Source organism: Citrobacter sp. CK202 (genome assembly GCF_030333225.1).
Lineage (GTDB): Bacteria > Pseudomonadota > Gammaproteobacteria > Enterobacterales > Enterobacteriaceae > Citrobacter_B > Citrobacter_B koseri.
In genome coordinates, this window is record NZ_JAOWGI010000029.1 from 1 (window position 1) to 115343 (window position 115343).

Genomic DNA, 115343 nt, shown 5'->3' on the forward strand with positions numbered 1-115343 from the left:
CCATGCCGAACTCAGAAGTGAAACGCCGTAGCGCCGATGGTAGTGTGGGGTCTCCCCATGCGAGAGTAGGGAACTGCCAGACATCAAATCAAGCGAAGGGCCCGGTCGAAAGATCGGGCCTTTTTGCGTTTACGCGCCCTGAGAACTGCCGGATGGCGGCGGTGCCTTATCCGGCTCGCGTTCCACCTGATAAGCGCAGCGCCACCAGGCAGTTAGTGAATGACTTGCGATAAAAACGCCCGGGTGCGCTCTGATTTAGGATGGGCAAAGAACTCTTCCGGTGGCGCCTGCTCAACAATTTCACCACGATCCATAAAGATCACCCTGTCTGCTACCGTTCGGGCAAAGCCCATTTCGTGGGTGACGCAAAGCATTGTCATCCCGGACTGTGCCAGACCAATCATGGTATCCAGCACCTCTTTCACCATCTCAGGATCCAGCGCGGAAGTCGGCTCATCAAACAGCATAATTTTGGGCTTCATGCATAGCGAACGTGCAATAGCCACGCGCTGCTGTTGCCCGCCGGAAATCTGCCCTGGAAACTTATGGGCGTGCTCAGCGATGCGCACACGTTCCAGGTAATGCATCGCCAGTGCTTCAGCTTCTTTCTTTGGCATCTTCCGCACCCAAATCGGCGCCAGAGTGCAGTTTTGCAGTACCGTCAGATGTGGGAAGAGGTTGAAGTGCTGGAACACCATACCGACTTCCTGTCTTACCCGCTCGATATTGCGAATGTCTTCATTGAGTTCAATACCGTCTACCACAATCCGTCCTTGTTGATGTTCCTCCAGATGATTAATACAGCGAATGGTCGTGGATTTACCCGAGCCGGAAGGGCCACACAGCACGATACGCTCCCCCTGTTTCACGTTCAGATTAATGTCTTTCAGAACATGAAACTGACCGTACCATTTATTGACGTTTTCCAGCGTGATCATCGCGTCGGCAGGTTGAATTAATAATTGGCTCATAAAATCCTCAGTGCGGCGTACGCCCGGTGTTAAAACGTTTCTCCAGATGCTGGCTGTAACGCGACATGCTGAAGCAGAAAATCCAGTAAATCAGTGCGGCAAAAACATACCCTTCGGTCGACATCCCCAGCCATGCAGGGTCAACAGTCGCCTGCTGAACGCTACTGAAAAGGTCAAATAAACCGATAATGATCACCAGGCTGGTATCTTTAAACAGGGCGATAATGGTGTTCACCAGACCCGGAATCACCAGCTTCAACGCCTGGGGTAGAATGACCAGTCCCTGGGTTTTCCAGTACCCGAGCGCCAGAGATTCCGCGGCCTCATACTGCCCTTTCGGTAATGCCTGTAACCCTCCGCGTACGACCTCTGCGACGTAGGCAGACTGAAAAAGGATCACCCCGACCAGCGCCCGGATAAGTTTGTCGATACTGGTTCCTTCCGACATAAACAGCGGCAACATGACCGAAGACATAAACAGCACGGTGATTAACGGTACGCCTCGCCAGAACTCGATAAAGATAACGGAGAGCATCCGAACGATCGGCATATGAGAGCGACGGCCCAGCGCCAGCAAAATTCCCAGAGGAAGGGCACCCGCAATACCGACGGAAGCGATGATCAACGTGAGTGTTAATCCTCCCCATTGCCGCGTTTCTACCCGCTCCAGCCCGAAGAAACCGCCATACATCAGCCACCAGACAACAATGGGATAGATAACCGCCCATACGGCGATGTAGCGCCCGCGACGGGGCATTGCTTTCCAGAACATCGGCACAATGGAGGCCAGACCAACGAGTAATGCCAGGTTGATGCGCCAGCGTTGGTCATGTGGATAAAGCCCATACATAAACTGACCAAAACGTTCGTGGATAAATACCCAGCAGGCACCCGCCTTCGTGCAATCAGCACGCGTTGAACCCACCCAGTTAGCCTGTAGAAACGCCCAGTTCAGCAAGGGGGGAATGAGTATCCACATGAGCCACAGACAAAAAAGGGTTAGCAGGCTATTGGACCAACTGGAAAAGAGATTTTTACGTACCCACAAAATTATGCGACCTGCGCCGTTATTGGCCGGGCGCATGGGATGAGACAGAAGAGCTTTTGTCATCATGGTTCCTTAGCGCTCAATCAGGGCGATACGGCGGTTATAAATATTCATCAGCAGGGAAATACTGAGGCTGATGATCAGATAAACCGACATGGTGATGGCGATGGTTTCAATGGCCTGACCCGTCTGGTTCAGTACCGTTCCGGCAAACAGGGAAACCATATCCGGGTAGCCGATAGCGGCAGCAAGCGATGAGTTCTTCACGATATTCAGATACTGGCTGGTCAATGGAGGAATGATCACGCGCAGTGCCTGGGGAATGATGACCTGACGCAGCGTTACCGGATTAGGGAGGCCCAGTGAACGCGCGGCTTCATGCTGGCCGTGGGGAACCGCCTGGATACCGGAACGGATGATCTCAGCAATAAATGCCGAGGTGTATACCGAAAGCGCCAGCGTCAACGCAGCCAGTTCTGGAATTAATGCCATCCCTCCCCGGAAGTTAAACCCGCGTAACTCGGGCACATCCCAGTGCAGCGCCGCGCCAAATAGCCACTGAGCGACAGCCGGCAATAGTACGATAAGCGCCAACGCCGTAGGCCATGTTCGGCGCAATTGCCCCGTCTTAATCTGGTGCGTTTTATTGAAGCGAAAGAGTCCAGTGGAGATGACGATCGCCAGAAGGATTGCCATGCAAAAAGCGATAACTCCTTCACCCAGCTGTGGTGCCGGAATATAGAGTCCCCGATTACTCAGAAAAACCAAATCCAGCGCGCTGACCGCCTGCCGTGGCCCGGGTAAATTACGCAGGACGGCAAAGTACCAGAAGAAGATTTGCAGCAATGGCGGAATATTGCGAAAGGTTTCGATGTAAATGGTCGATAACTTACGCAATAACCAGTTATCCGACAGGCGTGCAAGGCCGAGGAAAAAACCTAAAAATGACGCAAAAACAATACACAGTGCGGAGACCAACAGGGTATTGAGCAAGCCGACCAGAAAGACGCGACCGTATGTATCCCCTTGCTCGTAGTCGATCAGGTGCTGAACAATACCAAACCCGGCGCTGCGATCGAGAAACGCGAATCCTGAGGTAATCCCCCGGCTGCTCAGATTGTTAATCGTATTATGAATTAAATAGACCGCAACACTGACAACCGCAATAACGGCGAGTATTTGAAATAACCAGGCGCGGACCGCAGGGTTAGAAAAGGAGAGCATTCCTTTCACGGTTGAGCGGCGATGGGACATAAGAAAACCTCGGTAACCATAACTCTGGGCTGAGCGCCGCAGGTGCGGCGCCCGTTACATCACAACGGCTTAGCGTACGGGTGGTGCGTACTGAATGCCGCCGTTATTCCAGAGATTGTTCTGGCCTCGTTTGATCTTCAGCGGGCTTTCCGATCCCACGTTACGTTCAAAGATCTCCGCGTAGTTACCAACCTGTTTAATGATGTTGTAGGCCCATTTGTTATCCAGTTTCAGATCCTTACCGTAATCCCCTTCTTTGCCCAACAAATGCGCCATGTCCGGTGTTGCCGGATTCGCCGCTTTCTCATCTACGTTCTGCGAGTTAATCCCCATTTCTTCAGCATTCAGCATAGCGAACAGCGTCCAGCGGACGACAGAGAACCACTCATCATCACCACGGCGCACAACGGGCCCCAGAGGCTCTTTTGAGATGACTTCAGGCAAGACGATCCATTCGGCAGGGTCGCTCAGCTTGATTCGCAGGGCATATAACTGAGACTGGTCAGAAGCCAGCGTGTCGCAGCGGCCCGATTCCAGCGCTTTGGCTGACTCATCAGAGCGATCAAAAGTGACCGGGGTGTATTTCATTTTGTTGGCTTTAAAGTAATCGGCCACGTTCAGTTCGGTATCCGTGCCAGCCTGTATACAGACGGTGGCGCCGTCCAGCTCTTTAGCGCTTTTTAACCCCGCTTTGTTATGCGTCAGGAAACCAATCCCGTCGTAATACGTCACGCCAGTGAATGACATGCCCATACCTGCGTCGCGTGAAGAGGTCCAGGTTGTATTACGGGATAACAGATCGACTTCGCCGGATTGCAAGGCGGTGAAGCGTTCCTTTGCAGTGAGTGGGGTATATTTTACTTTTGTATCATCGCCAAAGACGGCTGCGGCAACGCCACGACAAACATCGACGTCAATACCCGTGAATTTACCGCTTGCATCTGCATAAGAAAAACCAGGCAGGCCGTCACTGATCCCACATTGTACGAATCCTTTTTTCTTTACGGCATCCAGTGTTGCGCCAGCATGCGCTTGATTTGCAACAGCAAGCAGCACGCCGACCGCAGCCAGGCTGGCTATCATCATCTTTTTCATAATGCATCCTGTGTGGAGAAATTATCGTTATAGAGAGACGTTCTGGAACGTCTTTACCTGTCTGTGGCTTTGGCCATACTCTTTTAAGCAAAGGTAGTGCCAGGTTTTGCGAACGAATGCTCGACGCAATATGCAGAGTGTAGACAGGAAAAAATAAATGCAGCGCCCTGAAATGGTGCGAAAATGAAACGTAAGCCACATTTTGGAGCAAAATATTTAAATTTACGGGCGCTGTGCGGAATAACGATTTCGCCCGTTAATATCGGCAGGATAAGTATGATAAATGCAGTTTCACTAAGACAGAATAATGAAAAACGCCAATCTTATAGAGTAGATATGTGAGAGAAATCTATAATTGATGATTAATAATAAATCGATTGTCCAGAGCTTTGTCTTATATTAAAAGCGCGGGTTGCCGCGCTTTTAATAAAACCTATTTCGTCAGGGCAACAATCCCCAGCGTCAGGCCTGCGACAGCGGCTGCGCCACCGGCAATCGCCCCCGCTGTTTCCCAGTTATCCTGCGTGGTGCCCTTCATACAGGTATTGGTATGAACCAGACGACCCTGGTCGTCATAAACCGGAACGCAAGGAGAGTCATGCGCACACCCCGCCAGCAAGGTTGTGAGCAATGCAACAGGAATTAATCTTTTCATGGTGTTACCTCAAAAATAAACGTTTCGCTACATCCAGCAAAGTCGAATGCTCCGCTAGCTGCGAACCCGGCGCTATTTTATCACGCCTTAAAAGGGCACCCGCATGTGGAATAATTTCAATTCATGTGGATTGTAAAAATAATGGAGAAAAGGATGGCTAAGCGGTGCATGTCTGGTAAATAGCAGGGAAAATAAATGACTATCTTTTTAATACATAAATGGATAATTATTTTGGAAAAAGGCGCCCGAAGGCGCCGTAATTTTAGTGGTTAATCATGATGCCGGTTAAAACGACGTCTCACGACCACAAAGAAGACCGGAACGAAGAAGATTGCCAGCAATGTCGCCGTCAGCATTCCTCCCATAACCCCTGTTCCCACCGCATTTTGTGCGCCACTGCCTGCGCCATGACTGATAACCAGCGGCATAACGCCGAGGATGAACGCCAGAGATGTCATCAGGATTGGGCGTAAACGCATACGCGACGCTTCAAGCGTTGCCTCAATCAACCCTCGTCCCTCTTTCTCCATCAGATCCTTGGCAAACTCCACAATCAGGATGGCGTTTTTAGCAGAAAGACCAATGGTTGTGAGCAGGCCAACCTGGAAGTAAACGTCGTTATTCAGTCCGCGAAGCGAGGCGGCCAGCAATGCGCCGACCACGCCGAGCGGTACGACGAGCATAACGGAGAACGGAATGGACCAGCTTTCATACAATGCAGCCAGGCAAAGGAAGACCACAATCAGTGAGATTGCATACAACGCCGGAGCCTGGTTGCCGGAGAGGCGCTCCTGATACGACATGCCTGTCCAGTCATGACCAATACCGTTCGGTAATTTTTCTGCCAGGCTTTCCATTAATGCCATCGCTTCCCCGGTACTTCTGCCGGGTGCCGCTTCACCCAACAGCTCCATTGAAGGCATACCGTTGTAGCGTTCCAGACGTGGTGAGCCGTAAATCCACCGTGCCGAACTGAAGGTGGAGAACGGAACCATTTCACCGTTTGCACTACGGACATACAGATTGTTGATGTCACCGGGCAACATGCGGAACGGCGCATCCGCCTGGACATAGACTTTCTTCACTCGTCCATGATCGATGAAATCATTCACGTACGTGCCGCCAAGCGCGGTGGAAATCGTCTGGTTGATGTCTGACAGGCTGACTCCCAGAGCCTGTGCTTTTTCCTGATCGACATCCAGCTTGAACTGTGGCGTATCTTCCAGTCCGTTAGGGCGTACGCGAACCAGCAGGTCGGGATGCTCTTTTATCATACCCAGCAACTGGTTCCGGGCTTTGGTGAGCTCCGTGTGGCCCAGGTTCGCCTGATCGATCAGTTCAAAGTCAAACCCCGTTGCCGTACCCAGCTCAATAATCGCGGGCAGGTTGAACGGGAAGACAAGACCATCCTTTATCTGGCTGAATGCCCTGGTTGCGCGGGCAACGATCGCTTCTACGCCATTTTCTTCGCCGGGGCGTTCTTCCCAGGGCTTCAGGCTAATAAAGACGATACCGGAGTTCTGCCCCTGTCCGCTAAAGCTAAAACCATTCACGGTAAAGACGGATTCAACGTTGGCTTTTTCCTGGTTCAGATAGTAGTTCTGAATCTGATCCAGCACCTGCTGCGTACGCGTCTGCGTCGCGCCAGCAGGTAACTGCACCATCGTCATGAATACGCCCTGATCTTCTTCTGGCAGGAAGGAGGTGGGTAAGCGCAGGAACAAAATGGCCATGCCGCCGACGATAAGGACATACAGCAGCAAATAACGCCCGGTCTTACGCAAAATACCGCTGACGCTGTTACTGTAATGCCCGACGCTTTTCTCAAACAGCGTGTTAAACCACCCGAAGAAGCCACCTTTCTTTTCATGGTGATCGGCAGACGCAGGTTTAAGCAGCGTGGCGCAAAGCGCAGGCGTCAGGATGAGCGCAACCAGTACAGAAAGCGCCATTGCAGAAACGATAGTCAGCGAGAACTGGCGGTAAATTGCGCCGGTTGAGCCACCAAAGAAGGCCATCGGCACAAATACGGCGGAAAGCACCATCGCGATCCCCACCAGCGCGCCCTGAATCTGCGACATTGATTTCTGGGTCGCTTCTTTGGGCGGTAGCTTTTCTTCCACCATCACGCGTTCGACGTTTTCCACGACGACGATAGCGTCATCGACCAGCAAGCCGATGGCGAGCACCATCCCGAACATTGTTAACGTATTAATAGAGAAACCGAACGCCGCCAGGATGGCGAATGTACCCAGCAGTACAACCGGCACCGCAATGGTCGGTATCAACGTCGCGCGTATGTTTTGCAGGAAAAGATACATGACCAGGAAAACGAGGATGATCGCTTCAAACAGCGTTTTCACCACTTCATGAATCGATATTTTCACAAACGGCGTGGTGTCATACGGGTAGACCACTTTCAACCCTTGCGGGAAGAAGGGCTGTAGTTCCGCAAGCTTCGCTTTAATGGCCGCTGCCGTATCCAGCGCGTTCGCGCCGGTTGCCAGCTTAATACCCAGGCCTGTCGCCGCCTGGCCATTAATCTTCGTCACCATGTTGTAGTTTTCGCCGCCCAGTTCGATGCGGGCCACATCTTTAAGATGGACCATCGAACCATCCTGATTCACTTTCAGCGTGATGCGGCCAAACTCTTCAGGCGTTTTCAGGCGTGTTTGCGCGATGATAGAGGCGTTAAGCTGCTGGCCCGGGATGGAAGGCGTCCCGCCCAGTTGGCCTGCGGCAATCTGGTTGTTCTGCGTTTTCAACTGGTTAATAACATCTAACGGCGTCAGTTGGTATTTGTTTAACGCATTGCTGTCGAGCCAGATACGCATCGCGTACTGCGCGCCAAACAGTTGGACGTCGCCGACGCCGGATGTCCGGCTGATGGTATCTTTAACGTTAGACGCCACATAATCGGAAATATCATCCTGCGTCAGGTTCTTATTGTCGGAAACAAAACCGGCCACCAGAAGGAAGCTACTGCTTGATTTCTCGACGCTGATACCTTGCTGCTGTACTTCCTGCGGCAACAAAGGCATGGCCAGTTGCAGTTTATTTTGTACCTGAACCTGTGCGATATCCGGGTCGGTGCCGGACTGGAACGTCAACGTAATAGTTACGCTACCGGACGAGTCGCTGGTGGACGACATATACATCAGGTTATCGATACCGTTCATATTCTGTTCGATAACCTGCGTTACGGTATCCTGCACCGTTTGCGCGTCCGCTCCCGGGTAGGTTGCGGAAATCGCAACGGCGGGCGGCGCGATGGTCGGGTACTGCGCAACGGGCAGCTGCATGATCGCCAGGGTGCCAGCCATCATGAGAATGATGGCCAGAACCCAGGCAAAAATCGGGCGATTAATAAAAAAGTTTGCCATGTCCGGTTACCTTATTGCGCTGCATTCGCCGCAGGGGCATCGGTGGTGGCTTTAACCTGTTCGCCCGGGCGGGCTTTCTGCAAGCCGCTGACGATAACTTTGTCGCCCGGTTGCAACCCTTTGCTGATTAACCATTTATCGCCGATCGCCTGAGTAGCAATAACGTCGCGCGCTTCAACCTGATCTTTATCATTGACGATCATCACCATCGCATCGCCACGCGGCGTACGCGTTACGCCCTGCTGTGGAACGAGAATGGCATTGGGCTGAATGCCTTCATCAATTCGCGCGCGGACAAACATACCGGGAAGCAGGGTGTGCTGAGGATTGGGGAAAACAGCCCGAAGGGTGATAGAACCGGTACTTTCATCTACCGTAACGTCGGAAAATTGCAGCGTGCCTTTCAGCGGGTACGCCTGACCATTTTCCATTACCAACTCGACGTTGCTGCGGGTGTTGTCTTTGTGCAGGCTACCCTGCTCGACGGACTGCCTGAGACGCATAAAATCGCTGCTGGACTGCGTCACATCAACGTAAATAGGATCAAGCTGTTGCACGGTCGCCAGTTCGGTTGCCTGACCATTGGTTACCAGCGCGCCTTCGGTGACACTGGATTTACCAATGCGGCCGCTGATCGGCGAAGTCACTTTGGTGTAGGCGAGGTTGATGCGCGCGCTTTCTACTGCGGCTTTTGCGGCGATAACGGCGGCATCGGCCTGACGAGCATCGGCGATGGCCTGGTCGTACTCTTGTTGGCTAATGTATTTTGTGCCAACCAGCGGAACGTAGCGTTTAACCGTTAAGTGCGCAATGGCGGCGGCAGCTTCGCTTTTTGCCAGCTCGCCTTTGGCGCTGTCGTAATCAGCCTGATAAGTCGCCGGGTCAATCTGATAAAGCGACTGGCCTGCTTCGATATCGCTACCTTCGGTGAAATTCCTTTTCAGTACAATGCCGCTGACCTGAGGCCGGACTTCCGCAATACGAAATGGCGTCGTGCGCCCCGGCAGCTCGGTCGTCACCGCTAAGGGGGCAGATTCGACTACGTGGACGGTGACTTGCGGCTCAGCAGGGTGAGCTTGCGTATCTCCCTGATCGTTACAACCGGCGAGTAACGCAGCGGAGATTATGATGAATGAGGGCAGGAGTGCAAACCTGGCATGTTTCGTCATTACTGTTCCTTAGAAAACCGAAGCTCGTTATTTACCGGATAACGGTAAGGCGTTAACGCGCACAAATAAAATAGCAGTTGGCTATCCTACAAATTATCAGGTCGTGATGTAAGCAATACTTATTTCCGGTCGTCATGCACGGCACGTAAAAGCAAAAAAAGATTAATATCCTGTCGTTTCATAATGCGGTGGAAAAGTAAAACCCTGTCTTTCATTAACACAAATAGAAATATACATTCTTTTGGTGAATAGTTTTATTTGATTCATTTGTATTTATTATTTATTTGGATGTATTGTGCGTAATAATACACGAGGGATCTCGTTTAAATAAAAATGAAGTGATACATTTGCGCGTTATCCCTGAACAGTATTTACTGTCATCCTTCGGTTTCAGACACACTTCATTATGGCCAGGAAAACAAAAGCGGACGCCCTCAGAACCCGACAACACTTGATTGAAACAGCGATCGTACAGTTCGCCTTGCACGGGGTCGGCAGCACCACGCTAAACGACATTGCAGACGCCGCGAATGTTACGCGGGGCGCTATCTATTGGCATTTTGAGAACAAGACGCAGTTGTTTAATGAGGTATGGGGTCAGCAACCGCCGCTACGCGATCTCATTCAGGACAGGTTAACAACGTGTGGGGGCGATAATCCGCTACAGAATTTGCGTGAAAAACTGATTGCTGCTTTGCAATATATTGCTGAGGTGCCCCGACAACAGGCATTAATGCAGATTTTATATCATAAATGTGAATTTCATAATGATATGATATCAGAGCAGGATATTCGGGAAAAAATAGGCTTCAGTTATCAGGTAATGCGTGAAGCATTACAGCAATGTATGAATAAAGGACTGATTGCGACCGGTCTTGATGTCGAAGTTAATTTAATTGTGCTTCATGGCAGCTTTAGCGGGATCGTAAAGAACTGGTTAATGAATCCTTCCAGTTATGATCTCTATAAGCAGGCGCCGCAATTAGTGGATAATGTATTAAAAATGTTAGTTCCGAATGGCAATGTGATGGTATTAACGCAGAATAACAACCCGGTCGTGGAAGCGTAACGGTTATCCCCAACTGTGCGTCGGCATAATTTGCATAGAACTGGCTGGCGTACTACTCAAGGTCGGCGCAGTTGACGAGTTTGAGCGGGTTAACCGAATTCATGTTGCGGCATTTATCGTATTCCGTTGTCATCAGTTCGATCCACTGCATGAGTAATGCGTCAAAAAGGAAAACGGAGACTGCGAAAACAACCAGCCACCAATACTTACGAATCATTGCCAAATCCTGTGTATTCATGCCCAAGCGTGCAAGGAATATACACGAAACAACGCGGCAGAAAAGCAGACTTACAATGCTTTTACTTCACCTGAGACGTATCCGTCATTTCGGCCATACGGCTCTTTTTGGACAGGTTTGTTGTCTTGCGCTTTTTCACCTTTGCCAGCTCGTTTTCCGCATAGTGAGAGGTGACGTTCAGCCTTCTGATGCCCATTTTTACGTATTCATTGTTGATTTCGATGCCGACAAATTTTCGCCCGGTTTCCACGGCTACGGCGCCCGTCGTGAAGCTTCCGGCGAAGGGATCTAACACCGTGTCGCCCGGGTTTGAGGAGGCCAGGATGATCCGGCTCAACAGCGCTCTGGGTTTTTGCGTGGGATGGTTCTCATACTCATCCATTAAGTAGCGGACGCGGGGAAAATCCCAGACGTTTCCGGGGACTTTTTGCGTGTTGTAGGGCTGGGGCGGATTTTTGCGGTAATCGATCAGCGCTCTTTTCGCGCCGGTTTTGGTTTCAACCAGGATGTCATCACGATTAAACGTATAGTTCTTCGCATCTTTTACCATCATCAGGATGGGTTCATACATTGAGCCAAAATACTTTTTGGCCTGCACGCCTGAGCTGTCGTACGACCATATGATGCGGCTTTTGATATCGAACAGTTTCCTGCATTTGAGGTCGAGATAGGGCATGTTCTCTGTGCTGTTCATGATGTACATCGTGCCGTGTTTTTTCAGCACCCGATGGCACTCATCAATGCATTCAAACAGCCAGGCCAAAAAGGTCTCTTCGTCCCAGGACTCCACCAGACCATCAAAATTTTTTCCGATGTTGTAGGGCGGGTCGGCAAAAATTAAATCGGCACTTTCCGGGGGCAGTTTTTTCAATTCTGAAAGCGCATCACCGTGAATGATCTTCTTCGATTCATCGCCAAAATATTGCGGCTCAAATCCGACATTCATGAACAAACTCCTGTCTGACGCGAATAAAAAAGGCGCTTCCCCATGCCGAGTAGCGCCTTTTTAAACAAGCAATTAGCTAATCGAAATTAGTTCATGCCGTATTTTTTCAATTTTTTACGCAGCGTACCACGGTTGATGCCCATCATCAGGGCAGCACGGGTCTGGTTACCACGGGTGTATTGCATCACCATGTCCAACAGGGGCTGTTCTACTTCAGCCAGTACCAGCTCATAGAGGTCATTAACATCCTGACCGTTCAGTTGAGCAAAATAGTTCTTCAGTGCCTGTTTAACCGAGTCACGCAGGGGCTTTTGAGTCACCTGATCCTGAGAGTTAACGGTAGAAACGGTCAGTACGTCAGAATTTACGCGTTGTTCGAACATAGTTCTGTCAGCTCTTTATTTCATTACGCAAAATTTTCGAAGTATGCCTCCAACGCCTCCAGCTGTTCGCTGGCATCCTCAATGGCGTTGAATGTGCGCCGAAACTGGTCATTTGGAGCGTGCTCCTGGAGATACCAGGAGACGTGTTTACGTGCAATTCGGTACCCTTTTGCCTGGCCATAAAAGTCATGCAGTTCCCGAACATGCGCGCAAAGCAAGCGCTTAACCTCTGCCAAAGGCAGGGGGGGTAGCAACTCCCCAGTGTCCAGATAATGCTGGATTTCCCGAAAGATCCAGGGTCTTCCCTGAGCTGCGCGGCCTATCATCAGGGCATCCGCCCCCGTATAGTCGAGCACAGCTCTGGCTTTATGCGGGTCAGTAATGTCGCCATTCGCGATAATCGGAATGGAAACTTTCTGCTTAACTGCCCGAATACTGTCGTATTCAGCATCTCCATTGAACAAACAGGCGCGGGTGCGTCCATGAATGGTCAGAGCCTGAATGCCACAGTCTTCAGCCAGTTGGGCAATCTCTACGCAGTTACGGTGTTCCGGGGCCCAGCCGGTGCGAATCTTCAGGGTGACAGGAACGTCCACTGCACTCACGACCTCGGTTAGTATCGACTTCACTAAATCCGGGTACTGCAAGAGGGCTGAACCTGCGAGCTTGCGATTCACTTTTTTAGCCGGACACCCCATATTGATATCAATAATCTGGGCGCCGCTTTCCACGTTAATACGTGCGGCATCGGCCATCTCAACAGGGTCGCTACCGGCGATTTGCACCGTGCGAACGCCTGGCTCATCAACGTGCACCATCCGTAAACGAGATTTGTCGCTTTCCCAAACCTGCGGGTTAGAAGACATCATCTCGGATACCGTCAATCCTGCTCCCATCTCATAGCACAGCGTCCGAAAAGGTCTGTCAGTAATGCCAGCCATGGGCGCTGCGATCAGGCGATTTCTAAGCTGGTATTGTCCGATGCGCATGAGTTAAGAAATGACCATACTGTGACTGCAAGGCGGCGTATATTACGCATTTTTTGCACGAGATGAAAGGCCAAACTTTGACCAATCCTCTGAGGTGGATCAAAGAATCGCAGTTAAGATGAATGATGAGAATTAATTAACTTTATAAATCATTGCGTTATAAAATGAAGCCGAATTTTTATACGCTTACAATTTTGCGTAACTTCTCATTTTTTCTTCTATGGCTGACGGCTGGACAACATAATCTGCTGATTTAACCAGCAGATTATCGTTTCATAGTGTGATCGCCGCCTCATTTCAGGACAGGATCGCGAAGCGTCGGTATCGACCATTCGTTAATGACGCGGCCATTCAAAGGCTGGACAGGGCGATTGTTGGCAGGGTGTATCGTATGGCGAAATTTTTCCAGTTGACCGGCAGAAAGCGTCATAGGCTGTTTCAGGACAATCCAGGTTACGCCTTCGCTACAGGGAGGCGTCGTTAACGAGCCGCTAAAGCGCCAGTAGGTTCTGTCTTCCGGCAACAGCAGATTGATATCGACGGGGGAAAGCAGCGGTATGCTGTCGCCCGGGGTTGCCGGGATGGATTGCCATAAGCGTTCAATTGCCTCATTTGGCTCACCGATATCAAACATGACGGCAACAACGGCAATCTCACCTTCCTGGTTTTTGTGCGTCAGGTGCAGCTCCATCGCATAGTGTTTACCATTGATGGTATTTTCACTTGGGGCATGAAAATGAAATTCTGCTAAAGCATAAGGCTGATCGTCAATCTGAGCGGAAGCAGAAGAATAGGGGTTCATTGTTACCTGAAGAGTGTGGTTAACGTTCAGGAGCATGTCGGCGCGATCGATGTACTGTACGTTAAGCGGCGGGAGCTGGATTTCATTCGTGGTGAGAATATCAACAGGGGACTGGCTCATCCCGGTCTGGCACAGTTTGTATGCTTTATTGATTTCACCCCAGTGCGCGGGAGAGGTGTCGCCTTCATAGCTCCAGTCAGTTGCCGAAACAGAAACGGGCATCATACAGATTGCCAGAAAGGCAGTGGTCAAAGAAATTAACTTCATGCATTTACCCGATGAATTGAAAACAACATAACATTATATAAATCAATCAATTATAAAGAATATTGTATCGGTGACGAGCAGGAGAGGAAAGCGAATCGTGTGAAGAAGGCGTGGCCAGATGACCACGCCGGAAAGGACTGATTATTTTTTACGACCGGTAATGCGGCACCACTCTTCTTTCTCTACCACCGGGTCGAGCGTAAAGAGTTCGGTATAGGCTTCGCATACGCTTTCCGCCTGGCTGGCCAGGATGCCGGAAAGCCCCAGTAAACCGCCCTCAACGGGCAGTACGCTGATTAACGGGGCCAGTTCACGTAATGGGCCAGCCAGGATGTTAGCGACCACCACATCGGCTTTCATGGCTTCTGGCTGGTCTTTGGGGAGATAGAGCTCCAGACGCTCAGATACGCCGTTGCGCTCTGCGTTATCACGGCTGGCCTGGATCGCCTGCGGATCGATATCGATCCCGATAGCTTTCGCAGCGCCCAGTTTTAATGCGGCAATCGCCAGGATGCCGGAACCGCAGCCAAAGTCGATCACCGTCTTACCGTTCAGATCAAGCCCGTCGAGCCATTGCAGGCAGAGGGATGTGGTGGGATGCGTGCCGGTACCGAAGGCCAGACCCGGGTCCAGCATGACGTTGACGGCGTTCTCATCCGGTACATCGCGCCAGCTCGGGCAAATCCACAGACGCTCGCCAAAGCGCATCGGGTGAAAGTTGTCCATCCATTCGCGTTCCCAGTCTTTATCTTCCAGTTGCTCAATCTTATGCGCGAAACCCGCGCCCAGCAGCGGATGATGCTCAAGGATTGCCACCACCTCTTTCATGTCGGTTTCGGCATCGAACAGGCCGATAACGTCGGTATCGCCCCACAGACGCGTTTCACCTGGCAGCGGCTCAAATACCGGCGTGTCGTGCGTGTCCTGGAAGGTCACAGAGACCGCGCCGGTTTCCACCAGCGCATCGCTAAGTTCTTCGGCGTTCGTACCGGTCGTATTCAGTTTCAGTTGGATCCACGGCATGGCAAAACTCTTTATTTATCAGTAGTCAATAAGGTGGCTTGCTGGGCAGATGAACCAAAACGGTTTCCGGCCAGAAAAGCCAATAAACTGAGCAGTAGCGAGGGCACGATGGGGTGAAAGCCCAGGTACTGAACGTTAAAGGTGGCGAGCACGGCATACAACACGCCGCCAATGATCATGGCGCTTAGCGCGCCTGTCGCGTTTGCACGCTCCCAGTACAGGCCCAGCACCAGCGGCCATAAGAACACCGCTTCCAGGCCGCCGAAAGCCAGCAGGTTAAGCCAGATAATCATTTCCGGCGGTTTCCAGGCCGCGAGCAGCAGCAACGCGCCTAACAGCAGCGTGATGATGGCTGACATCCGCTTCAGGCGAGTTTCGTTATGCATTTGCTCCGGGCGAATATTCAGATAGAGATCTTTAATGATCGTAGCGGAACTTTGCAGCAACTGGGCATTGATTGTCGACATAATGGCCGCCATCGGCGCGGCGAGAAAGATGCCGGCGGCAATCGGCGGCAGAACCTTAACCATCAGCGTTGGAATGACCAGGTCCGGTACGGTCAGGTCAGGAATCACCGCCCGTCCCAGCGCGCCCGCCAGGTGCATACCGAACATCAGGATCGCCACCACAATCGTGCCGATGATAATGCCGCGATGCACCGCTTTACTGTCTTTATAGGAGATGCAACGCACGGCAGTATGCGGCAGGCCGATCACGCCAAAGCACACCAGCACCCAGAATGAGGTCATAAAGGTCGGTGACAGAATGTCATCCGCGCCCTGCGGCGTCACCAGTTTCGGGTCGATTGTTTGCAGGGTTTCGACCGCGTGTCCGAGCCCTCCTGCCGCATGAACCACGCCGACCAACAGGACGATGGTGCCAATTAGCATGACCATGCCCTGCATCGTATCGTTGAGCACGCTGGCGCGAAAACCGCCAAATGCGGTATACAACGCGATGCTGACGCCAAAGATTAACAGCCCTGTTTCGTAGGGGATGCCCGCTGCGGTCTCAAGCAGACGCGCGCCACCAATAAACTGTACGGTCATCGCCCCGACGAAAGCCACCAGCAGGCTGAGGCTTGCCAGCCAGACCAGCAGACGGCTTTGATAGCGGGCAAACAGCATATCGTTAAGAGTGACGGCGTTGTAGCGCCGCGCCAGAATAGCGAACTTCTTACCCAGAATACCCAGCGAGAGCCAGACGGCGGGTAACTGGATCATCGCCAGCAATACCCAGCCCAGGCCGTATTTATAGGCCGCGCCCGGGCCGCCGATAAATGAGCTGGCGCTGATGTAGGTGGCGGTCAGCGTCATCGCCAATACAATTCCGCCCATCGAACGGCTACCGAGGAAATACTCATTCAGGAAGGTGCCCGTCGTCCTTTTTCGCATGGCATAGACCGACAGACCAAACACCACCAGCAGATAGGCGATAAGCGGCAGAATGACTTCAAGCTGCATCATCGTCCTCCAGAGGAATGTCGCGATAGATAAATTTCACCATAGCCCAGCACAGTAAAATGAAAACAAGCGGCGTCAGCAGGCAGGCCATTTCAAACCAGTGTGGAAGGCCCGTTATGCCGGGTGCCGCGCCTGGTAAGTAAGCAGTCACTAACCACGCAGCCAGATACAGAAGGGTCAGCCACAGCGCCCAACGCGCCTCTTTGTTGGCCTGAACAAAACGCGTGTCCATTTTTTGTCCCTTGTGGATGAAGAAAGCGGGGATTGTACCTTATGGGATGTACCGGAGGGAAAAAAACAAAAGGCCGGAAAACCGGCCTTTTTCAATTAACGCACGCTTATTTTTCCTGAAGACCGAGTTTCTTCTCCAGATAGTGGATGTTGGTGCCACCGTGCTGGAAGTGCTCGTCGTTCATGATGCGGGTTTGCAGGTCAATGTTGGTTTTGATGCCATCAATGATCAGTTCCTGCAATGCGTTTTTCATACGGGCAATCGCTACGTCACGGTTTTCACCGTAGCAGATCAGCTTGCCGATCATGGAGTCATAGTACGGCGGTACGGTGTAACCCGCGTAGATATGGGACTCCCAGCGTACGCCAAAGCCGCCCGGCGCGTGGAAGCGCGTGATTTTACCCGGGCTTGGCAGGAAGGTGTTCGGGTCTTCGGCGTTGATACGGCATTCTACCGCATGGCCTTTCACCACAACTTCTTCCTGCTTGATGGACAGCGGCTGGCCCGCAGCGATACGCAGCTGTTCTTTGATCAGGTCAACGCCGGTGATCATTTCAGTAACCGGGTGTTCTACCTGAATACGGGTGTTCATTTCGATGAAATAGAACTCGCCGTTTTCGAACAGGAACTCAAACGTACCTGCTCCGCGATAGCCGATATCGACACACGCTTTGGAGCAACGCTCGCCGATGTAACGACGCAGTTCCGGGGTAATGCCCGGCGCTGGCGCTTCTTCGACCACTTTCTGGTGACGACGCTGCATGGAGCAATCACGTTCAGCCAGATAGATAGCGTTACCCTGGCCGTCAGCCAACACCTGAATTTCGATGTGGCGTGGGTTTTCCAGGTATTTTTCCATGTACACCATGTCATTGCTGAAGGCTGCTTTCGCTTCCGCTTTGGTCATGGAAATGGATTGCGCCAGTTCGGCATCGCCGCGCACAACGCGCATACCGCGACCGCCGCCGCCGCCGGACGCTTTGATAATAACCGGGTAGCCGATGCGTTTTGCAATGGCGCGGTTTTTATCCATATCGTCGCCCAACGGGCCGTCAGAACCCGGTACGCATGGAACGCCAGCCTGCTTCATTGCGCTGATTGCGGACACTTTATCGCCCATCAGGCGGATGGTGTCGGCCTTCGGGCCAATGAAGATAAAGCCGGAGCGTTCAACCTGCTCAGCGAAGTTGGCGTTCTCAGACAAGAAGCCGTAACCCGGATGGATTGCCACCGCGCCGGTGATTTCAGCGGCGCTGATGATAGCCGGGATGTTCAGATAGCTTTTTACGGACGGAGCCGGGCCAATACAGACCGTCTCATCCGCCAGCAATACGTGTTTTAAATCGCGATCCGCGCTTGAGTGCACAGCCACGGTCTTGATACCCAGTTCTTTACAGGCACGAAGAATACGCAGTGCAATCTCGCCACGGTTGGCGATGACAATTTTATCCAGCATGTTCGCCTCGTTATTCGATGACGACCAGCGGCTCGTCAAATTCTACCGGCTGACCACTTTCGACCAGAATTGCTTTCACCACGCCGGATTTATCGGCTTCGATCTGGTTCATCATTTTCATGGCTTCAACGATGCACAGGGTATCGCCCGCGTTAACTTTCTGACCGACTTCGACGAATGCTTTCGCATCCGGGCTCGGGGTGCGGTAGAAAGTACCAACCATTGGGGAACGTACGATGTGACCACTGATTTCCGCTGATGCAGCAGGCGCTTCCATTGCTGGAACAGCCGCCGGAGCGACAGCGTTAGACAGAGCTGGCTGCTGCATTGGCGCAGCATAAGCTTGTTGCATCACTGGAAAACCTGCGTTTGGCGCGGTGCGGCTGATGCGCACAGACTCTTCGCCTTCAGAAATTTCCAGTTCGGAGATGCCTGATTCTTCAACCAGCTCGATCAGTTTTTTAATCTTACGAATATCCATGAGTGGGTTCCGTACTCTTTGTTTAGTGTGATTGTGACAGGCGTTTTACCGCCGTCTGTAAAGCGTATGAGTAACCGTCAGCGCCGAATCCGCAAATAACGCCAGCCGCAATATCGGAAAGATACGAATGCTGGCGAAACGGTTCCCGCGCATGTACGTTGCTCAGGTGAATCTCGATAAACGGGATGCTCACCGCGAGCAGCGCATCGCGAATCGCAACACTGGTGTGCGTAAACGCGGCCGGATTAATCAGGATATAGTCCACAGTGTCTTTAGCCTGATGAATACGGTCGATGAGTGCGTACTCCGCGTTAGACTGCAAATGATCCAGCGTCACATTCAGCGCGTCGGCCTCTGCATTCAAACGGTTAACAATTTCCGTTAATGTCAGGGTGCCGTACTTATCGGGTTCACGGGTGCCGAGCATATTAAGGTTCGGACCGTTTAAAAGCAAAATGTGTAATTTGTCGGCCATCGTGCAGCTATCTCCTGCGATTCTCCGGTAAAAAACAAAATATACCTTTGATGCGCGATTGTCACCCTTTCAGCGGCTTAAAAACCCTGTCCGGGAAACCAAGGTCGCACATTATAACGATTTCGTAGCAATTGGCAGCTAAATACTGGTCTTATCAGGGAAGATTATCAACTGCTAACACGCAAAGACCCAAGGCGAGTCCTGGTTTTGCAACAAACCGCACATAACGGAGGCGTTACAGCATTTTGCCCGCAAACGACCGCCACCACTGGCGAAATGTCTTGTAGCGCCAGGCTAAAAGCGCCAGCGCCAGCAGGACATAAATGACTGGCTGCGGCGATAAAATTTTTACCGACCACAGATAATGAATGGGAGCCAGAATCGCGACAAGATAAACGAAGTTATGCAAACGTTGCCAGCGTTTCCCCAGTGTTCGTTGCGCCGCCTGCGTGGAGGTCAACGTAAGGGCGAATAAAATGAACCAACTGATAATGCCCAACGTTAAATAAGGACGAGTGATTAACTCCTGGCCCAGCAGCGCCAGATTATTTATGCCCAGTTCAAGTAGCGCATAGCTGGTTAAATGCAGCGTGGCCCAGGCGAAGCACCATAACCCTAACAAGCGGCGGGTGCGGATCAATAATGGCTGTTTAGCGTAGCGTGCCAGCGGTGAAACCAGCAAGGTAGCGAGCAAAAATTTCAGCGCTGTCCTACCGGTAAAGTGTTGAATATCTTTGACCGGATCGGCGCTGAGCCCTCCCTGATTCACCGCCCAGACGAGCCAGAGAAACGGTAATAATCCGGCAAGATGCAGCAGTACTTTTAGCCAGACGATCTGTTTTTGTGTCAGACGCACTTAGAAATTCTCCCGCAGATCCAGACCGCGATATAAAGACGCCACTTCACTGGCATAGCCGTTAAACAGCAGCGTCGGCTGTCTTTGTACATCCAGAATGCCGCCCGCGCCAATAAAACGCTCGGTCGCCTGTGACCAGCGCGGATGATCAACGTGCGGATTCACGTTGGCGTAAAATCCGTATTCGTTTGGCGCGGCCAGATTCCAGGTGGTCGGCGGGCGTTCGCGGGTCAGTTTAATACTGACGATCGACTTAATCCCCTTGAACCCGTATTTCCACGGCACCGTCAGACGGATGGGGGCGCCGTTTTGCGGCGGCAGCGCTTTACCATAGACGCCGACAGTCAGCAGCGTGAGTGGGTGCATTGCCTCGTCCAGACGCAATCCTTCGACGTAAGGGTATTTTAGCCCGCCGCCGATAAAGCGGTCTTTTTGTCCCGGCATATCATCGGGCGCGTAGATCGTTTCGAACGCCACATAGTTGGCATTGCTGGTGGGTTCGACCAGTGCGAGCAGTTTATGTAAGGGGAAGCCAATCCAGGGAACCACCATCGACCATGCTTCAACGCAGCGCATACGATAGATTCGCTCTTCCAGCGGGAAACGCGTCGTGAGCGCATCGTGATCGAGCGTTAGGGGTTTCGCCACTTCGCCGCTAATTTTCAACGTCCAGGGATCGGTTTTCAGGCTACCCGCGTTGGCGGCCGGGTCTGCTTTATCGAGGCCGAATTCATAGAAATTATTATAACCGGTGACTTTGTTTTCCGGCGTTAACGGGAGGTCGTTTTGCCAGGCGGCGGGTTTGCTGAAATCAAGCGGCTTACCGGCAGGCGCAGGGGGACGATCGTTGCCTTTAAACCAGCTCAGCAGGTCGGCCTGGGCGGTGGCGGGCAGAGAAAGGGCGGCCGCGCTGATGCCTAAAGCTTTCAGTACCTGGCGGCGCTGCAACATAAAAACGGACTCCGCGGTTACGTCGGCTTCCGTCAGTTTTTTCATTTTCATAGCATCCTCCGTCATGCGTTTTTTTAAGCATGACGGAGGCGAAACGTTAACGCGAATATGTCACGAAAATTTGAAGATTAGGCAATCTTCACCAGCGTACGGCCCTGCGCCTGGTTATTGATGATGGCATCGGCGAATTTCGGCGCGTCTGCCAGCGTGATTTCTGTTGCAGCCTGCGCATAGAAAGAGGCTGGCAGGTCGTTGACCAGGCGTTTCCAGGCTTCTGCGCGGCGGGCAGGCGGAGTCATCACGGAATCCACGCCCTGCAAGCGGACATTACGCAGAATAAACGGCATGACCGTGGTGGGGAGCGCGAAGCCGCCCGCCAGACCACAGGCCGCAACGCAGCCGCCGTAGTTCATCTGCGCCAGCACTTTCGCCAGCACTTTATCGCCAACGGTGTCGATGGCACCGGCCCAGAGTTGTTTCTCCAGCGGGCGGGATTCGGCAAACTCATCGCGCCCCAGAATGCGGTTGGCGCCCAGGTTACGCAGGTAGTCGTGGGTGCTTTCGCGTCCTGACACGGCCACAACCTGGTAGCCCAGCTTATGCAGCAACGCAACGGCAGTGCTGCCCACGCCGCCGCTGGCGCCAGTCACGACAATCTCGCCATCTTCAGGACGAATGCCCGCGTCTTCCAGCGCCATCACGCACAGCATGGCGGTAAAACCGGCGGTGCCGATAATCATCGCATTTCGGCTATCAAGACCTTTCGGGAGAGCAACCAGCCAGTCGCCTTTTACGCGGGCGCGCTCAGCCAGACCGCCCCAGTGGTTTTCGCCCACGCCCCAGCCGGTCAGTAAAACCTCCTGACCGGCATGGAAGCGGGGATCTTCACTGGCGCGTACGGTTCCAGCGAAATCGATGCCAGGAATCATCGGAAAGTTACGGATGATTTTCCCTTTCCCGGTGATGGCCAGAGCATCTTTATAGTTCAGGCTGGACCAGTGGATATCTACCGTTACATCCCCTTCCGGTAGCCGACTTTCTTCAAGGGTCTGAACGGAAGCAAGGGTTTTACCGTCCTGCTGTTCTAAGATCAAAGCCTGCATAACCTGTCCTCAATTTGCATAGTGGATTGGAAAAATATTTATGAAGACTATACTCGCTAATCAAAACGTGATGCCGATTCAACGCAATAAATTGCCAGATAGACCTGATTTGGTAGTATGCCCGCTTAGCTGTGCAATTTAACGGACTTCGCGTTCAGAGTTGCTCTTTCATGTCGTTTATAACTGTCGGAGTTAACACACGGATGCGATTAACGACGAAATTCTCAGCCTTTGTCACGCTGCTTACCGGGTTAACGATTTTCGTTACGCTCATCGGCTGCTCGCTGAGTTTTTACAATGCCATCGAGAATAAATTCACCAGCCGCATTCAGGCGGTCGCCACCGCTATTGACACGCATCTTGTCTCCTCTGATTTTGTCACGCTAACGCCGCAGATTAATGAACTGATGGTATCGGTCGATATCGTGCGCGTCGATTTGTTGCAGGATGGCCGCCAGGTGTATAGCCATTCGCGCAACAGCAGCTATCGGCCAGCGGGAAGCAACAACCTGTATCGTGAGCTGACGATTCCGCTGGTAAAGCATCCCGGCACCTCGCTGCATGTGGTGTTTCAGGACCCGATGGGCAACTATTTTCACTCGCTCGTGACCACCGCGCCGCTCACGCTGGCGATCGGCTTTATCGTTCTCATCTTGTTCTTATCGGTACGCTGGCTACAGCGCCAGCTGTCCGGGCAGGAGCTGTTGGAAATTCGTGCAACGCGTATTCTGAACGGCGAGCGCGGGCCGAATGCGCGAGGGTCGGTCTATGAATGGCCCGCGCGTACCAGCAGCGCGTTGGATATGCTGCTGTCTGAAATTCAGTTTGCCAGCGAACAGCGCAGCCGTCTGGATACGCTTATCCGTTCTTATGCGGCGCAGGATGTCAAAACCGGGCTGGGCAATCGCCTGTTTTTTGATAACCAACTGGCGACGCTGCTGGAAGATCAGGAAAAAGTGGGATCGCATGGCGTGGTGATGATGATCCGCCTGCCAGACTTTAACCTGCTTCACGACAGCTGGGGACGCGATCTCGCGGAAGAACAGCTGTTTGCGCTGATTAATCTGCTGTCGACATTTATTATGCGCTACCCGGGTTCGCTGCTGGCGCGCTACCACCGCAGCGACTTTGCCGTCCTGTTGCCGCACCGCACATTGAAAGAAGCGGAGAGCATCGCCGGGCAGTTATTAAAAGCGGTAGATGCATTACCGGTTAATAAAAAGCTCGATCGTGACGATATGGTACATATCGGCATTTGCGCATGGCGTAGCGGTCAGTCAACGGAGCAGGTGATGGAACATGCCGAAGCCGCGACCCGAAATGCCGTGTTGCAGGGAGGGAACAGCTGGGCGGTGTATGACGATTCGCTGCCGGAAAAAGGCCGAGGCAACGTACGCTGGCGCACCCTTATTGAGCAGATGCTCAGCCGGGGCGGGCCGCGGATTTATCAGAAACCGGCGGTAATGCGTGAAGGACGCGTACACCACCGGGAGCTGATGTGCCGTATCTTTGACGGCGCCGAAGAGGTGATTTCGGCGGAATACATGCCGATGGTATTGCAGTTCGGTTTATCGGAAGAGTATGACCGCTTGCAAATTAGCCGTTTGATCCCGCTGCTGAAATACTGGCCGGAGGAAAATCTGGCGATGCAGGTAACGGTAGAATCGTTGATCCGCCCACGGTTTCAGCGCTGGCTGCGTGATACGTTGATGCAGTGCGAAAAATCGCAGCGAAAACGTATTATTTTTGAACTTGCCGAGGCAGATGTTTGTCAACACATCAGTCGGTTACAGCCTGTTATTCGTTTAATGAATGCGCTTGGCGTTCGGATCGCGGTGACACAGGCGGGTTTGACGCTGGTGAGTACCAGCTGGATTAAAGAACTTAATGTGGAATTACTGAAACTTCATCCGAGTCTGGTAAGAAACATTGAGAAACGAACGGAAAACCAGTTGCTGGTACAGAGCCTGGTGGAAGCTTGCACGGGAACGCATACGCAGGTTTACGCGACAGGCGTCCGTTCGCGTAGCGAGTGGCATACGCTGACGGGGCGCGGAGTGGCGGGCGGACAGGGGGATTTTTTTGCCTCCTCCCAACCACTTGACACCAACGTGAAAAAATATTCGCAAAGATACTCGGTTTAACCTGCCGTTTAATTTGTTTTCACGTAGAATAACGCGCGCTGTGCCTCATGGGGGTGTGCTTGTCTGCTCGCCAGATTGTTGCAGCAAATATGCAGGTAAACGACCTTTTACAGGTTGCAAATGAAGGCCAGGATTGCTGCTGATGTATTCAGTTCTGATGGACCCAGACAGAGATTTGTAACAAAGGAAACGTACTGCGCTAATTTTCACCGTAGCAGATGATTTTTGCGCCTTGTCGCTGCTGCGTGTGGTTGGTAAAGTAAGCGGATTTTGTTTTCCGCCCCAGCTTTCAGGATTATCCCTTAGTATGTTGAAAAAATTTCGTGGCATGTTTTCCAATGACCTGTCCATTGACCTGGGTACTGCGAATACCCTCATTTACGTAAAAGGACAAGGCATCGTATTGAATGAGCCTTCCGTTGTGGCCATTCGTCAGGATCGTGCCGGTTCACCGAAAAGCGTGGCCGCAGTAGGTCATGATGCGAAGCAGATGCTGGGTCGTACGCCGGGCAATATCGCTGCTATTCGCCCGATGAAAGACGGCGTTATCGCTGACTTCTTCGTGACTGAAAAAATGCTCCAGCACTTCATCAAACAAGTGCACAGCAACAGCTTTATGCGTCCAAGCCCTCGTGTGCTGGTGTGTGTACCGGTAGGAGCGACCCAGGTAGAGCGTCGTGCGATTCGTGAATCCGCACAGGGCGCTGGCGCTCGTGAAGTGTTCCTGATCGAAGAACCGATGGCTGCGGCAATCGGCGCCGGTCTGCCGGTGTCTGAAGCAACCGGTTCAATGGTTGTCGATATCGGTGGCGGTACGACGGAAGTGGCCGTTATCTCTCTGAACGGCGTGGTTTACTCTTCTTCTGTGCGTATTGGCGGCGACCGCTTCGACGAAGCGATCATCAATTACGTGCGCCGTAACTACGGTTCTCTGATCGGCGAAGCGACCGCAGAACGTATCAAACACGAAATCGGTTCTGCGTATCCGGGCGACGAAGTGCGTGAAATCGAAGTTCGCGGGCGTAACCTGGCGGAAGGCGTTCCACGCGGCTTTACCCTGAACTCCAACGAGATTCTGGAAGCGTTGCAGGAGCCGCTGACCGGTATTGTGAGCGCGGTGATGGTTGCGCTGGAACAGTGCCCGCCGGAACTGGCGTCTGATATCTCCGAGCGCGGTATGGTGCTCACGGGCGGCGGCGCGCTGCTGCGTAACCTTGATCGTCTGTTAATGGAAGAAACCGGCATTCCTGTCGTTGTTGCTGAAGATCCGCTGACCTGCGTGGCGCGCGGCGGCGGCAAGGCGCTGGAAATGATCGATATGCACGGCGGCGACCTGTTCAGCGAAGAGTAATCGGATACCGGCAGGGTGATGGTTTGATTACCCTGCCGACTCTGATACGAGAATACGCAAACTTATGAAGCCAATTTTTAGCCGTGGCCCGTCGCTACAGATTCGCCTTATTCTGGCGGTGCTGGTGGCGCTCGGCGTGATTATAGCCGACAGCCGCCTGGGGACGTTCAGCCAAATCCGCACGTACATGGATACCGCCGTCAGCCCTTTCTACTTTATTTCCAATGGTCCCCGTGAATTACTCGACGGCGTGTCGCAAACGCTGGCTTCGCGTGACCAACTCGAACTTGAAAACCGGGCGCTGCGCCAGGAACTGTTGCTGAAAAACAGCGAATTGCTGATGCTGGGGCAATACAAACAGGAGAACGCGCGTTTGCGCGAGCTGCTGGGTTCGCCGCTGCGTCAGGACGAACAAAAAATGGTGACTCAGGTCATCTCCACGGTTAACGATCCTTACAGCGATCAGGTGGTGATCGACAAAGGAAGCGTGAATGGGGTCTATGAGGGGCAACCGGTCATCAGCGACAAAGGCGTAGTGGGCCAGGTCGTTGCGGTGGCGAAACTGACCAGCCGCGTTCTGCTTATTTGCGATGCGACACATGCGTTGCCGATTCAGGTGCTGCGTAACGATATCCGCGTCATTGCCGCTGGTAACGGCTGCACGGACGATTTACAGCTTGAGCATTTACCGGCAAACACCGACATTCGCGTTGGCGATGTGCTGGTAACGTCGGGTCTGGGCGGCCGTTTCCCGGAAGGGTATCCGGTGGGCGTGGTTTCGTCCGTCAAGCTGGACACCCAACGTGCTTACACCGTGATTCAGGCGCGTCCGACTGCGGGTTTACAGCGTTTGCGTTATCTGCTGCTGCTGTGGGGAGCCGATCGCAACGGCGCTAATCCGATGACGCCGGAAGATGTGCATCGCGTCGCTAACGAACGACTGATGCAGATGATGCCGCAGGTTCTGCCTTCGCCAGATGCGATGGGGCCGCCAGCGCCAATGCCGGACCCTGCCACGGGGATTAGCCCGGCGCCTGCCGCGCCTCAACAACCGGCGGCTACGCGCGCAACGGGGGGGCAATAGTGGCAAGTTATCGTAGCCAGGGTCGCTGGGTTATCTGGCTCTCGTTTCTTATTGCGCTATTGCTGCAAATCATGCCCTGGCCGGATGACATCATCGTTTTCCGGCCAAACTGGGTGCTCCTTATCTTGCTGTACTGGATACTCGCACTGCCGCACCGCGTAAATGTGGGTACAGGTTTTGTGATGGGTGCCATACTGGATCTGATCAGCGGCTCCACGCTTGGCGTGCGGGCCTTGTCGATGAGTATCATTGCTTATCTGGTTGCACTGAAATTCCAGCTATTCCGTAACCTGGCGCTCTGGCAACAGGCGCTGGTGGTGATATTGCTCTCACTGGTTGTGGACATTATTGTTTTCTGGGCCGAGTTTTTAGTGATCAACGTCTCTTTCAGACCGGAAGTATTCTGGAGTAGTGTAGTAAACGGTGTGCTCTGGCCCTGGCTTTTCCTGCTGATGCGCAAAGTGCGCCAGCAGTTTGCTGTGCAGTAAAGGTTTCTATGACTGACGTTTATCTTGCTTCCGGTTCACCTCGCCGCCAGGAGCTGCTTGCGCAGCTGGGCGTCTCTTTTGCACGTATCGTTACGGGAATTGAAGAAACGCGTGGCGAAGGCGAAAGCGCGCAACAGTATGTCTCCCGTCTGGCGCGGGAAAAGGCGCTGGCAGGCGTAGCGCAAACGGCGCGCGACTTGCCGGTGCTGGGCGCCGATACTATCGTGATTCTTAACGGTGAAGTGCTGGAGAAACCGCGCGATGCAGAACACGCGGCGCATATGCTGCGCAAACTGTCGGGGCAGACGCATCAGGTGATGACGGCCGTCGCGCTGGCGGACAGCCAGTACGTGCTGGATTGTCTGGTGGTGACGGAGGTGACGTTCAGAACACTGAGTGATGAGGACATCGCGGGCTATGTCGCTAGCGGTGAGCCTATGGATAAAGCTGGAGCATACGGTATTCAGGGGCAGGGTGGCTGTTTTGTCAGGAAGATAAACGGCAGCTATCACGCCGTGGTCGGCTTACCGCTGGTTGAAACGTATGAGTTGCTGAGCAATTTTAACGCACTGCGTGAGAAAAGGGATAAACATGACGGCTGAATTGTTGGTAAACGTAACGCCATCGGAAACACGCGTGGCGTACATTGATGGCGGTATTCTTCAGGAAATTCATATTGAGCGTGAAGCGCGACGAGGCATCGTAGGCAATATCTACAAAGGCCGTGTAAGCCGTGTACTTCCGGGTATGCAGGCGGCTTTTGTAGATATTGGACTGGAGAAAGCCGCGTTTCTTCATGCTTCAGACATTATGCCGCATACCGAATGCGTGGCGGGTGAAGAGCAAAAGAACTTCACCGTACGCGACATCTCTGAGCTGGTGCGTCAGGGGCAGGATCTGATGGTGCAGGTGGTAAAAGATCCGCTTGGCACCAAAGGCGCGCGCCTGACGACGGACATCACGCTGCCTTCCCGCTACCTCGTCTTTATGCCCGGCGCGTCGCACGTTGGCGTTTCTCAGCGTATTGAAAGCGAAACCGAACGTGAACGCCTGAAGAAGGTGGTGGCGGAGTATTGCGACGAGCAGGGCGGATTTATCATCCGTACGGCGGCGGAAGGGGTGTGCGAAGAGGATCTGGCGTCGGACGCCGCTTACCTCAAACGCGTCTGGACGAAAGTCATGGAGCGTAAAAAGCGGCCGCAAACGCGCTATCAGATGTACGGCGAACTGGCGCTGGCGCAGCGCGTACTGCGTGATTTTGCCGATGCCGAGCTGGACAGAATCCGCGTGGATTCGCGTCTGACGTACGAGGCATTGCTGGAATTTACCGCGGAATATATCCCCGAGATGACCAGCAAGCTCGAACACTACAGCGGTCATCAGCCGATTTTCGATCTCTTTGATGTTGAAAATGAGATTCAGCGCGCGCTGGAACGCAAGGTGGAGCTGAAATCCGGCGGTTATCTGATTATCGATCAAACCGAAGCCATGACCACCGTTGATATCAATACCGGGGCGTTTGTCGGGCACCGTAATCTTGATGATACGATCTTCAATACCAATATTGAGGCGACGCAGGCGATTGCGCGGCAGCTGCGTCTGCGCAATCTGGGCGGTATCATCATCATCGATTTTATCGACATGAATAATGAAGATCATCGCCGTCGGGTACTGCATTCTCTGGAGCAGGCGCTGAGCAAAGATCGCGTGAAAACCAGCATCAACGGCTTTTCGCAACTGGGTCTGGTAGAGATGACCCGCAAGCGTACCCGCGAAAGCGTGGAACATGTGCTATGCAATGAATGTCCAACGTGTCATGGACGCGGTACGGTGAAAACGGTGGAAACCGTCTGCTATGAAATTATGCGTGAAATCGTGCGTGTGCATCATGCCTACGACTCCGATCGTTTCCTCGTTTATGCTTCTCCGGCGGTGGCGGAAACGTTAAAAGGTGAAGAGTCGCACGCGCTGGCAGAGGTGGAAATTTTTGTCGGCAAGCAAGTTAAAGTCCAGATTGAACCGCTCTATAACCAGGAGCAATTTGACGTCGTAATGATGTAAAAGACCGCCGTTTCCAGGCCGGATAACGGGTTTGTGAGTCACATTTTTGGCAGACAAGGAGAGACGCGTGAGGCGATTGCCGGGGATATTACTGCTCACTGGAGCCGCGCTCGTCGTCGTCGTTGCGCTGCTGATCAGTGGATTGCGCCTTGCGCTCCCCCATCTGGATAGCTGGCGTCCGGCGATCCTCAGCAAAATTGAATCTGCCACGGGTATTCCTGTTGCCGCCAGCCAGTTGCATGCGAACTGGCAAACCTTTGGCCCCACGCTTGAAGCCCGGGACATCCATGCCAGTTTGAAAGATGGCGGTGAGCTTTCAGTAAAGCGCGTCACGCTGGCGCTGGATGTCTGGCAAAGCCTGTTGCATATGCGCTGGCAGTTTCGCGATCTCACCTTCTGGCAACTGCACATCCGCACCAATACGCCGATCCAACGCAGTGACAGCGACGAAGGCATTGAAACCAACCGTATTAGCGATCTTTTCCTGCGTCAGTTTGATCACTTCGATCTCCGGGACAGCCAAATTAGCTTTCTGACCTTATCAGGCCAGCGAGCCGAACTGGCGATCCCGCAGCTTACCTGGTTGAACGGCAAAGACAGGCACCGCGCGGAAGGTCAGGTCAGTCTCTCCAGCCTGACCGGGCAGCATGGCGTGATGCAGGTTCGTATGGATCTGCGTGACGACGACGGGCTGCTGAACAACGGTCGGGTCTGGCTACAGGCCGACGATATTGACGTGAAGCCGTGGCTGGGCAAATGGATGCAGGATAACGTGGCGCTGCAAACCGCACGCTTTAGCCTGGAAGGCTGGATGACGCTCACGAAAGGCGAAGTCTCCAACGGCGATATCTGGCTTAAGCAGGGCGGCGCGAGCTGGCAGGGCGATAATCATTCGCACACGCTTTCCGTTGATAACCTGACCGCGCACATTACGCGCGAACAGCCGGGCTGGCAGTTTTATATTCCTGACACGCGTATCACGCTGGATAGCAAACCCTGGCCGCGCGGCGCGTTAACGCTGGCCTGGGTGCCGGAACAAGAAGTTGGCGGTCAGAACAACATACGCAGCGATGAATTGCGTATTCGCGCCAGCAACCTTGAACTGGCCGATATGGACGGACTGCGTCCGGTGGCTGCGAAACTCTCGCCTGCGCTGGGCGACATCTGGCAGGCCACACAGCCACGTGGAAAAATAGACACTCTCGCGCTGGATATCCCGCTACAGGCGACGGAGAAAACGCGTTTCCAGGCGTCGTGGGATAACCTCGCCTGGAAGCAGTGGAAGCTCTTACCGGGCGCGGAACACTTCTCCGGCACCTTGTCCGGCAGCGTGGAAAACGGCGCGCTGACCGCCTCGATGCAGCAGGCCGAAATGCCGTATGAAACCGTCTTTCGCGCACCGCTGGAAATTGAAAACGGCGTGGCGACGCTCACCTGGCTGAAGAATGACAAAGGGTTTCAGCTGGACGGGCGCAACATCGACGTGAAAGCGAAAGCCGTACATGCGCGCGGCGGTTTTCGTTACCTGCAACCCGCCGGAGAGGAGCCCTGGCTGGGGATTCTGGCGGGGATTAGCACCGATGACGGTTCACAGGCCTGGCGTTATTTCCCGGAAAACCTGATGGGCAAAGAGCTGGTTGATTACCTTAGCGGCGCGATTCAGGGCGGCGAAGCGGATAACGCCACGCTGGTGTATGGCGGCAATCCACATCTTTTCCCCTACAAACATAATGAAGGTCAGTTTGAAGTGCTGGTGCCGCTGCGTAACGCGAAGTTTGCTTTCCAGCCGGACTGGCCCGCGCTGACCGACCTCAACATTGAGCTGGACTTCCTGAACGATGGCCTGTGGATGAAGGCGGATAGCGTCAATCTGGGCGGTGTTAAGGCCAGCAATCTGACCGCGATCATCCCGGACTATGCCAAAGAAAAGCTGCTGATTGATGCCGATATCAATGGGCCGGGTAAAGCGGTCGGCCCGTATTTTGACGACACGCCGCTGAAAGATTCTCTCGGCGCCACGCTGGAGCAACTCCAGATTGACGGCGATGTGAATGCTCGCTTACATCTTGATATTCCGCTGGATGGCGAGCTGGTCACCGCCAAAGGGGACGTCTCGCTGCGTAATAATAGTTTGTTCATTAAGCCGCTCGACAGCACGCTGAAGAACCTGAGCGGTAAGTTCAGCTTCAACAACGGCAATCTTAAGAGCGAACCGTTAACGGCAAACTGGTTTAATCAGCCGTTGAACGTGGATTTCTCCACCAATGAAGGGGAAAAGGCCTATCAGGTCGACGTCAACCTTAACGGCAACTGGCAGCCGGGCCGTATGGGCGTGCTACCTGCGCAGGTGAACGATGCTATAAGCGGCGGTATGGCGTGGAACGGTAAAGTGGGCATTGCGCTTCCTTATCACTCTGGTGCGACATACAACGTAGAACTGAAAGGCGACCTGAAGAATGTGAGCAGTCACTTACCGTCACCGCTCGACAAGCAGGCCGGGGAATCCTTGCCGGTGAGCATTAAGGCTGACGGTAACTTGCGTAGCTTCGCGCTGACCGGCAGCGCCGGGAAAAATAATCACTTTAACAGCCGCTGGCTGCTGAATCAGAAACTGACGCTGGATCGGGCAATCTGGACAACGGATAGCCGCACCACGCCGACATTGCCTGACCGACAAGGCGTTGAGCTTAATCTTCCGGCAATGGATGGCGCAGAGTGGCTGGCGCTGTTCCAGAAAGGCGCGGCGGATAACGTTGGCGCAAAGACCAGTTTGCCGCAGCGCGTGACGCTACGAACGCCTTCGCTGTCGCTGGGCGGGCAACAGTGGAATAACCTGAGCATTGTCTCTGAGCCGTCGCTGAATGGTCAGAAGGTCGAAGCGCAGGGGCGCGAGGTTAACGCCACGCTGGCGATACGCAATAATGCCCCGTGGCAGGCGAACATCAAATACCTGTATTACAACCCGAGCGCGGCGAAGCGTACAGACGGCGCGCAGGCGACCTCGCCGTTCTCCTCCCTTGAGCGAGTCAGTTTCCGTGGCTGGCCTGATGTGCAGTTACGCTGCGTTGAATGCTGGCTGTGGGGGCAAAAATATGGGCGTATTGACGGCGACGTCGCGATTCAGGGAAATACGCTGACCCTGAGTAACGGGCTGCTGGATACGGGCTTCTCCCGGCTGACGGCTGAGGGGGTCTGGGTGAACACGCCGGGTAGCGAGCGCACGTCGCTGAAGGGGAAACTGCGCGGCCATAAAATTGATGCCGCAGCGGGATTCTTTGGCGTTTCAACCCCTATCCGCAACGCCTCGTTTAACGTGGACTATGACTTACACTGGCGTAACCTGCCCTGGCAGCCGGATGAGGCTTCCCTTAATGGCATTTTACGTACCCGCCTGGGGAAAGGTGAAATTACCGAGCTGAGCACCGGTCATGCGGGGCAGCTTCTGCGTCTGCTGAGTTTTGACGCACTGCTGCGTAAGCTGCGTTTTGATTTTAGCGATACGTTCAGCGACGGTTTCTACTTTGACTCTATTCGTAGTACGGCGTGGATCAAAGACGGTGTGATGCACACTGACGATACGCTGGTGGATGGGCTGGAGGCCGACATCGCCATGAAAGGTTCTGTCAATCTGGTGCGTCGGGAACTCGATATTGAAGCCGTCGTCGCACCGGAAATCTCCGCCACGGTAGGGGTTGCCGCCGCGTTTGCGGTGAACCCGATTGTTGGGGCGGCGGTATTTGCCGCGAGTAAAGTGTTGGGGCCGTTGTGGAGCAAAGTCTCCATTCTGCGCTATCGCATCACGGGCCCGGTAGACAAACCGCAGATTAACGAAGTCCTGCGCCAGCCGCGTAAAGAAAGCCAGCAATGATTTGACGGGGGCGAGTAATTGCCCCAATCTCAGTAAATAGAAATGAATGACGAACTGCAAAAGCCGGATGGCGCTGCGCTTATCCGGCCTACATAACTTCTACCGCAGTCCGGCATTGAAGCGCCTGATGGCGACGCAGGCGCGTCTTATCAGGCCTACAACAGTAACTAACGAGTAGCAAAACGATGAGTCTGAACCTGGTAAGTGAACAATTGCTAGCGGCGAACGGCCTGAACCATCAGGATTTGTTTGCCATTCTGGGCCAACTGGCCGAACGCCGTCTCGATTACGGCGATCTCTATTTTCAGTCGAGCTATCACGAATCCTGGGTTTTAGAAGATCGCATCATCAAAGATGGTTCTTACAACATCGATCAGGGCGTTGGCGTGCGCGCTATCAACGGTGAAAAAACAGGGTTTGCCTATGCCGATCAGATCAGCCTGCAAGCGCTGGAGCAGAGCGCGCAGGCCGCGCGTACCATTGTGCGCGACAGCGGCGACGGCAAAGTAAAAACACTGGGCGCGGTGGAGCACCCGATGCTCTATACCGCCATTGATCCGCTACAGAGCATGAGCCGCGAAGAGAAACTCGACATTCTGCGTCGCGTGGACAAGGCGGCGCGTGAAGCCGACAAGCGCGTACAGGAAGTGACGGCCAGCCTGACCGGCGTGTATGAGCTGATTCTGGTGGCAGCGACCGATGGTACGCTGGCGGCGGATGTGCGCCCGCTGGTGCGTCTGTCTGTCAGCGTGCAGGTAGAGGAAGACGGTAAACGCGAGCGCGGCTCCAGCGGCGGCGGCGGTCGTTTTGGCTATGACTTTTTCTTAGGCGATTTAGACGGTGAAGTACGCGCCGATGCCTGGGCGAAAGAGGCAGTGCGCATGGCGCTGGTGAATCTGTCGGCGGTTGCCGCTCCGGCGGGAACATTACCCGTTGTGCTGGGCGCGGGCTGGCCTGGCGTGCTGCTGCACGAAGCGGTAGGCCACGGACTGGAAGGGGATTTCAACCGTCGCGGTACGTCGGTGTTCAGCGGCCATATCGGTGAACTGGTCGCGTCTGAACTGTGTACCGTGGTTGATGACGGCACGATCGCCGATCGCCGTGGTTCGGTCGCCATTGATGATGAAGGTACGCCGGGCCAGTACAACGTGTTGATTGAAAACGGCATCCTGAAAGGGTACATGCAGGATAAACTCAACGCGCGTCTGATGGGCGTTGCGCCGACCGGTAACGGACGTCGTGAATCATATGCGCATCTGCCGATGCCGCGTATGACCAACACCTATATGCTGGCCGGGAAATCCACGCCGCAGGAGATTATCGAGTCTGTGGAATACGGTATCTATGCGCCTAACTTTGGCGGCGGGCAGGTGGATATCACTTCCGGGAAATTTGTGTTCTCGACTTCAGAAGCGTACCTGATCGAAAACGGTAAGGTGACGAAACCCGTGAAAGGGGCGACGCTGATTGGTTCTGGTATCGAAGCGATGCAGCAGATCTCTATGGTCGGGAACGATCTGAAACTGGATAACGGCGTTGGCGTCTGCGGTAAAGAAGGGCAGAGTCTGCCGGTAGGCGTGGGCCAGCCGACGTTAAAAGTGGATAACCTGACCGTGGGCGGCACCGCGTAAAGTCGTTTTGTAGGCCCGATACGCCGTTACGTTATCGGGCATTTTGCCGGGTGCGGCGTGAACGCCTTATCCGGCCTGCCTGTTCTACAGGCGGGCTGCTGATCACTTCTCTTTTCCCCGACCGTACATTCCCTGAAATAGCTTCGCGACATCGACAAAATAGTCTGTCAGATAGTTAATCACCACCTGCACCTTCAGCGGCAACTTATCTTTTTCGGTATACAGCGCGTAAACCGGGCGTGGATCGGACTGGTAGCGAGGCAGCAGGATCTCCAGATCTCCGCTGTTGATCTCATTGATCACCCACATCAACGGAACGTAGGCGATCCCGGCGCCTGCGGTCAGCCAGCGGCTGAGCGTCATCGGATCGTTGGTGACGAAGCGTCCTTGTGGGATCAGCCGGGTGGAGATCCCTTCCGGCGCAATCAACTCAAACTCGTTATCCGGGCGCACGCTGTATTCCAGCCATGAGTGATTGCTGAGGTCGGCGGGTTTTTCCGGCACGCCAAATTGTGCGAGATAACTTTTGGCGGCGCACACCACCATCGGCATTGCCCCCAGACGGCGTGAAAACAGGCTGGAGTCCTGCAACGCACCGACGCGGATCACCACGTCCAGACCATCAGCGATCAGATCCGGCGCCGGGATGCCGGTCACCAGGTTAACCGTCAGGCCAGGGTACTCTTTCAGCATTTTGGCCGTTAACCCGGCGAGGACATTTTGTGCCATGGTTGAAGAACAACCAATTCGCAGGGTGCCGATAGGCGTGTTGTTGAAGGCATAAAGCTGCTCATGGACATCCTGCACTTCGTGCAGCATCCGACGGCAACCCTGATAATAAATTTTACCGGCCTCGGTCAGCCCAATGCTGCGCGTACTGCGGTTTAGCAGCTTAACCTGTAGCTCATCTTCCAGTTTTGCCACGGTCTGGCTGATAGAGGAAACGCTCATTTGTAGCTGTCTGGCAGCGGCGGTAAAGGAGCCAAATTCAACGACTTTGGCGAACACCGACATGCGTTTTAATCTTTCCATTATTCACTCTGGCTTAAAAGTGATTTAGATCACATATTATAGATAACAGCATAACAGTTACGTTAATATATTATTATTCAAATAACCGCTATGCCGCTCTCGCCTGGCTTTCCACGCCCTTCCCTGCGGTGGCATTGGCTGAAAACTGTATCGCCTGCACTCTCTTTATAAATCAAGGTCAACATGAGTCTGTTTCCCGTTATCGTGGTGTTTGGTCTCTCCTTCCCACCGATATTTTTCGAATTACTTTTGTCACTGGCGATTTTCTGGCTGGTGCGCCGGATGCTGGTTCCAACCGGCATTTATGACTTCGTCTGGCATCCGGCTCTGTTTAATACCGCGCTGTATTGCTGCCTGTTCTATTTAATATCGCGCTTGTTCGTTTGAGGTAGAAGTGAAAACACTAACAAGAAAACTCTCTCGTACGGCCATCACGCTCGTACTGGTCATTCTGGCCTTCATCGCAATTTTCCGTGCCTGGGTCTATTACACCGAGTCGCCGTGGACGCGTGACGCGCGCTTCAGCGCCGACGTGGTTGCCATTGCGCCAGACGTCGCGGGCCTTATCACCAACGTGAGTGTGCATGATAACCAGCTGGTGAAGAAAGACCAGATACTGTTCACCATCGATCAGCCGCGCTATAAAAAAGCCCTCGAAGAAGCGGAAGCTGATGTTGCCTACTACCAGGTGCTGGCACAGGAAAAACGCCAGGAGGCTGGCCGCCGTAACCGCCTTGGCGTCCAGGCGATGTCGCGTGAAGAGATCGATCAGGCCAATAACGTTCTGCAAACCGTATTACATCAGCTTGCCAAAGCGCAGGCGACGCGCGATCTGGCAAAATTAGACCTCGAACGTACCGTGATTCGCGCCCCTGCTGACGGTTGGGTCACCAACCTGAATGTCTACACCGGCGAGTTTATTACCCGTGGCTCAACGGCGGTTGCGTTGGTGAAACAGCACTCTTTCTACGTGCTGGCCTATATGGAAGAGACCAAACTGGAAGGCGTCCGTCCGGGCTATCGCGCAGAGATAACGCCGCTTGGCAGTAACAAAGTGTTGAAAGGCACCGTTGACAGCGTGGCGGCTGGGGTCACTAACGCCAGCAGCACGCGTGACGCCAAAGGGATGGCGACCATCGACTCCAATCTGGAGTGGGTACGTCTGGCGCAGCGTGTTCCGGTACGTATCCGTCTGGACGATCAGCAGGACAACCTGTGGCCTGCCGGGACAACCGCAACCGTTGTGATTACCGGCAAGCAGGATCGTGATGAAACGCAGGACTCCTTCTTCCGTAAAATGGCGCACCGTCTGCGCGAGTTTGGTTAATCACCATGGGTATTTTCTCCATTGCCAACCAGCATATCCGCTTTGCGGTAAAACTGGCATGCGCCATCGTCCTGGCGCTGTTCGTTGGCTTTCACTTTCAGCTTGAGACGCCGCGCTGGGCGGTGCTGACCGCCGCGATTGTCGCCGCAGGCCCGGCATTCGCCGCCGGTGGGGAACCCTATTCCGGCGCGATTCGCTATCGCGGGATGCTGCGTATCATCGGGACATTTATTGGCTGTATCGCCGCGCTGACCATTATCATCACCATGATTCGCGCGCCGTTATTAATGATTCTGGTGTGCTGTATCTGGGCGGGATTTTGTACCTGGATCTCCTCGCTGGTGCGGGTTGAAAACTCTTATGCATGGGGGCTGTCCGGGTATACGGCGCTGATCATCGTCATTACCATTCAGGCGGAGCCACTACTGACGCCGCAGTTCGCGGTTGAACGTTGCAGCGAGATCGTGATTGGTATCGTCTGCGCCATTATGGCGGATCTGCTCTTTTCGCCGCGTTCAGTGAAACAGGAAGTGGATCGTGAAGTCGACGGTCTGCTGGTGGCGCAATACCAGCTGATGCAGCTGTGTATTAAGCACGGCGACAGTGAGGAAGTGGACAAAGCCTGGGGCGATCTGGTGCGGCGGACGGCGGCGCTGGAAGGCATGCGCAGCAATCTCAATATGGAGTCATCGCGCTGGGGGCGCGCCAACCGCCGCCTGAAAGCGCTGAATACGCTCTCGTTGACGCTGATCACCCAGTCCTGTGAAACATACCTGATTCAGAACACTCACCCGGAGTTGATCACCGATACCTTCCGCGAGCTGTTCGAAACGCCCGTCGAAACCGCGCAGGACGTACATAAACAACTTAAGCGGATGCGTCGCATCATCGCCTGGACCGGCGAACGTGAAACGCCCGTAACCCTTTACACCTGGGCCGGTGCGGCGACGCGCTATCTGCTGCTGAAGCGCGGCGTGATTGGCAACGCCAAAATCAGCGTGACGGAAGAGGAAGTGTTGCAGGGCGAGCCCGTCGTGAAGGTGGAATCTGCCGAGCGACATCACGCGATGGTTAACTTCTGGCGTACCACGCTGTCCTGTGTGCTGGGTACTTTATTCTGGCTGTGGACGGGCTGGACGTCGGGAAGTGGCGCGATGGTGATGATTGCGGTCGTCACGTCGCTGGCGATGCGCTTGCCCAACCCGCGCATGGTCGCTATCGACTTTATTTACGGGACGCTGGCGGCGCTGCCGTTGGGCCTGCTCTATTTTTTAGTGATCATCCCGAATACACAGCAAAGCATGTTGCTGCTGTGTCTGAGCCTGGCGGTGCTGGGATTCTTTCTCGGGATCGAAGTCCAGAAACGGCGGCTGGGTTCAATGGGGGCGCTGGCCAGTACCATTAACATCATCGTGCTGGACAACCCGATGACCTTCCACTTCAGCCAGTTCCTTGACAGCGCGCTCGGGCAGATTGTGGGGTGCATGATGGCGTTTATCGTCATTCTGTTGGTTCGTGATAATTCACGCGACAGAACCGGACGTGTACTGCTTAACCAGTTCGTTTCCGCAGCGGTGTCTGCAATGACCACCAACGTTGTGCGCCGTAAAGAGAACCACCTTCCGGCGCTGTATCAGCAGTTGTTCTTGTTAATGAACAAATTCCCGGGCGACCTGCCGAAGTTTCGTCTGGCGCTGACGATGATCATTGCACACCAACGTCTGCGTGATGCGCCCATCCCGGTCAATCATGATTTATCTGCTTTTCACCGCCAGCTCCGGCGTACGGCCGATCATGTGATTTCAGCCGGAAATGACGATAAGCGTCGGCGCTACTTTGGACAACTGCTGGATGAGCTTGATGTCTATCAGGAAAAATTGCGAGTCTGGGAAGCGCCGCCACGGGTGACGGAGCCGGTAAAACGGCTATCCGGCATGTTGCACAAATATCAGCACGCCTTGACGGATAACTAACACTCAGGAGCCGACGCCAAAAGCGTCGGTTTTTTTGTGGCTATACTTATCTGACGTGCGAAAAACATGACATCAGGAGGAGAAAGAACCATGCAAACGCTCCAGGACAACGAACTTTTTCAGACGGGATATCTGGTTGATGGACTTTGGAAAACGCTGGATAACACCTTCGATGTTCTTAATCCGGCAACCGGTGAAACGATAGCCGCCGTTGCCAAAGCCGGTAAAAAAGAGACCGAAGAGGCGATTGCGGCGGCGGCAAAAGCCTTCCCTACCTGGCGGGTCAAAACGGCAAAAGAGCGCTCGGCCATTCTGTATCGCTGGTATGAACTGATCATTGAGCATAAATCCTGGCTGGGCCGTCTGATGACCACTGAGCAGGGGAAGCCGTTGAAAGAGGCAGAAGGCGAAGTGGAGTACGCCGCCAGTTTCATCCAGTGGTTTGCTGAACAGGCGAAGCGGGCAAATGGCGAAATAATTCCGCCGATTAAACCCGGATCGCGGATCTTTGCCACCCGTGAACCGATTGGCGTCGTGGCGGCGATTACGCCGTGGAACTTCCCGATGGCAATGTTGACCCGTAAATTAGGCCCGGCGCTGGCGGCAGGCTGTACAGGGGTCATTAAACCGGCGAATAACACGCCGCTTAGCGCATTCGCCTTGCTGACGCTGGCGAAGAAAGCTGGCGTACCTGACGGCGTGCTGAACGCCGTCGCGGGCAATACCCCAGAGATCAGCGACGCCATTATGGCCAGCCACGAGGTACGCAAAATCTCCTTTACCGGATCGACCGCCGTTGGGAAAACGCTGGTGCGTAACGCGGCTGACACGATGAAGAAAGTCTCGATGGAACTGGGGGGCAATGCGCCGTATATCGTGTTTGACGATGCGGATATTGACGCTGCGGTACAGGGGGCGATCGCCAATAAATTCCGCAACGCGGGGCAGGTGTGCGTCAGCGTTAACCGTTTCTATATCCATGAGTCGGTCTATGACGAATTTACCCGCAAGCTGGCGGATGCCGTACAAAAACTGAAGGTCGGAAATGGTCTGGAGGAGGGCGTGATCGTCGGCCCGCTGATTGAACCGGCGGCTGTCGATAAAGTGCGTGAGCACGTTGAGGACGCTATCGCAAAAGGGGCGAAGGTGCTGGCAGGCGCTAAAGCGCATTCGTTAGGCGGGAATTTCTGGCAGCCCACCGTACTGGGCGACTGTAGCGATGGGATGAAACTGGCCAGTGAAGAGACCTTCGGGCCGGTCGCGGCCTGCTTTCGTTTTACCAGTGAAGACGAGGTCATTCAGCGCGCCAACAATACGCCGTTTGGCCTGGCGGCTTACTTCTACACGCAAAATTTACAACGCGTATTCCGTGTTTCCCAGGCGATTGAAAGCGGCATGATTGGGATTAATGAATGCGCCGTATCAACCGAGCTGGGGCCATTTGGCGGGGTGAAAGAGTCGGGTCTGGGACGTGAAGGATCGGTGCTGGGGCTTGAAGAGTTTCTGGAAGTGAAGACCCTGCACATCGGCGGCCTGTAATGTGACTGCGTCGGGGATGGTGGCTGGCTATGAACATCTATACCTTTGATTTTGATGAAATAGAAGACCAGAACGATTTTTACCGCGAGTTTACGCGGATGTTTGGCCTTGCCAGAGAGAAAGTCGGCGATCTTGATTCTCTATGGGATACTCTCATGAGCGAGGTGCTGCCATTGCCGCTGGAGATTGAGTTTGTTCATCTGCCGGAAAAACTGCGCAGGCGCTACGGCGCGCTGATTTTGCTGTTTGATGAAGCAGAAGAGGAACTGGAAGGGCAGCTGCGGTTTAATGTTCGCCATTCGTGACGACAAACATAAAAAAGCCCCCGGCAGTCGGGGGCAAGTCGTCGGACTAGACGACGAGGGTTTATTTGTAAAGTTCTGCCGTAGCGTGCCAGTTGTCGCCGCTACGTGCTTCAGTAATCTGATAGGCGGATGCGCCGTTTGCTTCTGCTTTTTTGTTCAGCATTTCATGCATATCCATCGGGGAAGAACCGATAGCGCTTACGGAAACAGAGCCGATAGCCTGACGGCCTTGCGCTTGTTCTGCGTTGATGGATTCGGCTGCGAATGCGCCAAAAGAGAGAACGGACAGAACGCTTAATGCTGCAACAGTAGTTTTGATTTTCATGATTTTTACCTCGTCGAATTCTTTTATTAGGGTCTGTGTTTCGTGACCCTCATCACAAAATCAAGTATACACTAATCACGCGATTAATTAATACCACGCTAATGGTTTCATGGGTTATTGTGTGTTAATGATTTGTTTTTTTATAACCGTATGGAATTAAAAACGTGTTAAAAAGCATGTTGTTAAGATTAAATTCAATAAAATCATAAGGATATGAAATTTTGCAATTTGTGCGTTTTTTCCAATGCACATTCACCATGTAAATGATTTTTGACGGTTAAACGCACTATTTGTTAAATGACAGGCAGTGAAAAATGACGCAGAAGAGGTGGCGGCAGGTTTTTTCCCCGTCGCGCTTAACGACGGGGAGAAGGGATTACAGCTCTTGTTCGAACAGTTCCAGAATGGCTTCGTACAGATCTTTCACCGTAAAGCCATTCGCGGGGGTGGTGAAAATGGTGTCGTCACCGGCAATGGTTCCGAGAATGCCTTCCGCTTTCCCCAGCGAGTCCAGCAGACGCGCGATCAGCTGTGCGGCGCCAGGACTGGTATGGATCACCACAACAGCATCGTTGTAGTCGATATCTAACACCAGATTCTTTAAAGGGCTGGAGGTGGTTGGCACGCCTAGCTCAGCCGGGAGACAGTAGACCATCTCCATTTTTGCGTTGCGGGTACGCACCGCGCCGAACTTGGTCAGCATGCGCGAGACCTTGGACTGGTTGATGTTATCAAAGCCCTGATCCTGTAACGCGAGGACGATTTCGCCCTGTGAACTGAATTTTTCTTCTTTGAGTAGCGCTTTGAACGCCTTGACTAATTCTTCTTGTTTAGCCGAGCTTCGCATAAGTCACCCGTAATATGAGGATGGAAACAACATTATTATGCATACAGATGAATTTTTATGCAAACAGTCTGCCTCACCGGAGGCTGAAATAATGTTATGAAAGAGCGGAATTCTATCAAATTCCGTTATCAAGAAACATGCCTGCGTCACGGCGCGCAAATAAGCTTAAAAGTAAATTAAATGTTATCAAATTGATGTTGTTTTGGAGGGGCAGTAGAGTATATTGTCAGCACCTGTTGGAAAGTTGTTCTGTGGTTCAGGCGCTTTTGAATTACGTAAATTAGCTTTTCTATTACGTAAGTTAAATGCATAAAAGCCAAATTTGCGTGACTACGCATTCTTGACGCGTGGTGGTTGTATTCATTGGATTTGTGAATTATGGTCGCCGCCGCGGAGCAACAAACACTTAGCTTATCAATATAATAAGGAGTTTAGGATGAAAGTCGCAGTCCTCGGCGCTGCCGGCGGTATCGGCCAGGCGCTTGCACTACTGTTAAAAACCCAACTGCCTTCAGGTTCAGAACTCTCCCTGTACGACATCGCTCCAGTGACCCCAGGTGTGGCCGTTGACTTGAGCCATATCCCTACAGCAGTAAAAATCAAAGGTTTCTCCGGCGAAGACGCGACCCCGGCGCTTGAAGGCGCAGACGTCGTACTGATCTCGGCTGGCGTGGCGCGTAAACCGGGTATGGATCGTTCCGACCTGTTTAACGTCAACGCAGGTATCGTGAAGAACCTGGTACAACAGATCGCAACGACCTGTCCGAAAGCCTGTGTGGGCATCATCACCAACCCGGTGAACACTACCGTCGCTATCGCTGCTGAAGTGCTGAAAAAAGCAGGCGTTTACGACAAGAACAAACTGTTTGGCGTGACCACGCTGGACATCATCCGCTCCAACACCTTTGTCGCGGAACTGAAAGGCAAACTGCCGACCGACGTTGAAGTTCCGGTTATCGGCGGTCACTCTGGCGTGACCATTCTGCCGCTGCTGTCGCAGATCCCGGGCGTCAGCTTCACCGAGCAGGAAGTGGCTGACCTGACCAAACGTATCCAGAATGCGGGTACGGAAGTGGTTGAAGCGAAGGCTGGCGGCGGATCGGCAACTCTGTCTATGGGTCAGGCTGCTGCGCGCTTTGGTCTTTCTCTGGTGCGTGCGCTGCAAGGCGAGAAGGACGTGGTGGAATGTGCCTACGTTGAAGGTGACGGCCAGTATGCGCGCTTCTTCTCTCAGCCGCTGCTGCTGGGTAAAAACGGCGTGGAAGAGCGCAAGTCTATCGGCAAATTGAGCGCGTTTGAACAGAATGCGCTGGAAGGTATGCTGGATACGCTGAAAAAAGATATCGCCCTGGGCGAAGAGTTCGTTAACAAGTAAGCGCTTTTGTGCAAGCCGGATGGCGGTGTAAACACCTTATCCGGCCTACAAGTTAACCGAGACACAGTAAAAAACCGGAGATGACTCCGGTTTTTTTATTACGTTAATTTGTCGCCGGGTATTCCTGAATGGTGACCTGGAGCGTCAGCTTTTTATCGTCACGCATCACAATCACCGGGATCACCGAACCTGGACGTATTTCAGCAACCTGATCCATGGTCTCCAGAGCGGAAACGGCAGGTTTGTTGTTGACTGAAATGATCACATCATTGACCTGAATACCCGCCTGCGCAGCCGGGCCGTCCGGCGACACTTCATTGACCACAATCCCCTGGATTTGATCCATCCCGGCGCCCTGCGCATGCAGCGGCGCGATTTCTCGCCCACCGATGCCGATATAACCGCGAATCACGCGACCATCGCGGATCAGCTTATCCATAATCTTGGTCGCTAACTGGAACGGGATTGCAAAACCGATCCCTTCCGGCGTCTCGCCGTCGTTACTCTTATCAAATGACAGGGTGTTAATGCCCATCAGTTCGCCCAGCGAGTTAACCAGCGCTCCGCCGGAGTTACCGTGGTTGATGGAGGCGTCCGTTTGCAGGAAGTTTTGTCGTCCGGTTGGGTTCAGACCGATACGCCCGGTGGCGCTGATGATCCCCTGAGTAATGGTCTGCCCCAGGTTATACGGGTTGCCGATGGCCAGAACCACATCACCAATATGCGGTGAGCGTTTCGTGTTGATCGGGATTGTCGGCAGACCGCCCGTGGCATTAATCTTTAACACCGCCAGATCCGTCAGCGTATCCGAACCAACCAGCAGCGCTTCAAACACGCGTCCATCCTGTAGGGCGACGATGATCTGATCCGCATCGTTGATCACATGCTTATTGGTGATGATGTAACCGCGCTGATCCATGATCACGCCCGATCCCAGCGTACGGATCTCAAGCTGATTATGCGTGGTGCTGTTCATACTGCGGTTATAAACGTTGACGACGGCAGGCGCGGCGCGGCGAACCGCCGAATTATAGCTGGCTGGCGTCTCATCCGCGCTGTCGAATTGCGGTGTGGTCAGGGTATTTATTTTGCGCAGCGAGGGCATGGCCGCCAACAGAATGGCACCCACAATAAGACCAATTGCGACCGAACGTAAGATCTTCACAAACATGATGGAGGCGTCATTAAAAAAGGGAACGGCAGCAGCATACCACGAGTTAACCGGACATCGCACGCGGGGCTGATGTCCGGTTAACGATGACTTAACGCAGGAGCAGGTAAATGTTCTCGTTACCGCGTACGACCTGTAGCGCAATAATCGACGGTTTCGCTTCCAGCACTTTGCGCATTTCCGCAATCGAGTGCACGCGATCGCGGTTAACGCTAATGATCACGTCATCTTTGTGCAAACCGGCCTGGGCGGCGGGACTGCTTTTTTCAACGTTATCAATTTTGATGCCTTTATTGCCGTCTTTTAACTGACCATCGCTCAGCGTTGCGCCCTGCAATGCCGGGGCGATCATCTCCGCGCTGGCGGAGGATGACGTGCTGGTGTCGAGGGTGACTTCGACTTCCAGCGGTTTGCCGTCGCGTAACAGACCGAGCTTCACTTTCGTGCCGGGTTCCGTCGTTGCGATGCGTGAGCGCAGTTCGGCAAAGCTGCTCAGCGGCTTGCCGTTGAGACTGGTGATCACGTCGCCGGATTTCACACCCGCTTTCGCGGAACCTGAACCCGGGAGCACTTCGCTGATGAACGCCCCGCGCTGTACATCCAGCTTGAAGGCTTTGGCGATATCGGCGGTCAATTCCATGCCTTTAATTCCCAGCAGGCCGCGTTTAATTTCACCAAACTGAATCAGCTGTTGCGCCAGCGTGCGCGCCATATTACTCGGAATCGCAAACCCAATGCCGATGCTACCGCCGCCAGGTGCCAGAATAGCGGTGTTGATGCCGATCAGCTCGCCGTTGAGATTCAGCAGCGCGCCGCCGGAGTTGCCGCGGTTAATCGAGGCGTCGGTCTGAATAAAGTTTTCCAGCCCTTCCAGATTCAGCCCGCTCCGGCCAAGCGCGGAGACAATGCCGGAGGTGGCGGTTTGCCCCAGACCAAACGGGTTGCCTACCGCGACGGCAAAGTCGCCGACGCGCAGTTTGTCGGAGTCGGCGATGGCGATTTGCGTCAGGTTGCTGGCGTTCTGGATTTGCAGCAGCGCGATGTCGCTCTGGTCGTCGCTGCCGATCAGTTTAGCGTCAAACTCGCGTCCGTCATTTAACTGAACGCTGATCTTCTGTGCCTGATTAATGACATGGTTATTGGTCAGAACGTAGCCTTTGGCGGCGTCAATGATGACGCCCGACCCCAGCCCTTCGAACGGCTGAGAGGGTTGATCAGGCAACTCGTCGCCAAAAAACTTTTTAAACTCTTCTGGAACCTTCTGACTTTGGGGCGCGGTTCCCTCAACCTTCACGCTAATCACGGCCGGCAGCACTTTTTCCAGCATTGGCGCGAGACTAGGGAGCGCCGCCTGACCGGGAATCTGCGCGGGTATCGATGCGACGGCCTGAAACGGTGCCGAGAGCGTTAACCCGACACTTAACGCTAATGCACTTAACAACGGGATTTGTTTTTTCATGGAGCCTGCTCTCGTACCTTGAGTGAACGGAAAGACGATTCAAAACAGTTTGATGTTATTGAATTTTCGGCCTGGTAACAATGAGGTTAATGACTAAATAATAGCTGGGACAGGAGAGAAGAGACGGGCGCAATCGCTGCGCCCGAAAAATTTCTTAACGATGTGCGATTAGTCGCGTTTTGCGCCACTACGCAGCAGGCCGGAAGCGCCTTCGGAATAGTCACGCGGCATCTGGACCGGTGCCTGATCGTTACTGGCTTCAGACTCCGCCAGACGGTTACGGAACGGGTTCGATTCCGCAGACAGTTCCGGCAGCAGGCTACTGGAGCTTTTCGCCATGTGCTGATACAGCTGACGATAATCATGCGCCATGGTATCCAGCAGCTCGGCGCTGCGGGCAAAGTGGCTGACCAGCTCTTCACGATACTCTTCCAGCTCAGCTTTATTCTTTTCCAGTTCGTACTGCAATGCCTGCTGTTGGCGTAATTTACGATTACCAAAACGCATGGCTACGGCACCAATGATGATACCGACGACTAACCCAATTAGCGCATATTCCCAGGTCATGAACATCTCCCGTTGTCTTTTGTTTCCGTAGGGTGTTGGCTTTAGGCTCCATGCCTGCGCCTGATTATGCCACTATAACCGCTAATCCCGTAGAAGTGGAATCCCGTGTTTATATCACGTAATGTAGAACGGCCTTTTTTTCGTCAGCCGTGAACGTCGGCATATCGATTTTCAAGGAATAACAATAACATCATGCAAAGCATTTCCCCCACATCGCGTTACCTTCAGGCCCTCAACGATGGCAGCCATCAACCCGACGACGTGCAAAAAGATGCGGTCAACCGACTGGAGTCGATTTACCAGGCGCTGATCGCCAAAACGCCTCCGGCGCCGCAAACCGGCGGACTGATGGCCCGTTTCGGTAAACTGCTTGGCAAACGTGAACCGTCAGCGAATGCGCCGGTGCGTGGTCTGTATATGTGGGGCGGGGTCGGGCGAGGGAAAACCTGGCTGATGGATCTCTTCTATCATAGTCTGCCGGGCGAGCGGAAACAGCGTCTGCATTTCCACCGCTTTATGCTGCGCGTGCATGAGGAGCTGACGGCGCTACAGGGGCAGACCGACCCGCTGGAGATTATTGCCGATCGTTTCAAAGCCGAAACGGATGTGCTCTGCTTTGATGAGTTTTTTGTTTCCGACATCACCGACGCGATGCTGCTTGGCGGCTTAATGAAAGCGCTGTTTGCCCGCGGCATTACCCTGGTGGCGACCTCGAACATCCCGCCGGATGAGCTGTACCGCAATGGCCTGCAACGTACCCGCTTCCTTCCGGCTATCGACGCTATCAAAGCGCATTGCGACATTATGAATGTGGATGCCGGGGTGGATTATCGTCTGCGCACGCTGACGCAGGCGCATCTGTGGCTCTCGCCGCGTAATAACGAAACGCAGCAACAGATGGATAAACTCTGGCTGGCGCTGGCCGGTGCGAAACGTGAGAATGCGCCAACGCTGGAGGTGAATCATCGTCCGTTACCGACGATGGGGGTGGAAAACCAGACGCTGGCGGTCTCCTTCATCACCTTATGCGTGGACGCTCGCAGCCAGCATGACTATATTGCGCTGTCGCGCCTGTTCCACACGGTTCTACTGTTTGATGTGCCGGTCATGACGCCGCTGATGGAAAGCGAAGCGCGCCGTTTTATCGCGCTGGTGGATGAATTCTACGAGCGCCATGTGAAGCTGGTGGTGAGCGCCGACGCGCCTTTATATGAGATCTATCAGGGCGAACGCCTGAAGTTTGAGTTCCAGCGCTGTTTGTCGCGTTTGCAGGAGATGCAGAGCGAGGAGTATCTGAAACGTTCGCATATGCCGTAGGCCGGATAAGGCGTTTCTCCGCCATCCGGCGCAGGTTGCCTGGTGGCGCTTCGCTTATCAGACCGGCAGAAATGCCCCGCACAAAACCCATTGCAAATCACAAAAAGGGGTCGATCTTTGCCCCTGACTTCTCTATAATCCTGCGACCCCACGTTACAAGAAAGTTTTTTTCCCAAAACTTTTTGTGTGCTGGCATTGGCTATTCGAAGGGGTAGGTTTGCCGGACTTTGTCGTGTGAACCTCAACAATTGAAAACGTTTGGGTGTTCACCAACGTGTAACTATCTATTGGGTAAGCTTTTAATGAAAACTTTTACAGCTAAACCAGAAACCGTAAAACGCGACTGGTACGTTGTTGACGCGACCGGTAAAACTCTGGGCCGTCTGGCTACTGAACTGGCTCTTCGCCTGCGCGGTAAGCACAAAGCGGAATACACTCCGCACGTCGATACCGGTGATTACATCATCGTTCTGAACGCTGACAAAGTTGCTGTAACCGGCAACAAGCGTACTGACAAAGTGTACTATCACCACACCGGTCACATCGGTGGTATCAAACAAGCGACCTTTGAAGAGATGATTGCTCGCCGTCCTGAGCGTGTGATTGAAATCGCGGTTAAAGGCATGCTGCCAAAAGGCCCGCTGGGTCGTGCTATGTTCCGTAAACTGAAAGTTTACGCTGGCAACGAGCACAACCACGCGGCACAGCAACCGCAAGTTCTTGACATCTAATCGGGATTATAGGCAATGGCTGAAAATCAATACTACGGCACTGGTCGCCGCAAAAGTTCCGCAGCTCGCGTGTTCATCAAACCGGGCAACGGCAAAATCGTTATCAACCAACGTTCTCTGGAACAGTACTTCGGTCGTGAAACTGCCCGCATGGTAGTTCGTCAGCCGCTGGAACTGGTCGACATGGTTGAGAAACTGGATCTGTACATCACTGTTAAAGGTGGTGGTATCTCTGGTCAGGCTGGTGCGATCCGTCACGGTATCACCCGCGCTCTGATGGAGTACGACGAGTCTCTGCGTTCTGAACTGCGTAAAGCTGGCTTCGTTACTCGTGACGCTCGTCAGGTTGAACGTAAGAAAGTCGGTCTGCGTAAAGCACGTCGTCGTCCGCAGTTCTCCAAACGTTAATGGGTTTCTGCTCCGGCAGATTACCATTGGCGAAAAAACCCGCTTCGGCGGGTTTTTTTATGGAAAAAATGCGCGTGTGTCCAAAGTAATCCTCTGATTGCCACCTCTTTTTCCCCATTTCCAGAATCGACTCACCACAAAGGTCACAAAATCTGGTAAACTATCATCCAATTTTCTGCCCAAATAACGGGTATTGTTCATTTTTTGTTTGCTTTTTGAACAATAATGACTTTTCCGCAGGCGGGTGACATAACTTCTGGCTGGCCACGCGGTGGCTGGTAGCAGTAAAAATTCTGAATATACCTGGAGGTTTTCATGGCTGTCGCTGCCAACAAACGTTCGGTAATGACGCTGTTTTCTGGTCCTACTGACATCTATAGCCATCAGGTCCGCATTGTGCTGGCGGAGAAAGGTGTTAGTTTCGAGATCGAGCATGTGGAGAAGGATAACCCACCTCAGGATCTGATTGACCTCAACCCGAGTCAGAGCGTACCGACCCTGGTGGATCGTGAGCTGACCCTGTGGGAATCTCGCATCATTATGGAATACCTGGATGAGCGTTTCCCTCATCCGCCGCTGATGCCGGTTTACCCGGTTGCGCGTGGCGAAAGCCGCCTGTACATGCACCGTATCGAAAAAGACTGGTACACGCTGATGAACGTCATCGTGAACGGGTCCGCTTCTGAAGCTGACGTTGCGCGTAAACAACTGCGTGAAGAGTTGCAGGCGATCGCGCCTGTGTTTGGTCAAAAACCGTATTTCCTGAGCGATGAGTTCAGCCTGGTTGATTGCTATCTGGCGCCGCTGCTGTGGCGTTTGCCGCAACTGGGTATTGAGTTCAGCGGTGCGGGCGCTAAAGAGCTGAAAGGCTATATGACCCGCGTCTTTGAACGTGACTCGTTCCTCGCTTCTTTAACTGAAGCTGAACGTGAAATGCGCCTCGGTCGGGGTTAATCAGTATGGATTTGTCACAGCTATCCCCACGCCGTCCATATTTGCTGCGTGCATTCTATGAATGGTTGCTGGATAACCAGCTCACGCCGCACCTGGTGGTGGATGTGACGCTGCCTGGTGTGCATGTCCCTATGGAATATGCGCGCGACGGGCAAATTGTTCTGAACATTGCTCCCCGTGCGGTTGGCAATCTGGAGTTGGCCAACGACGAAGTGCGTTTCAACGCGCGCTTTGGCGGCGTCCCGCGTCAGGTCTCCGTGCCGCTGGCTGCGGTACTGGCGATCTATGCGCGTGAAAACGGCGCAGGCACAATGTTTGAACCTGAAGCCGCTTACGATGAAGACGTCGCCAGCTTAAATGATGACGATGTAACGCCGGGCGCGGAGAGCGAAACGGTCATGTCCGTGATTGATGGTGATAAGCCCGATCATGACGATGACAACAATCCTGATGACGATCCGCCGCCGCCGCGTGGTGGTCGACCCGCATTACGCGTAGTGAAGTAACCAAGACAGACAGGCCCTGAGGGCCTGTTTTTTTTCACGCCTGCCACGATTTCACCCCACTTTCGATCCTGTGATAGGATGGCCTTAGTTGCTGTTTTCCTCGACGATTTACATAATGGACGCTATGAACGCATTTGATTCGCAAGCAGAAAATTCTCCGCCAACCATCGGCCGTAGTTTGCGCAGCCGTCCGCTGGCGCGTAAAAAACTGTCGGAAATGGTAGAAGAAGAGCTGGAGCAGATGATTCGTCGCGGTGAATTCGGCGAAGGGGAGCAGCTGCCGTCTGAGCGGGAGTTGATGACCTTCTTCAACGTGGGCCGCCCATCGGTGCGTGAAGCGCTTGCCGCGCTCAAGCGTAAAGGTCTGGTGCAAATCAATAACGGCGAACGCGCCCGCGTGTCGCGGCCTTCTGCTGATACCATCATCAGCGAACTTTCCGGCATGGCGAAAGATTTCCTCTCGCATCCCGGCGGTATCGCCCACTTTGAGCAACTGCGCCTGTTCTTTGAATCAAGCCTTGTGCGCTATGCGGCGGAACACGCGACGGATGAGCAAATTGATCTGCTGGCGAAAGCCCTGGAGATCAATAGCCAGTCGCTGGACGATAATGCGCTCTTCATTCGTTCCGACGTCGAGTTTCACCGCGTGCTGGCGGAAATCCCCGGCAATCCGATCTTCATGGCGATTCATGTCGCGCTGCTGGACTGGCTGATCGCTGCGCGTCCTGCGGTCTCCGGGCAGGAATTACATGAGCATAATAGCGTGAGCTATCAAGAGCATATCGCTATTGTCGATGCTATTCGTCGGCGCGATCCCGATGAAGCTGACCGCGCGCTGCAAACCCACCTCAATAGCGTATCCGCCACCTGGCACGCCTTCGATCAAAAGAAAAAATTGCGTTAGCGATCGCGATCCTGACGATCGTTTAGTGAAGTAGATCGCACTCTGTGCGTTCTGTACTGGGGTGCTGCTTATTTGATCTGGTATAACAGGTATAAAGGTATGTAGTCAGATAACACTAATCATCGACAGAGGTCGTTATGGCAAAAGATTTACGAGGCGTAATGCCAGCGTTGTTAACTCCTTTTGATAACCAGCAGAAACTGGATATTGAGAGCCTGCGCCGTCTGGTGCGTTTCAACATTGCGCAGGGCATTGATGGGCTGTACGTCGGCGGCTCGACCGGGGAAGCGTTCGTTCAGAGCCGCGCAGAAAGGGAGCAGGTCCTGGAAATTGTGGCGGAAGAGGCGAAGGGCAAAGTGACGCTGATTGCCCATGTCGGTACGGTCAGTACCGAAGAGAGCCAGCAACTGGCCAGCGCGGCGCATCGTTACGGTTTTGATGCCGTTTCCGCCGTGACGCCGTTTTATTATCCGTTTAGCTTTGAAGAGCATTGCGATCACTACCGCGCCATTATCGATTCCGCTGAAGGATTACCGATGGTGGTGTACAACATTCCTGCGCTGAGCGGCGTGAAGCTGACGCTGGAGCAAATCAACACGCTGGTTACGCTGCCCGGCGTTGGCGCGCTGAAACAAACCTCCGGCGATCTCTATCAGATGGAGCAGATCCGCCGTGCGCATCCTGATCTGGTGCTCTACAACGGTTATGACGAAATCTTCGCTTCCGGTCTGCTGGCAGGCGCAGACGGGGGAATCGGCAGCACTTACAACATTATGGGCTGGCGTTATCAGGGGATTGTTAAGGCCTTGCAGGAAGGCGATGTAGCGAAAGCGCAGCATCTGCAAACCGAGTGCAATAAGGTCATCGATCTGCTCATTAAAACCGGCGTGTTCCGTGGGCTGAAAACGGTGCTGCACTACATGGACGTGGTCTCCGTACCGCTGTGCCGTAAGCCGTTTGCGCCGGTTGATGAGAAGTATCTGCCTGAACTGAAAGCGCTGGCGCAGCAGTTAATGCAGGAACGCGGTTGACCGGTTGCCGGATAGCGCTAACGCTTATCCGGCCTACAAAATATGAAACGTAGGCCGGGTAAGGCGCGGCGAAGCCGCCATCCGGCAAAGCGACAATAAAAATCGTCGGGAGAATGAAAAATGAGTACTTCTACCCAGAATATCCCGTGGTATCGCCATCTCAACCGGGCGCAGTGGCGGGCATTTTCCGCCGCCTGGCTGGGATATTTGCTTGATGGTTTTGATTTTGTGTTGATTGCCCTTGTTCTGACGGAAGTACAGGGCGAGTTTGGGTTAACGACGGTTCAGGCGGCCAGCCTGATCTCGGCGGCGTTTATTTCCCGCTGGTTTGGCGGGCTGATGTTAGGCGCAATGGGTGACCGCTATGGCCGACGTCTGGCGATGGTCACCAGTATCATTCTTTTCTCTATGGGGACGCTGGCCTGCGGCTTTGCGCCCGGCTATACCACCATGTTTATCGCCCGTCTGGTGATCGGTATGGGAATGGCGGGCGAATATGGCTCCAGTGCCACCTATGTCATTGAAAGCTGGCCGAAGCACTTACGTAATAAAGCCAGTGGATTCCTGATTTCCGGTTTCTCCGTCGGGGCGGTCGTGGCGGCGCAGGTTTACAGCCTGGTGGTTCCGGTCTGGGGCTGGCGCGCACTGTTCTTCATTGGCATTCTGCCGATCATTTTCGCGCTCTGGCTGCGTAAAAATATCCCTGAAGCGGAAGACTGGAAAGAGAAACACGAAGGCAAAGCGCCGGTGCGCACGATGGTGGATATTCTCTACCGGGGCGAACATCGCGTCGTCAATGTGCTGATGACGATCGCCGCCGCAACCGCGCTGTGGTTCTGCTTTGCGGGCGACCTGCAAAACGCGGCGATCGTGGCGGTGTTAGGGTTACTGTGCGCCGTTATCTTCATCAGTTTTATGGTGCAAAGCAGCGGCAAACGCTGGCCAACGGGCGTGATGCTGATGATCGTGGTGCTCTTTGCTTTCCTCTATTCATGGCCGATTCAGGCGCTGCTGCCAACGTATCTGAAAACTGAACTGGCTTACGATCCTCACACCGTTGCGCAGGTGCTTTTCTTTAGCGGCTTTGGGGCGGCAGTCGGCTGCTGCGTGGGCGGTTTCCTCGGCGACTGGCTGGGTACGCGCAAAGCCTACGTTTGCAGTTTGCTGGCTTCCCAGGTGCTGATCATTCCGGTATTTGCGATTGGCGGCGCAAACGTCTGGGTACTGGGTCTGCTACTGTTTTTCCAGCAGATGCTGGGGCAGGGGATCTCCGGGATCTTACCGAAACTCATTGGCGGTTATTTTGATACCGACCAGCGAGCGGCAGGTCTGGGCTTTACCTATAACGTTGGCGCACTGGGCGGCGCGCTGGCCCCTATCCTCGGGGCGCTGATCGCACAGCGTCTGGATCTGGGCACCGCGCTGGGATCGCTCTCCTTCAGCCTGACCTTTGTGGTGATCCTGTTGATTGGGTTGGATATGCCGTCTCGCGTACAGCGATGGCTGCGTCCTGAAGCATTACGTATGCATGATGCTATCGACGGAAAACCGTTCAGCGGGGCCGTGCCGTTTGGCGGCGACAAAAGCGCCTTTGTAAAAACCAAAAGCTGATGAGGTTTGCCCGGCCAGTTTGCCGGGCGACCTGCGTAAGGAAGTGGATATGTCGTTACTTGAACAACTGGATAAAAACATTGCCGCCAATGGCGGGTTGATTGTCTCCTGCCAGCCGGTTCCAGGCAGCCCGCTCGATAAACCGGACATCGTGGCTGCGATGGCGCTGGCGGCGGAGCAGGCTGGCGCCGTCGCGCTACGCATTGAAGGCGTGGACAATTTGCGGGCGACCCGTGCGCTGGTCTCCGTACCGATTATCGGTATTCTCAAGCGTGACCTTGACGACTCCCCGGTACGCATCACGCCATTCCTTGAGGATGTGGATGCGCTGGCACAGGCCGGGGCGGATATTATTGCGGTTGACGGTACTGACCGTGTACGTCCGGCGACCGTCGATGCGCTGCTGGCGCGTATTCATCAGCACCAGTTGCTGGCGATGACCGACTGCTCGTCACTGGAGGATGGCTTAGCCTGTCAGCGGCGTGGCGCGGAAATTATCGGCACCACGCTGTCGGGATACACCACGCCGGACACGCCGGACGAACCTGACCTCGCGCTGGTCAAAGTCCTGCATGATGCCGGATGCCGGGTGATTGCCGAGGGGCGTTACAACACGCCGGCACAGGCCGCTGAAGCCATGCGTCACGGCGCGTGGGCGGTGACAGTGGGATCTGCCATTACGCGGCTGGAACATATTTGTCAGTGGTACAACACGGCATTGAAAAAGGCGGTGTCATGAGCACGCTGGCGATCGATATTGGCGGCACCAAGCTAGCTGCCGCGCGGGTGGATGATGATTTACGCATCCGCGAACGACGTGAATTGCCGACCCCCGCCAGCAAAACGCCGGATGCGCTGCGAGAGGTGCTAAAAGCGCTGGTTGAACCGCTGCAAACGACCGCGCAGCGGGTGGCGATAGCCTCTACCGGCATTATCAGAGAAGGCGCGCTACTGGCGATAAATCCGCATAACCTGGGCGGTCTGCTGCATTTTCCGTTGGTGCAGACGTTAGAAGATCTTACCGGTCTGCCGACGCTGGCGGTGAATGACGCGCAGGCGGCGGCATGGGCGGAATACCATGCCCTTATGTCTGATGTCCGCGATATGGTGTTTATTACCGTGTCGACCGGCGTTGGCGGCGGCGTGGTGAGCGACGGCAGATTGCTCACCGGGATGAGCGGTCTGGCCGGGCATCTGGGGCATACGCTGGCCGATCCGCAGGGGCCGGTTTGTGGTTGCGGACGACGCGGCTGTGTGGAGGCTATCGCCTCAGGACGCGGCATCGCGGCAGCGGCGCAGGGTTCCCTGGCCGGGTGCGACGCCAGAACTGTCTTTGCACATGCGGCGGCCGGGAACGAACAGGCTGTGCGTCTGGTTCAGCACTCCGCGCAGGTTGTCGCGCGGTTAATTGCCGATGTTAAAGCGACAACGGATTGCCAGCAGGTGGTTATTGGCGGCAGCGTAGGGTTAGCTGAGGGATATCTGGCGCAGGTACGCCACTTTCTGGCGCAGGAGCCGGCGGTTTATCAGGTGGCGTTGAGCGCAGCGCATTACCGACATGACGCGGGGCTACTGGGCGCTGCGTTGTTAGCTCAGGGAGATAAATGATGTTGATGGGAGAAATTCAGTCGTTACCGTCTGCCGGGCTGCATCCGGTATTGCTGGATGCGTTAACCCTGGCGCTGGCGGCAAGGCCGCAGGAGAAAACGCCCGGGCGCTACGAATTGCAGGGCGACGATATGTTTATGAATGTGATGCAGTTTGCCACACAGTCGCCGCAGGAGAAAAAAGCGGAGCTGCATGTGCAGTACATCGACATTCAGCTGTTATTGACGGGTGAGGAGCGCATTCTGTTCGGCGTAGTCGGGTCAGCGTGCGAATGCGAGGAGCTGCATGGTGAAGAGGATTACCAGCTTTGCCGCCGTATCCATGAACAGCAGTCCATTACGCTGACACCGGGGATGTTCTCCGTGTTTATGCCGGGGGAACCCCATAAGCCCGGGTGTATGGCTGGCGAGCCAGGGGAGATTAAGAAAGCTGTAGTGAAGGTGCGCGCCAGCTTATTAGAGGCATGAAAATACCGGATGGTTTATAGCCATCCGGTGTAACGCTTTATATCTCCCGATAGAGCATAATCCCGTCAGTCGAGTTGTTGAAAATTCAGCTCGTGACGCAGTGCTTTTCCTGATGTGCAAAGTAAATTGGTTATTCAGTTGATTCAACTTGCTGTGCAGTCAGTGCTATTTGTGAACGAATGAGCTCATCTGCCAGTAGTTTTTCGTCAGGCAACTGCACTTTGTACTCGCTCGCCATGATGGTATTCGGCAGGCCGTTTAGCGCGTAATGCGCTTCCCCCGCGCCTTTTCCTGCGCACAAAACCAACCCGACTGGCGGGTTTTCTCCCGGCATTGTCCAGTGCTCTTTGGCATAGTTCAGGTACATATTCATCTGCCCGGCATCCGCATAACTGAATTTGCCGACCTTCAGGTCAACGAGCAACAGGCAACGCAAGCGGCGATGGAAGAACAACAGATCGACGCGGAACCAGCTATCGTCTATGCGTAATCGGCGCTGGCGGCCGACAAAAGCAAAATCGTCACCAAGTTCCAGCATAAAGTCCATCAGGTGACTGAGCAGCGCTTCTTCGAGATCCGACTCGGAATACTCGTCCCTCAGGTTAAGAAATTCCAGAATGAACGGGTCGCGTATGGCTCGCTCCGGCAAGACTGTTGGCTCGGCGGGCGCAGGCTGCTGCAACATGGCGGATTTGTCATGGGACAGTAGCGTCCGTTCGTAGAACTGGGTGGAGATTTGCCGATCGAGTTGCCGCACAGACCAGCCGTTACGTAGCGTCTCTTTCTCGTAAAAAGTGCGGGCATCGGGATTTTTTACCGATAGTAAACGCACGTAAGCTGACCAGGGAAGCGGAAAAACTTTAGCGAGTTGTATCAAATGTGAAGATTCCGCAGACACTGTCTGCGGAATTTCAATATACTGAAAACATAGATAAAATGTTCTCATTTGCCACAGATTCCTGGTGGAAAATCCACGCTTATAGCGCTGGCTTAAATCTGCGGATAACCGCTCAATGAGTTGAATACCATAAGCCGCTCGTGCTTCGCCGCCTTGTTCAAACTCGACAATTCTCCTGCCGATTTCCCAGTAGGTTGCCGTCATCAAAGCATTAATACTGCGGACGGCCTCGGTATGGGCATTGTCCACTAATCGAATAATACCGTCATGGATTTGCTGATAATCGTCAGCGTGTTGAAGTGGTGTTGGTACAGTCATGTCATCCCTGGCGCGATAGTTGCGAAATGAAAAATATATCGCTACCAATACGCTTCAGGCATATCCCGGTCAATCCAGGAGAGGTGTATTACATTGAGTTACAGCTGTATTTGCGAGCGGCTTTCGAAGAATGAATTCGCATATATTTAGCAGGGAAATATTGGCTCCCCATCCATCAGCGTCAGGCTGTGGCAGGGGAGCCAGAAGTATTACACTTCCAGGTAGTTCAGGATACCGTCTGCCGCTTTACGACCTTCGGCAATTGCCGTGACCACCAGATCCGAGCCGCGCACGATGTCGCCACCGGCGAAGATTTTCGGGTTGCTGGTCTGGAAGGCGTTTTCATTGCCTTCCGGCGCGATAATCCGCCCCTGGGAGTCCAGCTCCACGCTGTGTTTCGCCAGCCACGCCATGCTGTGCGGGCGGAAACCAAACGCCATTACCACAGCATCTGCCGGGATCACATGCTCGGAACCGGCGACGATTTCCGCACGACGACGGCCTTTCGCGTCCGGCGCGCCCATTTCGGTACGCACCATCTTCACGCCGCTTACTTTACCGTTGGCATTCACTTCTACGCCCAGCGGCTGCACGTTGAACTGGAATTCGACCCCTTCTTCGCGCGCGTTTTTCACTTCGCGTCTGGAGCCTGGCATGTTCTCTTCGTCACGACGATAGGCGCAGGTGACGTGCGTTGCGCCCTGGCGAACCGAGGTACGCACGCAGTCCATCGCGGTGTCGCCGCCGCCCAGTACCACGACGCGTTTGCCTTCCATACTGACGAACGGTTCGTCAGTGGTTTCGCCAAAGCCCATGATCTGTTTGGTGTTGGCAATCAGGAACGGCAGGGCATCGAACACGCCGTCGGCATCTTCGTTTTCCAGCCCGCCGCGCATTGATTGATAGGTGCCAACGCCGAGGAACACCGCATCGTACTCTGCCAGCAAGTCGTCCAGCTGCACGTCGCGACCCACTTCGGTATTCAGTTTGAACTCAATGCCCATGCCGGTGAAGATCTCACGACGGCGGGTCATCACCTCTTTTTCCAGCTTGAAAGCCGGGATACCGAACGTCAGCAAACCGCCGATTTCCGGGTGACGGTCAAAGACCACCGCCTTCACGCCGTTACGGGTGAGTACGTCGGCACAGGCCAGCCCTGCCGGGCCCGCGCCGATAATCGCCACGCGTTTGTCGGTCTGACGCACGCCAGTCATGTCCGGGCGCCAGCCCATTTCGAACGCTTTATCGTTGATATAACGCTCGATGTTGCCGATAGTCACTGCGCCGAACTCGTCGTTGAGCGTACAGGAGCCCTCGCACAAACGATCCTGCGGGCAGACGCGGCCGCACACTTCCGGCAGCGTGTTGGTCTGGTGAGACAACTCCGCCGCTTCGAAAATACGTCCTTCGTTCGCCAGCTTCAGCCAGTTCGGGATGTAGTTATGTACCGGACACTTCCACTCGCAGTACGGGTTGCCGCAGGAGAGGCAGCGATCCGCCTGCGCTTTGGCCTGGCCTTCGGAAAACGGTTCGTAAATTTCAACAAACTCGATTTTGCGGATCTTCAGCGCCTTCTTCGGTGGATCAACACGTTGCAGGTCGATAAATTGGTATACGTTCTGACTCATTGCTCTACCCCTTACTGCGCCTGCACACGCAGCTCAGCTGCGCTACGACTACGGTGACCCAACAGTGCTTTCACATCACTGGACTTCGGCTTAACCAGCGCGAATTTGGTTGAGAATACTGACCAGTTAGCCAGGATCTCTTCACCGCGCTGGGAACCGGTATGCTGCACATGCTCGGTAATCAGACCGCGCAGATGTTCTTCGTGGATGGCCAGGTCATCGACGTTCAGCACTTCCACCAGCTCCGGGTTCACGCGTTTGCGGAACTCGCCGTCTTCATCCAGCACGTAGGCGAAGCCGCCCGTCATGCCAGCACCGAAGTTAACGCCCGTTTTGCCCAGTACACAGACAATACCGCCCGTCATGTATTCACAGCCGTTGTCGCCAATGCCTTCTACCACGGTGATGGCCCCGGAGTTACGTACTGCGAAACGTTCGCCCGCGCGGCCCGCCGCATACAGACGACCGCCGGTCGCGCCGTACAGACAGGTATTGCCGATGATGCTGGCCTCATGACTGCGAAACGCTGAACCCACCGGAGGACGTACCGCCAGCAGACCGCCCGCCATGCCTTTACCGACGTAGTCGTTGGCATCGCCCGTCAGATACAGCTCCACGCCGCCCGCGTTCCAGACGCCGAAGCTCTGACCTGCGGTGCCGCTGAAGTGCGCCTTGATCGGGTCAGAGGCCAGCCCCTGATCGCCATGCGTCTGAGCAATATAGCCAGAGAGCGACGCGCCCACGGAGCGGTCGGTGTTGCGAATGTCGAACCAGAAGGTTTTGCTCTGGCGCTCATCGACGAACGGCTTCGCCTGTTGCAGCAGTTGCGCGTTCAGCACGCCGTTATCAAACGGCGGGTTATGTTCGGTGCAGTACAGCGCTTTACCCGGATGAGGCTCAGCGGTTTCCAGCAGTCGGGACAGTTCCAGCTTCTGCTGCTTAGCGGTAAACCCTTCCAGCTCTTTCAGCAGGTCGGTACGGCCAATCAGATCCACCAGACGCTTCACGCCAAGCTGCGCCATCAGCTCGCGGGTTTCGCGGGCGATAAACTCAAAGTAGTTGGTCACTTTGAACGGCAGGCCGTGGTAGTGGTTCTTACGCAGTTTGTCATCCTGAGTCGCCACGCCCGTCGCGCAGTTGTTCAGGTGGCAAATACGCAGGTATTTACAGCCCAGCGCCACCATCGGGCCGGTGCCGAAGCCAAAGCTTTCCGCGCCGAGAATCGCCGCTTTGATGATGTCGAGGCCGGTTTTCAGGCCGCCGTCCACCTGCAAACGGATCTTGTGACGCAGACCGTTAGCCACCAGCGCCTGCTGGGTTTCCACCAGGCCCAGCTCCCACGGACAGCCCGCATATTTCACGGAGGAGAGCGGGCTGGCGCCGGTGCCGCCGTCATATCCGGCGATAGTGATCAGGTCTGCATAGGCTTTCGCCACGCCGGTAGCGATGGTGCCGACGCCCGGTTCAGAAACCAGCTTCACGGAGATCATCGCTTTCGGGTTGACCTGTTTCAGGTCGAAAATCAGCTGCGCCAGATCCTCGATAGAGTAGATATCGTGGTGCGGCGGCGGAGAAATCAGCGTCACGCCCGGTACGGAATAGCGCAGTTTGGCGATGTACGGGGTCACTTTATCGCCCGGCAACTGGCCGCCTTCGCCCGGCTTCGCGCCCTGAGCGACTTTAATCTGAATGACGTCAGCATTGACCAGATACGCTGGCGTTACGCCGAAGCGGCCGGAAGCGACCTGTTTGATGCGCGACACTTTGTTGGTGCCGTAGCGCGCCGGGTCTTCGCCGCCTTCGCCGGAGTTGGAGTTACCGCCGATGCTGTTCATCGCTTCCGCCAGCGCTTCGTGCGCTTCCGGGCTCAGCGCGCCGATGGACATCGCCGCGGTATCGAAGCGTTTAAACAGCTCATTCGCCGGTTCAACATCGTTGATGCTGATGGCGTTATCACCAGGATTGAGCGCCAGCAGATCGCGCAGCGTTGCCGCCGGACGTTCGTTAACAAGCGCGGCATATGCCTGGTAATCGCGGTACTCGCCGCTCTGCACCGCCTGTTGCAGGGTGCGCACCACATCCGGGTTATAGGCGTGGTATTCGCCGCCGTGCACGTATTTCAGCAGGCCGCCCTGATCCAGCGGTTTACGCGCCAGCCAGGCACGTTTCGAGAGGTTCAGCAGATCCTGCTGGAAGTCGGCAAAACCGGCGCCGCCAATGCGGCTGACCACGCCCTGGAAGCAGTGGCTCACCACGTCGTCATGCAGACCGACCGCTTCAAACAGTTTGGAACAGCGGTATGAGGCGATGGTTGAAATGCCCATTTTGGACATGATCTTGTACAGACCTTTATTGATGCCGTTACGGTAGTTCAGCATCACGGTACGGTAGTCTTTGGCGATGGCCTGGGTGTCGATCAGACGGCCCAGCGTTTCATAGGCGAGATACGGATAGATCGCCGTGGCGCCAAAGCCCAGCAGCACGGCAAAGTGGTGCGGGTCACGCGCGCTTGCGGTTTCTACGATGATGTTGGCATCGCAGCGCAGGCTCTTATCCACCAGACGAGTCTGTACCGCCCCGACAGCCATCGGCGCCGGAACCGGTAAACGGTTTTTCCCGATGTTACGGTCAGAGAGCACCAGCAAGACGGTGCCGTTACGCACCATCTGTTCAGCCTTATCGCACAGCGCTTTCACCGTTTCTTCGAGCGAGGTTTCCGTCACATCGAAGGTGATATCCAGCGTATCGGCGCGGTAATGCTCCTCTTTCATGGTAGTGAGCTGTTTGAAATCGGAGTACAGCAGAATTGGCGATTTAAAGCTCAGACGGTGCGCCTGTCCTTCCGCTTCGCAAAAGACGTTCATCTCGCGGCCAATGCTGGTGGCCAGCGACATGACGTGCGCTTCACGCAGCGGGTCGATTGGCGGGTTGGTCACCTGCGCAAACTGCTGGCGGAAGTAGTCGTAAATAATGCGCGGCTGGCTGGAAAGCACGGCGAAGGGGGTGTCATCACCCATTGAACCGACCGCTTCCTGGCCGTTTTCGCCCAGTACGCGGATGACGGAATCCAGCTCTTCGGCGCTGTAGTTAAACTGTTTCTGATAGCTGGCGAGCATGTCGTCGTCCAGCTCGCGGTTTCCGACCTGATCGTCGGCCAGATCTTCAAACGGCACCAGGCGGCGGACGTTCTTCTCCATCCACTCTTTATACGGATGGCGGCTTTTCAGATCGTCATCGGTTTCCGCAGAGTGCAGGATGCGCCCGCCACGGGTGTCGATCACCATCAGTTCACCGGGGCCGACGCGGCCCTTTTCCACGACTTCGTCAGGCTGGTAGTCCCAGATTCCCACCTCAGAGGCGCAGGTGATCAGTTTATCTTTGGTGATGACGTAGCGCGCCGGACGCAGACCGTTACGGTCGAGATTACAGGCAGCGAAGCGACCGTCGGACATCACGATGCCCGCCGGGCCATCCCACGGCTCCATGTGCATGGAGTTAAAGTCAAAGAAGGCGCGCAGGTCCGGGTCCATATCCGGGTTGTTCTGCCATGCGGGCGGCACCAGCAGGCGCATAGCGCGCACGATGTCCATCCCGCCTGCCAGCAGCAGTTCCAGCATGTTATCCAGCGAGCTGGAGTCGGAACCGGTCTCGTTGACGAACGGCGCGGCGGATTGTAAATCCGGGATCAGCGGCGTCTGGAATTTATAAGTACGGGCGCGCGCCCACTGACGGTTGCCGGTAATGGTGTTGATTTCGCCGTTGTGCGCCAGGTAGCGGAACGGCTGCGCCAGCGGCCAGCGCGGCACGGTATTGGTGGAGAAGCGCTGGTGGAACAGGCAAATGGCCGATTCCAGACGCAAATCCGCCAGGTCCAGGTAGAAGCGCGGCAGATCTGCCGGCATACACAGACCTTTATAGATGTTCACCAGGTTCGACAGGCTACAAACGTAGAAGTCTTTATCGTCCTGAAGGCGTTTCTCAATGCGGCGGCGGGCGATAAACAGGCGGCGTTCCATATCCCGGGGACGCCAGCCCGCAGGGGCGTTAACAAAAATTTGCTCAATGCGTGGCAGGGAGGAGAGGGCGATTTCACCGAGGACACCTTCGTTGGTCGGCACATCGCGCCAGCCCACAATCGACAGGGTTTCCCGCTGTAATTCTTCTTCGACGATACGACGTGATGCCGCCGCCAGCTCAGGGTCCTTATTCAGGAAGAGCATGCCGACAGCGTAGTTTTTGGCTAAACGCCAGCCGCGCTCTTCTGCAACGATGCGAAAAAAGCGATCGGGTTTTTGCAGCAGCAAACCGCAACCGTCGCCGGTTTTACCGTCAGCGAGGATCGCGCCACGGTGCTGCATACGGGCCAGTGCGTGTATGGCGGTACGCACTACCTTGTGGCTAGGTTCGCCTTCTATGTGGGCGATCAGGCCGAAACCACAGTTATCCCTCTCAAGGGATTTATCGTACAACATATCAGTGAACCTCCCCAGGCTCTGCGGGACTCCCATCCGATACCGATTGCGCACGGGCACAGAAAGAGCGTGGCGACGGGGGTTGCGTATCATACGCTTACCTCGCATTCGCCCTCCTTTATCCTTTTCGCATCGGTAAATACGTTTAAGAGGGAATCTCAATTACTGCATAAATATGATGAGCAGGCTGCTCATCCAGAAAGCTTCCAGCGGATTTCCAACTTATCGGGAATCCACACACAGGTCAAATGGCAATCTTATTTATGCAAAAATGTGCTATAGGTCGATTAACTTTATGAATGTATTGAAAATAATGACTTTTTTACATTGATTTGATGCGGCATAAGCGCAGGGGAGAGTGTGATCTGTCTCACTATCATAACGGCCTGTTAGCCCTTATCTCACCTTGATTATCCGTAATGATTAGCATTTTATGCTGGTTTAAGCGGCACAGGCATTTCATGATACTGTTTTTTAGCCAGTGTCATCAGAAGATAAAAAAAGTGTGCAGTTATAAGGAAAAGTAATTAGCTATGGAGTGAATGAAATCGCGGTAATTTTGCTTGATTATGCAATAAATAAAAGCCTGCCGGAGCGATTGATCCAGGTCATCGCCGACAAAGGCTAAAAATGGCAGGCTTTGGCCTCTTTTCAAGGCGCGGTCTATCAGATTATGCAGTTACAGAAATTAGTCAATATGTTTGGTGGGGATCTTTCTCGTCGTTATGGGCAAAAAGTTCATAAACTGACGTTGCACGGCGGATTTAGCTGTCCAAACCGCGATGGCACCATCGGACGTGGCGGGTGTACTTTCTGTAATGTCGCCTCTTTCGCCGATGAGGCGCAGCAGTATCGCTCTATTGCCGAACAACTGGCGCATCAGGCGCATCTGGTCAATCGCGCCAAACGTTATCTGGCCTATTTCCAGGCGTACACCAGTACCTTTGCCGAAGTGCAGGTGCTGCGTTCTATGTATCAGCAGGCGGTAAGCCAGGCCAGCATTGTTGGGCTGTGCGTCGGAACGCGCCCCGACTGTGTACCGGATGCGGTGCTCGATCTGCTCTGCGAATATAAAGACCAGGGCTATGAAGTGTGGCTGGAACTGGGATTGCAAACCGCGCATGACAAAACGCTGCGCCGTATTAATCGCGGCCATGATTTTGCCTGTTATCAGCGAACCACCCAACTGGCGCGCGAGCGCGGGCTGAAAGTGTGCTCGCATCTGATTGTGGGTTTACCCGGCGAAGGGCAGACGGAATGCCTGCAAACGCTGGAGCGCGTGGTGGAAACGGGCGTGGATGGCATTAAGCTGCACCCGCTGCATATTGTAAAAGGCAGCATTATGGCGAAAGCCTGGGAGGCGGGACGCCTGAACGGCATTGCGCTGGAGGCGTATACGCTGACGGCGGGGGAGATGATCCGCCATACGCCGCCGGAGGTTATTTATCATCGCATTTCCGCCAGCGCCCGTCGTCCGACGTTGCTCGCCCCGCTATGGTGTGAGAATCGCTGGACGGGCATGGTGGAGCTGGACCGCTATCTTAACGAACATGGTGCGCAAGGCTCCGCGCTTGGTACGCCGTGGATTCAGCCGGAGAGCTAACCATCCGTAGGCGTGTAGGCCTGATAAGCGAAGCGCCATCAGGCAGCCTGGCGCACATTGCCGGATGGCGGCTATGCCTTATCCGGCCTACCGCCTACCCGGTCATTTCACCGATAACCTCCGCATTTATTGCACAATTTTCAACGTACTGCTCAGAATTGAGTATTATTGTGCGAAGTTGTCGTGAAGGAATCCCCTATGAAGCAAATTCGTATGCTGGCGCAATACTATGTCGACCTGATGATGAAGCTGGGTCTGGTGCGCTTTTCGATGCTGTTGGCATTAGCGCTGGTGGTGCTGGCGATAGTGGTGCAGATGGCAGTTACCATGGTGTTGCATGGTCAGGTCGAAAGTATTGATGTCATCCGCTCCATCTTTTTTGGCCTGTTAATCACGCCCTGGGCCGTCTATTTCTTGTCGGTGGTGGTGGAGCAACTGGAGGAGTCCAGGCAGCGCCTGTCACGGCTGGTACAAAAGTTGGAAGAGATGCGCGAGCGCGATCTCAAACTCACGGTACAACTGAAAGACAATATTGCTCAGCTTAATCAGGAAATTGCCGATCGCGAAAAAGCGGAGGCTGAGCGCCAGTCGACCTTCGAACAGCTAAAAGTGGAAATCAAGGAGCGTGAAGAGACGCAGATTCAGCTTGAACAGCAATCCTCTTTCTTACGCTCTTTCCTCGATGCGTCGCCGGATTTGGTTTTTTATCGCAATGAAGATAAAGAGTTTTCCGGCTGTAACCGCGCGATGGAACTGCTGACCGGCAAGAGTGAAAAACAGCTCGTCCATTTAAAACCGGCTGACGTCTATTCCCCCGAAGCGGCGGAAAAAGTGATTGAGACCGACGAAAAAGTCTTCCGCCATAACGTCTCGTTGACCTATGAACAGTGGCTCGATTACCCGGACGGGCGCAAAGCGTGCTTTGAAATTCGCAAGGTGCCCTATTACGACCGCGTTGGTAAACGTCATGGCCTGATGGGCTTTGGGCGCGATATTACGGAACGTAAGCGTTATCAGGACGCGCTTGAACGCGCCAGCCGCGACAAGACCACGTTTATCTCTACGATCAGCCACGAGCTGCGTACGCCGCTGAACGGCATTGTCGGCTTAAGCCGCATTCTGCTGGATACCGACCTTACCAGCGAGCAGGAAAAATACCTGAAAACCATCCATGTCTCTGCGGTCACGTTGGGGAATATTTTCAACGATATCATTGATATGGATAAGATGGAGCGGCGTAAAGTCCAGCTGGATAACCAGCCGGTAGATTTCACCAGTTTCATGGCGGATCTGGAGAATCTCTCCGGCCTGCAGGCGCAGCAAAAAGGGCTACGCTTTGTGCTCGATCCGACGTTGCCGCTGCCGCATAAGGTGATCACCGACGGCACGCGTTTGCGCCAAATTCTGTGGAACCTGATCAGCAACGCCGTGAAGTTTACCCAGCAAGGGCAGGTGATGGTGCGCGTACGCTATGACGAAGGCGATGTGCTGCATTTTGACGTGGAAGATTCCGGCATCGGTATTCCGCAGGATGAGCAGGATAAAATATTCGCCATGTATTATCAGGTGAAAGACAGTCATGGCGGTAAACCCGCGACGGGGACCGGGATTGGCCTAGCGGTATCGCGCCGTCTGGCAAAAAATATGGGCGGCGACATCACCGTTTCCAGCCAGCCGGGTAAAGGTTCCGTCTTTACGTTAACCGTACATGCGCCCGCCGTGGCGGAAGAGGTCGAGGACACGCTGGAAGAGAATGACATGCCGCTGCCTGCGCTGCATGTGCTGCTGGTCGAGGACATTGAGCTGAACGTCATTGTGGCGCGTTCAGTGCTGGAAAAACTGGGCAACAGCGTTGACGTGGCAATGACCGGGAAAGCCGCGCTGGAAATGTTCACCCCGGGTGAATACGATCTGCTGCTGCTGGATATTCAACTGCCGGATATGACGGGCCTGGATATCTCCAGAGAACTTACCCGCCGCTATGCACGGGAAGAATTGCCGCCGCTGGTCGCACTCACTGCTAACGTCCTGAAAGACAAGAAAGAGTATCTGGACGCGGGAATGGACGATGTGTTGAGCAAGCCGCTGTCGGTTCCGGCGTTAACCGCCATGATTAAAAAATACTGGGATACCCGTAACGAAGAGGAGAGCACTGTGACATCTGAAGAGAGCAGTAAATCGCAAGCGTTGTTAGATATCCCGATGTTAGAGCAGTATATCGAACTGGTCGGCCCGAAATTAATTACGGATGGACTGGCGGTGTTCGAAAAAATGATGCCGGGTTACTTAAGCATTCTGGAGTCCAACCTGACGGCGCGAGATACCAAAGGCGTTGTTGAAGAAGGGCACAAAATTAAAGGCGCGGCGGGCTCCGTCGGGTTGCGTCATCTACAGCAACTGGGTCAGCAAATTCAGTCGCCGGATCTTCCTGCCTGGGAAGATAATGTGGGGGAATGGGTTGAAGAGATGAAGCAGGAGTGGCAGCACGACGTCGCGGTGCTGAAAGCCTGGGTGGCAAACGCGGAAAAAAAATGACCCCGGATTGACCGGGGTGCGCGAATACTGCGCCAACACCAGGGAAATCGTGGCTGCGCCGTAAGTTATGATTGTTTTTTACACAGGCGCAGCTCTGCTTTTCAGGCCGCACGCAGTTAAGATAGCAAATCTTAAATGTTTTGTTACATGAATCAGTTAAATGTGTGAAGCGCAGCATTTTAATCAGAATTATTAATACGCTTCAGTAAGTTGCGAAAAGGATCATCACGATGAAAAAAATTGGCGTAGTGCTCAGTGGATGTGGCGTATACGACGGCGCCGAGATTCATGAAGCCGTTCTGACCCTTCTGGCGATTGCCCGCAGCGGCGCGCAGGCCATCTGCTTTGCGCCGGATAAACAGCAGGCTGATGTGATTAATCACCTGACGGGCGAAGCGATGGCGGAGACGCGAAATGTCCTGATCGAAGCCGCGCGCATTACGCGAGGGGAAATTCGTCCACTTGCTCAGGCGGTCTCCAGCGATCTGGACGCGCTGATTGTTCCGGGTGGATTTGGCGCGGCGAAAAACCTGAGTAATTTTGCCAGCCAGGGCAGCGAGTGCCGGGTAGATAGCGACCTGGCCGCGCTGGCAATCGCCATGCACCAGTCGGGTAAGCCGTTAGGGTTTATGTGCATTGCCCCGGCAATGCTGCCCCGGATTTTTGGTTTCCCGCTTCGTCTGACGATTGGCACCGATATCGATACGGCGGAAGTGCTGGAAGATATGGGGGCCGAGCATGTGCCATGTCCGGTTGACGATATTGTGGTGGATGAAGATAACAAAATTGTCACCACGCCTGCTTACATGCTGGCGCAGGATATTGCACAGGCGGCGACCGGCATTGAAAAACTGGTGTCTCGCGTACTGGTTCTGGCTGAATGAGTAAAGGGCGTTTCACTCCGCTGGCGTCCCTGCGCCGTTTGCTCCTGCGCATCCTTGTGGTGCTGGCGGTTTTTTGGGGCGGCGGCATCGCGCTGTTCAGCGTCGTTCCGGTGCCTTTTTCCGCAGTGATGGTGGAACGGCAGATTAGTGCGTGGCTGCAAGGCGATTTCGGCTATGTTGCGCATTCCGACTGGGTTGGCATGGATGCGATCTCGCCGTGGATGGGGCTGGCGGTGATTGCGGCGGAAGATCAGAAATTCCCGGAGCACTGGGGATTTGATGTTTCGGCCATTGAGAAGGCGCTGGCGCACAATGAGCGCAATGAAAACCGAATTCGTGGGGCGTCCACGCTTTCTCAGCAAACGGCGAAGAATCTCTTTTTATGGGATGGCCGCAGTTGGGTGCGTAAAGGGCTGGAGGCCGGGCTCACCGTCGGGCTGGAAACCGTCTGGAGTAAAAAACGCATCCTGACCGTCTACCTGAATATTGCGGAGTTTGGCGATGGCGTGTTTGGCGTGGAAGCGGCGTCGCAGCGCTATTTTAATAAACCTGCCAGCCGGTTAAGTATGTCAGAAGCCGCGCTATTGGCGGCGGTGCTACCGAACCCTTTACGCTTTAAAGCGAACGCGCCTTCAGGCTACGTGCGTAGCCGTCAGGCGTGGATTTTGCGTCAGATGCGCCAGTTGGGCGGCGAATCGTTTATGACGCGTAACCATCTGTATTAAGATTGCGCTGACGCGCGGCCTCAAGAGAGGGGAGCGGCAGCGCGCTTTTGTCTTCTTCCTGGCGGTTCATCTTCAGCGCCGCCACCAGACCCGGTTGGGCGATCAACCGTTCCCACTGTCTTTCCTGTTTGCGATGGCAAAACCAGGCTGACCAGCTTGCCAGCGGGATCAGCGTGCTCTCGCCGATGTTGTCGCAGATCACCGGGATCGCTTCGGATTCGCTAATGCGGTGACACAGAATATTTTGCGGCTTCAGGGTCATGGTGACGATGCGGTTATCGTAGATATAACGCTTGAGCGTTTTCAGCAACTGGCGCAGGACGGCGGCATCTTCGTCATTGCGGCACTGCGCCACAAATTCAGTCAGCGTGACGGACGGTTTGCCATCGAAATCGGTTATTACATCGTAGACGTAGCCCGTACCACAATCGGTCTCTACCGTACCGTGATAGCGCGGGATGCCGCTCCAGTCTTGCAGGTAACGTGACAGATGCGCGTAATATTTCAGCTCGCGTCGGATCTCTTTCTTGCCGCTGCGGTCGGCATTGTAAATGATCTTAATGCAGCGTTGGGCATCGCCCGGATGCGCATAACATTTACGATGGCGTCCGGTGCCCAGGGGATTTTGTTCAGATAAAAGTATCATGAGATCTCCTGGTAATGTTGCTAATAGAACCAGTATGAACGCTCAACTTAAATAGAACGTAAACAACCCCTCTTAAGGTTTTCTTAAGGTTTAATCAGGACGGAAAAGCGCACGGAATGTACAATATCGACGCAGGCAGAAAGGCGAGAGAATAAAAAAAACGCCGGATGGCGTTTTCTGGGAGAAAGGAGGAGACGAAAGCGAAATGGCCTAATCTTCGTCGAATCCTGAATTGAACAGCGCGATCACCGCCGCCAGCGCTTCGACCTCCTGCGGGCCGGTAGCTTCAATTTCTATCTGGCGACCTTTAGCAGAGTCCAGCATCAGTAGGGCGATGACGCTATTGGCTTCGGCTTCGGTTCCTTCATCATTGCGTAACAGCACTTCGGCCTCAAAACCCTGCATTAATTCAAACAGTTTCATGGCAGGCCGGGCATGCATACCCAGCTTGTTCGTGACTTCTACAGTCTGCTTCACGGTCATGTTTTGCGTTTTTCCAGCGTTCTATGGCGTGACTGCACGTTCTTACCGCGTGAGCGGAAGTAGTCTGCCAGCTGTTCTGCAATATACACCGAACGGTGTTTCCCGCCGGTACAGCCGATGGCTACGGTGAGATAGCTACGGTTGTTTGTCTCCAGCATGGGTAACCATAACTCAAGATAGCTGCGAGTCTGGTAGATAAAATTGTGTACTTCTGTGTGCCTGTCGAGGAATGCCGCAACCGGTTTATCGAGGCCGGTCATTGGACGCAGTTTCGGGTCCCAGTGCGGGTTAGGCAGGAAGCGCACGTCAAAAACATAATCGGCATCAATTGGAATACCGTGCTTGAAGCCGAAGGACTCGAACACCATTGTCAGCTCGCGTTCGCGCTTGCCCAGCAGACGGGTACGCAGCATTTCCGCCAGTTCATGCACGGACATTTCAGAGGTATCGACAATCAGATCGGCGCGGGAACGCAGCGGTTCCAGCAGATCGCTTTCCTGGTCGATGGCGCTCTCCAGGGAGAGATTTTTGCTGGAAAGCGGATGCAGACGGCGCGTATCGCTGTAACGGCGAATCAGCGTGTTGCGATCGGCATCAAGGAACAGAAGCTGTGGTGAAAACGCATCGGGCAGGTTGTTCATCGCCTGCTCGAAAATTTCAGGGGACTCAGGCATGTTACGCACGTCAATGCTGACGGCCGCAGAAATCTGGCGATCGGCCAGCGTACGAGCCAGATCGGGCAACAGCACCACGGGGAGGTTGTCCACGCAGTAAAAACCCATATCTTCCAGCGCACGCAGGGCGACAGATTTCCCTGACCCTGAACGACCGCTGACGATCATCAGTACCATGTACCGTTTCTCCTCACAACAGATGCCATTGGGTGGTTATGCCTCATCCTTTCCACCTTCGGTGTCAGTGATGATTTGATACAGCTCTTCGTCACTCTGCGCGGCGCGCAGACGGCGGCAGATGGCTTTATCCGCCAGACGTTTAGCGACCAGCGACAGTGTATGCAGATGCGTTTTGGTTTGATCTGCGGGCACCAGCAGGGCGAAAAGCAGATCGACCGGTTGATTATCAATGGCATCGAAAGCGATAGGCGTTTCGAGTTGGACGAACACGCCGACGGCGCGCAGCGTATCTTCTTCCAGCTTGCCGTGCGGGATGGCGATACCATTGCCAATGCCGGTACTGCCCATTTTCTCACGCGTCAGGATTGCTTCAAATACCACCTGCGGAGGCAGGCTGAGCTGTTTTGCCGCCAGTTCACTGATAATCTCCAGCGCACGTTTTTTGCTCTGGCAGTGAACGCCGCTGCGCGTACATTCCTGGTTAAGTACGCTGCTCAGTTGTAGAGTCGTATCGTTATTTGTCATAATTTCACCTAAGAACCTGTTCCATCAGAATGATTCCTGATGAAGCAGATTCGGAGCGCTAACTGTACAAATGGCCTGTTGTGCGTCACAACAGGCCGTCCTGCACTCGCTAACTGCCCGGACAATTAGTGTTGTTTCAGTTTATCTTTGTGTTTCGTTAGCTGCCTTGCCAGTTTATCGATCAAACCGTCAATGGCGGCATACATATCCTGACCTTCCGCGCTGGCGTGAATTTCGCCACCGTTTACATGCAGTGTCGCATCCGAGATGTGTGTAACCTTCTCCACTTTCAAAACAACGTAGACCTGATTAATCCTGTCAAAATACTGCTCAAGTTTGGCGAATTTGGTTGAGACAAAGTCGCGCAGGGCTTCAGTAATTTCGACGTTATTTCCAGTGATGTTGAGCTGCATAGTGTCTTCCTTATCGGTTGGTTCAAACCAGCTGTTTGCGCTGATTGGACGGCGGAATGGATAAAGACTCTCGGTACTTCGCAACGGTGCGGCGCGCCACCATGATACCCTGATCCGACAACATAGAGGTTAACTTGCTGTCGCTCAGCGGCTTCGCGGGGTTCTCCGCAGCAATTAATTTCTTCACCAGCGCACGTATCGCCGTGGAAGAGGCTTCGCCTCCGCCTTCGGTATTCACATGGCTGGAAAAGAAATACTTCAGTTCAAAAATGCCGCGTGGACTGTGCAGATACTTCTGCGTGGTCACACGGGAAATCGTCGATTCGTGCATCTCGACGGCCTGGGCGATGTCCGCCAGCACCATCGGTTTCATAAACTCTTCGCCTTGCTCGAAGAAGGCCTGCTGCTGCTCAACAATACAGCGGCTCACGCGTAACAGGGTGTCGTTGCGGCTTTCCAGACTTTTGATCAGCCACTTCGCATCCTGAAGGTTGCTGCGAATGAACTGGCTGTCGGCATCATTACGCGCGCCGTTGCACAGGGCGGCATAATGTTGATTGATCTGTAGACGGGGAATGCTGTCGCCGTTCAGCTCCACCATCCAGTAACCGTTGTGCTTACGCACCAGCACATCCGGGATCACATATTCAGGTTCGCCGGTCTGGATAGACTGACCCGGTCTGGGATCGAGCGACTGGATAAGATTGACTGCCTCTTTCAGCACCTCTTCTTTCAGCCGCGTAACGCGCATCAGGGTGCGGAAGTCATGATTGGCCAGCAGATCGAGGTGATCGCTGATGATCAACCGGGCGTCTTCCAGCCAGGGCGTGGATTTATCGAACTGTGAGAGCTGGATCAGCAGGCAGTCACGGAGATCTTTTGCCGCCACGCCGATGGGATCGAAGCGCTGAACGCGTTTAAGTACCGCTTCTATTTCATCGAGGCCGATCTCTTCATCGCCGATGCTTTCGAGAATGTCATCCAGCGAAATGGTGAGATAGCCGGTATCATCAACGGCATCGACAATTGAGGTGGCAATCGCGCGATCGGTATCCGAGAACGGAGTCAGCCCGACTTGCCACATCAGGTAGTCCTGGAGGGACTGCGTGGTTTCGCCCTGGTACACCGGCAGCTCGTCGTCGATGTAGTCGCCGCTGGTGCCGGACGGCGTACCTGCGGTGTAAATCTCATCCCAGCTGGCGTCAAGCGGCAGCTCTTCGGGCATCTCTTTCTGTTCGAGCGCGTCTGCGGTATCCAGGGCTTCGTTGTCCTGGGTTTCGCGCGTGTCGATTTCATCGTGAAGATCGGTTTGCTCAAGCAGCGGATTACTCTCCAGCGCTTGCTGAAGTTCCTGCTGAAGTTCCAGCGTAGACAACTGCAACAGACGGATGGCCTGTTGTAGCTGGGGCGTCATCGCCAGTTGTTGGCTGAGCCTGAGTTGCAAACCTTGCTTCATGTTCAGAGTCGTTTTCTCCCGCTGTGACGTCGCAGTCTTCTACCCTATCAGAGTCTGAAGTCTTCCCCAAGGTATACGCGCTTAACGTGCTCGTCTTGCAGGATTTCTGTCGGTGTGCCGTGTGCGATCAGATGCCCCTGGCTGACAATATACGCGCGTTCACACACCGCCAGCGTCTCACGAACGTTGTGGTCGGTAATCAGAACGCCGAGACCGCTGTCGCGCAGGTGCTCGATAATGCGTTTGATGTCGATGACGGAAATCGGGTCAACGCCTGCAAACGGTTCATCCAGCAGGATAAATTTCGGATTTGCGGCCAGCGCGCGGGCAATCTCCACACGGCGGCGCTCACCGCCGGACAACGCTTGTCCGAGGCTGTCGCGCAGATGCTCGATGTGGAACTCTTCCATCAGTTCATTGGCGCGGTCTTCACGCTGTTCGGTCGTGAGATCGTCACGAATTTGCAGCACCGCCATCAGGTTATCAAACACGCTCAGACGGCGGAAAATGGAGGCTTCCTGCGGTAAATAGCCAATACCGCGACGCGCGCGGGCATGCAGCGGCAGCAGGCTGATGTCCTCATCGTCAATAATAATGTTGCCAGCGTCGCGCGGCACAATGCCCACCACCATGTAGAAGGTAGTGGTTTTACCTGCGCCGTTCGGCCCGAGCAGACCGACGATCTCCCCGGAATTCACGGTCAGGCTGACATCTTCCACCACGCGACGGCCTTTATAGGCTTTCGCAAGATTCTTTGCAGTTAATGTTGCCATAACGAATTAGTTACCCTTCTTCTGTGCCGGGGCCTGGTCTTTGTTTTTGTCCTGCAATTGCGACGGCACCAGAACCGTCGTTACACGTTTGCCTTTTTCGCTGAACGCCTGCATTTTCTGCTCTTTCACCAGGTAAGTGATCTTATCGCCGGTGATGTTGCTGTCGAGCTGCTCCAGGTAGGCGTTACCGGTCAGGACGACGAAATCTTTCGCCAGCTCATAATGCATTTTTTGGGCATGGCCTTTTACCGGCTTGCCGTTGTCCTGCATCTGATAAAACGTCGCCGGGTTGCCGAAGCCGTCGATCACCTCTTTGCCTTGCTCGCCGCCCGGACGGGTGACGACCACTTTATCGGCATTGATTTTGATGGTGCCCTGAGTCACGACGACATTTCCGGTAAACGTCACCACGTTACCCTGCATATCCAGTGACTGCTGGTCCGATTCAATATGAATCGGTTGTTCGGTATCGCCGGTGACCGCGAACGCCGGAAGACTGGCGGCCAGAAGTGTGCTGGCAAGCACAAGATTAAGGCTGAGTTTGTTTGTTTTGAATTTCATAGGAGGTTCTAACCTTTTCAATCAGCTCGGCGTTCTTGCTGCGTAAGTTGCCGCGCATTTTCAGTCCGCTGGAGTTAAATGTTGTTCCGTATAACGTGACCAGATCTTCAGAGGTGACATCCTGCGTCACCAGGTTGATCGTCGCGTTATCCGTCGTGATTCTGCGTAGTTGAGCGTCAGGCGCCAGCGCATTGACTTCAACGTGACCATACAGATAGAGCATCCGGTCTTCGGTCAATTTCGCCTTATCCGCTTTAATCGACCATGTCGGGACTTTATCTTTATCAAAGGTGGTTAATACCGGTTGGGTAAACCACGAAAGCGCCTGTTCTGAATAATATTCAACGTGCTGCGCAATAAGACGATAGTTCAACGCGCCTTCCGGGCTATAGACGACCGTATCGGTATGCTCGCTCTTATAAGTCGGATCGCTGGTGTTCACCACAACCTGAGCAGGATCGTCTTTATCCGCCAGATTAATTCCGATCAACACCAGTACGGCCAACGACAGTAGAATGATAACCCAACGTCTGGTTTTACTCATATCGATTGCCCTTTGGCCTCATCAAGCTTACCCTGCGCCAGCAAGAGTAGATCGCACACTTCCCGCACCGCGCCGCGTCCACCGGCGATATGCGTCACATAGTCGGCGCGGGGGATCAGGAGCGGATGCGCATCAGCGACCGCAACGCTCAGACCCACTTTTTCCATCACCGGCCAGTCGATCAGATCGTCACCGACGTAAGCCACATTTTCAGGCGCAACGCCCAGCTTATCGAGCAGGTCGCCAAACGCGATAAGTTTGTCCGACTGCCCCTGATAGAGATGCGTGATCCCCAGGGTGGCACAGCGATCTTCTACAAGTTTAGCCTTTCGCCCGGTAATAATAGCGACCTCAATCCCGGAAGTGAGCGCACAGCGAATGCCGTAGCCATCACGGACGTTAAAGGCCTTCAGCTCTTCACCGTTGTTGCCCATATAAATCAGACCATCAGACAGCACGCCATCCACATCGAGGATGAGCAGACGGATGTTTTCCGCCTGGGCGATAACCTGTGTACTGACGGGGCCATAACAGGTCGCAAGCGACGCACCTGCTTTACTCATTTCTTTTATCCTTGAGTTTCTACACTACGCCTGCACGCAGTAAATCATGCATATGTAACACACCCAGTAACTGGTCGCCATCAGCAACCAAAACGGAGGTGATATGACGGGACTGCATTAAGTTCAGGGCGTTAACGGCGAGAATACCGGGGCGAACGCGAATTCCCCCTGGCGTCATGACGTCGGCAATCCCTAACTGGCGAACATCCACACCCATATCGAAAACACGACGCAAGTCGCCATCGGTAAAGATGCCGTCAATCTTCATTGTGTCATCACAAATGACGGTCATGCCGAGATTTTTACGCGTAATTTCCAGCAGGGCATCACGCAGGCTGGCGTTTTTATTCACATGCGGGATTTCATCGCCGGTGTGCATGATATCGTTAACGCGCAGCAGAAGTTTACGGCCAAGTGCGCCGCCCGGATGCGACAACGCAAAATCTTCGGCGGTAAAGCCGCGGGCTTTTAATAACGCGACCGCGAGCGCATCGCCCATGACCAACGTAGCCGTAGTGCTGCTGGTCGGCGCCAGACCCAACGGGCAGGCTTCTTTCGGCACTTTAACACACAGATGCACATCCGCCGCACGCGCCATGCTGCTTTCTGGCCGCCCGGTGATACAAATCAGCGGCACCTGCAAGCGTTTGAGAACCGGGATTAATGCGGCAATCTCATTGGATTCGCCAGAGTTGGAAATCGCGATCACCACATCCTGCGAGGTGACCATGCCGAGATCGCCATGCGCGGCCTCGCCTGGGTGAACAAAAAAGGCGGAAGTGCCGGTGCTGGCAAAGGTGGCGGCCATTTTCCGCCCGATATGACCTGATTTCCCCATCCCCATGACAACGACTTTGCCTGTACACGAGAAGATTTTTTCACAGGCGAGCGTGAAGTTCTGGTCGATGTATTGATCAAGCTCCGCCAGGCCTTCACGTTCAATCTCCAGGACGTCTTTGCCTGCTTTCTGAAAGTCAAAACCCGGTTGTAACGCTAAGTGCGACATAGTCCGTTTTCCCGTTATCCAATAAGAAGCGGCGATAGCCAGTACAGCATCGCCAGCCATACGATAAAACCGCCGGTCAGCAGCACGCCTGCGCCCCGACCAATCTGGCGCGGACGCCGCCAGCACAGCAATGCCAAAACAATGCTCACTAACAGCATCACGCTATAGTCACGCCCAAACGCCAGCGGGTTGACGTCGCCTGGCGTAATCAATGCAGGCAGCCCCAGAACGATGGCGATATTGGAAATATTGGCGCCGATAATGTTGCCAATGGCGATATCATTTTCACCTTTGCGGATGCCCGCGATCGCCGTCGCCAGCTCCGGCAGGCTGGTGCCAATCGCAATCACCGTCAGGCCGATAGTCAGTTCGCTCATGGCGAAGTAGTTCGCCAGTACGGTGGCGTTATCAACCACCATCCGCGTCGCCATCGGCATAATAATCAGCGCGATACCCAGCCACAAAAACGCGACGGGTAAGCCGCCTTCGCGCGGCAGCTCCGCCACCTGCTCCCGGGTGAGGCTGTCATTTCCTTGCCGCTCCGCCAGGCGCGCGATCTTAACAATGAACAGCAGCCATAGCACGGCCAGCAGCAGAAGAAAGATTCCGTCGCTACGGCTCAGCTCGCCATCGTGCAGGACGGAACCCGCCAGCACACTGACAAATAACATTAGCGGCAATTCGCGGCGCAAAACATCAGAATGCACGGTAAAAGGGTGAAACAGCGCCGCCAGGCCCAGAATCAGCAAGATATTGATGATGTTGGAGCCGAGCGCGGTGCCCACGGCTAAATCCAGTTGCCCGTGAAGCGACGCGGCAACTGAGACAATTATCTCCGGTAATGATGTTCCGATACTGACGACCGTCATCCCGATAATGAGCGGAGGAATCCCCACTGCCCGGCACAAAATCGATGCGGCAAACACCAGACGATCGGCGCTGTAGACCACCAGAAGTAAACCAATAATTAACAGCGCCGTAGCTAAAAGCATCTAAAGTCCTTTCTTCAGGTATACTCGCCGGTCCACTGGAGGGATCTTCTGGAAGCCGTAACGAAGTCTTAATTTTGACTTTATGCGGCTAAAAAGTAAAACAAATGCCAGCTTTAGCTAACCAGGGCAGGTAATATTCTGTAAATATGTTGGGTTCATGGCTAAATTCAGCGCCATGCTTAGATCAACAAGGCGATACAAAGGATGAATCAATGGGTCAGTCTGTGGCGAATTTAGTCGATATGCGCGACGTCAGCTTTTCGCGTGGCGACCGCTGCATTTTCGATAATATTTCCCTGACCGTGCCACGCGGGAAGATCACGGCGATCATGGGGCCATCGGGGATCGGTAAAACCACGCTGTTACGACTGATTGGCGGACAGATCCCGCCGGATAGCGGGGAAATACTGTTTGATGGCGAAAACGTACCTGCTATGTCTCGCTCGCGGTTGTACACGGTACGAAAACGGATGAGCATGCTGTTTCAGTCGGGGGCGCTGTTCACCGACATGAACGTGTTTGATAACGTAGCCTACCCGCTGCGGGAGCACACGAATTTACCCGCGCCGCTGTTGAAAAGCACGGTGATGATGAAACTGGAAGCCGTTGGTCTGCGCGGCGCGGCAAAGCTCATGCCCTCTGAACTGTCCGGGGGGATGGCGCGGCGTGCGGCATTAGCCCGTGCTATTGCGCTGGAACCCGACCTCATTATGTTCGATGAGCCGTTTGTGGGTCAGGACCCGATTACGATGGGCGTACTGGTGAAGCTGATTTCAGAACTGAACAGCACGCTGGGCGTAACCTGCGTTGTCGTGTCCCACGATGTGCCGGAGGTGCTGAGCATCGCCGATCACGCCTGGATTATGGCGGACAAAAAAATCGTGGCGCACGGTAGCGCGAAGGAACTGCAAGAAAATGCCGACCCGCGCGTCCGCCAGTTCCTGGACGGTATTGCCGACGGGCCGGTTCCGTTCCGCTATCCGGCGGGCGATTATCACTCCGATTTACTCGAAACAGGGAGTTAAGCCACTCATGCTGTTAAATGCGCTGGCATCGCTTGGACACCGGGGGATCAAAACCCTCAGAACGTTCGGGCGTGCCGGGTTAATGTTATTCAATGCGGTGATTGGTAAGCCGGAATTTCGCAAGCATGCGCCGCTGCTGGTGCGTCAGCTCTATAATGTGGGCGTCCTGTCGATGCTCATTATTATCGTCTCTGGCGTTTTTATCGGCATGGTGCTCGGGTTGCAGGGCTATCTGGTTCTGACGACTTACAGCGCGGAAACCAGCCTGGGTATGCTGGTGGCGCTTTCATTGCTGCGTGAACTGGGGCCGGTTGTCGCGGCGTTGCTGTTTGCCGGGCGCGCTGGGTCTGCGCTGACTGCGGAAATTGGTCTTATGCGAGCGACTGAGCAGCTCTCCAGTATGGAAATGATGGCCGTCGATCCGCTGCGCCGGGTGATCTCTCCGCGCCTGTGGGCGGGGGTGATTTCGCTGCCGCTGCTGACGATTATCTTCGTGGCCGTTGGCATCTGGGGTGGATCGCTGGTTGGCGTTAGCTGGAAGGGGATCGATGCCGGTTTCTTCTGGTCGGCGATGCAGGATGCCGTCGACTGGCGTCTGGATCTCGTGAACTGTTTGATTAAGAGCGTGGTGTTCGCCATCACGGTAACGTGGATTGCGCTGTTCAATGGATATGACGCGATTCCGACCTCTGCCGGGATTAGCCGCGCAACCACGCGCACCGTTGTGCACTCGTCTTTGGCCGTTCTGGGTCTGGATTTTGTGTTGACCGCACTGATGTTTGGGAATTGAGTTCATGCAAACGAAAAAAAGTGAAATTTGGGTAGGGATCTTCTTGCTGGTTGCGTTGCTGGCGGCGCTGTTTGTTTGCCTGAAAGCGGCCAATGTCACCTCAATGCGCACGGAGCCGACCTACACGATTTATGCGACCTTCGACAATATTGGCGGCCTGAAAGCGCGCTCTCCGGTGCGCATCGGCGGGGTGGTTGTCGGCCGGGTTGCGGATATCTCGCTGGATCCGAAAACCTACCTGCCGCGCGTCACGCTGGATATTGAAGAACGCTATAACCACATTCCTGACACCAGTTCGCTGAGTATCCGCACCTCTGGCCTGCTGGGGGAGCAATATCTGGCGTTAAACGTTGGGTTTGAAGATCCTGAACTGGGAACGTCTATCCTCAAAGATGGCGACACTATTCAGGACACCAAGTCCGCGATGGTGCTTGAAGACATGATTGGTCAGTTCCTTTACAACAGCAAAGGGGACGACAATAAGAATTCTGGCGATGCGCCAGCGCCAACTGAAGGCAATAATGAAGCGACACCGCCTGCGGGCGCAACAAATTAATCACAGGAGAATCGATGTATGTTTAAGCGATTAATGATGGTAGCGCTGCTGGTCATTGCACCGTTGAGCGCGGCAACCGCGGCGGACCAGACTAACCCGTATAAATTGATGAATGAGGCGGCGCAGAAAACCTTCGATCGTCTGAAAAACGAACAGCCGAAAATCCGTGCCAACCCGGATTACCTGCGCGACGTCGTTGACCAGGAACTGCTGCCGTATGTGCAGGTGAAATACGCGGGCGCGCTGGTACTGGGTCGTTACTACCGGGAGGCGACGCCGGCGCAGCGTGACGCCTATTTCGCGGCGTTCCGTGAATACCTGAAACAGGCTTATGGTCAGGCGCTGGCAATGTACCACGGCCAGACTTACCAGATTGCGCCGGAACAACCGCTGGGCAATGCGACCATCGTGCCGATCCGCGTGACGATCATCGATCCGAATGGCCGTCCTCCGGTTCGACTGGATTTCCAGTGGCGTAAAAACACCCAGACCGGTAACTGGCAGGCTTATGACATGATCGCGGAAGGCGTCAGTATGATCACCACAAAACAGAATGAGTGGAGCGATCTGCTGCGTACCAAAGGCATCGACGGCCTGACCGCGCAGTTGCAGTCAATTTCTCGTCAGAAAATTTCGCTGGAAGAGAAAAAATAATGACGCAGTCACTTAGCTGGACGCGCGAAGGTGACACGCTGGCATTAGCGGGCGAGCTGGACCAGGACGTGCTGAACCCTCTGTGGGATGCGCGCGTTGATGCGATGAAAGGCGTAACCTGCATCGATCTGAGCCAGGTCTCCCGGGTGGATAGCGGTGGTCTGGCGTTACTGGTGCATCTTGTCGATCAGGCGAAGCGACAGGGCAACAGCGTTTCGCTGCAAGGGGTAAACGAGAAGGTTTACACGCTGGCGAAGCTCTATAATTTGCCTGCTGACGTGCTTCCACGTTAATTTTTGTAGGCCGGATAAGGCCTTGTGCCGCCATCCGGCAAAACCCCTAAGTGGGATTTGCCACCAAAGCCTTGCCTGATTTATCAGCTGGGCTTTTTGCTTATTTATGACAGCGCCACTTTGCTCTAAGATGTTGGGCTGTTTTCCCTATTTGACGAATGAAGAGCCCATGGAAAATCATGAAATTCAGAGCGTGCTGATGAGCGCACTCTCCCTCCAGGAAGTCCACGTCTCTGGCGATGGCAGTCACTTTCAGGTTATCGCCGTGGGTGAGATGTTTGACGGCATGAGCCGGGTCAAGAAGCAGCAGTCTGTTTACGGCCCGTTGATGGAGTTTATTGCGGATAACCGTATCCATGCCGTATCGATCAAAGCGTATACCCCAGCGGAATGGGAACGCGATCGCAAACTTAACGGTTTTTGAGCGACGGGCGACACGCCGGTAGCAGATATGAATTCTTAACAGAGAACAGAATAATGGATAAATTTCGTGTACAGGGGCCGACAACGCTCCAGGGCGAAGTCACAATTTCAGGCGCTAAAAATGCCGCATTGCCGATCCTTTTCGCGGCGCTGCTGGCAGAAGAGCCGGTAGAGATCCAGAACGTTCCAAAGCTGAAAGACATCGATACGACGATGAAACTGCTCAGCCAGCTTGGAACGAAAGTGGAACGTAACGGTTCTGTCTGGATCGACGCCAGTCAGGTCAACATCTTCTGCGCGCCTTATGAACTGGTAAAAACCATGCGCGCGTCGATTTGGGCGCTGGGGCCGCTGGTTGCGCGTTTTGGTCAGGGGCAGGTTTCTCTGCCAGGCGGCTGCGCCATCGGCGCGCGTCCGGTCGATCTGCACATCACCGGCCTGGAACAACTGGGCGCTGAGATCAAGCTGGAAGAAGGCTATGTGAAGGCGTCTGTTAATGGTCGTCTGAAAGGCGCGCATATCGTGATGGACAAAGTCAGCGTCGGTGCGACGGTGACCATCATGTCTGCGGCAACGCTGGCCGAAGGGACCACCGTGATTGAAAACGCCGCGCGTGAGCCGGAGATCGTCGATACCGCGAACTTCCTGGTGACGCTGGGAGCGAAGATCAGCGGTCAGGGCACCGATCGTATTACCATTGAGGGCGTTGAGCGTCTGGGCGGCGGCGTATACCGTGTTCTGCCCGATCGCATTGAAACCGGCACCTTCCTGGTCGCGGCGGCGATTTCTGGCGGTAAAATCGTCTGCCGTAACGCGCAGCCGGATACGCTGGATGCCGTACTGGCTAAACTGCGTGACGCCGGAGCGGATATTGAAACCGGTGAAGACTGGATCAGCCTGGACATGCATGGCCAGCGTCCGAAAGCTGTGAATGTGCGCACCGCGCCGCACCCGGCTTTCCCGACCGATATGCAGGCGCAGTTCACGCTGCTGAACCTTGTCGCGGAAGGGACGGGCTTCATCACGGAAACCATTTTCGAAAACCGCTTTATGCATGTGCCTGAACTGATCCGTATGGGCGCGCACGCGGAAATCGAGAGCAACACCGTGATTTGCCACGGCGTTGAAAAACTCTCCGGGGCGCAGGTGATGGCGACCGACTTGCGTGCGTCTGCGAGCCTGGTGCTGGCGGGATGCATTGCAGAAGGCACGACGCTGGTCGATCGTATTTATCACATCGATCGTGGCTATGAGCGCATTGAAGACAAACTGCGCGCGCTGGGCGCGAATATTGAGCGTGTGAAAGGCGAGTAATTTTTTCCGCATGCACTGGTAGCCCCTGTTCGGGGGCTACCGTTCAGAGCGTTATCCGTTCCTTACTTCTCTATTTCCCTTTTCGAGCCCGCATCAGACGCGTTCTGTCAATGAACTCATGGGTTTCTGGGTCATGATAGCGCGACGGCCAGATCACCCAGGGTTCTGTACCCAGCGCCTTCGCAATGATGAGCTCTCCTTTCGGCCACGGTCGGGTCAGGGCGTTTGCCAGCGTCGAGGAACTTAATCCATTCTTGCGTGATTCCGCCGCCATAGATGTCCCTTTTTTACGTAATCCGGCAATGATGTCTGCGGGATGCCAGTCAATGAGTTTATTTTCCATTATTCCCTCACTCCTTCGGTCAGTCAGTCGCTTGCGGCCTGGATAATCAGCCTGTGAGAAATACTATACGCCAGGTGATAGTATTGCTCTAATATGTTCCTGTAAAGAGTATGCATATTCATAAAATGTGACAGCATACGTGCGATGGGAAAAGGGCTGGGAAAGAAATGAGTAACTGGAATTTACTGGAACTTAAAGATTCATCCCGCGCAGAGCACGGGATGAGAAGGGCGGGTTAACGATCGCGTTGTACGGCGATGTGCGCCAGACCGATCAGGGCTTCGCGCCACGGCGTATCAGGCAGAATCTGTAGGGCGGCGATGGCTTTATCGGCCTCGTCTTCTGCACGCTGACGCGTCCATTCCAGTGAACCGCAGGCGGTCATGGCTTCCAGAACGGGTTCCAGAAGGTGGCGACCATTGCCTTGTTCAATGGCGGTACGGATCATTTGCGCCTGTTCTGGCGTACCGTTACGCATAGCGTGCAGCAGCGGCAGCGTTGGTTTTCCTTCGTTGAGGTCATCGCCGACATTTTTACCTAACTGCTCGCCATCAGCGCTGTAATCGAGTAAATCGTCAATCAGCTGAAAGGCCGTACCGAGATAACGACCATAATCCTGCAACCCTTTTTCCTGCTCAGGAGTGCAGCCTGCAAGAATACCGGAACACTGCGCCGCAGCTTCAAACAGGCGCGCCGTTTTGCTGTAAATCACGCGCATGTAATTTTCTTCGGTGATGTCCGGGTCGTTGACGTTCATCAGTTGCAGCACTTCGCCTTCGGCGATGACGTTCACCGCTTCTGACATTACCTCCAGCACTTTCAGCGAGCCAAGGCTGGTCATCATCTGGAACGCGCGGGTGTAGATAAAATCACCGACCAGGACGCTGGCGGCGTTGCCAAATGCCGCATTCGCCGTTGCCTTCCCACGACGCATATCGGATTCATCCACAACATCGTCGTGTAGCAGGGTGGCGGTGTGGATAAACTCGATTAAGGCAGCGATCGTGACGTGCGCATTTTCCTGATAACCAACGGCGCGCGCAGCGAGTACGGCAATCATCGGGCGGATACGTTTTCCGCCGCCGCTAACGATGTAATACCCTAACTGATTGATCAGTTGGACGTCGGAATTGAGCTGTTCAAGGATTGTCGCATTGACACCCGCCATATCTTGCGCGGTTAACTCATTGATTTTTTCTAAATTCATCGCAAAAGCCGGGCTTATCGCCCCGATTAACTCATCATGGGATGAGATAACTAAGGGTTTAGGGTTAGGAATATATGCTGATTGTACTGAAAAAACGGCGCAGATAAACGTTACCGTACACGTTGTGTTTTTTTTCTTCATGTATTGACGGTAGCACTTGTCAAAGGCTCGCGTTTTGCGTAATATTCGCGCCCTATTGTGAATATTTATAGCGCACTCTGAATCATTGAAAAGGCGTGCGCGGAAGCGGAGTTTTTTATGTACGCGGTTTTCCAAAGTGGTGGTAAACAACACCGAGTAAGCGAAGGTCAGACCGTTCGCCTGGAAAAGCTGGACATCGCAACTGGCGAAACTATTGAGTTCGCTGAAGTTCTGATGATCGCAAACGGTGAAGAAGTCAAAATCGGCGTTCCTTTCGTTGATGGCGGCGTAATCAAAGCTGAAGTTGTTGCTCACGGTCGTGGCGAGAAAGTTAAAATCGTTAAGTTTCGTCGTCGTAAACACTATCGTAAGCAGCAAGGCCACCGTCAGTGGTTCACTGATGTGAAAATTACTGGCATCAGCGCCTAAGACCTGAGGAGAGATTTAAATGGCACATAAAAAGGCTGGCGGCTCAACTCGTAACGGTCGCGATTCAGAAGCTAAACGCCTGGGCGTTAAGCGTTTCGGTGGCGAAACCGTTCTGGCGGGTAGCATCATCGTTCGTCAACGTGGCACCAAATTCCACGCTGGCACTAACGTAGGTTGCGGTCGTGACCACACTCTGTTTGCTAAAGCAGACGGTAAAGTGAAATTCGAAGTTAAAGGCCCGAACAACCGTAAATATATCAGCATCGTTGCTGAGTAAGTTCTTCGTGGTCCGGTAACGGATTAAAGCCCCGCAACGTGTTGCGGGGCTTTTTACATTGAAAACCCGGAAAATTTTCTTGTAGGGAAAACGGGCATGAAGCAGCAGGCTGGCATTGGCATCCTTTTAGCACTCACCACTGCAATGTGTTGGGGCGCTTTGCCAATTGCAATGAAGCAGGTGCTGGAGGTGATGGAACCTCCAACCATTGTCTTCTATCGCTTTTTAATGGCGAGTATCGGCCTCGGCGCGATCCTGGCAGTTAAAAGAAAGCTCCCGCCATTGCGTATTTTTCGCAAACCGCGCTGGCTGGTGTTGCTGGCGATTGCAACAGGTGGACTTTTCGGGAATTTCATCCTGTTCAGCTCTTCCCTGCAATATTTGAGTCCGACGGCATCGCAGGTTATCGGTCAGCTGTCACCGGTTGGCATGATGGTCGCTAGCGTCTTTATTTTGAAAGAAAAGATGCGCGGCACGCAGGTGATTGGCGCGCTCATGCTGCTTTGTGGGCTGGTGATGTTCTTTAATACCAGTCTGGTCGAGATTTTTACCAAACTGACCGATTACACCTGGGGTGTGATCTTTGGGGTCGGTGCGGCGACGGTCTGGGTGAGTTATGGCGTCGCACAAAAGGTGTTATTGCGTCGTCTGGCCTCACAGCAGATCCTGTTTTTACTGTACACTTTATGTACGATTGCGTTATTGCCGCTGGCGAAGCCGGGGGTTATCTCGCAGTTAAGCGACTGGCAGCTCGCGTGTTTGATTTTCTGTGGGCTGAATACGCTGGTAGGATATGGCGCCCTGGCGGAAGCGATGGCGCGTTGGCAGGCAGCGCAGGTAAGTGCGTTAATCACGCTCACTCCGCTGTTTACGCTGTTATTTTCAGATCTATTATCTATGGCCTGGCCCGATTTCTTCGCCAGACCGATGTTAAACCTTTTAGGTTATCTCGGTGCGTTTGTCGTGGTTGCGGGCGCGATGTATTCCGCCATTGGTCATCGTATTTGGGGCGGTTTACGCAAGCATGAAACGGTGGTTTCGCAACCCCGCTCAGGCGAATGATTTACGGAGAGTAAAATGAAGTTTGTTGATGAAGCATCGATTCTGGTCGTTGCTGGCGATGGCGGTAATGGTTGCGTGAGCTTCCGCCGCGAAAAATACATCCCGAAAGGCGGCCCGGATGGCGGTGATGGCGGCGATGGCGGCGACGTCTGGCTGGAAGCCGACGAAAACCTGAACACGCTGATCGATTACCGCTTTGAAAAATCGTTCCGCGCTGAACGTGGTCAGAATGGCGCAAGCCGTGACTGCACCGGTAAACGTGGGAAAGATGTCACGATCAAAGTGCCTGTCGGTACGCGTGTTATCGATCAGGGCACCGGCGAAACCATGGGCGATATGACCAAACACGGTCAGCGTCTGATGGTTGCCAAAGGCGGCTGGCACGGCCTGGGCAATACCCGCTTTAAGTCCTCTGTTAACCGTACTCCGCGTCAGAAAACGATGGGTACGCCGGGCGATAAGCGCGATTTGATGCTGGAGCTGATGCTGCTGGCGGACGTGGGTATGCTGGGTATGCCAAACGCCGGTAAATCAACCTTTATCCGCGCGGTATCTGCGGCAAAACCGAAAGTGGCGGACTATCCGTTTACCACTCTGGTGCCGAGCCTTGGCGTTGTGCGTATGGACAACGAAAAGAGCTTTGTGGTTGCCGATATTCCGGGGCTGATTGAAGGTGCGGCGGAAGGCGCGGGTCTGGGGATTCGCTTCCTGAAGCACCTGGAACGTTGCCGCGTACTGCTGCACCTTATTGATATCGATCCGATCGACGGTTCCGATCCGGTGGAAAACGCCCGTATCATTATTGGCGAACTGGAAAAATACAGTCAGGATCTGGCTGCTAAGCCGCGCTGGTTAGTGTTCAACAAAATTGATTTGCTGGACCAGGCCGAAGCGGAAGAAAAAGCGAAAGCTATCGCGCAGGCGCTGGGCTGGGAAGATAAGTACTACATGATTTCCGCTGCCAGCCAGACTGGCGTGAAAGATCTTTGCTGGGATGTGATGACCTTTATCATTGAGAACCCCATCGTTCAGGCTGATGAAGCGAAGCAGCCGGAGAAAGTGGAGTTCATGTGGGACGATTATCACCGTCAGCAGCTCGCTGAAGTCGAAGATGAAGCGGAAGATGACTGGGATGACGACTGGGACGAAGACGACGAAGAAGGCGTCGAGTTCATCTACAAGCGTTAATATGGTTCAAATGCCCGGTGGTGCTTACGCTTACCGGGCTTACGGATAGTAGGCCGGATAAGGCGCAAAGCGCCGCCATCCGGCAATTAAATGACCCATCTAGTGTGTAGGCCGGATAAGCGTAAGCGCCATCCGGCACTATCCTCACCTAGTTGTTCTGATAAAGATCTTTGTACAACCGGCTTTCAAAACGTACTAACGGAATACGACGATTGCGCTGGTCAGCTGGCGTAACGGCATACCCGGAAAGATACTGAACAAACGCCATCCGTTGCCCACTTGCCGTTGTAATAAATCCCGCCAGATTATAGACCCCTTGCAGCGAGCCTGTTTTCGCCGAAACTTTACCATCGACCCCAGCCTGATGCAGACCCGCACGGTATTGCAGAGAGCCGTCATATCCCGCCAGCGGCAGCATGGAGATAAAGTTCAGCTCGTTGTCGTGTTGGGCGATGTATTGCAGCACCTGCATCATGGTGGCTGGGGCAATCAGGTTGTGGCGAGAGAGGCCCGAACCGTCAGCAATGATGGTATTGCCAATATCAACGCCAGCCTGTTGACGCAGGATCTGGCGTACGGCATCAGATCCCGCCCGCCATGTGCCGGGAACGTTGAAGCGTGCGTGGCCGATCATGCGAAAGACGGTATCGGCAATCATGTTGTCCGATTTTTTCAGCATAATCTTAAGCAAATCATGCAGCGGCGCAGACTGCTTGCTGGCAACCACCGTTCCGGGTTCGTTGGCCTGCGTCTGGCGTAACAGCGTACCGCTGTAGGTAATACCTGCTTGTTTTAACTCGTCTTTCAGGATTGCTCCGGCATAGCTGGCGCCGTCCTGAATGGCGAAGGCCAGCGGTAACGGTTCGGCGCGCTGCGGCAGACAGCCTGTCAGCGTGAAGCGGTTTAAATCCCCAGGAACGACATCCAGCTCACAGTATTGCGCTTCCGCAGAGCCGCGTGGGAGGGTGCGAACCTGACTGAACATAGTCACCGGGTAATAGGACGCCACGCGAATATACGCTAAGTCATTCGGTTTTTGCGCGCTGTAGAGGGAGATGGAAAAGCAGTTGCGATCGACAATGGCGGCTGCGGGTGGTGCGCTAAAACATTGCGTCATGTCATTCCAGGGCCAGCCTGGCGCTTTATCATGGCTGGCGAAAATGGAGGTGTCGATGAGCACATTTCCCGCAATTTGCGTCACGCCGGATTTTTTCAGCGTTGCGACCATATTGCGAATATCCTGGCGTTTTAGCGTCGGATCGGCACCAAATCGCGCCACTAAGTCCCCTTTTAAGACGCCATTGTCCACGTTGCCTTTTGTCTCCAGCGTGGTGGTAAAACGAAAATCGGGGCCGAGCTGAATCAATGCCGCGAGGGCCGTGATCACTTTTTGCGTACTGGCGGGCAGCGCCATCTGCTGGCTATGGTAATCAATCGCGGGCGTGGACGCGCCGACCTTCTGAGCCATGAAAGCAAGGTTGGCCCCATCAGGGAGCTGATTGATGTATTCATCAACATTCGCGGCCTGGACGCTGAACGCTATACTGGTGGTCAATCCGATGATAAATCTGGAAAATCGCATAATCTCGCGCTAACAACCTGGAAACAAGCCGTCATACTACGGCGCAATGCCCTGGAAAGTAAACGATGACCCATAGGGAACTCCAGGGTAAAATACGTATCAAATTGAGAATTGTAGCTGACCTGGGGCTTTGTACCCGGGTCGGTATTTTTTTGCTTCTGGCTTTGGTAGAACGCATACCGGAGCAGGCTTAGCAGCCGAGGTGGGGTCAATCACCCCCTACAGGAATGTTCAAGAGGTATAACAAATGCAAGCTATTCCGATGACTTTACGTGGTGCCGAAAAACTGCGCGAAGAGCTGGATTTTCTGAAATCTGTGCGCCGTCCTGAAATCATCGCCGCTATCGCGGAAGCGCGTGAGCATGGCGACCTGAAAGAGAACGCCGAGTATCACGCTGCGCGTGAACAGCAGGGTTTCTGCGAAGGACGTATCAAGGATATCGAGGCGAAGCTGTCGAATGCGCAGGTGATCGACGTGACGAAGATGCCGAACAACGGACGTGTTGTTTTCGGCGCAACGGTAACTGTTCTGAATCTCGATAACGATGAAGAGCAGACCTGGCGTATTGTTGGCGATGACGAAGCGGATTTTAAACAGAACCTGATTTCCGTGAATTCACCTATCGCGCGCGGCCTGGTTGGCAAAGAGCAGGATGACGTCGTGACCATCAAAACGCCTGGCGGCGAAGTGGAATACGAAGTGATTAAGGTGGAATACCTGTAAGAATTACCCAATACTCAAGATGTTGATGTATTGTAAAGAAAGGAAAAAGGCCGCTATGCGGCCTTTTATCAACGAAGAGAGCGTGGCATTTTGCTCTCCTGCTTGCGGAAAACCCCTCGTTTTACACAGATTTTGTGTTCGACTTTAGGATATTCTTAGCGTGGCAGCGAGATTTTACGTTCTTTAGTTGGGCGATAAAGTACCAGCGTTTTACCGATGACCTGTACGTTACAGGCGCCGGTTTCGCGTACGATAGCTTCCACGATCAAGGTTTTGGTTTCGCGATCTTCCGAGGCGATCTTCACCTTGATAAGTTCATGGTGCTCTAACGCTTGTTCAATCTCGGCCAGTACCCCTTCGGTCAAACCATTGTTGCCAAGCATAACTACCGGCTTGAGCGGATGTGCCAGACCTTTCAGGTGCTGTTTTTGTTTAGTACTCAGATTCATCGTATATTTTTGCTTACGTTGGGATTGAAAACGGGTCATTCTACCGCCATCTCCCATATATCACCAAATGAGCGCGTAAAAATTTACGCTACGGGTAACGATGAATTGCCCCGATGGGAAAGTTAAATGACAGGTAAAAAGCGTTCTGCCAGCTCGAGTCGCTGGCTTCAGGAACACTTTAGCGATAAATATGTTCAACAGGCGCAGAAAAAGGGGTTACGTTCCCGTGCCTGGTTTAAACTTGATGAAATACAGCAAAGTGACAAACTTTTTAAGCCGGGGATGACGGTTGTCGACCTCGGTGCTGCGCCGGGAGGCTGGTCACAGTATGTGGTCACGCAGATTGGCGGCAAAGGCCGTATCATCGCTTGCGATCTTTTACCTATGGATCCTATCGTTGGTGTGGACTTTCTTCAGGGCGACTTTCGTGATGAACTTGTTATGAAAGCGCTGCTGGAACGCGTGGGTGACAGTAAAGTACAAGTTGTCATGTCAGATATGGCACCAAACATGAGCGGAACACCGGCGGTGGATATCCCCCGCGCCATGTATCTGGTGGAACTGGCGTTAGAAATGTGTCGTGATGTGCTGGCGCCAGGTGGAAGTTTTGTAGTGAAGGTGTTCCAGGGCGAAGGTTTCGATGAGTACCTAAGGGAAATTCGCTCCCTGTTTACGAAGGTTAAAGTTCGTAAGCCGGACTCTTCGCGTGCGCGTTCACGCGAAGTGTATATTGTAGCGACCGGGCGAAAACCATAACCGGGGGATTTCAGACGAAAGTTTGAAAGAAGCTGGATATAGAGTATCCTGACGCTGTTTTTAACACAGTTGTAATAAGAGGTTAATCCCTTGAGTGACATGGCGAAAAACCTAATACTCTGGCTGGTCATTGCCGTTGTGCTGATGTCAGTATTCCAGAGCTTTGGGCCCAGCGAGTCTAATGGCCGTAAGGTGGATTACTCTACCTTCCTGCAAGAGGTCAACCAGGACCAGGTTCGTGAAGCGCGTATCAACGGACGTGAGATCAACGTTACCAAGAAAGATAGTAACCGTTACACGACCTACATTCCGGTTAACGATCCGAAGCTGCTTGATAACCTGCTGACCAAAAACGTCAAGGTTGTTGGCGAACCACCTGAAGAGCCGAGCCTGCTGGCTTCAATCTTTATTTCCTGGTTCCCGATGCTGTTGCTGATCGGCGTCTGGATCTTCTTCATGCGTCAGATGCAGGGCGGCGGTGGCAAAGGCGCCATGTCGTTCGGTAAGAGTAAAGCGCGCATGCTGACGGAAGATCAGATCAAAACCACTTTTGCCGATGTCGCAGGTTGTGACGAAGCGAAAGAAGAAGTGGCTGAGCTGGTCGAGTATCTGCGTGAACCAAGCCGCTTCCAGAAGCTGGGCGGTAAAATCCCGAAAGGCGTCCTGATGGTCGGCCCTCCGGGTACGGGTAAAACCCTGCTGGCGAAAGCTATCGCAGGCGAAGCGAAAGTCCCGTTCTTTACGATTTCCGGTTCTGACTTTGTCGAAATGTTCGTCGGTGTTGGCGCATCTCGTGTGCGTGACATGTTCGAGCAGGCTAAGAAAGCGGCGCCGTGCATTATCTTCATCGATGAAATCGACGCCGTAGGCCGCCAGCGTGGCGCGGGTCTGGGCGGCGGTCATGATGAACGTGAACAGACATTGAACCAGATGCTGGTTGAAATGGACGGCTTCGAAGGTAACGAAGGTATCATCGTTATCGCGGCGACTAACCGTCCAGACGTACTTGACCCTGCGCTGCTGCGTCCTGGCCGTTTCGACCGTCAGGTCGTGGTAGGTCTGCCAGACGTGCGTGGTCGTGAGCAGATCCTGAAAGTGCATATGCGTCGCGTACCGCTGGCGCCGGATATCGATGCGGCAATCATCGCACGCGGCACACCGGGCTTCTCTGGCGCCGATCTGGCGAACCTTGTGAACGAAGCGGCGCTGTTTGCTGCCCGTGGCAACAAGCGTGTGGTATCCATGGTTGAGTTCGAGAAAGCGAAAGACAAAATCATGATGGGTGCGGAACGCCGCTCCATGGTGATGACGGAAGCGCAGAAAGAATCTACCGCTTACCACGAAGCAGGCCATGCGATTATTGGTCGCCTTGTTCCAGAGCACGATCCGGTGCATAAAGTGACGATTATTCCGCGCGGTCGTGCGCTGGGTGTGACCTTCTTCCTGCCTGAAGGCGACGCGATTAGCGCCAGCCGTCAGAAACTAGAAAGCCAGATCTCCACGCTGTACGGCGGTCGTCTGGCGGAAGAGATCATCTATGGCGTAGAGCATGTTTCTACCGGTGCGTCGAACGACATTAAAGTCGCGACTAACCTGGCGCGTAACATGGTCACCCAGTGGGGCTTTTCCGATAAGCTCGGTCCGCTGCTGTATGCAGAGGAAGAGGGTGAAGTGTTCCTGGGACGTAGCGTTGCGAAAGCCAAACACATGTCTGATGAAACCGCGCGTATCATCGACCAGGAAGTGAAAGCGCTGATTGAACGTAACTACAATCGTGCTCGTCAGATCCTGAATGACAATATGGACATCCTGCATGCAATGAAAGATGCGCTCATGAAGTATGAGACCATCGATGCGCCGCAGATTGATGACCTGATGGCGCGCCGCGAAGTTCGCCCGCCGGCTGGCTGGGAAGATCCGAACGGCACCAACAACTCTGACAACAATGGCACGCCTCGTGCGCCGCGCCCGGTTGATGAACCGCGTACGCCGAACCCAGGCAACACCATGTCAGAGCAGTTAGGCGACAAATAAGTTATCTGTTATTGATGACTCTGCTTCACCGAAACCCTGGGGCTTGCTCCGGGGTTTTTTATATTTGAAATAACATCAGAAGGATTAGCTATGAAACTCTTCGCCCAGGGCTCCACGCTGGATCTCTCTCACCCACACGTAATGGGCATCCTGAACGTCACGCCAGATTCTTTCTCCGATGGCGGGACGCACAATACGCTGGTGGAGGCGGTGAAGCACGCTAATCTGATGATTAACGCCGGAGCGACGATTATTGATGTCGGCGGCGAATCAACGCGACCGGGTGCGGCGGATGTCAGCGTTGAAGAAGAACTGGAACGCGTGATCCCGGTAGTTGAGTCCATCGCCCAGCGTTTTGAGGTATGGATTTCAGTGGATACCTCAAAACCGGAGGTGATTCGGGAATCGGCAAGAGTGGGCGCTCACATCATCAACGACATTCGCTCTCTCTCTGAACCGGGCGCGCTTGAGGCGGCGGCTGAGACTGGTTTACCGGTCTGCCTGATGCATATGCAAGGGCAGCCTAAAACAATGCAGGAAGCGCCAAAGTACGAAGACGTTTTTGCGGAGGTCAATCGCTATTTTATTGACCAAATAGCACGCTGTGAAAGGGCTGGCATCGCAAAAGAGAAATTGTTGCTCGACCCGGGATTCGGTTTCGGTAAAAATCTCTCCCATAACTATACGTTACTGGCACGTCTGGCAGAGTTTCATCATTTTAACCTGCCGCTGCTGGTGGGAATGTCACGTAAATCGATGATTGGTCAGTTGCTCAACGTCGGGCCCTCCGATCGTTTGAGTGGGAGCCTGGCGTGTGCGGTTATCGCCGCAATGCAGGGGGCGCATATCATTCGTGTCCATGACGTTAAAGAAACCGTAGAAGCGATGCGTGTGGTAGAAGCCACCCTGTCTGCAAAGGAAAATAAACGCTATGAGTAATCGTAAATATTTTGGCACCGATGGGATCCGTGGTCGTGTAGGCGATGCGCCCATTACTCCTGACTTTGTGCTTAAGCTGGGCTGGGCCGCAGGGAAAGTGCTGGCGCGTCATGGTTCACGTAAAATCATTATCGGTAAAGACACGCGTATTTCTGGCTATATGCTGGAGTCTGCGCTGGAAGCCGGTCTGGCGGCGGCGGGATTGTCTGCCTCTTTTACCGGCCCGATGCCGACGCCTGCGGTGGCTTACCTGACCCGAACCTTCCGTGCAGAGGCCGGGATCGTTATCTCCGCTTCGCATAACCCGTTTTATGACAACGGGATTAAATTCTTCTCCATTGACGGCACCAAACTGCCTGATGAAGTTGAAGAGGCTATTGAAGCAGAGATGGAAAAAGAGATCACCTGCGTGGATTCCTCAGAGCTGGGTAAAGCCAGCCGTATTGTGGATGCTGCGGGGCGCTACATTGAGTTCTGCAAAGGTACGTTCCCGAACGAACTGAGCCTGAATGAGCTGAAGATTGTTGTGGATTGCGCCAACGGCGCGACCTATCACATTGCACCGAACGTCCTGCGTGAACTGGGTGCGAATGTCATTGCGATTGGCTGTGAGCCGAACGGCGTCAATATTAATGAAGAAGTCGGCGCTACGGATGTGCGTGCGCTACAGGCGCGCGTGATCGCGGAGAAAGCCGATTTAGGGATCGCGCTGGACGGCGACGGCGATCGCGTGATCATGGTTGACCATGAAGGGAATAAAGTCGATGGCGATCAGATCATGTATATCATCGCCCGCGAAGGTTTGCGTCAGGGTCAACTGCGCGGTGGCGCAGTCGGTACGCTGATGAGCAACATGGGCCTGGAGCTGGCGTTGAAACAGCTGGGCATTCCGTTCGCGCGTGCTAAAGTCGGCGACCGCTACGTGCTGGAAAAACTGCAAGAAAAAGGCTGGCGTATTGGGGCGGAAAACTCCGGCCACGTTATTCTGCTGGATAAAACCACCACCGGTGACGGTATTGTCGCGGGGCTACAGGTTCTGGCGGCGATGGTGCGTAACCACATGAGTCTGCACGATTTGTGCAGCGGCATGAAAATGTTCCCGCAGATTCTGGTTAACGTACGTTATGCAGCCGGTAGCGGCGATCCGCTGGAGAATGACAACGTTAAGGCTGTGACGGCGGAAGTCGAAGCGGCGCTGGGAAATCGTGGTCGCGTGCTGCTGCGTAAGTCCGGTACTGAACCGTTAATTCGCGTAATGGTAGAAGGCGAGGATGAAGCGCAGGTTACTGAGTTTGCTCATCGTATTGCGGATGCCGTAAAAGCGGTTTAATCCTGGTGATAAGTGACTAAAAAGGCGGCGTTTGCCGCCTTTTTGTTGCAGGAAAAAGACCTTTTTGCTGTTTTTTTCCGCAGTTGATACAATGCACTAAAATTGCCCTTGCGAAGGTCATTCGCTTTGGTTAGTATTCACACCCGCTTCAGTGGGAAACAGTAAATTATCCCGCTTTATTGGTTGAAGCATTGGTATGCGGCAACTCCGCAAGGAACAGGTTGATTATGTACGAAGCTCTTTTGGTAGTTTTCCTTATTGTGGCAATTGGCCTGGTAGGCTTGATCATGCTACAGCAAGGTAAAGGCGCTGATATGGGAGCCTCCTTTGGAGCAGGCGCTTCCGCTACGCTGTTTGGTTCAAGTGGTTCTGGTAACTTCATGACCCGTATGACGGCTGTGCTGGCAACGCTGTTCTTCATCATCAGTCTGGCGCTGGGCAATATCAACAGCAACAAGACCAATAAAGGAAGTGAGTGGGAAAATCTGAGCGCTCCGGCAAAAACCGAGCAGACTCAGCCAGTTGCACCGGCACAGCCGAGCAGCGATATCCCACACTAAGATTTCCGTGCCGAGGTGGTGGAATTGGTAGACACGCTACCTTGAGGTGGTAGTGCCCAATAGGGCTTACGGGTTCAAGTCCCGTCCTCGGTACCAATATTCCGAAAGAAAGACGCTGAAAAGCGTCTTGTTTTTCGTCTGTATCTCGCGGGGGTTATAGACTTTGTTTTTGTCGGTTGGATAAGGCGTTTACGCCGCCATCCGACATGTTACGTAATGTGCCTGATGGCACTTTGTTTATCAGGCCTACACCGCCCAAAAAAGGCCGCTTACGCGGCCTTTAATCGTTGTCCGTTAACTTACTTGCCTTTGTTTTCCAGATTCTCAACCTGCGGCAAACCCGTAGCGGAAGAGGCGGAAAGCAGGCCTGACTGCGCATAACCAAACAGTTTTTCACGCGTATCGGTGATATCCAGGTTGCGCATCGTCAACTGACCGATACGGTCATCCGGCGAGAACACGGAGTCTCCTTTTTCCATCGTCAGACGCTCTGGTTTGTAGGTCAGATTGTCAGAGACGGTATTCAGGATCGAGTAGTCGTTACCACGACGCAGCTCCAGCGTGACTTCACCGGTAATCTGGCTGGCCACCCAACGTTGCAGACCGTCACGCAGCATCAGCGCCTGGGAGTCAAACCAGCGGCCCTGATACAGCAGTCGGCCTAACTGACGGCCATGCGCATGATACTGCTCGATCGTGTCTTCGTTGTGGATGCCGGTCAGCAGACGCTCGTAGGCAATATGCAGCAGCGCCATCCCCGGCGCTTCATAGATACCCCGGCTCTTCGCTTCGATGATACGGTTCTCAATCTGATCGCTCATACCCAGACCGTGACGGCCGCCGATACGGTTGGCTTCCAGCATCAGTTCAACATCATCGCTGAAGGTCTTACCGTTCAACGCGACAGGATGCCCCTGTTCAAAGCGCACGGTAACTTCTTCCGCCGGGATTTTCACGTTTTCATCCCAGAACTTGACGCCCATGATTGGATTGACGATCTTGACGCTGGAGTTCAGGAATTCCAGATCTTTGGCTTCATGGGTCGCGCCGAGCATGTTGGAGTCAGTGGAATAGGCCTTTTCGACGGACATCTTGTAGTCGAAACCGCAGGCAATCATAAACTCGGACATCTCATGACGACCGCCCAGCTCATCAATAAAGTCGGTATCCAGCCACGGTTTGTAAATCTGTAGCTCCGCGTTGGTCAACAGGCCGTAACGGTAGAAACGCTCGATGTCGTTTCCTTTATAGGTACTGCCGTCGCCCCAGATGTTAACACCATCTTCCTTCATCGCGGCGACCAGCATCGTGCCGGTAACGGCGCGGCCCAGCGGCGTGGTGTTGAAATAGGTCAGTCCGCCGGTGGTGTTATGGAAAGCGCCGCACTGGATCGCGGCGATCCCTTCGGCAACCAGCTGTTTACGGCAATCAATCAGGCGAGCGTTCTCTGCGCCGTATTCCATTGCGCGACGAGGAATGGCGTCATAGTCATCCTCATCCGGCTGACCCAGATTCGCAGTATATGCATAAGGGACAGCGCCTTTTTGTCGCATCCACAGCAGTGCAGCACTGGTGTCCAGGCCGCCGGAAAAAGCGATACCAATACGTTGACCTACCGGAAGATGCTTGAGAATCGTCGTCATAAATAAAACCCTGCTTGATAGACTGATGAAGAGATCGGCTTTCTGCTCTCGGTGCATTTTTATGCAAAATAAGTGAGTTTTCATTTAATCATCTTTTACGGATGACAGGAAGAGTTTAGTGATAATTTCGTTAAAAAACGGTATGGGGTGGCTTCTTTCCTGACTGGTACGGTTTCTTAACGGAGGCCGGGTTAGTATTCATTCATGTGCATATTATTAACGCGGTTGACATATCGCATATTGAATCAATATAATACGCGCAGATTTTACGTCCCGTCCTCGGTACCAAATCCCAGCAGTATTTGCATCTTTTACCCAAAGCGAGTAAAATTTGCCACGTTTCAGGCGCGGGGTGGAGCAGCCTGGTAGCTCGTCGGGCTCATAACCCGAAGGTCGTCGGTTCAAATCCGGCCCCCGCAACCACTTTCCCTTAGAGTTCTTTTTCAAATATACTGTGAAGACTTAGGCCTTCGTAGCTGGATTTGAAAAAAATTCTTTCGGAAGGTTCTCCAGACCGCAGTTGCGGTTATAGGGTTCAGTTATCTAAAGCCCCGATTTATCGGGGTTTTTTGTTATCTGACTACAGAATAACTGGGCTTTAGGCCCTTTTTTTATGTCTTGGGGGTGGGCTTGTCCACATTAGAGCAAAAATTAACAGAGATGATTACAGCGCCAGTTGAAGCCTTAGGTTACGAACTGGTCGGCATCGAATTTATTCGCGGTCGCACATCCACACTGCGCATCTATATTGATAGTGAAGATGGCATCAATGTTGATGATTGTGCTGATGTGAGTCACCAGGTGAGTGCGGTGCTGGATGTCGAAGATCCCATCACTGTGGCATACAACCTGGAAGTCTCCTCGCCAGGTCTCGACCGTCCTATGTTCACGGCTGAGCACTACGCGCGTTTCCTGGGTGAAGAAGTGACGCTGGTACTTCGTATGGCGGTACAAAACCGTCGTAAATGGCAGGGCGTTATCAAAGCGGTTGACGGTGAAATGATCACTGTCACAGTCGAAGGTAAAGATGAAGTGTTCGCGCTGAGTAATATCCAGAAGGCGAACCTGGTTCCCCACTTTTAATAGTCTGGATTGAGGTGAAAAGCCCGCGATGAACAAAGAAATTTTGGCCGTTGTTGAAGCCGTTTCCAATGAGAAAGCGCTGCCACGCGAGAAGATTTTTGAAGCGCTGGAAAGTGCGCTGGCTACAGCAACGAAGAAAAAATACGAACAAGAGATCGATGTTCGCGTACAAATCGATCGTAAAAGCGGTGATTTCGATACCTTCCGTCGTTGGTTAATCGTAGAAGAAGTCACGCTGCCGACAAAAGAAATTACGCTGGAAGCGGCGCGTTTTGAAGACGAAAGCCTGAACCTGGGCGACTACGTTGAAGATCAGATTGAATCTGTCACCTTTGACCGTATCACCACCCAGACGGCAAAACAGGTTATCGTACAGAAAGTTCGTGAAGCCGAGCGTGCGATGGTGGTCGATCAGTTCCGCGAGCACGAAGGCGAAATCATCACCGGCGTGGTGAAGAAAGTAAACCGCGACAACATCTCTTTGGATTTGGGCAGCAATGCTGAAGCCGTGATCCTGCGTGAAGATATGCTGCCGCGCGAAAACTTCCGTCCTGGCGACCGTATTCGTGGCGTTCTGTACTCCGTTCGCCCGGAAGCGCGCGGTGCGCAACTGTTTGTGACGCGTTCCAAACCGGAAATGCTGATCGAGCTGTTCCGTATTGAAGTACCGGAAATCGGCGAAGAAGTCATTGAGATTAAAGCGGCGGCCCGCGATCCGGGTTCCCGTGCGAAAATCGCGGTGAAAACCAACGACAAGCGTATCGATCCGGTCGGCGCCTGTGTGGGTATGCGTGGTGCGCGCGTTCAGGCCGTTTCTACTGAACTGGGCGGCGAGCGTATCGATATCGTCCTGTGGGATGATAACCCGGCGCAGTTCGTGATTAACGCGATGGCGCCAGCAGACGTCGCTTCTATCGTGGTGGATGAAGATAAACACACCATGGATATCGCTGTTGAAGCCGGTAACCTGGCTCAGGCGATCGGACGTAATGGTCAGAACGTCCGTCTGGCTGCGCAACTGAGCGGCTGGGAACTTAACGTGATGACGGTTGATGACTTGCAGGCTAAGCATCAGGCTGAAGCACATGCAGCTATCGATACCTTCACCAAATATCTCGATATTGATGAAGAGTTCGCAACCGTACTGGTTGAAGAAGGTTTCGCGACGCTGGAAGAACTGGCCTACGTGCCAATGAAAGAACTGCTGGAAATCGACGGGCTGGATGAACCGACCGTTGAAGCGCTGCGCGAGCGTGCCAAAAACGCACTGACCACTCTGGCACTGGCCCAGGAAGAAAGCCTTGGTGATAACAAACCGTCTGACGATCTGCTGAATCTGGAAGGATTGGGTCGCGACCTGGCATTCAAACTGGCTGCCCGTGGTGTTTGTACGCTGGAAGATCTCGCTGAGCAGGGCATTGATGATCTGGCTGATATCGAAGGGTTGACCGACGAAAAAGCCGGTGAGCTGATTATGGCTGCCCGTAATATTTGCTGGTTCGGCGACGAAGCGTAATAAACTGTAGCAGGAAGGAACAGCATGACAGATGTAACCGTAAAAGCGCTGGCCGCAGAGATACAGACCTCCGTGGATCGCCTGGTACAGCAATTCGCTGATGCCGGTATCCCGAAGTCTGCTGATGACTCTGTGTCCGCACAAGAAAAACAGACTTTACTGGCTCACCTGAATCGTGAAAATGGTTCAGGGCCGGATAAGTTGACGCTGCAACGTAAAACGCGCAGCACGTTGAATATTCCAGGTACCGGTGGAAAAAGTAAATCGGTACAAATCGAAGTCCGCAAGAAACGCACCTTTGTGAAACGCGATCCGCAAGAGACAGAACGTCTCGCTGCGGAAGAGCAGGCGCAGCGTGAAGCGGAAGAGCAAGCCCGTCGTGAGGCAGAAGAAACAGCCAAACGCGAGGCGCAACAAAAAGCTGACCGTGAGGCCGCAGAACAAGCTAAACGTGACGCCGCTGAAAAAGCGAAACGTGAAGCTGCGGAAAAAGACAAAGTGAGCAATCAACAGACTGACGATATGACCAAAACCGCCCAGGCCGAAAAAGCCCGCCGTGAAAATGAAGCAGCAGAGCTGAAGCGTAAAGCGGAAGAAGAAGCGCGTCGCAAACTTGAAGAAGAAGCGCGTCGCGTAGCAGAAGAAGCTCGCCGCATGGCGGAAGAGAACAAATGGACTGATAACGCGGAGCCGACTGAAGACACCAGCGATTACCACGTTACCACGTCTCAACACGCCCGCCAGGCCGAAGACGAAAACGACCGTGAAGTTGAAGGCGGCCGTGGTCGTAGTCGCAATGCGAAAGCAGCGCGTCCGGCGAAAAAAGGCAACAAACACTCTGAATCGAAAGCCGATCGTGAAGAAGCCCGTGCGGCCGTTCGCGGCGGTAAAGGCGGTAAAAACCGTAAAGGTTCTGCTCTGCAACAGAGCTTCCAGAAACCGGTTCAGGCTGTTAACCGTGACGTTGTGATTGGTGAAACCATCACCGTTGGCGAGCTGGCGAACAAGATGGCGGTAAAAGGCTCTCAGGTCATCAAAGCGATGATGAAGCTGGGCGCGATGGCAACCATCAACCAGGTCATCGACCAGGAAACCGCACAGCTGGTTGCTGAAGAGATGGGCCACAAAGTTATCCTGCGTCGTGAAAACGAGCTGGAAGAAGCGGTAATGAGCGACCGTGATACAGGTGCGGCGGCAGAACCGCGTGCTCCGGTTGTGACCATCATGGGCCACGTTGACCACGGTAAAACCTCTCTGCTGGACTACATTCGTTCAACGAAAGTTGCCTCTGGCGAAGCGGGCGGCATTACCCAGCACATCGGTGCTTACCACGTTGAAACCGACAACGGTATGATCACCTTCCTGGATACCCCGGGTCACGCCGCGTTTACCTCTATGCGTGCTCGTGGTGCGCAGGCAACGGATATCGTTGTTCTGGTTGTGGCGGCAGACGACGGCGTGATGCCGCAGACCATCGAAGCTATCCAGCACGCGAAAGCGGCGGGTGTGCCGGTTGTGGTTGCGGTGAACAAGATCGATAAGCCAGAAGCCGATCCGGATCGTGTTAAAAACGAACTGTCCCAGTACGGCATCCTGCCGGAAGAGTGGGGCGGCGAAAGCCAGTTCGTCCACGTATCTGCAAAAGCGGGTACCGGCATCGACGAACTGCTGGATGCAATCCTGTTGCAGGCTGAAGTCCTCGAATTGAAAGCAGTTCGTAAAGGCATGGCGAGCGGCGCGGTAATCGAATCCTTCCTGGATAAAGGTCGTGGTCCGGTTGCAACCGTCCTGGTTCGTGAAGGTACGCTGAACAAAGGCGACATCGTCCTGTGTGGCTTCGAATATGGCCGCGTTCGTGCAATGCGTAACGAACTGGGTCAGGAAGTACTGGAAGCGGGTCCGTCCATTCCGGTTGAGATCCTGGGTCTGTCCGGTGTTCCGGCTGCCGGTGATGAAGTGACCGTGGTTCGTGACGAGAAGAAAGCCCGTGAAGTTGCGCTGTATCGTCAGGGTAAATTCCGTGAAGTTAAACTGGCGCGTCAGCAGAAATCTAAACTTGAGAACATGTTCGCTAACATGACCGAAGGCGAAGTTCATGAAGTGAACATCGTATTGAAAGCGGACGTTCAGGGCTCTGTGGAAGCGATCTCCGACTCTTTACTGAAACTGTCTACCGACGAAGTGAAAGTGAAGATCATCGGTTCCGGCGTAGGTGGTATCACCGAAACCGACGCAACCCTGGCTGCTGCATCCAACGCGATCCTGGTTGGCTTCAACGTGCGTGCCGATGCCTCTGCGCGTAAAGTGATTGAAGCGGAAAGCTTGGATCTGCGCTACTACTCCGTCATCTATAACCTGATCGACGAAGTGAAAGCGGCAATGAGCGGCATGCTGTCTCCAGAACTGAAACAGCAGATCATTGGTCTGGCTGAAGTCCGTGACGTGTTCAAATCACCGAAATTTGGCGCTGTCGCAGGCTGTATGGTTACTGAAGGTACGATTAAACGCCACAACCCGATCCGCGTACTGCGCGACAACGTGGTTATCTACGAAGGCGAGCTGGAATCCCTGCGCCGCTTCAAAGATGACGTTAACGAAGTCCGTAACGGCATGGAATGTGGTATCGGCGTTAAGAACTACAACGACGTTCGCGTTGGCGATATGATCGAAGTGTTCGAGATCATCGAGATCCAACGTACTATCGCGTAATCTTCGTCGTCTTTCGGGCCGCCACTGCGTTGGCTACGTGCGTTCACCCCGGTCACATAGTTATCTATGCTCCCGGGGATTCACACCCTTGCCGCCTTGTTGCAACCCAAAATACTTAGAAGATTGTTTTGCGTAGGCCGGGTAAGCGAAGCGCCACCCGGCATGAAATTTAAAAAGGGGCTTTTGGCCCCTTTTTTGTCTTTATTCTGGAGAATTTATTATGGCGAAAGAATTTGGTCGCCCGCAGCGCGTAGCCCAGGAAATGCAAAAAGAGATCGCTATCATCCTGCAACGCGAAATTAAAGATCCGCGTCTTGGCATGATGACCACCGTTTCCGGTGTGGAGATGTCCCGCGATCTGGCCTATGCCAAAGTGTATGTCACCTTTCTGAACGACAAAGATGAAGACGCGGTAAAAGCGGGCATCAAAGCGTTGCAGGAAGCGTCTGGCTTTATCCGTACCCTGCTGGGGAAAGCGATGCGTCTGCGTATCGTGCCGGAACTGACCTTCTTCTACGACAACTCGCTGGTTGAAGGGATGCGTATGTCTAACCTGGTGACCAACGTGGTGAAACATGACGAAGAACGTCGTGTGAACCCGGACGACAGCAAGGAGGACTAATGAGTCGTCCTCGTCGTCGTGGTCGCGACATTCACGGCGTCCTGCTGCTGGATAAGCCGCAGGGCATGTCCAGCAATGACGTCTTGCAGAAAGTAAAACGCATCTATAACGCCAACCGTGCCGGACATACCGGCGCGCTGGACCCGCTGGCGACGGGCATGTTGCCCATCTGCCTTGGGGAAGCGACAAAGTTTTCGCAGTATCTGCTGGATTCTGACAAACGTTACCGCGTGATTGCCCGCCTGGGACAGCGTACCGACACCTCCGATGCCGATGGTCAAATCGTGCAGGAACGTCCGGTGACCTTCAGCGCAGAGCAGTTAGCTGCCGCGCTGGAGACGTTCCGTGGCGATATCGAGCAGATTCCATCGATGTATTCGGCGCTGAAGTATCAGGGCAAGAAGCTCTACGAATATGCGCGTCAGGGGATTGAAGTTCCCCGTGAAGCCCGCCCGATTACCGTTTACGAACTGCTGTTTATTCGCCACGAAGGGGATGAACTGGAGCTGGAGGTTCACTGCTCGAAGGGCACCTACATTCGCACCATTATCGATGATTTGGGTGAGAAACTTGGGTGTGGCGCGCATGTGATCTTCCTGCGACGTCTGGCGGTCAGTAAATATCCGGTTGACCGTATGGTCACGCTGGAACAGCTACGTGAGCTTGTTGAACAGGCGGAACGGCAGGATATTCCGGCTGCGCAACTGTTAGATCCGCTGCTGATGCCGATGGACAGTCCGGCTTCGGACTATCCAGTTGTCAATCTTCCTTTAACGTCATCGGTTTACTTTAAAAACGGTAACCCGGTACGGACGACAGGCGTGCCGCTTGAAGGGCTGGTTCGCGTGACGGAAGGTGATGACGAAAAATTTATTGGCATGGGCGAAATCGACGATGAAGGCCGCGTGGCGCCTCGTCGGTTAGTGGTTGAGTACCCGGCGTAATGCTGCTCCGTCTTGCGATAACAGGACGCTACGAGTAGAATACCGCCGCTTAACGTCACGTAAATTTTTTAACAAGTTCGCGCGGCGTTTACATGGGGTCGCTGAATTAGAGATTGGCACCCTTTCATTCTTTATTATTTTTGGAGTTCATCATGTCTCTAAGCGTTGAAGCTAAAGCTAAAATCGTTTCTGAGTTTGGTCGTGGTACTAACGACAGCGGTTCTACCGAAGTTCAGGTTGCTCTGCTGACTGCACAGATTAACCACCTGCAGGGCCACTTTGCAGAGCACAAAAAAGATCACCACAGCCGTCGTGGTCTGCTGCGCATGGTTTCTCAGCGTCGTAAACTGCTCGACTACCTGAAACGTAAAGATGTTGCACGTTACACCGCGCTGATCGAGCGTCTGGGTCTGCGTCGCTAATTCTTGCGAGTTTCAGAAAGAGGGGGCCTTCATGGCCCCTTTTTTCAACCAGACGGCAGCAATTCACTGGAAACTAATGTATTGTTGCTATGGATGATCTTCCGTTGCAGAGGTTCGCGCGGCTAATGAGAGGCTTCACCCAAAGAGCATGGGTTAGGGTTGTCATTAGTCGCGAGGATGCGCAGAAGATCGGGTATTAACGATGGCGCCTGAGTGTGCCGTCAAAAATTAAGAAAGGGTATTATTTTGCTTAATCCGATCGTTCGTAAATTCCAGTACGGTCAGCATACCGTTACGCTGGAAACTGGCATGATGGCGCGTCAGGCAACTGCCGCCGTTATGGTAAGCATGGATGACACTGCGGTATTCGTTACCGTTGTTGGTCAGAAAAAAGCGAAGCCGGGCCAGGATTTCTTCCCGCTGACCGTTAACTATCAGGAGCGTACTTACGCTGCTGGCCGTATCCCGGGCAGCTTCTTCCGTCGTGAAGGCCGTCCGAGCGAAGGCGAAACCCTGATCGCGCGTCTGATTGACCGCCCGGTTCGTCCGCTGTTCCCGGAAGGCTTCGTTAACGAAGTTCAGGTTATCGCAACCGTCGTTTCCGTTAACCCGCAGGTTAACCCGGATATCGTCGCGATGATCGGTGCTTCCGCCGCGCTGTCTCTGTCCGGCATTCCGTTCAACGGCCCGATTGGCGCCGCGCGTGTTGGTTATATCAATGACCAGTATGTACTGAACCCGACTCAGGACGAACTGAAAGAAAGTAAGCTGGACCTGGTGGTTGCCGGTACTGAAGCGGCTGTTCTGATGGTTGAATCCGAAGCAGAACTGCTGAGCGAAGACACCATGCTGGGCGCCGTGGTATTCGGCCACGAGCAGCAGCAGATTGTGATTCAGAACATCAACGATCTGGTGAAAGAAGCGGGCAAACCGCGTTGGGACTGGCAGCCGGAAGCGGTAAACGAAGCGCTGAACGCGCGCGTTGCTGCACTGGCCGAAGCTCGCCTGAGCGACGCTTACCGTATCACCGACAAACAGGAGCGTTATGCTCAGGTTGACGTGATCAAATCCGAAACCATCGCTGCGCTGGTTGCAGAAGACGAAACCCTGGACGAAAACGAACTGGGCGAAATCCTGCACGCGATCGAGAAAAACGTTGTTCGTAGCCGCGTACTGGCCGGCGAGCCGCGTATTGATGGCCGTGAAAAAGACATGATCCGTGGTCTGGACGTGCGTACTGGCGTGCTGCCGCGTACTCACGGTTCCGCGCTGTTCACTCGTGGCGAAACGCAGGCGCTGGTCACGGCGACGCTGGGTACCGCTCGTGACGCACAGGTTCTTGATGAACTGATGGGCGAACGCACTGACAGCTTCCTGTTCCACTACAACTTCCCTCCGTACTCCGTTGGCGAAACCGGCATGGTCGGTTCTCCGAAGCGTCGTGAAATTGGTCACGGTCGTCTGGCGAAGCGCGGCGTTCTGGCAGTTATGCCGGAAATGGACAAATTCCCGTACACCGTTCGCGTGGTGTCTGAAATCACCGAATCCAACGGGTCTTCCTCTATGGCTTCCGTGTGTGGCGCTTCCCTGGCGCTGATGGACGCAGGCGTGCCGATTAAAGCGGCCGTTGCGGGTATCGCGATGGGTCTGGTGAAAGAAGGCGACAACTTTGTTGTTCTGTCTGACATCCTGGGCGACGAAGACCACCTGGGCGATATGGACTTCAAAGTGGCGGGTTCCCGCGACGGTATCTCTGCGTTGCAGATGGATATCAAAATTGAAGGTATCACCAAAGAGATCATGCAGGTTGCGCTGAACCAGGCAAAAGGTGCGCGTCTGCACATCCTGGGCGTGATGGAACAGGCGATCAACGCGCCGCGTGGCGACATTTCTCAGTTCGCTCCGCGTATCCACACCATCAAGATCAACCCGGACAAGATCAAAGACGTTATCGGTAAGGGCGGTTCTGTTATCCGTGCTCTGACCGAAGAAACTGGCACCACCATCGAAATCGAAGATGACGGTACGGTGAAGATCGCGGCGACCGACGGCGAAAAAGCGAAACATGCTATCCGTCGTATCGAAGAGATCACTGCGGAAATCGAAGTGGGCCGTATCTACAATGGTAAAGTGACCCGCATCGTTGACTTTGGCGCGTTTGTTGCCATTGGCGGCGGTAAAGAAGGTCTGGTACACATCTCTCAGATCGCTGACAAGCGCGTAGAGAAAGTGACCGATTACCTGCAAATGGGTCAGGAAGTACCGGTTAAAGTTCTGGAAGTTGATCGCCAGGGCCGCGTACGTCTGAGCATTAAAGAAGCAACTGAGCAGTCTCAACCAGCTGCTGCGCCGGAAGCTCCGGCAGCAGAACAGGGCGAGTAAGGTTGCCATTTGCCCTCCGCTTTGGCGGAGGGCCTTTGACCCGGCAGGACGCCTTGTCAGCAACCGGGGAACAGGACGTTCATTCAATCGTTGTCTTCGGGAGTGGGAAATGAAGCCTTTTTTGCGCTGGTGTTTCGTTGCGACAGCACTCACGCTGGCAGGATGCAGCAACTCTGCCTGGCGTAAGAGTGAAGTCCTCGCGGTGCCATTGCAACCGACTTTGCAGCAGGAAGTGATTCTGGCACGCATGGAACAAATTCTTGCCAGTCGGGCTTTAACCGATGACGAACGCGCACAGCTTTTATATGAGCGCGGAGTGTTGTATGATAGTCTGGGTCTGAGGGCATTAGCGCGAAATGATTTTTCACAAGCGCTGGCAATCCGACCGGATATGCCTGAAGTATTCAATTACTTAGGCATTTATTTAACGCAGGCAGGCAATTTTGATGCTGCCTATGAAGCGTTTGATTCTGTACTTGAGCTTGATCCAACTTACAACTACGCGTACTTAAATCGCGGTATCGCATTGTATTACGGCGGTCGCGACAAGTTAGCGCAAGATGATCTGCTGGCGTTTTATCAAGACGATCCCAATGATCCTTTCCGCAGCCTGTGGCTTTATCTCGCTGAGCAGAAGCTCGATGAGAAGCAGGCGAAAGAAGCGTTAAAGCAACGCTTCGAGAAATCGGATAAAGAACAATGGGGATGGAACATTGTCGAGTTCTACCTGGGCAACATTAGCGAAGCAACGCTGATGGAACGCCTGAAGGCGGACGCAACGGATAACACCTCGCTCGCTGAGCATCTCAGTGAAACCAACTTCTATTTAGGTAAGTATTACCTAAGTCTGGGGGATTTGGACAACGCTACGGCATTGTTCAAACTGGCGGTGGCTAACAACGTTCATAACTTTGTTGAGCACCGATACGCATTGTTGGAATTATCGCTCCTGGGCCAGGACCAAGATGACCTGGCAGAATCGGACCAGCAATAGCTGACGTACACATCAGCCCGTAATCTTTTTGATTGCCATCACCTTCACGGGTGAGGGCGTTGTTGTTCGTTAATACACCTACTTTGAGCCGGTTCACACTTTTCAATGAAAATTGCAGATCAATTTCATGATGAGTTATGTAGACTGGCCGCCATTAATTTTGAGGCACACGTACTACATGGCTGAATTCGAAACCACTTTTGCAGATCTGGGCCTGAAGGCTCCTATCCTTGACGCCCTTAACGATCTGGGTTACGAAAAACCATCTCCAATCCAGGCAGAGTGCATCCCGCATCTGCTGGGCGGTCGCGATGTTCTGGGTATGGCCCAGACCGGTAGCGGCAAAACCGCAGCGTTCTCCTTACCGCTGCTTAACAATCTTGATCCTGAGCTGAAGGCACCTCAGATTCTGGTGCTGGCACCGACCCGCGAACTGGCGGTTCAGGTTGCTGAAGCCATGACGGATTTCTCTAAACATATGCGCGGCGTGAACGTGGTTGCCCTGTACGGCGGCCAGCGTTATGACGTGCAGTTACGCGCCCTGCGTCAAGGGCCGCAGATCGTTGTCGGTACGCCGGGACGTCTGCTTGATCACTTAAAACGCGGCACGCTGGATCTCTCTAAACTGAGCGGTCTGGTGCTGGACGAAGCCGACGAAATGCTGCGTATGGGCTTCATCGAAGACGTTGAAACCATCATGGCGCAGATTCCTGAAGGTCATCAGACCGCACTGTTCTCTGCCACCATGCCGGAAGCGATTCGTCGCATTACCCGCCGCTTTATGAAAGAGCCGCAGGAAGTGCGCATTCAGTCCAGCGTGACCACGCGTCCTGACATCAGCCAGAGCTACTGGACTGTCTGGGGCATGCGTAAAAACGAAGCGCTGGTGCGTTTCCTGGAAGCTGAAGATTTTGATGCGGCGATTATCTTCGTTCGTACTAAAAATGCGACCCTGGAAGTGGCTGAAGCGCTGGAGCGTAGCGGTTACAACAGCGCCGCGCTGAATGGCGACATGAACCAGGCGCTGCGTGAGCAGACTCTGGAGCGTCTGAAAGACGGTCGTCTGGATATCCTGATTGCAACTGACGTTGCGGCCCGTGGCCTGGACGTTGAGCGCATCAGCCTGGTTGTAAACTACGATATCCCGATGGACTCCGAGTCTTACGTTCACCGTATCGGCCGTACCGGTCGTGCGGGTCGTGCTGGCCGCGCGCTGCTGTTCGTTGAGAACCGCGAGCGTCGTCTGCTGCGCAACATTGAACGCACCATGAAGCTGACCATCCCGGAAGTGGAACTGCCGAACGCAGAACTGCTGGGCAAACGCCGTCTGGAAAAATTTGCAGCGAAAGTTCAGCAGCAGCTGGAAAGCAGCGATCTGGATCAGTATCGCGCGCTGCTGGCGAAAATCCAGCCGACCGAAGAAGGCGAAGAGCTGGATCTCGAAACGCTGGCTGCCGCACTGCTGAAAATGGCGCAGGGCGAACGCACGCTGATCGTACCGCCGGATGCGCCGATGCGTCCTAAACGTGAATTCCGTGACCGTGATGACCGTGGTCCGCGCGATCGTAACGATCGTGGCCCGCGTGCTGACCGTGGTGACCGTGAAGATCGCCCGCGTCGTGAACGTCGTGACGTTGGCGATATGCAGCTGTACCGCATTGAAGTGGGCCGTGATGACGGTGTTGAAGTGCGTCATATCGTTGGCGCGATTGCTAACGAAGGCGACATCAGCAGCCGTTACATTGGTAACATCAAGCTGTTTGCTTCCCACTCCACCATTGAGCTGCCGAAAGGTATGCCGGGTGAGGTGTTGCAGCACTTTACGCGCACCCGCATCCTGAACAAGCCGATGAACATGCAGCTGCTGGGCGATGCGCAACCGCATTCCGGTAACGAGCGTCGTGGCGGTGGTCGTAGCTTCGGTGGCGAGCGTCGTGAAGGCGGTCGTGGTTTTGGCGGCGAACGTCGTGAAGGTGGCCGTGGTGATGGTCGTCGTTTCAGCGGTGAGCGTCGTGAAGGCCGTGCGCCGCGTCGTGACGACTCCACCGGTCGTCGTCGTTTCGGCGGTGATGCGTAATTCACGCTAAATCGCGGTCTCGCACCGTAAAGTAAAATATACAGCCCCGATGATTGCGATCGGGGCTTTTTTTATTTCTTTTGTACTCGCGTACTGGTACAGTGCGACACAATAAAATGCAGTCGCAATATTATTCACTGGAGAGAGGGCTGAATGGCAACACTAACCACCACCCAAACGTCACCTTCGCTGCTTGGCGGCGTGGTGATCATCGGCGGCACCATTATTGGCGCGGGAATGTTCTCCCTGCCGGTGGTCATGTCCGGTGCGTGGTTCTTCTGGTCGATGGCGGCGTTGGTGTTTACCTGGTTCTGTATGCTGCATTCCGGGTTGATGATCCTCGAAGCCAACCTCAACTACCGGATTGGCTCCAGCTTTGACACCATCACCAAAGACCTGCTGGGTAAAGGCTGGAACGTGGTGAATGGGATCTCTATTGCCTTTGTGCTCTATATCCTGACCTACGCCTATATCTCGGCGAGCGGCTCGATTCTGCATCATACCTTTGCTGAAATGTCGCTGAACGTTCCGGCGCGGGCGGCAGGTTTTGCGTTTGCGTTGCTGGTGGCCTTTGTCGTCTGGTTGAGTACGAAAGCGGTTAGCCGGATGACGGCGATTGTGCTGGGCGCGAAAGTCATCACCTTCTTTCTGACCTTCGGCAGTCTGCTGGGGCACGTCACGCCGGCGACGCTGTTTAACGTGGCCGAAAGCAATGCGTCTTACACGCCGTACCTGCTGATGACATTGCCGTTTTGTCTGGCGTCGTTTGGTTATCACGGCAACGTGCCAAGCCTGATGAAATATTACGGTAAAGATCCGCGTACCATCGTGAAATGCCTGGTGTACGGTACGCTGATGGCGCTGGTGCTGTATACCATCTGGCTGTTGGGTACGATGGGTAATATTCCGCGCCCGGCGTTTATCGGTATTGCGCAGCAGGGCGGTAATATTGATGTGTTGGTACAGGCGCTGAGCGGCGTACTGAACAGCCGCAGTCTGGATCTGCTGCTGGTGGTGTTCTCTAACTTTGCGGTGGCGAGTTCGTTCCTCGGCGTGACGCTCGGTCTGTTTGACTATCTGGCGGATCTGTTTGGTTTTGATGATTCGGCGCTGGGGCGCTTCAAAACTGCGCTGCTGACTTTCCTGCCGCCGGTGATTGGCGGTCTGCTGTGGCCGAACGGGTTCCTGTATGCTATCGGCTATGCGGGGCTGGCGGCAACCATCTGGGCAGCCATTGTTCCGGCTCTGCTGGCGCGAGCTTCACGCCAACGCTTCGGCAGCCCGAAATTCCGCGTCTGGGGCGGCAAGCCGATGATTGCGCTGATTCTGGTATTCGGTATCGGCAACGCGCTGGTGCATATTCTGTCGAGCGTGAACTTGTTACCAGTGTACCAGTAAGTTTGTTGTGCCGGATGGCGGCTACGCCTTATCCGGCCTGAACAATCTCGTAGGCCCGGTAAGCGAAGCGCCACCGGGCAAAACAACGCACTACCCCACCAACTCCTCTTTCACCTGCATCGCCAGGTCAAACGAATGCAGCCGCGCCTGATGATCGAAAATCTGCCCGTTGACCATAATCTCATCCGCCTGCGTTTCGCGCAGAATAGATTCCAGCCCGTGACGTACTTTGGCTTTATCGCCCACCAGCGACATGCTCAGTGCCTGTTGCACGCCATATTGCTCGGACGGCGACCAGAACTGATCCATATTTTGAATTGGCGCGGGTAGCTGTCCGGTCTCGCCGCGACGCAGTTTCACAAACGCCTGCTGCATAGAGGTAAACAGAAATTCCGCATCGCGATTGCTGTCAGCGGCGATGATATTGATGCACACCATCGCATACGGTTTTTCCAGCCGCGCGGACGGCTTGAACTGGGTGCGATAGAGATGCAGCGCCTGGAACAGCATATCGGGCGCGAAGTGGGAGGCGAAGGCGAACGGCAGACCACGCTGCGCCGCCAGCTGTGCGCCGTACAGGCTGGAACCCAGCAGCCACACCGGGATCTTCTCGCCATAGCCCGGAACCGGGCGTACATGCGGATTGGGATCGCGCGCGTCGAACCAGTCCACCAGTTCAGCAACGTCGCGCGGGAAATTATCAATATCGCCGCTCATATGACGGCGCAGCGCCATCATGGTGCGCTGATCGCTTCCCGGCGCGCGCCCCAGGCCCAGATCAATCCGTCCAGGATAGAGCGTATTCAGCGTACCGAACTGCTCGGCGATAACCAGCGGTGAGTGGTTGGGGAGCATCACCCCGCCAGAACCCAGATGCAACGTGGTGGTATTGGCGGCCAGATAGCCAATCAGCACCGATGTCGCCGCGCTGGCGATACCGGTCATGTTGTGATGTTCCGCCAGCCAGTAGCGGTGATAGCCGCGCCGCTCTGCCAGACGGGCGAGATCCAGTGAGTGTGAGAAGGCCTCTTTCGCAGAGGAGCCTTCGGGGATCGGTGCCAGATCCAGCAGCGAAAATGGAATGGTTTTGTCAGTCATAACGGCTCACTTTGTCGTCGGTGAATCATTTAATACTGCATTAAAATTTGATTACCGTTGTTAACAAAGTGAGCGGTATAAGGCGGGGCGCAAACATCAACTGCCTAATAAGGCATTTATGCCGCCATCCGGCAAGGTTCAGTCACACCTGTAGTTCCAGACCGGCCAGGCGTTTCCAGTAACCGTTGCAGTCGCTGTGCGCGGCCAGCGGCAACGGCGCGCTGCCGTTTTCATTGGCGCGGAAGGCGTCGAGCATGGCGAATGTCTCCGTACCCAGCGGGGAAAGGCGCACAATGTCGACCAGCCCCTGCATGGAGGTCAGTTCGTTGCCGAGGTTATAAACGTAGCCGCTCATGGTCTGAATACCGTTAAGCACGAACACCTGCTGATTCTCCTGAGACAACACGTTGCGCCCGTTCGGGTACTTGATGCAGCAGGTTTCACACTCGTCTTTCGGGCGGTCTTCTGAACGCGCGGTAAAACAGCGGGCGGAGTACGCCAGCGGCAGATGACCGTAGCTCAGCACTTCCACTTCAAACTGATTGCGGATGCCGAGCTCATCGCACTGGTTCAGCAGATTCACCAGCCAGTCGCGGGAAAGCTCGACCGGCATGCACCAGCGCACCATGCCCTGTTTAAGCAGCAGACGCAGCGTTACCGCGTTATAGCAGTTAAGCGCGTGACCGGCGACAAACGGCAGCTTGCGCTCGGCGCACATATTTACGACGCCGAGGTCGCTGGCCTCCAGCAGGAAGTCGCCGTTTTCCACATAGCGTTTCAGTTCGCCTAATTCAGAGGCGGCCTGTACCAGCGCCAGCGTGGAGAGCACGATCTGCTTGCCGCTTCCGGCAAGGGATTTCGCCATATCAAGCCAGTCGCCCACTTTGGTGGCGCGGCGTTTGCTGCACACCGCTTCGCCAAGGTAAATCACGTCGGCGCTGCTGGTGGCGGCCTGCTGATAAAATGCTTCCAGCGTCTCTTTCGGCCAATAGTAAAGCACCGGCCCTAAGGAATATTTCATTGCTTCTCTCACTGCCATTTACGGTGATACGCGCCAAGCGTGGTCTGAGTGCCTTCGGACATGGAGCCAAGCGTCTCCATCCAGGCGCTTTGCGGGACGAAGTTTTGCGGGTCGGCCATGCAGCGGTCGATCGCCTGACGCCACACTTTCGCCACCTGGCTGACATACGCCGGGCTGCGCTGACGCCCTTCAATTTTCACCGAGGCGATATTCGCCGCCAGCAGGTCAGGCAGCAGTTCCAGCGTGTTGAGGCTGGTAGGTTCTTCCAGCGCGTGGTAGCGCTCGCCATCAACCAGATAGCGACCTTTACACAGCGTTGGATAACCGGCGTTCTCACCGTCCTGATAGCGGTCGATGAGCACCTCGTTCAGGCGCGATTCCAGCCCCTGGGAGGTCTGTTGCCAGCGCACGAAGCGGGCCGGAGAGCAGGCGCCGACGGTATTGGGGGATTCACCCGTCAGATAAGAGGAGAGGTAGCAACGGCCTTCCGCCATAATGCACAGGCTGCCGAAGGCGAAGACCTCCAGCGGCACGGGCGTGACGCGGGCGAGCTGTTTCACCTGATGAATGGAAAGCACGCGCGGCAGGACGACGCGCGCAACGTCAAAGTTGCGATGGTAGAAGTTAATTGCTTCTTCATTCGTTGCCGATGCCTGAACAGAGACATGGCGCTCAATATGCGGATAGCGTTCTGCTGCATACTCAAGCATAGCAAGGTCGGCCAGGATCAGCGCATCTGCGCCCAGTTGCGCCGCCATATCCACGGCACGCTGCCAGCGAACATATCCATCCGGGTGTGCAAACGTGTTAATCGCGATGTGCAGTTTACGGCGATGTTGATGGACGTAATTCACCGCTTCCTGCAATTTTTTCTCAGTAAAATTAAGACCGGCGAAGTGACGGGCGTTAGTATCATCTTTTAGCCCGATATAAACGGCATCAGCACCGTTCTCAATGGCCGCCTTAAGCGCCGGGAGATTTCCGGCAGGGCAGAGCAGCTCCATAATTATTCCTGAATGTTGCGCCGTCCAGGCCGCAAAATTGTTAACGAAGAGAGATTTTAGTTAACCTTGCTGCGACAATTTT

The 115343-nt window shown here is 54.0% G+C and carries 108 protein-coding genes, 2 tRNA genes and 1 rRNA gene; 61 read left to right on the forward strand and 50 right to left on the reverse strand.

The genetic code is table 11. The annotated features are described in order from the left end of the window. Window positions 1–82, forward strand: a 5S ribosomal RNA gene (gene rrf, locus OGX84_RS22870); the annotation flags it as partial. A gap of 130 nt (window positions 83–212) precedes the next feature. Here the strand turns inward: rrf and OGX84_RS19755 are convergent. The 7 genes from OGX84_RS19755 to OGX84_RS19785 all read right to left on the reverse strand — a co-directional run bounded on the left by OGX84_RS19755 (window position 213) and on the right by OGX84_RS19785 (window position 9575). Beyond that, the gene (locus OGX84_RS19755; RefSeq protein WP_012135408.1) at window positions 213–971 is read right to left on the reverse strand and encodes an amino acid ABC transporter ATP-binding protein; all 759 of its coding nucleotides are present in this window, start codon (window positions 969–971) and stop codon (window positions 213–215) included. Window positions 972–978: 7 nt separating this feature from the next. Further along, the gene (locus OGX84_RS19760; protein ID WP_112001503.1) at window positions 979–2082 is read right to left on the reverse strand and encodes an amino acid ABC transporter permease; all 1104 of its coding nucleotides are present in this window, start codon (window positions 2080–2082) and stop codon (window positions 979–981) included. A 9-nt stretch (window positions 2083–2091) separates the two neighbouring features. After that, window positions 2092–3273, reverse strand: coding sequence for an amino acid ABC transporter permease (locus OGX84_RS19765; protein WP_049010077.1), 1182 nt, complete (start codon window positions 3271–3273; stop codon window positions 2092–2094). Between the two features lie 69 nt (window positions 3274–3342). Beyond that, window positions 3343–4368 carry an amino acid ABC transporter substrate-binding protein gene (locus tag OGX84_RS19770; protein WP_012135405.1) on the reverse strand — a complete coding sequence of 342 codons (1026 nt, stop codon included), beginning with the start codon at window positions 4366–4368 and terminating at the stop codon, window positions 3343–3345. A 433-nt stretch (window positions 4369–4801) separates the two neighbouring features. Beyond that, window positions 4802–5023: a putative periplasmic lipoprotein gene (locus OGX84_RS19775; protein WP_012135403.1), complete on the reverse strand. Its 222-nt coding sequence runs from the start codon at window positions 5021–5023 to the stop codon at window positions 4802–4804. 269 nt (window positions 5024–5292) lie between these two features. Next, window positions 5293–8406 carry an efflux RND transporter permease subunit gene (locus OGX84_RS19780; protein WP_200092971.1) on the reverse strand — a complete coding sequence of 1038 codons (3114 nt, stop codon included), beginning with the start codon at window positions 8404–8406 and terminating at the stop codon, window positions 5293–5295. A gap of 11 nt (window positions 8407–8417) precedes the next feature. After that, a complete protein-coding gene (locus tag OGX84_RS19785) occupies window positions 8418–9575 on the reverse strand; it encodes an efflux RND transporter periplasmic adaptor subunit (RefSeq protein ID WP_047460889.1) in 1158 nt (385 codons plus the stop codon). A gap of 406 nt (window positions 9576–9981) precedes the next feature. On the opposite strand from OGX84_RS19785, the gene envR reads away from it, so the two are divergent. Then, on the forward strand, window positions 9982–10644 hold the full coding sequence (gene envR / locus OGX84_RS19790) for an acrEF/envCD operon transcriptional regulator (RefSeq protein ID WP_112001507.1): 663 nt from the start codon (window positions 9982–9984) through the stop codon (window positions 10642–10644). Window positions 10645–10696: 52 nt separating this feature from the next. Here envR and OGX84_RS19795 read toward each other — a convergent pair whose 3' ends face one another. From OGX84_RS19795 to acuI, 14 genes are all read right to left on the reverse strand, one after another. Beyond that, window positions 10697–10861 carry a DUF2556 family protein gene (locus OGX84_RS19795; protein WP_047460895.1) on the reverse strand — a complete coding sequence of 55 codons (165 nt, stop codon included), beginning with the start codon at window positions 10859–10861 and terminating at the stop codon, window positions 10697–10699. Window positions 10862–10943: 82 nt separating this feature from the next. Further along, complete coding sequence (yhdJ, locus tag OGX84_RS19800; RefSeq protein WP_058668169.1) at window positions 10944–11828, reverse strand: adenine-specific DNA-methyltransferase; 885 nt, start codon at window positions 11826–11828, stop codon at window positions 10944–10946. A gap of 86 nt (window positions 11829–11914) precedes the next feature. Beyond that, window positions 11915–12211 carry a DNA-binding transcriptional regulator Fis gene (gene fis, locus OGX84_RS19805; protein ID WP_000462905.1) on the reverse strand — a complete coding sequence of 99 codons (297 nt, stop codon included), beginning with the start codon at window positions 12209–12211 and terminating at the stop codon, window positions 11915–11917. Between the two features lie 23 nt (window positions 12212–12234). Continuing rightward, window positions 12235–13200, reverse strand: a complete 966-nt coding sequence (dusB, locus tag OGX84_RS19810; protein ID WP_115181057.1) for a tRNA dihydrouridine synthase DusB — start codon at window positions 13198–13200, stop codon at window positions 12235–12237. A 292-nt stretch (window positions 13201–13492) separates the two neighbouring features. Beyond that, window positions 13493–14269 (reverse strand): carbonic anhydrase, encoded by a 777-nt coding sequence (locus tag OGX84_RS19815; RefSeq protein ID WP_012135396.1) that lies wholly within the window; start codon window positions 14267–14269, stop codon window positions 13493–13495. Window positions 14270–14410: 141 nt separating this feature from the next. Further along, entirely contained in the window at window positions 14411–15292 is an 882-nt protein-coding gene (gene prmA, locus OGX84_RS19820; RefSeq protein WP_047460904.1) for a 50S ribosomal protein L11 methyltransferase, read from the reverse strand. Window positions 15293–15303: 11 nt separating this feature from the next. Next, entirely contained in the window at window positions 15304–16755 is a 1452-nt protein-coding gene (gene panF / locus OGX84_RS19825; protein WP_047460907.1) for a sodium/pantothenate symporter, read from the reverse strand. Further along, window positions 16745–16987: a YhdT family protein gene (locus tag OGX84_RS19830; protein WP_012135393.1), complete on the reverse strand. Its 243-nt coding sequence runs from the start codon at window positions 16985–16987 to the stop codon at window positions 16745–16747. The genes panF and OGX84_RS19830 overlap by 11 nt, the downstream gene beginning before the upstream one ends. Window positions 16988–17093: 106 nt before the next feature. Next, on the reverse strand, window positions 17094–18443 hold the full coding sequence (gene accC / locus OGX84_RS19835; RefSeq protein ID WP_012135392.1) for an acetyl-CoA carboxylase biotin carboxylase subunit: 1350 nt from the start codon (window positions 18441–18443) through the stop codon (window positions 17094–17096). Window positions 18444–18453: 10 nt separating this feature from the next. Beyond that, entirely contained in the window at window positions 18454–18924 is a 471-nt protein-coding gene (accB, locus tag OGX84_RS19840; protein ID WP_012135391.1) for an acetyl-CoA carboxylase biotin carboxyl carrier protein, read from the reverse strand. Between the two features lie 22 nt (window positions 18925–18946). Then, window positions 18947–19399, reverse strand: coding sequence for a type II 3-dehydroquinate dehydratase (gene aroQ, locus OGX84_RS19845; protein ID WP_012135390.1), 453 nt, complete (start codon window positions 19397–19399; stop codon window positions 18947–18949). 235 nt (window positions 19400–19634) lie between these two features. After that, entirely contained in the window at window positions 19635–20255 is a 621-nt protein-coding gene (gene msrQ, locus OGX84_RS19850) for a protein-methionine-sulfoxide reductase heme-binding subunit MsrQ (protein ID WP_104868122.1), read from the reverse strand. Further along, the gene (gene msrP / locus OGX84_RS19855) at window positions 20256–21257 is read right to left on the reverse strand and encodes a protein-methionine-sulfoxide reductase catalytic subunit MsrP (RefSeq protein WP_024130995.1); all 1002 of its coding nucleotides are present in this window, start codon (window positions 21255–21257) and stop codon (window positions 20256–20258) included. A 77-nt stretch (window positions 21258–21334) separates the two neighbouring features. Further along, window positions 21335–22309, reverse strand: a complete 975-nt coding sequence (acuI, locus tag OGX84_RS19860; protein ID WP_104868123.1) for an acrylyl-CoA reductase (NADPH) — start codon at window positions 22307–22309, stop codon at window positions 21335–21337. 203 nt (window positions 22310–22512) lie between these two features. Between acuI and csrD the strand changes: the two genes are divergently transcribed. The 8 genes from csrD to tldD all read left to right on the forward strand — a co-directional run bounded on the left by csrD (window position 22513) and on the right by tldD (window position 34936). Beyond that, window positions 22513–24453, forward strand: a complete 1941-nt coding sequence (gene csrD / locus OGX84_RS19865) for an RNase E specificity factor CsrD (protein ID WP_047460917.1) — start codon at window positions 22513–22515, stop codon at window positions 24451–24453. 307 nt (window positions 24454–24760) lie between these two features. Then, window positions 24761–25804 (forward strand): rod shape-determining protein MreB, encoded by a 1044-nt coding sequence (gene mreB / locus OGX84_RS19870; RefSeq protein ID WP_000913396.1) that lies wholly within the window; start codon window positions 24761–24763, stop codon window positions 25802–25804. 64 nt (window positions 25805–25868) lie between these two features. Next, complete coding sequence (gene mreC, locus OGX84_RS19875) at window positions 25869–26888, forward strand: rod shape-determining protein MreC (protein ID WP_049009237.1); 1020 nt, start codon at window positions 25869–25871, stop codon at window positions 26886–26888. After that, on the forward strand, window positions 26888–27376 hold the full coding sequence (mreD, locus tag OGX84_RS19880) for a rod shape-determining protein MreD (RefSeq protein ID WP_012135383.1): 489 nt from the start codon (window positions 26888–26890) through the stop codon (window positions 27374–27376). The genes mreC and mreD overlap by 1 nt, the downstream gene beginning before the upstream one ends. Before the next feature lie 8 nt (window positions 27377–27384). Then, window positions 27385–27978, forward strand: a complete 594-nt coding sequence (locus OGX84_RS19885; RefSeq protein WP_071257705.1) for a Maf family protein — start codon at window positions 27385–27387, stop codon at window positions 27976–27978. Then, window positions 27968–29437 (forward strand): ribonuclease G, encoded by a 1470-nt coding sequence (gene rng, locus OGX84_RS19890; RefSeq protein WP_012135381.1) that lies wholly within the window; start codon window positions 27968–27970, stop codon window positions 29435–29437. Before OGX84_RS19885 ends, rng begins: the two co-directional genes overlap by 11 nt. Window positions 29438–29504: 67 nt before the next feature. Beyond that, window positions 29505–33305 carry an AsmA2 domain-containing protein YhdP gene (gene yhdP, locus OGX84_RS19895; protein WP_112001509.1) on the forward strand — a complete coding sequence of 1267 codons (3801 nt, stop codon included), beginning with the start codon at window positions 29505–29507 and terminating at the stop codon, window positions 33303–33305. A 185-nt stretch (window positions 33306–33490) separates the two neighbouring features. Next, a complete protein-coding gene (gene tldD / locus OGX84_RS19900) occupies window positions 33491–34936 on the forward strand; it encodes a metalloprotease TldD (protein WP_047460926.1) in 1446 nt (481 codons plus the stop codon). Between the two features lie 102 nt (window positions 34937–35038). Here tldD and aaeR read toward each other — a convergent pair whose 3' ends face one another. Then, window positions 35039–35968, reverse strand: a complete 930-nt coding sequence (gene aaeR, locus OGX84_RS19905; protein WP_012135377.1) for an HTH-type transcriptional activator AaeR — start codon at window positions 35966–35968, stop codon at window positions 35039–35041. A 183-nt stretch (window positions 35969–36151) separates the two neighbouring features. Between aaeR and aaeX the strand changes: the two genes are divergently transcribed. From aaeX to OGX84_RS19930, 5 genes are all read left to right on the forward strand, one after another. Next, window positions 36152–36355 carry a p-hydroxybenzoic acid efflux pump operon protein AaeX gene (aaeX, locus tag OGX84_RS19910; protein WP_000051840.1) on the forward strand — a complete coding sequence of 68 codons (204 nt, stop codon included), beginning with the start codon at window positions 36152–36154 and terminating at the stop codon, window positions 36353–36355. Between the two features lie 7 nt (window positions 36356–36362). After that, a complete protein-coding gene (aaeA, locus tag OGX84_RS19915; protein ID WP_012135375.1) occupies window positions 36363–37295 on the forward strand; it encodes a p-hydroxybenzoic acid efflux pump subunit AaeA in 933 nt (310 codons plus the stop codon). Between the two features lie 5 nt (window positions 37296–37300). Next, on the forward strand, window positions 37301–39268 hold the full coding sequence (aaeB, locus tag OGX84_RS19920; RefSeq protein WP_012135374.1) for a p-hydroxybenzoic acid efflux pump subunit AaeB: 1968 nt from the start codon (window positions 37301–37303) through the stop codon (window positions 39266–39268). Window positions 39269–39358: 90 nt separating this feature from the next. Then, window positions 39359–40807 (forward strand): NAD-dependent succinate-semialdehyde dehydrogenase, encoded by a 1449-nt coding sequence (locus tag OGX84_RS19925; protein ID WP_104868126.1) that lies wholly within the window; start codon window positions 39359–39361, stop codon window positions 40805–40807. A 29-nt stretch (window positions 40808–40836) separates the two neighbouring features. Then, a complete protein-coding gene (locus tag OGX84_RS19930) occupies window positions 40837–41112 on the forward strand; it encodes a barstar family protein (protein ID WP_047460936.1) in 276 nt (91 codons plus the stop codon). 61 nt (window positions 41113–41173) lie between these two features. Here OGX84_RS19930 and yhcN read toward each other — a convergent pair whose 3' ends face one another. Both yhcN and argR read right to left on the reverse strand, forming a co-directional pair. Beyond that, window positions 41174–41437: a peroxide/acid stress response protein YhcN gene (gene yhcN / locus OGX84_RS19935; protein WP_012135371.1), complete on the reverse strand. Its 264-nt coding sequence runs from the start codon at window positions 41435–41437 to the stop codon at window positions 41174–41176. Between the two features lie 376 nt (window positions 41438–41813). Continuing rightward, window positions 41814–42284 carry a transcriptional regulator ArgR gene (gene argR / locus OGX84_RS19940; protein WP_012135369.1) on the reverse strand — a complete coding sequence of 157 codons (471 nt, stop codon included), beginning with the start codon at window positions 42282–42284 and terminating at the stop codon, window positions 41814–41816. 436 nt (window positions 42285–42720) lie between these two features. Between argR and mdh the strand changes: the two genes are divergently transcribed. Beyond that, window positions 42721–43659 (forward strand): malate dehydrogenase, encoded by a 939-nt coding sequence (mdh, locus tag OGX84_RS19945; protein WP_012135368.1) that lies wholly within the window; start codon window positions 42721–42723, stop codon window positions 43657–43659. 103 nt (window positions 43660–43762) lie between these two features. On the opposite strand, the gene degS is transcribed toward mdh, so the two are convergent. The 3 genes from degS to zapG form a co-directional block, all read right to left on the reverse strand. After that, window positions 43763–44830 carry an outer membrane-stress sensor serine endopeptidase DegS gene (degS, locus tag OGX84_RS19950; protein WP_012135367.1) on the reverse strand — a complete coding sequence of 356 codons (1068 nt, stop codon included), beginning with the start codon at window positions 44828–44830 and terminating at the stop codon, window positions 43763–43765. Between the two features lie 91 nt (window positions 44831–44921). Beyond that, on the reverse strand, window positions 44922–46289 hold the full coding sequence (degQ, locus tag OGX84_RS19955; protein ID WP_200024214.1) for a serine endoprotease DegQ: 1368 nt from the start codon (window positions 46287–46289) through the stop codon (window positions 44922–44924). A gap of 168 nt (window positions 46290–46457) precedes the next feature. Continuing rightward, window positions 46458–46856, reverse strand: coding sequence for a Z-ring associated protein ZapG (gene zapG, locus OGX84_RS19960; protein WP_042292056.1), 399 nt, complete (start codon window positions 46854–46856; stop codon window positions 46458–46460). A 192-nt stretch (window positions 46857–47048) separates the two neighbouring features. Here zapG and zapE point away from each other — a divergent pair, with 192 nt between their 5' ends. The 11 genes from zapE to nanQ all read left to right on the forward strand — a co-directional run bounded on the left by zapE (window position 47049) and on the right by nanQ (window position 56393). After that, complete coding sequence (gene zapE / locus OGX84_RS19965; protein ID WP_049010584.1) at window positions 47049–48173, forward strand: cell division protein ZapE; 1125 nt, start codon at window positions 47049–47051, stop codon at window positions 48171–48173. Window positions 48174–48475: 302 nt separating this feature from the next. Further along, window positions 48476–48904: a 50S ribosomal protein L13 gene (rplM, locus tag OGX84_RS19970; protein WP_000847556.1), complete on the forward strand. Its 429-nt coding sequence runs from the start codon at window positions 48476–48478 to the stop codon at window positions 48902–48904. Between the two features lie 15 nt (window positions 48905–48919). Further along, on the forward strand, window positions 48920–49312 hold the full coding sequence (rpsI, locus tag OGX84_RS19975) for a 30S ribosomal protein S9 (protein ID WP_000829818.1): 393 nt from the start codon (window positions 48920–48922) through the stop codon (window positions 49310–49312). Between the two features lie 315 nt (window positions 49313–49627). After that, complete coding sequence (sspA, locus tag OGX84_RS19980) at window positions 49628–50266, forward strand: stringent starvation protein SspA (RefSeq protein ID WP_012135361.1); 639 nt, start codon at window positions 49628–49630, stop codon at window positions 50264–50266. A gap of 5 nt (window positions 50267–50271) precedes the next feature. Continuing rightward, window positions 50272–50772: a ClpXP protease specificity-enhancing factor gene (gene sspB / locus OGX84_RS19985; protein ID WP_012135360.1), complete on the forward strand. Its 501-nt coding sequence runs from the start codon at window positions 50272–50274 to the stop codon at window positions 50770–50772. 115 nt (window positions 50773–50887) lie between these two features. Continuing rightward, window positions 50888–51676 carry a transcriptional regulator NanR gene (gene nanR / locus OGX84_RS19990; RefSeq protein WP_012135359.1) on the forward strand — a complete coding sequence of 263 codons (789 nt, stop codon included), beginning with the start codon at window positions 50888–50890 and terminating at the stop codon, window positions 51674–51676. A 137-nt stretch (window positions 51677–51813) separates the two neighbouring features. After that, a complete protein-coding gene (gene nanA / locus OGX84_RS19995) occupies window positions 51814–52707 on the forward strand; it encodes an N-acetylneuraminate lyase (RefSeq protein WP_047460947.1) in 894 nt (297 codons plus the stop codon). A gap of 120 nt (window positions 52708–52827) precedes the next feature. After that, window positions 52828–54318 (forward strand): sialic acid transporter NanT, encoded by a 1491-nt coding sequence (gene nanT / locus OGX84_RS20000; protein WP_012135356.1) that lies wholly within the window; start codon window positions 52828–52830, stop codon window positions 54316–54318. 49 nt (window positions 54319–54367) lie between these two features. After that, the gene (locus OGX84_RS20005; RefSeq protein ID WP_112001511.1) at window positions 54368–55057 is read left to right on the forward strand and encodes an N-acetylmannosamine-6-phosphate 2-epimerase; all 690 of its coding nucleotides are present in this window, start codon (window positions 54368–54370) and stop codon (window positions 55055–55057) included. Beyond that, window positions 55054–55926 (forward strand): N-acetylmannosamine kinase, encoded by an 873-nt coding sequence (gene nanK / locus OGX84_RS20010; protein ID WP_112001512.1) that lies wholly within the window; start codon window positions 55054–55056, stop codon window positions 55924–55926. The genes OGX84_RS20005 and nanK overlap by 4 nt, the downstream gene beginning before the upstream one ends. Next, window positions 55926–56393, forward strand: coding sequence for an N-acetylneuraminate anomerase (nanQ, locus tag OGX84_RS20015; RefSeq protein WP_049012049.1), 468 nt, complete (start codon window positions 55926–55928; stop codon window positions 56391–56393). The genes nanK and nanQ overlap by 1 nt, the downstream gene beginning before the upstream one ends. Before the next feature lie 130 nt (window positions 56394–56523). Here the strand turns inward: nanQ and OGX84_RS20020 are convergent, their stop codons facing one another. The 3 genes from OGX84_RS20020 to gltB all read right to left on the reverse strand — a co-directional run bounded on the left by OGX84_RS20020 (window position 56524) and on the right by gltB (window position 63709). Further along, window positions 56524–57609, reverse strand: a complete 1086-nt coding sequence (locus OGX84_RS20020; protein WP_049012043.1) for a PDDEXK nuclease domain-containing protein — start codon at window positions 57607–57609, stop codon at window positions 56524–56526. 209 nt (window positions 57610–57818) lie between these two features. Further along, on the reverse strand, window positions 57819–59237 hold the full coding sequence (gene gltD / locus OGX84_RS20025) for a glutamate synthase subunit GltD (protein ID WP_012135351.1): 1419 nt from the start codon (window positions 59235–59237) through the stop codon (window positions 57819–57821). 11 nt (window positions 59238–59248) lie between these two features. After that, complete coding sequence (gene gltB / locus OGX84_RS20030) at window positions 59249–63709, reverse strand: glutamate synthase large subunit (protein ID WP_047460959.1); 4461 nt, start codon at window positions 63707–63709, stop codon at window positions 59249–59251. A gap of 673 nt (window positions 63710–64382) precedes the next feature. Here gltB and mnmL point away from each other — a divergent pair. From mnmL to mtgA, 4 genes are all read left to right on the forward strand, one after another. Continuing rightward, on the forward strand, window positions 64383–65312 hold the full coding sequence (gene mnmL, locus OGX84_RS20035; RefSeq protein ID WP_112001513.1) for a tRNA modification radical SAM protein MnmL/YtqA: 930 nt from the start codon (window positions 64383–64385) through the stop codon (window positions 65310–65312). Window positions 65313–65510: 198 nt separating this feature from the next. Then, window positions 65511–67847, forward strand: a complete 2337-nt coding sequence (arcB, locus tag OGX84_RS20040) for an aerobic respiration two-component sensor histidine kinase ArcB (RefSeq protein ID WP_112001514.1) — start codon at window positions 65511–65513, stop codon at window positions 67845–67847. A gap of 230 nt (window positions 67848–68077) precedes the next feature. Then, window positions 68078–68731 (forward strand): isoprenoid biosynthesis glyoxalase ElbB, encoded by a 654-nt coding sequence (gene elbB, locus OGX84_RS20045; protein ID WP_012135342.1) that lies wholly within the window; start codon window positions 68078–68080, stop codon window positions 68729–68731. After that, the gene (gene mtgA / locus OGX84_RS20050; RefSeq protein ID WP_112001515.1) at window positions 68728–69456 is read left to right on the forward strand and encodes a monofunctional biosynthetic peptidoglycan transglycosylase; all 729 of its coding nucleotides are present in this window, start codon (window positions 68728–68730) and stop codon (window positions 69454–69456) included. The genes elbB and mtgA overlap by 4 nt, the downstream gene beginning before the upstream one ends. Here mtgA and yrbL read toward each other — a convergent pair. The 12 genes from yrbL to OGX84_RS20110 all read right to left on the reverse strand — a co-directional run bounded on the left by yrbL (window position 69431) and on the right by OGX84_RS20110 (window position 78272). After that, the gene (yrbL, locus tag OGX84_RS20055) at window positions 69431–70102 is read right to left on the reverse strand and encodes a PhoP regulatory network protein YrbL (protein WP_012135340.1); all 672 of its coding nucleotides are present in this window, start codon (window positions 70100–70102) and stop codon (window positions 69431–69433) included. The genes mtgA and yrbL overlap by 26 nt on opposite strands. Window positions 70103–70312: 210 nt before the next feature. Continuing rightward, complete coding sequence (gene npr, locus OGX84_RS20060; protein ID WP_012135339.1) at window positions 70313–70585, reverse strand: PTS phosphocarrier protein NPr; 273 nt, start codon at window positions 70583–70585, stop codon at window positions 70313–70315. Further along, complete coding sequence (gene rapZ, locus OGX84_RS20065; protein ID WP_012135338.1) at window positions 70582–71436, reverse strand: RNase adapter RapZ; 855 nt, start codon at window positions 71434–71436, stop codon at window positions 70582–70584. Before rapZ ends, npr begins: the two co-directional genes overlap by 4 nt. 36 nt (window positions 71437–71472) lie before the next feature. Further along, window positions 71473–71964 carry a PTS IIA-like nitrogen regulatory protein PtsN gene (ptsN, locus tag OGX84_RS20070; protein ID WP_112001516.1) on the reverse strand — a complete coding sequence of 164 codons (492 nt, stop codon included), beginning with the start codon at window positions 71962–71964 and terminating at the stop codon, window positions 71473–71475. A gap of 125 nt (window positions 71965–72089) precedes the next feature. Further along, window positions 72090–72377 carry a ribosome hibernation promoting factor gene (hpf, locus tag OGX84_RS20075; RefSeq protein WP_012135336.1) on the reverse strand — a complete coding sequence of 96 codons (288 nt, stop codon included), beginning with the start codon at window positions 72375–72377 and terminating at the stop codon, window positions 72090–72092. A 22-nt stretch (window positions 72378–72399) separates the two neighbouring features. Next, entirely contained in the window at window positions 72400–73833 is a 1434-nt protein-coding gene (gene rpoN / locus OGX84_RS20080; protein WP_012135335.1) for an RNA polymerase factor sigma-54, read from the reverse strand. Window positions 73834–73880: 47 nt separating this feature from the next. Continuing rightward, window positions 73881–74606 (reverse strand): LPS export ABC transporter ATP-binding protein, encoded by a 726-nt coding sequence (gene lptB, locus OGX84_RS20085; protein WP_012135334.1) that lies wholly within the window; start codon window positions 74604–74606, stop codon window positions 73881–73883. Between the two features lie 6 nt (window positions 74607–74612). After that, a complete protein-coding gene (lptA, locus tag OGX84_RS20090; RefSeq protein ID WP_012135333.1) occupies window positions 74613–75167 on the reverse strand; it encodes a lipopolysaccharide ABC transporter substrate-binding protein LptA in 555 nt (184 codons plus the stop codon). Then, window positions 75136–75711, reverse strand: coding sequence for an LPS export ABC transporter periplasmic protein LptC (gene lptC / locus OGX84_RS20095; RefSeq protein ID WP_012135332.1), 576 nt, complete (start codon window positions 75709–75711; stop codon window positions 75136–75138). The genes lptA and lptC overlap by 32 nt, the downstream gene beginning before the upstream one ends. Beyond that, complete coding sequence (gene kdsC / locus OGX84_RS20100) at window positions 75708–76274, reverse strand: 3-deoxy-manno-octulosonate-8-phosphatase KdsC (protein ID WP_012135331.1); 567 nt, start codon at window positions 76272–76274, stop codon at window positions 75708–75710. Before kdsC ends, lptC begins: the two co-directional genes overlap by 4 nt. 19 nt (window positions 76275–76293) lie before the next feature. Next, entirely contained in the window at window positions 76294–77280 is a 987-nt protein-coding gene (kdsD, locus tag OGX84_RS20105) for an arabinose-5-phosphate isomerase KdsD (RefSeq protein ID WP_012135330.1), read from the reverse strand. 14 nt (window positions 77281–77294) lie between these two features. After that, entirely contained in the window at window positions 77295–78272 is a 978-nt protein-coding gene (locus tag OGX84_RS20110) for a calcium/sodium antiporter (RefSeq protein ID WP_012135329.1), read from the reverse strand. 212 nt (window positions 78273–78484) lie between these two features. Here OGX84_RS20110 and mlaF point away from each other — a divergent pair, with 212 nt between their 5' ends. The 7 genes from mlaF (at window position 78485) to murA (ending at window position 83327) form a co-directional block, all read left to right on the forward strand. Beyond that, a complete protein-coding gene (gene mlaF, locus OGX84_RS20115) occupies window positions 78485–79297 on the forward strand; it encodes a phospholipid ABC transporter ATP-binding protein MlaF (RefSeq protein ID WP_012135328.1) in 813 nt (270 codons plus the stop codon). A gap of 7 nt (window positions 79298–79304) precedes the next feature. Beyond that, window positions 79305–80087: a lipid asymmetry maintenance ABC transporter permease subunit MlaE gene (gene mlaE / locus OGX84_RS20120; protein ID WP_047460983.1), complete on the forward strand. Its 783-nt coding sequence runs from the start codon at window positions 79305–79307 to the stop codon at window positions 80085–80087. A 4-nt stretch (window positions 80088–80091) separates the two neighbouring features. Continuing rightward, window positions 80092–80643: an outer membrane lipid asymmetry maintenance protein MlaD gene (gene mlaD, locus OGX84_RS20125; RefSeq protein WP_012135326.1), complete on the forward strand. Its 552-nt coding sequence runs from the start codon at window positions 80092–80094 to the stop codon at window positions 80641–80643. A gap of 18 nt (window positions 80644–80661) precedes the next feature. Further along, a complete protein-coding gene (mlaC, locus tag OGX84_RS20130; protein WP_012135325.1) occupies window positions 80662–81297 on the forward strand; it encodes a phospholipid-binding protein MlaC in 636 nt (211 codons plus the stop codon). Continuing rightward, complete coding sequence (gene mlaB / locus OGX84_RS20135) at window positions 81297–81590, forward strand: lipid asymmetry maintenance protein MlaB (protein ID WP_112001517.1); 294 nt, start codon at window positions 81297–81299, stop codon at window positions 81588–81590. The genes mlaC and mlaB overlap by 1 nt, the downstream gene beginning before the upstream one ends. A gap of 169 nt (window positions 81591–81759) precedes the next feature. Further along, complete coding sequence (ibaG, locus tag OGX84_RS20140; protein WP_024130986.1) at window positions 81760–82014, forward strand: BolA family iron metabolism protein IbaG; 255 nt, start codon at window positions 81760–81762, stop codon at window positions 82012–82014. Between the two features lie 53 nt (window positions 82015–82067). Continuing rightward, window positions 82068–83327 carry a UDP-N-acetylglucosamine 1-carboxyvinyltransferase gene (gene murA / locus OGX84_RS20145; RefSeq protein ID WP_012135322.1) on the forward strand — a complete coding sequence of 420 codons (1260 nt, stop codon included), beginning with the start codon at window positions 82068–82070 and terminating at the stop codon, window positions 83325–83327. 70 nt (window positions 83328–83397) lie between these two features. Here murA and sfsB read toward each other — a convergent pair whose 3' ends face one another. Both sfsB and ispB read right to left on the reverse strand, forming a co-directional pair. After that, the gene (gene sfsB, locus OGX84_RS20150; RefSeq protein ID WP_012135321.1) at window positions 83398–83670 is read right to left on the reverse strand and encodes a DNA-binding transcriptional regulator SfsB; all 273 of its coding nucleotides are present in this window, start codon (window positions 83668–83670) and stop codon (window positions 83398–83400) included. 235 nt (window positions 83671–83905) lie between these two features. Further along, the gene (gene ispB, locus OGX84_RS20155; RefSeq protein ID WP_047460989.1) at window positions 83906–84877 is read right to left on the reverse strand and encodes an octaprenyl diphosphate synthase; all 972 of its coding nucleotides are present in this window, start codon (window positions 84875–84877) and stop codon (window positions 83906–83908) included. Window positions 84878–85135: 258 nt separating this feature from the next. On the opposite strand from ispB, the gene rplU reads away from it, so the two are divergent. The 4 genes from rplU to cgtA all read left to right on the forward strand — a co-directional run bounded on the left by rplU (window position 85136) and on the right by cgtA (window position 87974). Then, on the forward strand, window positions 85136–85447 hold the full coding sequence (gene rplU / locus OGX84_RS20160) for a 50S ribosomal protein L21 (protein ID WP_000271396.1): 312 nt from the start codon (window positions 85136–85138) through the stop codon (window positions 85445–85447). A 19-nt stretch (window positions 85448–85466) separates the two neighbouring features. Then, window positions 85467–85724 (forward strand): 50S ribosomal protein L27, encoded by a 258-nt coding sequence (gene rpmA / locus OGX84_RS20165; RefSeq protein WP_012135319.1) that lies wholly within the window; start codon window positions 85467–85469, stop codon window positions 85722–85724. 96 nt (window positions 85725–85820) lie between these two features. Then, window positions 85821–86786: a DMT family transporter gene (locus tag OGX84_RS20170; RefSeq protein ID WP_012135318.1), complete on the forward strand. Its 966-nt coding sequence runs from the start codon at window positions 85821–85823 to the stop codon at window positions 86784–86786. Window positions 86787–86801: 15 nt separating this feature from the next. Beyond that, window positions 86802–87974 (forward strand): Obg family GTPase CgtA, encoded by a 1173-nt coding sequence (gene cgtA, locus OGX84_RS20175; protein ID WP_012135316.1) that lies wholly within the window; start codon window positions 86802–86804, stop codon window positions 87972–87974. Window positions 87975–88122: 148 nt separating this feature from the next. On the opposite strand, the gene dacB is transcribed toward cgtA, so the two are convergent. Next, complete coding sequence (gene dacB, locus OGX84_RS20180) at window positions 88123–89556, reverse strand: serine-type D-Ala-D-Ala carboxypeptidase (protein ID WP_012135313.1); 1434 nt, start codon at window positions 89554–89556, stop codon at window positions 88123–88125. Window positions 89557–89803: 247 nt separating this feature from the next. On the opposite strand from dacB, the gene greA reads away from it, so the two are divergent. Then, window positions 89804–90280, forward strand: a complete 477-nt coding sequence (greA, locus tag OGX84_RS20185; RefSeq protein ID WP_012135312.1) for a transcription elongation factor GreA — start codon at window positions 89804–89806, stop codon at window positions 90278–90280. 155 nt (window positions 90281–90435) lie between these two features. On the opposite strand, the gene yhbY is transcribed toward greA, so the two are convergent. After that, the gene (yhbY, locus tag OGX84_RS20190; RefSeq protein WP_004139797.1) at window positions 90436–90729 is read right to left on the reverse strand and encodes a ribosome assembly RNA-binding protein YhbY; all 294 of its coding nucleotides are present in this window, start codon (window positions 90727–90729) and stop codon (window positions 90436–90438) included. A 126-nt stretch (window positions 90730–90855) separates the two neighbouring features. Between yhbY and rlmE the strand changes: the two genes are divergently transcribed. The 6 genes from rlmE (at window position 90856) to OGX84_RS20220 (ending at window position 96444) form a co-directional block, all read left to right on the forward strand. After that, entirely contained in the window at window positions 90856–91485 is a 630-nt protein-coding gene (gene rlmE / locus OGX84_RS20195) for a 23S rRNA (uridine(2552)-2'-O)-methyltransferase RlmE (RefSeq protein WP_000145975.1), read from the forward strand. A 99-nt stretch (window positions 91486–91584) separates the two neighbouring features. Then, on the forward strand, window positions 91585–93519 hold the full coding sequence (gene ftsH, locus OGX84_RS20200) for an ATP-dependent zinc metalloprotease FtsH (protein WP_012135310.1): 1935 nt from the start codon (window positions 91585–91587) through the stop codon (window positions 93517–93519). A gap of 90 nt (window positions 93520–93609) precedes the next feature. Continuing rightward, window positions 93610–94458, forward strand: a complete 849-nt coding sequence (gene folP / locus OGX84_RS20205) for a dihydropteroate synthase (RefSeq protein ID WP_058668151.1) — start codon at window positions 93610–93612, stop codon at window positions 94456–94458. Beyond that, window positions 94451–95788 carry a phosphoglucosamine mutase gene (glmM, locus tag OGX84_RS20210; RefSeq protein WP_012135308.1) on the forward strand — a complete coding sequence of 446 codons (1338 nt, stop codon included), beginning with the start codon at window positions 94451–94453 and terminating at the stop codon, window positions 95786–95788. Before folP ends, glmM begins: the two co-directional genes overlap by 8 nt. Window positions 95789–96015: 227 nt before the next feature. Beyond that, window positions 96016–96348: a preprotein translocase subunit SecG gene (secG, locus tag OGX84_RS20215; protein WP_012135307.1), complete on the forward strand. Its 333-nt coding sequence runs from the start codon at window positions 96016–96018 to the stop codon at window positions 96346–96348. Between the two features lie 9 nt (window positions 96349–96357). Beyond that, window positions 96358–96444 (forward strand) — tRNA-Leu (locus OGX84_RS20220). Between the two features lie 203 nt (window positions 96445–96647). Here the strand turns inward: OGX84_RS20220 and argG are convergent. Further along, window positions 96648–97991 (reverse strand): argininosuccinate synthase, encoded by a 1344-nt coding sequence (gene argG, locus OGX84_RS20225; RefSeq protein WP_012135306.1) that lies wholly within the window; start codon window positions 97989–97991, stop codon window positions 96648–96650. A gap of 346 nt (window positions 97992–98337) precedes the next feature. On the opposite strand from argG, the gene OGX84_RS20230 reads away from it, so the two are divergent. The 12 genes from OGX84_RS20230 to mtr all read left to right on the forward strand — a co-directional run bounded on the left by OGX84_RS20230 (window position 98338) and on the right by mtr (window position 112138). Then, window positions 98338–98414 (forward strand) — tRNA-Met (locus tag OGX84_RS20230). A 207-nt stretch (window positions 98415–98621) separates the two neighbouring features. Continuing rightward, on the forward strand, window positions 98622–99074 hold the full coding sequence (gene rimP, locus OGX84_RS20235) for a ribosome maturation factor RimP (RefSeq protein WP_012135304.1): 453 nt from the start codon (window positions 98622–98624) through the stop codon (window positions 99072–99074). A gap of 28 nt (window positions 99075–99102) precedes the next feature. Then, entirely contained in the window at window positions 99103–100590 is a 1488-nt protein-coding gene (nusA, locus tag OGX84_RS20240; protein ID WP_012135303.1) for a transcription termination factor NusA, read from the forward strand. 24 nt (window positions 100591–100614) lie between these two features. Further along, entirely contained in the window at window positions 100615–103299 is a 2685-nt protein-coding gene (gene infB / locus OGX84_RS20245) for a translation initiation factor IF-2 (RefSeq protein ID WP_012135301.1), read from the forward strand. A gap of 220 nt (window positions 103300–103519) precedes the next feature. Further along, window positions 103520–103921, forward strand: a complete 402-nt coding sequence (rbfA, locus tag OGX84_RS20250; protein ID WP_001040203.1) for a 30S ribosome-binding factor RbfA — start codon at window positions 103520–103522, stop codon at window positions 103919–103921. Then, a complete protein-coding gene (gene truB, locus OGX84_RS20255; RefSeq protein WP_012135299.1) occupies window positions 103921–104865 on the forward strand; it encodes a tRNA pseudouridine(55) synthase TruB in 945 nt (314 codons plus the stop codon). Before rbfA ends, truB begins: the two co-directional genes overlap by 1 nt. A gap of 152 nt (window positions 104866–105017) precedes the next feature. Next, window positions 105018–105287 (forward strand): 30S ribosomal protein S15, encoded by a 270-nt coding sequence (gene rpsO, locus OGX84_RS20260; RefSeq protein WP_003861789.1) that lies wholly within the window; start codon window positions 105018–105020, stop codon window positions 105285–105287. A 246-nt stretch (window positions 105288–105533) separates the two neighbouring features. Further along, on the forward strand, window positions 105534–107669 hold the full coding sequence (gene pnp, locus OGX84_RS20265; protein ID WP_047461008.1) for a polyribonucleotide nucleotidyltransferase: 2136 nt from the start codon (window positions 105534–105536) through the stop codon (window positions 107667–107669). A 109-nt stretch (window positions 107670–107778) separates the two neighbouring features. Next, the gene (nlpI, locus tag OGX84_RS20270) at window positions 107779–108663 is read left to right on the forward strand and encodes a lipoprotein NlpI (protein WP_012135296.1); all 885 of its coding nucleotides are present in this window, start codon (window positions 107779–107781) and stop codon (window positions 108661–108663) included. 105 nt (window positions 108664–108768) lie between these two features. After that, the gene (gene yrbN, locus OGX84_RS20275; RefSeq protein ID WP_010723222.1) at window positions 108769–108849 is read left to right on the forward strand and encodes a protein YrbN; all 81 of its coding nucleotides are present in this window, start codon (window positions 108769–108771) and stop codon (window positions 108847–108849) included. Next, a complete protein-coding gene (gene deaD / locus OGX84_RS20280) occupies window positions 108842–110740 on the forward strand; it encodes an ATP-dependent RNA helicase DeaD (protein ID WP_024130983.1) in 1899 nt (632 codons plus the stop codon). The genes yrbN and deaD overlap by 8 nt, the downstream gene beginning before the upstream one ends. Window positions 110741–110893: 153 nt before the next feature. Next, complete coding sequence (mtr, locus tag OGX84_RS20285; protein ID WP_047461011.1) at window positions 110894–112138, forward strand: tryptophan permease; 1245 nt, start codon at window positions 110894–110896, stop codon at window positions 112136–112138. Window positions 112139–112228: 90 nt separating this feature from the next. Here mtr and OGX84_RS20290 read toward each other — a convergent pair whose 3' ends face one another. The 3 genes from OGX84_RS20290 to ubiU all read right to left on the reverse strand — a co-directional run bounded on the left by OGX84_RS20290 (window position 112229) and on the right by ubiU (window position 115261). Then, on the reverse strand, window positions 112229–113236 hold the full coding sequence (locus OGX84_RS20290; RefSeq protein ID WP_047461014.1) for a luciferase-like monooxygenase: 1008 nt from the start codon (window positions 113234–113236) through the stop codon (window positions 112229–112231). Between the two features lie 142 nt (window positions 113237–113378). Further along, window positions 113379–114257, reverse strand: coding sequence for a U32 family peptidase (locus OGX84_RS20295; protein WP_110493751.1), 879 nt, complete (start codon window positions 114255–114257; stop codon window positions 113379–113381). 8 nt (window positions 114258–114265) lie between these two features. After that, on the reverse strand, window positions 114266–115261 hold the full coding sequence (gene ubiU, locus OGX84_RS20300; protein ID WP_047461020.1) for a ubiquinone anaerobic biosynthesis protein UbiU: 996 nt from the start codon (window positions 115259–115261) through the stop codon (window positions 114266–114268). Window positions 115262–115343: the final 82 nt, after the last annotated feature.

Excerpts from the sequence above, each read along its gene's own strand:
- degS (WP_012135367.1), bottom strand. The coding sequence starts at position 44,830 with ATGTTTGTGAAGATCTTACGTTCGGTCGCAATTGGTCTTATTGTGGGT.
- aaeB (WP_012135374.1), top strand. The coding sequence starts at position 37,301 with ATGGGTATTTTCTCCATTGCCAACCAGCATATCCGCTTTGCGGTAAAA.
- zapG (WP_042292056.1), bottom strand. The coding sequence starts at position 46,856 with ATGACCTGGGAATATGCGCTAATTGGGTTAGTCGTCGGTATCATCATT.
- mlaF (WP_012135328.1), top strand. The coding sequence starts at position 78,485 with ATGGGTCAGTCTGTGGCGAATTTAGTCGATATGCGCGACGTCAGCTTT.
- OGX84_RS20170 (WP_012135318.1), top strand. The coding sequence starts at position 85,821 with ATGAAGCAGCAGGCTGGCATTGGCATCCTTTTAGCACTCACCACTGCA.
- OGX84_RS19765 (WP_049010077.1), bottom strand. The coding sequence starts at position 3,273 with ATGTCCCATCGCCGCTCAACCGTGAAAGGAATGCTCTCCTTTTCTAAC.
- OGX84_RS19830 (WP_012135393.1), bottom strand. The coding sequence starts at position 16,987 with ATGGACACGCGTTTTGTTCAGGCCAACAAAGAGGCGCGTTGGGCGCTG.
- mtr (WP_047461011.1), top strand. The coding sequence starts at position 110,894 with ATGGCAACACTAACCACCACCCAAACGTCACCTTCGCTGCTTGGCGGC.
- aroQ (WP_012135390.1), bottom strand. The coding sequence starts at position 19,399 with ATGGCCGACAAATTACACATTTTGCTTTTAAACGGTCCGAACCTTAAT.
- elbB (WP_012135342.1), top strand. The coding sequence starts at position 68,078 with ATGAAAAAAATTGGCGTAGTGCTCAGTGGATGTGGCGTATACGACGGC.
- tldD (WP_047460926.1), top strand. The coding sequence starts at position 33,491 with ATGAGTCTGAACCTGGTAAGTGAACAATTGCTAGCGGCGAACGGCCTG.
- sspA (WP_012135361.1), top strand. The coding sequence starts at position 49,628 with ATGGCTGTCGCTGCCAACAAACGTTCGGTAATGACGCTGTTTTCTGGT.
- mdh (WP_012135368.1), top strand. The coding sequence starts at position 42,721 with ATGAAAGTCGCAGTCCTCGGCGCTGCCGGCGGTATCGGCCAGGCGCTT.
- dusB (WP_115181057.1), bottom strand. The coding sequence starts at position 13,200 with ATGCGCATCGGACAATACCAGCTTAGAAATCGCCTGATCGCAGCGCCC.
- mreB (WP_000913396.1), top strand. The coding sequence starts at position 24,761 with ATGTTGAAAAAATTTCGTGGCATGTTTTCCAATGACCTGTCCATTGAC.
- OGX84_RS19930 (WP_047460936.1), top strand. The coding sequence starts at position 40,837 with ATGAACATCTATACCTTTGATTTTGATGAAATAGAAGACCAGAACGAT.
- nanR (WP_012135359.1), top strand. The coding sequence starts at position 50,888 with ATGGACGCTATGAACGCATTTGATTCGCAAGCAGAAAATTCTCCGCCA.
- yhcN (WP_012135371.1), bottom strand. The coding sequence starts at position 41,437 with ATGAAAATCAAAACTACTGTTGCAGCATTAAGCGTTCTGTCCGTTCTC.
- folP (WP_058668151.1), top strand. The coding sequence starts at position 93,610 with ATGAAACTCTTCGCCCAGGGCTCCACGCTGGATCTCTCTCACCCACAC.
- ubiU (WP_047461020.1), bottom strand. The coding sequence starts at position 115,261 with ATGGAGCTGCTCTGCCCTGCCGGAAATCTCCCGGCGCTTAAGGCGGCC.
- envR (WP_112001507.1), top strand. The coding sequence starts at position 9,982 with ATGGCCAGGAAAACAAAAGCGGACGCCCTCAGAACCCGACAACACTTG.
- argR (WP_012135369.1), bottom strand. The coding sequence starts at position 42,284 with ATGCGAAGCTCGGCTAAACAAGAAGAATTAGTCAAGGCGTTCAAAGCG.
- mtgA (WP_112001515.1), top strand. The coding sequence starts at position 68,728 with ATGAGTAAAGGGCGTTTCACTCCGCTGGCGTCCCTGCGCCGTTTGCTC.
- accC (WP_012135392.1), bottom strand. The coding sequence starts at position 18,443 with ATGCTGGATAAAATTGTCATCGCCAACCGTGGCGAGATTGCACTGCGT.
- rlmE (WP_000145975.1), top strand. The coding sequence starts at position 90,856 with ATGACAGGTAAAAAGCGTTCTGCCAGCTCGAGTCGCTGGCTTCAGGAA.
- fis (WP_000462905.1), bottom strand. The coding sequence starts at position 12,211 with ATGTTCGAACAACGCGTAAATTCTGACGTACTGACCGTTTCTACCGTT.
- yrbL (WP_012135340.1), bottom strand. The coding sequence starts at position 70,102 with ATGATACTTTTATCTGAACAAAATCCCCTGGGCACCGGACGCCATCGT.
- rplU (WP_000271396.1), top strand. The coding sequence starts at position 85,136 with ATGTACGCGGTTTTCCAAAGTGGTGGTAAACAACACCGAGTAAGCGAA.
- zapE (WP_049010584.1), top strand. The coding sequence starts at position 47,049 with ATGCAAAGCATTTCCCCCACATCGCGTTACCTTCAGGCCCTCAACGAT.
- infB (WP_012135301.1), top strand. The coding sequence starts at position 100,615 with ATGACAGATGTAACCGTAAAAGCGCTGGCCGCAGAGATACAGACCTCC.
- csrD (WP_047460917.1), top strand. The coding sequence starts at position 22,513 with ATGCGATTAACGACGAAATTCTCAGCCTTTGTCACGCTGCTTACCGGG.
- OGX84_RS20110 (WP_012135329.1), bottom strand. The coding sequence starts at position 78,272 with ATGCTTTTAGCTACGGCGCTGTTAATTATTGGTTTACTTCTGGTGGTC.
- yhdJ (WP_058668169.1), bottom strand. The coding sequence starts at position 11,828 with ATGAATGTCGGATTTGAGCCGCAATATTTTGGCGATGAATCGAAGAAG.
- glmM (WP_012135308.1), top strand. The coding sequence starts at position 94,451 with ATGAGTAATCGTAAATATTTTGGCACCGATGGGATCCGTGGTCGTGTA.
- rplM (WP_000847556.1), top strand. The coding sequence starts at position 48,476 with ATGAAAACTTTTACAGCTAAACCAGAAACCGTAAAACGCGACTGGTAC.
- arcB (WP_112001514.1), top strand. The coding sequence starts at position 65,511 with ATGAAGCAAATTCGTATGCTGGCGCAATACTATGTCGACCTGATGATG.
- OGX84_RS19795 (WP_047460895.1), bottom strand. The coding sequence starts at position 10,861 with ATGATTCGTAAGTATTGGTGGCTGGTTGTTTTCGCAGTCTCCGTTTTC.
- ptsN (WP_112001516.1), bottom strand. The coding sequence starts at position 71,964 with ATGACAAATAACGATACGACTCTACAACTGAGCAGCGTACTTAACCAG.
- yrbN (WP_010723222.1), top strand. The coding sequence starts at position 108,769 with ATGAAAATTGCAGATCAATTTCATGATGAGTTATGTAGACTGGCCGCC.
- rpoN (WP_012135335.1), bottom strand. The coding sequence starts at position 73,833 with ATGAAGCAAGGTTTGCAACTCAGGCTCAGCCAACAACTGGCGATGACG.
- OGX84_RS20295 (WP_110493751.1), bottom strand. The coding sequence starts at position 114,257 with ATGAAATATTCCTTAGGGCCGGTGCTTTACTATTGGCCGAAAGAGACG.
- mreC (WP_049009237.1), top strand. The coding sequence starts at position 25,869 with ATGAAGCCAATTTTTAGCCGTGGCCCGTCGCTACAGATTCGCCTTATT.
- panF (WP_047460907.1), bottom strand. The coding sequence starts at position 16,755 with ATGCAGCTTGAAGTCATTCTGCCGCTTATCGCCTATCTGCTGGTGGTG.
- murA (WP_012135322.1), top strand. The coding sequence starts at position 82,068 with ATGGATAAATTTCGTGTACAGGGGCCGACAACGCTCCAGGGCGAAGTC.
- ftsH (WP_012135310.1), top strand. The coding sequence starts at position 91,585 with ATGGCGAAAAACCTAATACTCTGGCTGGTCATTGCCGTTGTGCTGATG.
- accB (WP_012135391.1), bottom strand. The coding sequence starts at position 18,924 with ATGGATATTCGTAAGATTAAAAAACTGATCGAGCTGGTTGAAGAATCA.
- dacB (WP_012135313.1), bottom strand. The coding sequence starts at position 89,556 with ATGCGATTTTCCAGATTTATCATCGGATTGACCACCAGTATAGCGTTC.
- nusA (WP_012135303.1), top strand. The coding sequence starts at position 99,103 with ATGAACAAAGAAATTTTGGCCGTTGTTGAAGCCGTTTCCAATGAGAAA.
- aaeX (WP_000051840.1), top strand. The coding sequence starts at position 36,152 with ATGAGTCTGTTTCCCGTTATCGTGGTGTTTGGTCTCTCCTTCCCACCG.
- OGX84_RS19925 (WP_104868126.1), top strand. The coding sequence starts at position 39,359 with ATGCAAACGCTCCAGGACAACGAACTTTTTCAGACGGGATATCTGGTT.
- ispB (WP_047460989.1), bottom strand. The coding sequence starts at position 84,877 with ATGAATTTAGAAAAAATCAATGAGTTAACCGCGCAAGATATGGCGGGT.
- rpmA (WP_012135319.1), top strand. The coding sequence starts at position 85,467 with ATGGCACATAAAAAGGCTGGCGGCTCAACTCGTAACGGTCGCGATTCA.
- sspB (WP_012135360.1), top strand. The coding sequence starts at position 50,272 with ATGGATTTGTCACAGCTATCCCCACGCCGTCCATATTTGCTGCGTGCA.
- mlaD (WP_012135326.1), top strand. The coding sequence starts at position 80,092 with ATGCAAACGAAAAAAAGTGAAATTTGGGTAGGGATCTTCTTGCTGGTT.
- gltB (WP_047460959.1), bottom strand. The coding sequence starts at position 63,709 with ATGTTGTACGATAAATCCCTTGAGAGGGATAACTGTGGTTTCGGCCTG.
- argG (WP_012135306.1), bottom strand. The coding sequence starts at position 97,991 with ATGACGACGATTCTCAAGCATCTTCCGGTAGGTCAACGTATTGGTATC.
- OGX84_RS19755 (WP_012135408.1), bottom strand. The coding sequence starts at position 971 with ATGAGCCAATTATTAATTCAACCTGCCGACGCGATGATCACGCTGGAA.
- OGX84_RS19780 (WP_200092971.1), bottom strand. The coding sequence starts at position 8,406 with ATGGCAAACTTTTTTATTAATCGCCCGATTTTTGCCTGGGTTCTGGCC.
- lptB (WP_012135334.1), bottom strand. The coding sequence starts at position 74,606 with ATGGCAACATTAACTGCAAAGAATCTTGCGAAAGCCTATAAAGGCCGT.
- lptA (WP_012135333.1), bottom strand. The coding sequence starts at position 75,167 with ATGAAATTCAAAACAAACAAACTCAGCCTTAATCTTGTGCTTGCCAGC.
- cgtA (WP_012135316.1), top strand. The coding sequence starts at position 86,802 with ATGAAGTTTGTTGATGAAGCATCGATTCTGGTCGTTGCTGGCGATGGC.
- OGX84_RS20020 (WP_049012043.1), bottom strand. The coding sequence starts at position 57,609 with ATGACTGTACCAACACCACTTCAACACGCTGACGATTATCAGCAAATC.
- rapZ (WP_012135338.1), bottom strand. The coding sequence starts at position 71,436 with ATGGTACTGATGATCGTCAGCGGTCGTTCAGGGTCAGGGAAATCTGTC.
- kdsC (WP_012135331.1), bottom strand. The coding sequence starts at position 76,274 with ATGAGTAAAGCAGGTGCGTCGCTTGCGACCTGTTATGGCCCCGTCAGT.
- OGX84_RS19770 (WP_012135405.1), bottom strand. The coding sequence starts at position 4,368 with ATGAAAAAGATGATGATAGCCAGCCTGGCTGCGGTCGGCGTGCTGCTT.
- prmA (WP_047460904.1), bottom strand. The coding sequence starts at position 15,292 with ATGCCGTGGATCCAACTGAAACTGAATACGACCGGTACGAACGCCGAA.
- nanT (WP_012135356.1), top strand. The coding sequence starts at position 52,828 with ATGAGTACTTCTACCCAGAATATCCCGTGGTATCGCCATCTCAACCGG.
- npr (WP_012135339.1), bottom strand. The coding sequence starts at position 70,585 with ATGACCGTGAAGCAGACTGTAGAAGTCACGAACAAGCTGGGTATGCAT.
- msrP (WP_024130995.1), bottom strand. The coding sequence starts at position 21,257 with ATGAAAATGAAAAAACTGACGGAAGCCGACGTAACCGCGGAGTCCGTT.
- lptC (WP_012135332.1), bottom strand. The coding sequence starts at position 75,711 with ATGAGTAAAACCAGACGTTGGGTTATCATTCTACTGTCGTTGGCCGTA.
- OGX84_RS19815 (WP_012135396.1), bottom strand. The coding sequence starts at position 14,269 with ATGAAGTTAATTTCTTTGACCACTGCCTTTCTGGCAATCTGTATGATG.
- kdsD (WP_012135330.1), bottom strand. The coding sequence starts at position 77,280 with ATGTCGCACTTAGCGTTACAACCGGGTTTTGACTTTCAGAAAGCAGGC.
- OGX84_RS19760 (WP_112001503.1), bottom strand. The coding sequence starts at position 2,082 with ATGACAAAAGCTCTTCTGTCTCATCCCATGCGCCCGGCCAATAACGGC.
- mnmL (WP_112001513.1), top strand. The coding sequence starts at position 64,383 with ATGCAGTTACAGAAATTAGTCAATATGTTTGGTGGGGATCTTTCTCGT.
- mlaB (WP_112001517.1), top strand. The coding sequence starts at position 81,297 with ATGACGCAGTCACTTAGCTGGACGCGCGAAGGTGACACGCTGGCATTA.
- mlaE (WP_047460983.1), top strand. The coding sequence starts at position 79,305 with ATGCTGTTAAATGCGCTGGCATCGCTTGGACACCGGGGGATCAAAACC.
- rbfA (WP_001040203.1), top strand. The coding sequence starts at position 103,520 with ATGGCGAAAGAATTTGGTCGCCCGCAGCGCGTAGCCCAGGAAATGCAA.
- degQ (WP_200024214.1), bottom strand. The coding sequence starts at position 46,289 with ATGAAAAAACAAATCCCGTTGTTAAGTGCATTAGCGTTAAGTGTCGGG.
- nanK (WP_112001512.1), top strand. The coding sequence starts at position 55,054 with ATGAGCACGCTGGCGATCGATATTGGCGGCACCAAGCTAGCTGCCGCG.
- acuI (WP_104868123.1), bottom strand. The coding sequence starts at position 22,309 with ATGCAGGCTTTGATCTTAGAACAGCAGGACGGTAAAACCCTTGCTTCC.
- hpf (WP_012135336.1), bottom strand. The coding sequence starts at position 72,377 with ATGCAGCTCAACATCACTGGAAATAACGTCGAAATTACTGAAGCCCTG.
- secG (WP_012135307.1), top strand. The coding sequence starts at position 96,016 with ATGTACGAAGCTCTTTTGGTAGTTTTCCTTATTGTGGCAATTGGCCTG.
- OGX84_RS20290 (WP_047461014.1), bottom strand. The coding sequence starts at position 113,236 with ATGACTGACAAAACCATTCCATTTTCGCTGCTGGATCTGGCACCGATC.
- yhbY (WP_004139797.1), bottom strand. The coding sequence starts at position 90,729 with ATGAATCTGAGTACTAAACAAAAACAGCACCTGAAAGGTCTGGCACAT.
- rng (WP_012135381.1), top strand. The coding sequence starts at position 27,968 with ATGACGGCTGAATTGTTGGTAAACGTAACGCCATCGGAAACACGCGTG.
- sfsB (WP_012135321.1), bottom strand. The coding sequence starts at position 83,670 with ATGGAAAATAAACTCATTGACTGGCATCCCGCAGACATCATTGCCGGA.
- aaeR (WP_012135377.1), bottom strand. The coding sequence starts at position 35,968 with ATGGAAAGATTAAAACGCATGTCGGTGTTCGCCAAAGTCGTTGAATTT.
- rpsI (WP_000829818.1), top strand. The coding sequence starts at position 48,920 with ATGGCTGAAAATCAATACTACGGCACTGGTCGCCGCAAAAGTTCCGCA.
- deaD (WP_024130983.1), top strand. The coding sequence starts at position 108,842 with ATGGCTGAATTCGAAACCACTTTTGCAGATCTGGGCCTGAAGGCTCCT.
- truB (WP_012135299.1), top strand. The coding sequence starts at position 103,921 with ATGAGTCGTCCTCGTCGTCGTGGTCGCGACATTCACGGCGTCCTGCTG.
- mlaC (WP_012135325.1), top strand. The coding sequence starts at position 80,662 with ATGTTTAAGCGATTAATGATGGTAGCGCTGCTGGTCATTGCACCGTTG.
- rpsO (WP_003861789.1), top strand. The coding sequence starts at position 105,018 with ATGTCTCTAAGCGTTGAAGCTAAAGCTAAAATCGTTTCTGAGTTTGGT.
- nlpI (WP_012135296.1), top strand. The coding sequence starts at position 107,779 with ATGAAGCCTTTTTTGCGCTGGTGTTTCGTTGCGACAGCACTCACGCTG.
- OGX84_RS19785 (WP_047460889.1), bottom strand. The coding sequence starts at position 9,575 with ATGACGAAACATGCCAGGTTTGCACTCCTGCCCTCATTCATCATAATC.
- OGX84_RS19775 (WP_012135403.1), bottom strand. The coding sequence starts at position 5,023 with ATGAAAAGATTAATTCCTGTTGCATTGCTCACAACCTTGCTGGCGGGG.
- gltD (WP_012135351.1), bottom strand. The coding sequence starts at position 59,237 with ATGAGTCAGAACGTATACCAATTTATCGACCTGCAACGTGTTGATCCA.
- OGX84_RS20005 (WP_112001511.1), top strand. The coding sequence starts at position 54,368 with ATGTCGTTACTTGAACAACTGGATAAAAACATTGCCGCCAATGGCGGG.
- nanQ (WP_049012049.1), top strand. The coding sequence starts at position 55,926 with ATGTTGATGGGAGAAATTCAGTCGTTACCGTCTGCCGGGCTGCATCCG.
- greA (WP_012135312.1), top strand. The coding sequence starts at position 89,804 with ATGCAAGCTATTCCGATGACTTTACGTGGTGCCGAAAAACTGCGCGAA.
- ibaG (WP_024130986.1), top strand. The coding sequence starts at position 81,760 with ATGGAAAATCATGAAATTCAGAGCGTGCTGATGAGCGCACTCTCCCTC.
- OGX84_RS19885 (WP_071257705.1), top strand. The coding sequence starts at position 27,385 with ATGACTGACGTTTATCTTGCTTCCGGTTCACCTCGCCGCCAGGAGCTG.
- nanA (WP_047460947.1), top strand. The coding sequence starts at position 51,814 with ATGGCAAAAGATTTACGAGGCGTAATGCCAGCGTTGTTAACTCCTTTT.